Below are 91005 nucleotides of genomic sequence, written 5' to 3' on the forward strand. Positions count from 1 at the left end.
GTGCATTACTCCGCGTAAGGGATTTGTTTCTATTTTTTACCATCGAAAGCTCACCGTAAATACAGGGCCGTTGTTCACGCAGATTTATTACTACCTGTAATTCTCTGTTTGCAAAAAGCTTATAAGTGAAGCGCTCAAGAGCCCATTCAGCCCCACGTGATTTCTTTCATTTAAATAACGCCTCATAGCGGCGGTCGCGCACATCGAACCGCAAGTACGTTTATCCTTTTTACAACACCGCATACAACATTAAGATCCCGCCCTTCCGGCAAACGCTTTCGTCCCCTCTGGAGTCGACTTATGCAATATCGCCAATTCGGCCGCACCGGCCTCACCGTTTCGCGCCTGTGTCTCGGCACCATGACTTTCGGCCTGCAAACCGAAGAAGCCGCATCGCACCGCATCCTCGACACGGCCGCGGACGCGGGCGTCAATTTCATCGATACCGCAAACGTCTACCCGCTCGGCGCCGGCGAAGACCTGGCCGGACGCACCGAGGAAATCGTCGGACGCTGGCTGAAGGGCAAGCGCGAGCGCTTCATCGTCGCGACCAAGGCGGTCGGCAAGATGGGGCCCGCCGCGTGGGATCAGGGCGCGTCGCGCAAACACCTGCTCGATGCGATCGATGCGTCCTTGCAGCGCCTCGGCACCGACTACGTCGACCTGTACCAGCTCCATTCCGACGACGCGAAAACCCCGCTCGACGAAACGCTCGAAGCACTCGATACGATCGTCCGCTCGGGCAAGGCCCGCTATATCGGCGTGTCGAACTTTCTTGCGTACCGGCTCGCGCGAGCTTTGGGACGCGCGGACGTGCTGCGCGTCGCGCGCTTCGTGTCGGTTCAGCCGCGCTACAACCTGCTGTTTCGCCAGATCGAGCGTGAGCTGCTGCCGCTGGCCGCCGAGGAGCAGCTAGCCGTGATGCCGTATAACCCGCTTGCGGGCGGACTGCTGACGGGCAAGCATCAGCTCGATGCGAAGCCCGCCGAAGGGCGCTTCACCGAAAGCGTCGGCAAGGCTGGCGCGATGTATCAAGAGCGCTACTGGCACGAGCGCGAGTTCGACACGATCGAACGACTGAAGGCGATCGCCGCGCCGACCGGCGAGTCGTTGGCGAAGGTATCGCTTGCGTGGGTGCTCGCGAATCCGCTGATCACGTCGGCGATCATTGGGGCGAGCCGCGCGGAGCAGTTGAGCGATACGCTCGCGGCGGCCGAGTTTACGCTCGACGACGCCATCAAGACTCAACTCGACGAAGCGAGCGTGCAGTATCGCTGGGGGGATGCGGCGCGCTAAGCACCCGCCCGGCAGATCAAGCGCGGCCTGGCGTTCGGCCGCGCGTTTTCATCGTCCGTAGCGCAGCACGGTGCTCGTCGCGGCGAGCACGTGATCCTTGATCGCGGCGAGGAACGCGTCGCGCGTCAAGCCGGCCGCCAACGCGTCGGGCGGCAGATCGAGCGCGTAGACCTGCGCGACGTAGTGATGCGGCACATCGCCGACTGGCGGACACGGGCCGTAATAGCCGGGGCCGCCGGTGCGATTCGTGCCGGCGACGCTGCCGGCCGGCGCGGCTTCGCCCTCGCCGAGTCCGGTCGTACCCGGTGCGATGCCGTACACGATCCAATGCACGATGCCGAGGCCTTTCGCGCCGTCGGGATCGAAGATCGTCACCCCGAAACTCTTCGTGCCGGCCGGCGCGTTATGCCATTGCAATGCTGGCGACACGTTGCCGCCGCCGCAGTTGTTCGCGCTCGCCGCGTGGCTCGCGTTGAGCTTGCCGCCGTCGGCCAGTCCTGGCGACGACACTGCGAAGGCCGGCGCCGCGTAAGCATGCGCGCTCGCGTAAGCGAGCAGCGCGCACGCGACAACGCAGACGAGGCGCCGCGCGACGTTCAGCTGAATGCGAGTCATTGGGAGTCTCTGGGTTTGGGAAGGTTACTGAGAGCCGTGGTTGGAGCGTGGAAGCTAACAAGCCCATCAAGCGGCGACCGCCCCCCTCACTTCGGCTTAAACCGTCCCGTCTTCTCCGTCGCCTCCGGATACTGCCGCGTCTCGCGCACCGACAGCGGATGCCACAATTTCGCGCCGCCTTCGATCCCCGCGTCGTTCGAAACAGTCGCCACATTCGCCGGCAGCGCGAACTTGATGCGCGCCGCGTTGCCGCCGCCGATCCACAGCTTGTCGTAATTGACCAGCGACTCGAGAATGCCGATCACTTTCTCGACACGCCGGTTCCAACGCTTGTTGCCGACCTGCTCGCGCGCGGCCTCGCCGATGTATTCGTCGTACGCGACGCCCTTCTTGCTGACCGGATGATGCGCGAGCTCCAGGTGCGGCATCAGCTCGCCATCGCGAAACATCGCGGTGCCGGCGCCGGTGCCGAGCGTCAGCACGAATTCGAGGCCGCGGCCTTCGATTGCCGCGAAGCCCTGCATCTCGGCGTCGTTGATCATCCGCACCGGCAGACCGCCCAGGCGCTGCGCGAGCGAATCCGCGAGCGCAATGTCGTGCCAGCCTTCGATGCCGAAGTGCGGCGCGGTCAAAATACGGTTATTGCGCACGACACCCGGAAAGCCGATCGAGATACAAACAGGCTGCACCTGCTCGATGAGCGGAGCCACGAGTTGCGCGAGCGCATCCACCAATTGATCGGGCGTGCACGGATGCGGCGTCGCAACGCGCACGCGCTCGGTTTTCATCTGCCCGTTGGCGTCGATGATCGCGGCCTTCAGGCCGGTTCCGCCGACGTCGATCGCGAGGATGTGCTCGCTGCCGCTTTTCGGCGCATTCCGTTTCACTGCGTTCTTGTTGCGTGTTGGCACGATGTCTCCCGGTTGTGTGAGGCGGTTGTGATACGTGTGTGCGGGTTGGTTCAAAGCTGCCGCTACGCGTTGCGACTGGGCCCTTTCTGCTGCAACGGCCGCCACGCGTGGCCATTGCGCGCGAGCAGCGCGTCGGCTTCGGCCGGCCCGTCGCTGCCGGCCGCATAACCGTGCACGGGCAGAGCGCCGCCGCTCTTCGGATGCAGCACGTCGTCGACCGCACACCAGGCCGTCTCGATGCCGTCGGCGCGCTGGAACAACGTCGCGTCGCCAAGCATGCAGTCGTACAGCAGCGTCTCGTACCCGACGTTCGCGCGCTCGTCGAAGAAGTCGCCATAGTTGAATGACGACTGCACCGCACCGACCTGCATCACCGGCCCCGGCGCCTTCACGTTGAAATCGAAACTCGAGCCGTGCTCGGGATCGATGCGCAACGTCAGCACGTTCGGCGTCAATGCGTCGACCGGCGTGTCGCGGAACAGGCGGAACGGCACCGGCTTCAACTGCACCGAAATTTCGGTGCGGCGCACCGAGAGCCGCTTGCCGGTACGCAGATAGAACGACACGCCCGCCCAGCGCCAGTTCTCGACGAACACGCGCGCCGCCGCGTAGGTTTCGGTCGTGCTGGCGGGCGCGACGTCGGGCTCCTCGCGATAGCCCACACCCGCCGGCCCCTTTTCGTACTGGCCGAATACGACGTCGTCGGGCGTCAGCGGCTGGATTGCGTCGAACAGCTCGACCTTCTTGTCGCGCACGGCTTCCGCGTCGAATGAATTCGGCGGCTCCATCGCCACGATGCCGAGCAGCTGGAACAGATGGTTCGGCACCATGTCGCGAAACGCGCCGGTCTGCTCGTAGAATCTGCCGCGCCCTTCGACGCCGATCGTTTCCGCCGCCGTGATCTGCACGCAGTCGATGTACTCGCGCCGCCAGACCGGCTCGAACATCGCATTCGCGAAGCGCACCGCGAGAATGCTCTGCACGGTGTCCTTGCCGAGAAAATGATCGATGCGGTACACCTGCGATTCCCGCGCATACGACAGGATGTGCGCGTTCAGATCGCGCGCCGATGCGAGATCGGTGCCGAACGGCTTCTCGATCACCAGACGCCGAAAGCCGCCGTTCGCGCGGTCGTCTTCTTTCAGCAGGCCGGCTTTGCCGAGCCGCTCGGCGATCGGTTTGAAAAAGCGCGCGCCGACCGCGAGGTAGAAGATCACGTTGCCGCCCTTCGACTGATCGAGCTTCTGCTTCAGCTTCGCGAACGTGTCGTCGGATTCGAACTCGCCCGCCATGTATTCGAGGCGCTGCGCGACCCAGTTCCACGCGTTGTCGTCGAGCTTGCCGGCGTGGAAGGTGCTGGCCTTGTCGGCGGCGAATTTCTGCAGCGACGTATGCAGTTCGTCGCACCATTCGCGCGTTTCGCGCTCGCCGTGATTGACGCCGATGATCTTCATGCTGTCATCGAGCAGCCCATCGACCGAGAGGTTGTACAGCGCCGGCATCAACAGACGTTTGGTCAGATCGCCCCCCGCGCCGAAGATCACGAGCGTGCACGGCGGCGCTGGCTTCTTGCCGGCCGGCGACGACAGCGTGTCGTATCGGTTCGAGCTGAGCTTGCAGCTCAAGGCGGACGTTGCGTTGGGTTGATCTGAAGAGGCGGAAGAGTTCGGTGTAGTCGACATGAGATTCACCCGGAACTTGGTAAGCCGATAGAACGAACGTGGCGATAGATGAAAGACCACGGGCGCAGCCGCACGGTTCAATCCCGTTCGCGCGCGAGCGCGCGGCGTGCTCACTTCGTCGTCGCGGCCGCGAGCGACGGCACCGGTTCTTTGACCGGAATCGGCGCGGGCGCTGGCGCCGGTTCCCCGGCAAGCGGCACGTTGCCCGAGGCCGCCATCGCGCGCGGCTGCAACAGCAACGCGACGAGCCCGGTCCAGCCGGTCTGATGCGAAGCCCCAACGCCACGACCGTTGTCGCCATGAAAATACTCGTGGAACAGGATCAGATCGTGCGAACGCGGGTCCGCCTGCAACAGCGGATAAGCGCCCATCACTGGCCGCTCGCCATTCTTGTCCTTCAGGAACAGCGTGGTCGCGCGGCGCGCGAGTTCGTCGCCGATTTCGCTCAACGAGAACTTCTGGCCCGACCCGGTCGGATACTCGACGCGGAATTCATCGCCGTAGTAGCGATGAAACTCGTACAGCGATTCGATCAGCAGATAGTTGACCGGCATCCACACCGGCCCGCGCCAGTTCGAATTGCCGCCGAACACACGGGTATCGGATTCGGCCGGCAGATACTTCACACAGAAACTGTTGCCGTTGTGCTCGAACACGAACGGATGCTCGCGATGACAACGCGACAACGCCCGCACGCCGTGATCGGACAGAAATTCGCTTTCGTCGAGCGCGCGCCGCAACAGCGCCTTCATCCGATGTCCGCGCAGCAGCGACAGTAGCAGCGCGTTGCCCTTGCCGGGCTCGTTCCAGCGCGACACCAGCTTCGCGAGATCGGGCCGATGCTCGAGGAACCATACGAGGCGCTCGCGCAAGCCCGGCAAGCCGCCATGCAAACGCTCTTCGAGCACATGCACAGCGAACAGCGGTATCAGTCCGACGATCGAGCGAACCCGCATCGGCATGTTGCTGCCGTCGGGCAAGCGCAGCTTGTCGTAGAAGAATTCGTCCGCGCTGTCCCACAGGCCCGTGTCGCAGCCGTCGTCGCAACTGACCGCTTCCGCGATGTACAGGAAGTGCTCGAAGAATTTCACGCCGATATCGACGAACACGTGGTTCGCGTACGCGAGTTCGAGCGCGATACGCATCAGGTCGAGCGCATACGCGGCCATCCACGCTGTGCCGTCGGCCTGATCGATGTGGCCGCCGGTCGGCAACGGCGACGAGCGGTCGAAGATGCCGACGTTGTCGAGCCCGAGAAAACCGCCCTGAAAAATATTGTGGCCGTCGGCGTCCTTGCGGTTCACCCACCACGAGAAATTCAGCAGCAGCTTGTGAAACACGAGTTCCAGAAAATCGCGGTCCGCCTTGCCGGTCAGCGCGCGATCGATCTCGTACACGCGCCATGCGGCCCATGCATGGACAGGAGGGTTCGCGTCGCTCAACGCCCATTCGTAAGCGGGCAACTGGCCGTTCGGATGCTGATAGCGGTCCTTCACGAGCAGCAGCAATTGCTTTTTCGCGAACGCCGGATCGATCAGCGCGAACGCTGCCGCATGAAACGCGAGGTCCCACGACGCGTACCACGGGTACTCCCACTTATCCGGCATCGACACGATGTCCGCATTGCACAGATGTCGCCAGTCCCTGTTGCGGCCCTGCTTGCGCGCGGCGGGCGGACTCGGCTGCAGCGGATCGCCGTCGAGCCAGCGTTGCACGTCGTACTGGTAGTACTGCTTCGACCACAGCATGCCGGCGAGCGCCTGACGTTGCACGAGGCGCGCATCGGGGTCGGTGATCTCATGCTGCAACGCGCCATAGAATTCGTCGGCCTCGGCGACGCGGCGGGCGATCAACGCGTCGGCATCGAATGGCGCTTCATCGGTCGCCGATTGCGGGTGCCAGCGCAGATACACGACCGCGCGTCCGTGCGGCCCGAGTTCCAGCGGCGCGTGCGCGGCCGCCTTGGTACCCGCGTCGCGGCGGATCGCGTTCGCGTCGCCGTGCACGAGGTAATCGTTGAAGCCGTCCTTGAACGGGCCCGCGCCGTCCATGCCGAACAGCCGCTTCACGTTGGTGTCGTTCTCGCAGAACAGCCACGCGAGTTGCGGCGCGTCCTTCGACCACGCGGTCACGACGATCGGCTCATGCACATGATGATGGCCAAGCAGACGCACCGCGCCGTCATGGTCGGTGCCGGCGACGAGCTTCGGTTTGTCCTTGTTCTCCTTCCACGACCACGAGTTGCGCGCCCAGATCTGCGGCAGCACATCGAGCGACGCCGCCTCGTCCGCGCGATTCTCGATCGTCACGCGCATCACGATGTCGTCGGGCGTGTGCTTCGCGTATTCGACCTGCACATCGAAATAACGCAGATCGTCGAACACGCCGGTATCGAGCACTTCGTACTCCGGCATGTCGCCGCCGCGGCGCGCGTTTTCTTCGATCAGGTCCTGGTACGGATAGGCCGCATGCGGGTACTTGTACAGCATGCGCATGTAGGAGTGCGTGGGCGTGCCGTCGAGATAGAAGTACAGCTCCTTCACGTCCTCGCCGTGATTGCCCTGCGAGTTCGTCAGGCCGAACAGGCGCTCCTTGATGATCGGGTCCTTGCGGTTCCATAGCGCAAGCGACACGCACCAGCTGAGCCGGTCGTCGCCGAACCCGGCGATGCCGTCTTCGCCCCAGCGGTAGGCGCGGCTGCGCGCATGGTCGTGCGGAAACGAGTCCCACGCGGTGCCGTTCGCGCTGTAGTCCTCGCGCACCGTGCCCCACTGGCGCTCGCTCAGATACGGCCCCCAGCGCTGCCAGTGGCCGCATTCGGGCGAATGCAGCCGGGAACCTTCGATCGTGGCAAGCAGATTGGCAGCGCGCAGCGGTGGCATGAGAACGTCCTTGCAACAAGCCTGGCGGTAGGACCCAACATCGTAGCGCGGTTTACGCGCCGTCGCGCTCGAATTGGGCAAGCAGACTTTCAATACGCAGCAATTCTCCGAGCGACCAGGCCTGGAACGGCGTGCCGGCGGGCGCGTGCGGCGCGTCGCCGTCGGCGATCTCGGACAGGTGGTCGAGGCCCGCGTGATCGAGATGCGCGTACAGCGGGGCGAGAAAACGCGTCCTCACCTGCGCGAGATTCGTGGCGCTTGCGCCATTCACTCGCAGCCACGCTTCGACGAACGGGCCGATCAGCCATACCCACACGGTCCCCTGATGATAGGCGCCGTCGCGTTCGAGCGCCGCGCCGCGGTAGTGGCCGCGATAGGCCGGATCGGACGGCGCGAGCGAGCGCAGGCCGAGCGGCGTCAGCAATTGCGCTTCGACCTGAGCCACCACCGCGCGCGCCGCCGTGCCTTCGAGCAGCGGAAACGGCAGGCCACCGACCGCGAAGATCTGGTTCGGCCGGATCGAGCGGTCGATCGTGCCCGGCGCATGATCGACGTCGACGTTATCGAACAGCGTCTGCGTGTCCGGTTCGACGAAGCGCCGGCGAAATGCGAGCGCCGCGCGCTCGGCAGCCTGCCGCCACTGCGGGTTCCATGCCGACGCGATTCGCAGTGCGTTGATCCATAGCGCCTGCACTTCGACCGGCTTGCCGATGCGCGGTGTGACGATCCAGTCGCCGACTTTCGCGTCCATCCACGTCAGTTGCACGCCGGGGATACCGGCGCGCAGCAGACCGTCGTCGGGACAGCAGCCGATGTTGAAGCGCGTGCCGTTCGTGTAGCCGGTCAGGATCGTTTCCGCGGCTTGCTGCAGGTGCTCGCGCGTCTGTGCGCTTGCATGCGGCGTAGCCAGGTAGTCGTGAACCGCGACGATGAACCATAGCGACGCATCGACCGAGTTGTATTCGGGCGCGTCGCCGTAGTCGGGAAAGCGGTTCGGCAGCATGCCGTCGGACAGCGCGCCCGACCATTCGAGCAGGATCGCTTCGGCGTCGTCGAGACGCTTCGATGCGATCAGCAGGCCGCGCATCGCGATGAAGGTGTCGCGGCCCCAGTCGGTGAACCACGGAAAGCCCGCGAGGATCGTGCGGCCCTCGTTGCGCGTGACGACGTAGGCGTCGGCCGAGCGTTGCAGGCGCGAGCCGAGTGCGGCGCGGCGTTGTTGTTCGGTGTCGGCGAGTTGGGCGGCGTGGGCGGTGGTTTGGGGATTGTCGTTGGTGCTTTGGGTGACGGCCGCGCTCGCTGCACTCAGAATCATCACCGCTTCGCCCTCGGCGAGATTGAAGCTGAACACGCCGGGCGCCGCGAGGTCTTCGTTGCAATCAAGACCGCGCTCCTGCTCGCGCACGTAGCAGAAGTTGCGATACCAATCGGGCGCATGCGAATAGGTGCCGTTGGTCGCCGCCCGCACGACCGGCAGTCCGCCATACGGCTGCCAGCTCGCGCACGATTGATCGGCGCTGACCTGCGCGCCGAAGTTGAAAGCCGGATTCTCGTGATGCAGCGCGTGATAGTCGCGGCCCGACAACAGCGGTCTGACCTTCAGCACCGGCGCATCGAGTTCGCCGCCTTCGAGCCGCCAGCGCAACACCGTTTCGCACGTCGCTTTGCTGACGAACACGTCGGCGATCATCGCAGTACGCGTATCGAGTTGAACGCGCCAGGTCGGCCACGGCGCCGTATCGAAACAGAGCAGGTTGCCGCGCAGATCCGGATAGATCACGTCAGGCCCATAGCGTTGCATGGTCAACGGAAAGCGCTCGCCGCCCGCCTCGACCCACGCCTCGATGCCGTTGACCAGCACCATGCGCCCGCCCGGCGCGCGCGTCGCGGCTAGCAGTAGCGCATGGTAGCGGCGCGTGCGCAACATACCGACCGTGCCCGACGCAAAGCCGCCGAAGCCGTCGGCTTCGAGCCATTCGTCTTCGAGTTGCGAGATGTCGATAGGTGAATCGATGCGAGTCATTGAATCGTGCTCAGGCGCGAACCGTAATGCAGCAAACATAGCGCAGATGGCAGTGCCATGAGCATCGATCTTCCCACTACTTTCCATTTTCTTTCGATCAACCGACGACTAGCTCGCAACTGCTCGGCAAGAGCAACGTGTCACCGACAACGAAACATACCAACGTCGCGTCCCTTCTGCCTAAGGGAAGACGACTCGGGCAATGCGCTCATCGCGGCGGCGGCGCCCGCGGATGAAGCCACGGTTTGCAGGAAACGGCGACGACTAGTATCACCGATCCGGCTGCGGTTGCGCCGGTGCTGACGGCGAGTCGAGATCAGCGCTCGCGGTTGGGGTTCGGCATCCTGTTTCCCCTACCAGGCGGACAACATGCCGATGTCTTTCAGGCGTTCAAAGACCAACATCCGGCAGCATCGGGCGCGTAGCGAGCGCCTTTGCGACGATGTCTTTGACTTCGGCAAGCGTATCGCCTTGCAATGCAAGGCGCGGCGGACGCGTAACGGCGCTGCCGCGGCCGAGCAATTCCTCGCACAGCTTGATGCATTGCACGAGGTCGGGGCGCGCGTCGAGGTGCAACAGTGGCATGAACCAGCTATACAGCGCCAACGCTTCATCGAAACGCTTCTGGGTGGCGAGGCGAAACAGCGTCTCGCCTTCCTTCGGGAACGCGTTGGACATCCCCGACACCCACCCTTCCGCACCGACCGCAATGCTTTCGACCACCACGTCGTCGAGGCCGGCGAACAGCACGAAGCGGTCGCCCACCGCGTTGCGCAGATCGATGAAGCGCCGCGTATCGCCCGACGAATCCTTGAAGCAGACGATGTTCTCGCAGTCCTGCAGCGCGATCAGCACGTCCGGCGTCACGTCGTTCTTGTAGATCGGCGGGTTGTTGTAGATCATCACCGGCAGATCTGTGCCGGTCGCGACCGAGCGGAAATGCGCGGCGGTTTCGTGCGGCTTCGCGGAATAGACGAGCGCCGGCATCACCATCACGCCGTCGACGCCGACACGCGCCGCTTCACGCACCGTCTGCCGCGCGAACTCGGTCGTGAACTCGGCGACGCCCGCGACGACGGGCACCTTGCCACCGGATGCGTCGCGCGCGGCCTCGATGACCTGCAGCTTTTCCGACGTGCTCAGCGAAGTGTTTTCGCCGACCGTGCCGCAGACCACCAGACCCGACACGCCGTCCTTGACGAGATTGCTGACCACGCGGTGCGTCGCGTCGATGTCGAGCGAGAAATCAGGCTTGAACTGGGTGCTGACGGCGGGAAACACCCCGCTCCATTGGATAGCCTTGCTCACTTTGTCCGTCTCCTTCAAAAAGCCGGCCGCGCCGACACACGTTGAGTATGACGACGAGTATCGGCCTTTGTCCGCAAGCGGGCTTGGGCTTTTTCGCGGCTGAAAGAGATTAAATCCGCACAATCGGCGAGACGCGGAATGGCCGCGTCGGGTCGCGCCATCCAACTTCACGGCAACGCGGCTGCGGCGCATGTGAGCGCCGTCGCGCGATGCGTCGACGCGGTCCTGGATGCCGAGTCCGGCATAGCGGCACACGATGCGTCGTGACTCGCGCGCCGCCGGCGCGGAGGTGGTGCGACGAGGAACGCGGGCCCTCTGTCAATCGATCAGGCGCCCAGCAACACGCCCGTTCTGATCGGCCGCGTGCCGGTCACGCGACCGAGTGGCGCACCGGCCGTCACGAAACGGATCGCGCGCCGCATATAAAGCACCCCTTCGGTCTGACTCACGATCGTGGTCGTCTCGTCGGTCAGCGGATCGACGATATCGAACAGCGGCTGGCCGACGCGGATCGTGTCGCCGATCTTCGCGCGGTGCACGAGAATCCCGCTTACCGGCGCATAGAACTGCTCGCTGCCCGCGAGCGGCGTCGCCGGCGACAGCAGCGGCGGCAACGGCCTGGCCTCACCGCGAATCGCACCGCGCCACACCAGATAGTCGACGAGCGCGTCGGCATCCTGCTGCGCGACTTCGTACGACACGTCGCGCTGGCCGCGGCATTCGACCGTCACCGCGATCGTGCCGGTCGGCACCGGCTTGCTCGCCGGAAACTGCTGCTGCAACGTCCACCACAGCAAGCTATGCGTTTCGTCGAACGCGCCGCCGCCCGAATCCGTCGCGAGCAACGAGGCCTCGGCGCCGAGGTAGCGCGACAGCGGCTCGAACTCGGCCCACGCAGCCTCGCTCGTGTACACATGCATGGCCGCTTCGAGCGAGCAATGCAGATCGATCACGATGTCCGCGTCGTATGACAGTTTCAGCAGCGCCAGTTGCAGCGAATCGAATTCGGTCAGCGGCTTCTGTTGCGCGAGTTCGGCCGCGAGGAGTGCGCGCACGATGCGGCGATTCTCGTTCGCGTCGGCGCCGAGCGCCTCTTTCGCATCCGCGACGAGCTTCGTGAACTGCACGAAATGCCGGTTGAAGTTCTTGCCGCTGCCGAGATCGAAGCGGCCGACGAACTGACCGAGCACGTATTGACTAAGCCCGACCGGATTCGACACCGGCACGAGCACGATTTCCGCATTCATTGCGCCGGCCTGCTCGAGCTCCAGCAATCTCCGCTTCAACAGCACCGTGGTCAGCATCGACGGCGTTTCGTCGGCATGCAGCGACGCCTGGATATAAATCTTCTGCCCGCTATTGGCCGGGCCGAAATGAAACGACACCAGCTCGCGGTGCGTGCCGATAGCCGGCGACAAAAGCGGAATCGATTGCCTGTTCATGAATGGAAAGCCGTGAAGATAAGTGGGAAATCCGGATCAATTGCCGTACGGATCGAAGTCGAAGTACTTCTTCGCAATCTGCGCATAGGTGCCGTCCTCGCGCATCGACGCGATCGCCGCGTTGATCGATGCCTGCACCCCGGTTTCATCCTTGCGCAAGCCGATGCCGACGCCGCGATCGCCCATCGAAAGCGGCTCGCCGACAAACGCGAAGCCCTTGCCCGCGGGCGTGCGCAGGAAGCCGTAATCGGCCTCGACGGTGCCGAGCAGCGCGCCGTCGAGCCGCCCGTTGCGCAGATCGGCGAACACCTCGTCCTGGCTCTTGTAGGCGACCACGTTCGCACCGAGCGGCGTCCAGTTCTTCAGCGCGTAGCCCTCGAACTGCGTGCCCGACTGCACGCCGATCTGCTTGCCTGCCAGTCCGCTCGCCGTAGGCGCGAGCGATGAGCCTTGCCGCGCGATCAGCCGCGACTTGAACTGGAACAGCTTCGACGAAAACAGAATCTGCTGTTCACGCTTTTCTGTGATCGCCATCGACGACAGCACCGCGTCGATCTTGCGTGCCTGAAGCGCCGGGATCATGCCCGAAAACTCGAGTTCGACCCACTGGCAATGCGCATGGATGCGCCGGCAAATCTCGTTGCCGAGATCGACGTCGAAGCCCTTCAGGCTGCCGTCTGGCGCCTTCGAGTCCATCGGCGGATAGGTCGGGTCGATGCCGAGGCGCAACGTGTTGGCGTCGGCGGCGAACGCGCCGCTGCTGAAAGCCAGCGCGGCGCAGAGAATCATCAGCGGAGTTTTCATGGACGGCGACGGGGAGTGGATCAGGACAGCGCGATCGTAAGCTGCCGCCGCGCCTCAAAGAAGTCCCGTTCGGACTATCATGATCACTTTTACCGATCACCAGACTCTGACGCCATGGCATTGACGATTTCGCAGCTGCGCGCGTTCACGGCGGTCGCCGAGCATGGCAGCATCCGCGCCGCGTCGCGCGCGCTCGGCATCGCGCAAAGCGGCATCACGCAGCAGTTGCAGAACCTCGAATCGATGCTCGGCGCGACGTTGTTCACGCGCACGAATCGCGGCATTGCGCTGACCGCGCTAGGCCAGCGGCTGCTGCAGCGGGCCGGCGCGATCCTCGGAGAATGCGAGCGTGCCGAGGATGACGTGCGGCAACTGCGCGGCGACTACGTCGGCGAGGTCGCGTTCGGCATGACGACCGAGCCGCTCGTCGACGCGTTCGCGCCGGTGCTGATGGAATTTCGTGCTCGCTTCGAGCGCGTCGCCGTGCACCTGCGCACCGGCACTTCACGCATGATGATTTCGTGGATCCGCGAAGGCACTTTGGATTTCGCGGTCGCGCTCGTCTCGAAGCAGACCGATACCGCCGATCTGTCGGTCACGCCGCTCTATCCGTCCGATCCGGTGATCGTGTGCCGGCGCGGTCATCCCAAGGCGCGCGCGAAGTCGCTCGCTGAGCTAGTCGATTGCACGTGGGTGACGACGCGCTCGCCGAATCTGACCGAGGAGCCGCACGTCAACCGCTTGAGCCATCTGTTCGACAGCCACGGGTTGCCGCCACCGAAGATCGTCGCGACCGTCGAGGGCCTGTACGAGACGCTGCATCTGGTAGGCGCGACCGATTGCCTGTCGCTCGAATCGTCGGTCATCACGAAGCGTGGGCCGTTCGCGGACGTGCTGACGACGATTCCGGTGCGCGAGCGCGCACTGCAGCAGAACGTCTGCTTGCTGCAACGCGCGGCGATTCCGCTGACGCCAGCCGCGCAGGAGTTCGCGACGATGATCGCGTCGCACACGCGCACGGTGCGGGCGCGTTGAGCGTTGAACGTCAACCCGCCGTTGCTTCGAGCGCGATCAATTCTTCGATGCGCTGCCTGCGCCGGATCAGCCGCGCATTGCCGCGCTCGATCAGCACCTCGGGAGCAAGCGGCCGGCTGTTGTAGTTCGATGACATCGACGCGCCGTACGCGCCCGCATCATGAAACACCAGCAGGTCGCCCACTTGAGGCGCGGGCATCGATCGGCTCGTCACGACACCGCCTTCCACCTGCGTGAATACGTCGCCGGCCTCGCACAAAGGCCCCGCCACGCTGAACGAGCCGATCGGCGCATCGCTCGGCGTGCCGTCGCGCCTAAGCACGCTGATCTCGTGATGACTGCCGTAGAACGACGGCCGCACCAGGTCGTTGAAGCCCGCGTCGAGCAGCGCGAATTGCCGCGACGGCCGCCGGTTAAGCGCATGCACTTCGGCGACCAGCACGCCTGCCTGCGCGACCAGAAAGCGCCCCGGTTCGATTTCGAGCCGCACACGATGCCCGACCTGCGCCTCGATGCGCCGCCGCGCGTCGTCCCACAGCCGGAAATAATGCGCGGTATCGACGCTCGGCTCGCCATCGCGATACGGCACCGACAAACCACCGCCCGCGGAAATCGCCTCGATATCCTGATCGAGTTGCGACACTGCATCGACCATCGCATCGCAAACTTTCGCGAGATGCGCGTAGTCGACCCCAGAGCCGATATGCATGTGCAGGCCGACGAGCTTCAGCCGATAGCGCCGCACCAGTTCGAGCGCGCGCGGCAGGTCATCGCGCCAGATACCGTGCTTGCTGTGCTCGCCGCCGGTGTTGGTCTTGCTGCTGTGGCCGTGACCGAAGCCGGGGTTGATCCGCAGCCACACGCGATGGCCTTCGCTCGCATGTCGTCCGAGCCGGTCGAGCATGTCGAGCGAGCCGGCGTTGACGGTGATTCGCTCGTCGAGCACGGTGGCCCGCGTCGCGTGGTCGAGCACGTCGGCGGTGAATACCACGCCTTCGGCTGCGTCGTGCGACGCAGGTTGCGCCGTGAACCCCGCCGCAAAACTGCGCGCGAGTTCGCCCAACGAGACAGCGTCGACCATCACGCCTTCGTCGCGCATCAGCTTCAGGATGTGCACGTTCGAACAGGCCTTCTGCGCGTAGCGGATCGTGTCGAAGCTGCGCAACTGTGCGATACGCTGGCGGATCGTGTCGGCGTCATAGACCCATAGCGGCGTGCCGTGCTGGCGCGCGAGGTCGGCGAGTTGATGGGGGTTGAATGGCGTCATGAACGGTTGCATGTCGAGGCATTGTGAAAGCATTAGCCGACATGATGAGCCGCGGCGATCATTCAGTAAAATACCAATTTATCGCCGATCCATTCATTTCTGATATAGCCTCGACCCATCATGGCGCTCACGCACCGTCACATCGAAATCTTCCGCGCACTGATGACGGCCGGCAGCGTCACCAAGGCAGCCGAGATGCTGTTCACGTCGCAGCCCACCGTGAGCCGCGAACTGGCGCGCATGGAACAGAGCATCGGCTTCGCGTTGTTCGAGCGCGTGCAGGGCCGGCTGCGTCCCACGCAATCCGCGCTGACGCTGTTCGACGAGATTCAGCGCGTGTATGTCGGGCTCGAACGCGTCGCGTCGACAGCGGCCGCGCTGCGCGAATTCAAGGGGGGCCAGTTGTCCGTGATCGCGCTGCCGGTGTTTTCGCATTCGATTCTGCCGGGCGCCGTCAAACGCTTTCACGATGCGCAGCCGGGCGTCAACGTATCGATTGCAACGCAGGAGTCGCCGTTTCTCGAAGAATGGCTGACCGCGCAGCGCTACGACCTCGGCCTCACCGAACACGACGCGCCGCCGCCCGGCACACGGCTCACGCCGCTGATCGCCGTCGATGAAGTGTGCGTGCTGCCCGATGCTCACCCGCTGCTCGCGAAACGTGTGATCGCATTGAAAGACTTCGCGGATCAGGCGTTCATCAGCCTGTCCGCGAACGATCCCTACCGGCTGCAGATCGACGAAGCATTCGCGCGGGCTGGCATCGCGCGCCGCCTGTTGTTCGAAACGCCGACCGCCGTATCCGTGTGCAGCTTCGTGCGGCAAGGGCTCGGCATCGCGATCGTCAATCCGCTGACTGCGCTCGATTTCGCGGGTCGCAATCTGCATATCCGGCCGCTCGCGTTATCGCTGCCGTTTCGCGTCAGCGTGACCCGCCCCGAACATCGGCCCGCGCATCCGCTCGCGGACGCATTCGTCGGCGCGCTGCAAAGCGAAGCCGCCGCGCTGCGACTACAATTGAAGCGCCACACCAGCCCCGCGCGGTCCTCGCAGTCATAGCAGTCACGGCGGCGCCCGTCCTCATCACCCGGCGAATCCGCGCAGCAGCACGCGCGCTCGCGCGGGGCCACCGCCCGAACCGTCCGCCGCGCGTCCCGGGCACGCTTCAAGCTGACATCACCCGCATACCGATTACCGACGCGCCGCGCCTTCGCGCCGCATCGGCGCGCCGTTTTCGAGTCTTCACGTCATAGACCCTCAACAGGAGTGTTCCCCATGATGAATCGAGACAATCCCGTCTGGCTGATCACAGGCTGTTCCACCGGCTTCGGTCGCGAGCTCGCGAAGCTCGTGCTCGGACGCGGCTGGCGCGCGGTCGTCACCGCGCGCGATGCATCGAAAGTGAAGGACATCGCCGAGGGGCACGGCGAGCGCGCGCTGGTGCTGCCGCTCGACGTGACCAATCGCGCGCAGATCGAAACCGTGGTCGCGCAGGCGAAGCGCCATTTCGGCCGCATCGACGCGCTCGTCAACAACGCGGGCTACGGTTATCTGGCCGCGATCGAGGAAGGCGACGACAGCGAAGTGCGCGCGATGTTCGAGACCAACGTGTTCGGTCTTATCGACATTACGAAAGCCGTGCTGCCGATCATGCGCGAGCAGCGCAGCGGTTTGATCGTCAACGTGTCGTCGATCGGCGGCATTACGAGTTTCGCGGCGACCGGCTTTTATCATGCGACCAAGTACGCGGTCGAGGGGCTGTCGGAGTCGCTCGCGCTGGAAGTGAAGCCGCTCGGCATCGGCGTGCTGATCGTCGAGCCGGGGCCGTTCCGCACCAACTGGGCGGGTCCGTCGATCAAGCAGTCGGCGACGCTGATCGACGATTACGCGTCGACCGCCGGCGAACGCCGCAAGCAGACCGAAGCGCGCAGCGGCAACCAGGCCGGCGACCCGGTGCGCGCCGCGCAGGCGATCATCGATGCGGCGTTGTCGGACACGCCGCCGCTGCGTTTGCTGCTCGGCAAGGCCGCGCTCGATCTCGCGTACAAGAAGCTCGACTTCATGCGCGGCGATTTCGATAGCTGGCGAGCGACGACCGAGGGCGCGGACTATCCCGAAGGGACGGCGTAGCGCAGGTTGATCAGGCGAGCCTCGGCCCGCCCGTTAAAACTCCACCAGCGCAAAATCGTCCTTGCCCACATCGCACAGCGGGCAGCGCCAGTCGGCCGGCACATCGGCCCAGCGCGTGCCCGGCGCGATGCCCTCGTCCGGCACGCCGGCGGCTTCGTCGTAGACCCAGCCGCAGATCACGCAGACCCATTGCTTGAACTCGACGGCCGCGGCGGCGTTCGCGGCCGACGGCGCATCGGCCGTAGCGGTCGAGGCGGTATCCGCCGCGGTCGTGCGCGCCGTCGCATCGAGGCTTACGACGAGCGGCGCGACCGTGCCGCTGCCGGTTCCCGCGAGCCGCGCCTGCAGGCTGTCGAGCAGGCGTTGCGCTTCGTCGTGGGTCAGATCGATCCAGTACGGATCGCCGGCGCCGTCGTTGAGCCGTTCGGGGGAAAACTGGATTTCTACGGCTACGCCCTTCTTGTACATGGCAATCGGAATCTCGAGAAAGCCGGCGACGCGCGCCGGCGTAAGGGTGCCCGCGCGACGCGGGCGCTGCTTCAGTGCGTCTGTACCAGCAGATTCAGCGCGTACGAGGCGATCACACCAGCGGCGCCGATCAGGCCAAGCAGTTGCAGCAGAGTGAGCGATTTACGGGAAGTGGTGGGGGTTTGTTGCGTGGTCACGAGCGAGTCTTGAAATTCGGAAAAAGCGCAATGGTACACGGGTGCGGACGCGACGAATGTCGATTGGCGCAAACTCGCGAGCAATAACAGTACCGTGCGACATTATCGCCGCTTGCGCGCCGCGGATTGTCTACCGGGGGGAGATGGATTAATTCCCAGCGAGGCAGAAAGCCGTGGCGGGACGGCTTGCGCGGCGCCGGTGAACCCACCCGCGCCGCGCCGCGCTGCGCTCAGGTCTTCGCGAGCGGATTGCCGTGACGGGAATCCCAGAAGCGGATTACCGACGTGTCGCCAGTGCCCGCGCCGACCACCTGGTCCGGCGCGCCGCACTCGCGCAGCAGCGCGCGCAAATCGTTGATGACCGGGAACACCTCGTGATTCCAGTCGGCTCCCTGCGAATCGTGGGCGCGCTGCTCCGCCTCGACGATCTCGCGATCCTCCTTGAAAATGCGCTCGGTGAACCACACCAGCAGCGGCCATGCGAGATTCATCACGCCCGGAATGCCGGGCTTGCGGATCGACAGCAGCCCGAACGTACGATTGGTGCGCTGCTCGCGATCGAGCGGCACGTAGACGATCCACAGGTCCATCACCAGCGTCTTCTCGTTGTTGCGGATTTGCAGGGTCTGGTACGGGTATTCGGTGCGGATCGTCATCACGTCTTTATGATTGAAGCCACCGGTCTTGCGCCTCTCGCCGAACACCATCGCCTCGCCTAGCGGCTGCTGGCCCGCCATCCGCGCGAACGTATAGTCGATCTCGACCCAGCCTTCGCCGCGCCGCCGCCCGAGCGAACGCGCGCGCATTTGTCCCATCTGGCGTCGATGCAGGAACTGATGATTCATGTCCATCAGGTTCTCGTGCATGAACGAATAGTGACATTTGACCGGACGGCCGAAGCGGCGCGTCTTGTACTTCGGGTCGGATACCGAGCGAAAGTCCGGCAGCGGCCGTTCCTCGGCGAGCGCGGCATCGCCGGGAAACACGAAGACCAGTCCCTCCACTTCCTGACACGGATACGAGCGCACGCCGTTCGGCAGACGCTCGCGGCCCAGGTACGGCACGTCGATACAGGTGCCCGAGCAGTCGTAGGTCCAGCCGTGATAGCCGCAGCGAATCGATTCACCGTCGACCACGCCCTGATGCAGCGGCACCTGCCGATGCGCGCAGCGATCTTCCAGCGCGAAGACCTTGCCGCTCTCGGTGCGCGCGAGCACGATCGGATCGCCGGCGAAGGTCACGCCGAGCGTCTTGCCGCGCTTCACTTCATGCGACCACGCGAGCGGGTACCAGTAATCGGGATGAATGGCCACGCGGCGCAGATCACGCACCGGCGCGTCGTGAGTGGCTTGAGCAGGCGCGGCGGCAAGCGCGGCGCCGGCGATTTCCTGTTCCTGTTCTAGCGGGGGAACTGCATGCATAGGTCAAGCCTCCGTGCACGAGCGGATAGAAGGTTGCCGCGCTGCATGGCAGTGCGGCATCTTCATCAGTCTACTTGATGCAGCCGCCGCATGGCACTGTCGCGGGCATGCTCGATGCGTCGCAGCACACATTGCGCATCAGCGTGAAGGATCTACCTTTACCACACCCGCCCTTCCGAAACATTGACTTAGGTTATGCGCTGTCCATCCACTGCTCACTCCTCGTCGCCGGCGACGAGCCCGGAGCGCCGTTGCACGCCCCATGCGCGGCCGCCGCGCAAAAAGTGCAGCCAGCCGAGCGCGGCGCCCAGATGACGCGCGAGCTGGAACGTGAACGGCTCGGCGACGGCCGCGAGCATCGCCATGCCGAGGCTGTTGCCGCTGCGCTCGCCGGTCCAGCGCCGGTACAGATGAATGCTCCATAGGTAAAACGCCAGATCGATCGCCGTTTTCAGACCGATCACGCTGAAGATCGATACGACGATCGCGCCATGTCCTCCGAATAGAAAACCGAGTAGCAATGCGAATGCCGTGAGACCGTAGATCGGCTGCATCGTGTCGACCGCCTTGATCGGCAGCATCAGCATGCCGAGCGTGCCGTAGCGCGGATTGCCGGTCATGTCGCGGTTCCAGTACTGCGTCTGCAGGAAGCCCGCGAACCAGCGACGGCGCTGGCGCAGAAAGCTTGCGAGGGTGTCGGGCGCATCGGTGCGCGCGTGCGCTTCGCCGACCACGCGCACGTCCCAGCCGAGCTCGTGATCGACCGAATAGCGGCGCAGCCGGTGAATCAGCTCGTAGTCCTCGACCAGACATTGCGGATCGAAGCCGCCGACCGCGATCAGCGCATCGCGCCGGAACGACGCGAATGCGCCCGAGATCAGCAGCAGGCTGTCCGCGCGCATCCACGCGAAACGCGCGATGAAGTTGCGCATGTACTCGTAGGTCTGGAACCACTGGAACACGCGGCCCGACAACGACTTGCCGCAGACTGGCACGAGAATGCCCGCCGCCGCGACGAGCGACGGTTCGCTCGCGAACGCGGCGCGCATCGCGTAGGTGGCATCGTCGTCGAGCAGCGTGTCGGCGTCGACGGTCATCACGGTGTCGGTCGTCATCACGGTGATCGCGGCGTTCAGCGCGCGTGCCTTGCCCCCGTGCGGCACGCGCAGCCAGAACAGGTTCGGGTACAGCGAGCTCGGCGCGCTCAGCACGCCTTCGGCTGCGGGCGTGAGGCCGAAGCGTTGCGTGAGCAGATCGGCGGTGGCGTCGGTGGAGCCGTCATCGGCGATCACGATCTGCGCCGGGCCGTGCGTTTGCCGCAGCAGCGCGGCGAGTGTGACCGGCAACACGGCCGCCTCGTTATGCGACGCGACGATGACACCCATGCCCGGCAATTCGCGCCGTTCGTAGTCGGCTTCGAGCGGCGCCGCGCGGCGCGTGAGCGGCAACGATTTCCACGTGACGAACGCGAGCAGCAACGTGTCGTAGACGACATATGCAATCCCGGTCGACCACGCGAGCGCACCGCGCAGAAAGAACGCGCGCGCGAACAGCAGCGCCCACAGCACGACGACGCTGGAATGGATCAGCGTGCTCCATAGCGTGGCGCGACGCGGCAGGATGCGTGGTGACGCGACCGCGAGTGCCTGTTCGAGGGTCTTCTTCAAAGCGAATATTTCAGATTGGGGCTGGTAGCGTCACGGCTTCATGCGTTTCAACACCGATTTGCGATCGAGCCATTCGTGCTTGAGCGCGCCGCCGATATGCATCGCCAGCAACGCATAAAGCGTATAGCCGAGCCACGTGTGCAGCGCGCCGAAGCGATCGTGCAACGTCTCTTTCAGTGTCGGGTCGAGGTGCATCACATAGCCGATGCGCGGCCACTGGAACAGGCCGAACCACTGCATCGGATGCGTGGCCGCGTCTTTCCACGCGGAATCGTGCAGCCATCCGGACAGCGGCAACGCAATCATCAGCAAATACAGCGCGAAGTGCGCGAGATGCGCGGCAATCTTTTCCCACGACGGAAACTCGCGCGGCAACGGCGGCGGCTTGTGCGACACGCGCCAAAGAATGCGCAGCACCGCGAGTCCGAGCACCGTGATGCCGATCGATTTGTGCGTGTCGATCACCGGACGCACCCAGTCGTCGGGCAGGGAATCCGCGGACAAAGCGAGCACGACGTTGACGATCATCAGCAACGCGATCAACCAGTGCAATGTCATCGCGGTGCGCGTGTAACGCGGCGCGTGAGTTGCATCGGTCGAATCGGTCAGGGAATTCGCATGGGTGTTCATAGGGTTCCGTTCACGAAGGCGATGGATGCTGCGAAAGCTGTTTGAAAATCGACGCTACCGGTATCAGGCAAACGCCCAAGTTTGCCGTCTTATTCCGCAAAGCGCTTAACGTGCATGTTTCAGTTTGTTTCGGGACGTGCCACGGGTCGCGTGGCTCGTGTCAAGCGAGGACGTCGCCGGTGGGGTCAAAGACTGATCGCCGTGGGCAATGGTCGGGCACTTCGGCCTATCCGAAGTGGTGGCTGCTCGCGCAAAAGCCGTGGATCGTGCCGATTCCGGGCACGACGAGGCATCGAAGCAGCGCTCGAGCAGATCAAGGTGGCGGGCGAGCGCTATCCGGCGCAGCGCCAGCGGTTCATCAACCGCCAGGCGGTGCGCGGTCGCGGCGCTTCAGCTTTTGAACTTGTGCCGAGTCTTGTCCGGCGTTTTGCTTGATGGCTTGCCTGACTTTTTGCCCGGCGCCCCGCAGATCAGCGCGACGCCAGCCTGCGCGGTCGCGCGCAGCGACTCGCGCGAGTCGCCCGCGCGCGAGCGCAGCGCGAGAGTATGCAGAATCGCCGATGCGACTTTGGCGAGCAGCGCGGGACTCGCGGCCGCATCGAGTTCGCCTTGGGCTTGCGCGCGTTCGAACCGTCGCTCGAACTCGGCATCGAACGTGGCGAGACCGTGCGCGAGCTTGTCACGTACTTGCGCATCCGCTCTCGACTCCACCGCCGCCGTGCCGATCAGAAAGCACCCGCGCGCCACCTCGCCCTGTGGAAAGTAGAGCGCGAGCGAGCCTTCGTACACGGCCAGCAACGCCTCGGCGAGCGGCCGGTCACCGTGCAGCGCGGCTTGCATCGCATCGCGGCCAAACGCGATGTAGCGATCGAGCGTATCGAGATACAGCGCGTGCTTGTCGCCGAAAGCGCCGTACAGACTCGGCCGGTTCATGCCGGTCGCCTCACTCAACGCGTCGAGCGACGTGCCCGAGTAGCCGCCATGCCAGAACGCGTCGCGCGCATCGTTCAGGGCCTGTTGCGAATCATAGTTGCGCGGCCGTCCGCGCGAGCGTTTTTCAGATTTTGTACCGGTATGCATAAAATTCTCTGGCGTCATCGATTTTTGTTCACTATAGTACAAAAAAACCTTCACCGACGACTGGAGACATCAGCATGGAGCTTTATTTTTCGCCGCTCGCGTGTTCGCTCGCCACGCGCATTTCGCTCTACGAGGCGGGCGCCGATGCGCGCTTCATCGAAGTCGACACGAAATCGAAGCGGCTGCGCGACGGCTCCGATTTCTATCCGATCAATCCGCTAGGTCAGGTCCCCGTGCTTCGCACCAACGACGGTTGGCTGCTGCGGGAAAACACCGCGATCCTGCCTTACGTCTCCGACGCCTTTCCGGCAGCCGCGCTCGCGCCGCCGCCCGGCACGGCGGAACGCGCGAAACTGCAGGAGTGGCTTGGGTTCATCAGCACGGAACTGCATAAGGGGGTGTTCGTGCCGCTGCTCGATCCGCACGCGCCCGCCGACGTTCTTAGCTATACCCACAAGAGGGTGGCGTTGCGACTGGATCTGCTGGAGCAGCATTTGCACGGACGCGAGTTTTTGCTGGAGCGGTTTTCCGTCGCGGATGCTTATCTGGTCACTGTGTTGAACTGGGCGCGCTACAGCGGCGTCGAGCTTTCGCAGTGGCCATCCGTGCAGCAGTACTTCGAACGCATCGCGCGTAGGGCATCCGTTGCAAAGGCGTTGGCGGAGGAGTACGTGCTGTATAGCGAGGAGCAGGACAGACGCAACGCTGCGGCAACGTAGGCTTGCTCACTAGCTCAACTGCAAACTCCGCAATACGTCGAGCACATACTGAGTAGGACGGTCCACCGTACCCGCGCGATAGGCCAAACCCAGCTGCCGCCATAACGCCGGGCGCAGCGGACGTGTGACGATGCGCGCGTCGGCCGTTGAGCGGCCCGCTTCCTGCGGCAGCAGCGCTGCGCCGTATCCCGCTGCCACGAGGCTCCTGATCGCATCCGAGTAGTTGAGCTGGATGCGCGGCGTGGGATGCTGTCCCGCCGCGCTGAACCATTCCGTCGTCAAACGCGAAAGCCGCGTGGTGGCGTCGTTCAGAATCAGCGGCTTCGCGGCGATCCATTGCGGCGTGACGCGAGCCGGACACGTCCACCCGGCCGGTATGAGTGCGACCACGGGATCGCGGCGCCATCTTTCGATCGATAACCCGCGTATCGGCGCTTGCGGCAGCGCCACGATGCCCACGTCGAGCGACTCTTCCGCGAGTCGCGTCAACGTTTCCTGCGAAGTCAGCACGGCGATTTGCACGTCGATGCCGGGGTGTTCGTCGGCCAGTCGTTCCAACGCCTGCGGCAGCAGATTCGCGATGGCCGCGGTGGAAGCGCCGAGCCGAACCCGTCCGCCGAGCCCTTCCACCTGTCGCCGTACGTCTTCCAGCGCCTGCTCCGCATTGGCCAGCAATTGACGCGCATAGGCCACCAACGTCTCGCCGATCGCCGAGGCCCGCACCTGGCCGCGTCTGCGCGACAGCAGCGGCGCGCCGACGCGGCCTTCGAGATCCGCGATATGCAGACTGACCGTGGGCGGCGCGAGATGCAGAACGCGAGCGGCCTCGGCGAAAGAGCCGAGGTCGGCGACGACCATGAGGGTGCGCAGGCGGTCGAGACTGATCTCTCTCATCGGAGTCGGAATGGCATCGGTCAGAAAAGCTGAATCACGCGGTCAGGAAACTCAACTTTTCCAATCTTACGTGCAGATGGAAGATGGCGGCGCTGGTTTTTTCAACGCTGACTATCGGGGCCATCGGCATGAACTCCTCTTCAACTAGAAATTGCGAGCCGCAAGACGCTTCGCATCGGCTAGACGCAATGTCGGACGACGCCAGGTCGTTGCTGCTCGGGTTCGTCTTTACAGGCGTCGTACTGGCTTTCGCCGTGATGGCGATGATCTGGACTGCATCTCGCCCCCCGCTCAAGGGCAAGGACTGCTCGGGCCGCATCGCAAACGTCGAACATGCGAGCTTCGTCGCATTCTTCCAGGACCCCGCAGATCAGGGCGCGTTGCTGAGGTCGATCGAAGACTGCGCGAAATGAGCGTAATTGCGGCGGGATAGCGCGCCGGTCGGCCGCGCCATCCCACACCCTCGCCAGGGAATATCCCACTTCCTGCCATACCACGGGCACAATACGCAGCGATAATGCCGGGGCGTCCACGTCTTTTCCGTTCGACATTCGAACGCGCCCATGCCCGCGCCGCCAGTGTTCCCTTTAGATGCACCCATGAGCCACGCTACCGCCGACCACCCCGCCTCCGCCGACTCCGCTCCGAACTCGCCGCGCTTCCTGTTATTCCTGATCTGCCTGTTCGCATCCGCCGGACAGCTCGCCATCGACATCTACGTGCCCGCGCTGCCCGCGATGGCGCACTACTTCGGCACCTCGCCGCAAGCGATCCAGACCAGCGTCACCGGCTACATGGCCGCCTACGCGTTCGGCCAGCTGGTCTTCGGTCCGATCGCCGACGCCTATGGCCGCAAGCGCGTGCTCGCGTTCGGCCTGACCATCTACACGGTCGGCTGTCTGCTGTCGCTCACGGCGCCGAATCTCGAGACGTTCATCCTCGCCCGTGCGTTGCAGGGCTTCGGCATCGCGAGCACGAACCTGCTCGCGAAGGCGATCATCACCGATTCGTTCGCGGGTCAGGCGTTGCTGCATGCGTTCACGTACATGTCGATCGCGTGGGGGCTGGCGCCGATCGTCGCGCCTGTGATCGGCGCGCATCTGCAGACGGCGTTCGGCTGGCGCGCGTGCCTCGTGTTCCTGCTGATCTATTCGCTGGTGATGTGGGCGCTGTTGTGGCGCTATCGCGAGACCTTGCCCAAGCCCGTGCACCTCGAACCGCGCACGCTGACCGCGAACGCGCGCAAGGTACTCGCGAGCCCGGTGTTCCAAAGCTGCTTTCTCGCGCAGGGTCTGTGCTACAGCATTCTGCTCGTGTTCAACATCGTCGGGCCGTTCATGGTGCAGACCACGCTGCACAAGCCGCCGACTTTCTTCGGCTATCTCGCGCTCGGCATCGGCATGATGTACTTTCTCGGCGGCCTGTCGAATCGGCTGCACGGTCCGCGTCTGCCGAGCGCCGAGCAGCGGCTGCGCATCGGCGCGCGGCTGATGGCCGCCGCTTCGGTTGTGATGCTGCTGCTCGCGCTGACGGTCGGTCTGCGCGTGTGGACGCTCGCGACGCCCGTGCTCGTGATGGGCTTCTGCGCCGGCGCGATGTATCCGACGCTGATGGCGAAGGGCAACTCGCTGTTCCCGCACATCGCGGGTCTGACGAGCGCGATTCTCGGCTGCGCGCTGCTGCTGGTGTCGTCGGCGATGATGGGGCTGGCCGGCTTCGTGTCCGTGCAGGTGCTCACGCCGCTCGCGCTGTTCTTCGTGGTCCTCGCGTTCGTCGTCGTCGCGATGGTGACGAAGCTGCTGCGCCATCTCGAGCAGTCACAGCTTGCGGCCGCGGCGACCGCGCGCGGCAACGCAGCGTGAGCCGGTACATGAGCTTGATCCAGCGCCACACCATTATCTGTACGCCCGCGGACCGATGAGCGGCATGCGCGAGCACGGCTCCGCGTCCGCTTCCGAGCGGATCGATCCGACCGTGTGGAAGGTCGCCGCGGTCGTGTCGATCGGTTCGTTCATGTCGCAGATGGACTCGACGCTGGTCAACGTGTCGCTGTCGACGATCGGCCATACGCTCGATACGTCGATCGCCACCGCGCAGTGGATCGTCAGCGGCTACCTGCTCGCGATGGCGTTGATGTTGCCGCTCAACGGCTGGCTGGTCGACCGTATCGGCGCGAAGCGGCTGTACCTGTTCTGCTTTTCGACGTTCACGATAGCGTCGATGCTGTGCGGGGCGGCGCAGACGATCGGCGAGCTGATCGGCGCGCGCATCTTCCAGGGCCTCGTTGCCGGTGTGCTCGTGCCGATGGCGCAGATGATGATCGGACGAGTGGCCGGCAGGAACCTCGAGCGCGTGATGGGCTTCACCGCGCTACCCATTCTGCTCGGGCCGATTCTCGGCCCGGTGTTGGCCGGGCTCGTCCTCGCGCACGCAAGTTGGCCATGGCTGTTCTTCATCAATGTTCCGGTGGGCGCTGTCGGCATCGCGATGGCGGTGTTGCTGCTGCCGCGCGATGCCCCTGCGTCGCAGAAGCGGCCGTTCGATTTCACCGGCTTTGCGTTGATCTCCCCCGGGCTCGTCGCACTGGTCTATGGACTTCAGAACACGTCGCGCGCGGCGGGCCTCGCGTGGCTGCTTGCGGGCGTCGTGTTTCTCGCCGGGTTCGTGCTGTACGCGTTGCGCAAAGGCAATGCCGTGCTGATCGACGTGCGCATGTTTGCAACACGTACGTTCTCGGTCGCGGCCCTCGCGCAGTTCTCCGCGAACGGGATCATGTATGGGCGACAGCTTGCAGTGCCGCTTTTTCTGATCGCGGGCTGCGGTTTGTCGGCTGCGCACGCGGGCGGTCTGCTCGCGGCTACCGGCATCGGCATGATGTGCTCGTTCCCGCCGATCGGCTGGTTGACCGAGCGGCTCGGTTGCCGCGCGCTCGCGGCGGGCGGCGCATTGCTGGCGTTTCTGAGCACGCTCGTGTTTCTATGGATGAGCATTGCTTCGTTCTCCGCCGGATGGGCCGCTGTCAGTCTGTTCCTTGCGGGTGTCGGTCAGGGGACGATCAGCGTGCCGTCGATCTCGGCCGCGTATTCGTCGATCGCGAAAGAACGGCTCGCGGTCGCGAATACGGCGTTGAACATCGCGCAAAGAGTGGGTGGTCCGTTCGCCACGACGCTGCTCTCGATGGCGATCGCGCTGACACAGCACGGTGCTTCGGATGTACAGCCCAGCCGATTTTTGCCGATGTTCGTGCTGCTGGCCGGGCTGCATTTGCTGTGCTTCACAGCGACGATGTTTCTGCCGGTTCGGGTTCGGAGGGTGTAGAACGCCTGAGCGCACATTCTCGCGCCCGGACTTCACAGTAGTCGCAAGCCCCCATCACACTCGATCACCGCCCCCGTCATAAACGTGTTTTCCAGCAGAAACTGCAGCGCGTGCGCGACATCGTCGGCCCGGCCGACGCGCCGCACCGGTAACGTTTCGCTTTGCTGCCGGAATACCTCGCTTTTCACGCTTGCAGGAAATCTGTCCCACCACGGCGTATCGATCACACCCGGCGACACCGCGTTCACCCGCAGCGGCGCCAACTCGCGCGCCAGCGTGCCGATCATGCTTTCGAGCGCGCCGTTGATCGCGCCCAGACCCGCCGTGCCCGGATTCGCGATGCGCGCCGAAATCGCGGTCAGAAACGTCATGCTGCCGTCGCGACGCAGCGTGGGCAGTGCGGTCTGCGCCGCTTCGAGCTGCGGCCAGAACTTGGCCTCGAAGCCGCGCCGCAGCGCGGCCAGATCAAGCTCGGCAAAGGGACCCGCGCCTTCGCCGCCCGACAGTGTGATCACCAGGTGATCGATGCCGCCGAGGCCGCCGAAGAAGCTTTGCAGCGCCGCGCGATCGGTGCAGTCGAGCGTCTCGCCCGTCACCTGACCACCGATACCGCTCAGTGCATCGTCCAGCTTGGCGCGGTCGCGCCCCACCGCGACGACGCTCGCGCCAGCCGCCGCGAGCCGCTTCACCGTCGCGAGCCCAACGCCCGACGACCCACCCAGCACCACGACCTTCTGATTTTGCCAGTCCATTTCATCGCTCCTGAGAGTAAACGGAAGACCCCGTGGCAGTAGAATGCGCGGTGCGCGCCCATCACTCAAATCGTTTAATGTCATGGCCAACATCATTGAAAATGATTTTCGGCGCTTCGACCTGAACTTGCTGCTGACCTTCCGCGCGCTGCTGGAAGAGCGTAGCGTCACGCGTGCGGCACAGCGGCTGTTTCTCGGGCAACCGGCCGTCAGCGGCGCGCTGAAGCGCTTGCGCGAGACCTTCGGCGACGAGCTTTTCGTGCGCACGCCGCAAGGCATGACGCCGACGCCGCGCGCGCTCGAACTCGCGCGGCAGATCGAGCCATTCCTGCAATCGCTGCATCAGGCGCTCACGCAACCATCCGTGTTCGATCCGGCCCACGCGCAGCGGGTGTTTCGCCTCGGCCTCAGCGATTCGCTGGAACTGCTGCTGATGCCGGAGATCATGGCGCGCCTCGCCGCAGCAGCACCCGGCGTGAAGCTGATCGCGCGCTCCACCGATTCGACGCGCGCCGCCGCGATGCTCGACGATGGCGCGATCGAACTCGCGGTTGGCGTGTTCCGCGAGTGCGTGCCGTGGCAGCGACTCATGCCGTTGTTTTCGTGGCGCTTCGTAAGCGTCTACAACCCGCAGCTCGTCAGGCCGCGTCGCAAGCATTTGTCGATGGACGAGTTTCTGCGCCACCGCCATGTGCTGACTTCGTTCAGCGCCGAGCTGCGCGGCTTCATCGATGAACGACTCGAGTTGCAGGGACTCAACCGCGAAGTCGTGTTTTCGAGTTCGAACTTCGCGACCAGTCCATTCATCGTGCAACGCACGGCGGCGATCGCGACGGTGCCGGAGTTCATCGGCCGCGTCTGGCGCGATACGCTCGGTCTCGCGCTCAGTCCGTTGCCGTTCGAGGTGCCGGGCTACGAAGTTTCGTTGATGTGGGCCGCGGCGCACGATCAGGACCCGGCGCTCGCGTGGTTAAAGCGCGAGTTCGCGGATGCGTTCGGCACGGCTGACAGCACTGCGCGTGCGGCGCGCTGACAGCGACGTGTGCTACGGTTCATAAGCGTCACATTGCGTTGCGTTTCGCTTCACCGCTTCGCGGTCGCCCGTTCAAGCCAGGAGGAAATCCCGATGACTCACCACATCGCAAAGGGCACCTTCATCGTCTCCCTTCAACCGATGCCGTTCGAAAACACGGAGGCCGAATCGAAGCTCGGCCGCATGTCGATCGACAAGCAGATCTCCGGCGATCTCGCCGCGACCACCCAAGGGCAAATGCTGAGTGCGATGACGAGCGTCAAAGGCTCGGCCGGCTATGTCGCGCTCGAGCAGGTCACGGGCACGCTGGCGGGCAAGCAGGGCACCTTCGTGCTGCAGCATATCGGCGTGATGAATCGCGGCGCGGCGTCGCTGACGGTGACGGTCGTGCCCGATTCGGGCACGGGCGAGCTGAGCGGCATTGAAGGCGAGTTCAAGATCGACATCGTCGATGGCGCGCATTCGTACGAGTTCGCTTATCGTCTGCCCGGCGATTGAGATGCCGAACATGATTCGCGAGCAGGCATGACCCGACTGTTCGGCGTCCTGGGGGCGATCGTTTCGCTGGTCGCGTTTCTGCCTTATGGACTTGCGATCTGGCGCGGCACCGTACGTCCTCATCTGTTCACGTGGCTGGTCTGGTCGGTCGTCACGGCGATTGCGGCCGTCGGGCAATTCGTCGCCGGTGCAGGCCCCTCCGCGTGGGCTACGGCGGCGATCGCGGCCACCTGCTTCGTTGTCCTCGTGGCGAGCGTCTTCAGGGGCGAACGGCAGCGGACCGCTTTTGATTGGCTTTGCCTGATCGCTGCTTTGTCGGCCATTCCGCTCTGGATACTCACCAATGATCCGACCTTGTCGATCTGTCTTGTCACGCTGATCGAACTCGTCGGCCTCGGGCCGACGGTGCGCAAAACTATTCTTGATCCGTGGAGCGAGAGTCTTTTGTATTTTGCGTTGTGCGTTCTCAAGTACGCGCTCGCGATTCTCGCGCTGCCGAAATGGAGTGTGGCCGTGGCGTTTTATCCGGCGGTGAATATCGTGGCGTCGATCGGGGTCTGTTTGTTGATGGTGGTGCGCAGGCGTCAGGTGGGGGCGTATTCCGCGCGCTCGCAGTGAATCCCAGATGTTCAAACTGGCCCACCCGCATGCCAGCGGAAAGCCGCGTTCATAGCCGTATCGTTGAATCTAATGTTGGTCATTCCATTCGTGGCAAGAATGTGCCGGGCGCGCTGCGTCCCGGCGCTCCTGCAACTCCGTTCGCCTCACTGCTGACGCAGCGGCCTCAACCCCGCGCGCACTTCCTCGGCGAACAGTTGAGGCTGCTCCCACGCCGCGAAGTGGCCGCCCTTGTCGGGCCGGTTGTAGTAGATCAGGTGGTGATACGCGCGCTCCGTCCAGCTGCGCGGAGCCTGATAGTTTTCGCGCGGGAACACGCTGACGGCCGCCGGGACCGATACGTCGGCGGCAGCGAGGAAGTTGAAGTGTGACTCCCAATAGAAGCGCCCGGCCGACACGCCGGTATTCGTGAGCCAGTAGAGCGTGATGTCGTCGAGGAGATCGTCGCGAGTCAGCGCCCCCGCGGACTCTCCATTGACGATCCGTCCATACACGGCGGAGGTCAGCGCCGCCGCCGGTTGAGTGTAGCCGTCGCCATGGTCGAGCAGCCAGGCCGCAAGTGCGATCGGCGAATCCGAGAGTCCGAAGAGCGTCTGCGGGCGCGTGCCCATTTCCAGCGCGTAGGCGCGCCGCTTTTTTGCGGCGCTGCTCAATTGCTCGTACGCATGCTTCTCGTCGTCGGAGAGATTGGCGGGCGTAGGATCGCCGTCCTGAAGCGCCTTGGCGATTTCCGGCGGGATCGTGGCAGGGAAATTCACGTGGATGCCGATTAGCTCCGGCGGAGCCTGTTTGCCCATCACGTTCGCGACCACACCGCCGAGGTCACCGCCTTGCGCCGCGAACTTGTCGTAGCCAAGGCGCTTCATCAACACGACCCACGCGCGCGCTGTGCGCTCAGGGCCCCAGCCTACCTCCGCAGGCCTGCCCGAGAAGCCGTAGCCGGGTAGCGACGGAATGACGAGATGAAAGGCGTCCGAAGCGCTTGCACCATAAGCTGTGGGATTGGTCAGCGGATCGATGATCTTGAACTGCTCGATGACGGAGCCGGGCCAGCCATGCGTAACGATGAGCGGCATCGCGTCCTGATGCTTTGAGCGCACGTGAATGAAGTGAATATCGAGTCCGTCTATTTCGGTCACGAAATTCGGCAGTGCATTCAGGCGCGTCTCGCACCTGCGCCAGTCGTAATCGGTCGACCAGTGGCGCGCAAGCTCCTGCATCATCGCGAGCGGCACACCTTGTGACTCGTCGTTGACGGTCTCCTTGTCAGGCCAACGGGTGGCCTTGATACGGCGTCGCAGATCCACAAGCTGCGCTTCGGGCACGTGCACGCGCAGCGGACGAATCGCGGTCTTGTCGCCGTTCGGCGCTTGCTTGATGTCGGTGATCGCTTGTGAGGTTTGCGCGAATGACAGTCGACTCAGCGACGCTGCTGCCAGGGCGGCTGCGCTAACGCCGACGAAACGGCGGCGCGACGGAGATGCGAGAAGAAGATCGTCAGACATTTGGACTCCGATTGCCTGGTATTTGTGGCAGAGCGCACGTGCATGCTTCGCAACACCAAGCGTAGTCATGATGGCGGCCACGTGCCACTACCGTGCACATCGCCCGCCATCGGATTCGAGCCGTACCTGCCGGCGTGAGAAAAGCGCGGCTCGTCAGCCCGGTGCGGCGCCGCTCGAGAATGCGGCGGCATGGCGCGTGACGAACTCGCGCATGCCCCTCGGCGCATTGCCGGTGAGTTTGCGAAAGTCGTCGGTCATGCGGTCGTAGCTTCCTTGCGCATGCGAGACACCCTCCATGGCGTGATGCATTGAATCGAGACCGGTCAGATCGCGGGGCACGACCTGCGCGCCGAGACGGCGCAGATCTTCGGCGCGTGCGTCTTCGTGGCGCACCAATGCGCGATCAGCTGTCGAAGGTTCCTCGTGAGTGTCGAGCGATCGTGATGGTTCTTGCGTCCGAGCGCGGTGCGGCTCAACGGTCCATGCTCACTGATCAGCACTAGAAGCGATAGCTGCGAGGCGTTGATGCCAAGCGGGCGCAGCATCTCGTCGTAAAGCGAGGTCAGCACGCGCGCAATCTGCCGCGTGCGCGTCAGCAGACAGTGGCGCGCGATCTGGCCGCTTTCGCTGCAGCCGATTTCAGTGCCGTGCGGGATCGTTTCGATGCGGGACATGCTTCGCGACTCCAGGGTGCACGGGCTGTTTGCCCGGTTGGCGTATTGGAGCGTCCGCATGTATCCGGAACGTGTCTGGCGAACCGCCTTTTTGTATGCGTACGTTTCCGCGCGCAAAGCAGATACGCGGCGATACAAATCTCGTGCGCGGGACGGCCGCAGCTAGCGGTCGCTGCAGGCCCGGACCGCCGCTTTCAACACGGCATCTGCATCAGTCAGCGGATTCACCTTGACGCGCCGCCCCGAACATCGTCATGCGCTGCAAAATCCACGCGAGCAGTTCGTGCGCGGCCGCGACGAGTGGCCGCCCGGACTTCACCAGCACGCGCGCCTTCGTGCCCAGAAACAGCGCGTGATCGATCGGCACGGTCACCAGCTCGCCAGCCTGAATCTCGCGCGAGGCCGCGAACTCTCCGATCAGCGTCGCAAAGTTTTCATCGGCGACGAAACGCTTGAGTGCCGTCAGGGAATTGGTGGTGAGCGTCGCGCGGATCTCAACGTGTTCGACGAACGCGAGCATCGTTGCGAGATGCCCGATGCCGAACGTGCTCGGCATCAACGCGAGCGGCCACGCGAGCAGATCGTCGATCGTGGCGGGCTTGCCGCGCCGGGCGAGCGGATGGTCGCGGCGCACCAGCAACACCACGGGCTGCGCGGAACTCGCGCGATATTCGACCCGCGGATGCGGCGGCGGATTGAACGCGAGCCCGATATGCGCGCGGCTTTCCGCAACTGCGTCGAGCACGTCGTCGACCGGCAGCACGGTGAGGCCGATATCGACCTTCGGGTATTGCACGCAGAACGGCGTGATGACCTCGGCAATCAGCGCATCCACGTAACCCTCGCTGACGGCCAGATCGACGCGGCCTTGCTGCAAGCCGCGCAACGCGTGCAACTGATCCTCGAACTTCTCCTGCTGCGCGCGATAGCCGCGCCAGAACTCCAGCAGATGCGCCGCGGCCTCGGTTGGCCGGACGCCGCGCGCCTGGCGCTCGAACAGCTGCACCCCGAGTTCGTCTTCGAGCAGCTTGATCTGCCGCGTGATCACCGAGGGCGACGTGTTGAGGCTGTCCGCCGCACCGCGGATCGTGCCGTGCGTGAGCACCTCGTGGAAATAGCGCAGCCGCTGCTGGTTGATTTCGCGCATCGCACCCCCGTTTGCCTGTCGCTTCGTTGCCCTAGGAGGAACAATATGTGAACTTTGTTGCTCTTGCTAGCAAGGATTGCCCTGGTCAGGATGGTGTTGCGCACGATGCGCATCACATCTATTGCATGCGACCCGAGCAGGCGCCAAAGCGTCGCCACCGGTCGACACACATTCGGAGACAGACATGGCGGCCATTCTTCCCACCGCGCGAAGCGGCGACGCTTCGGCGCTCTACAGCAAGATCAACGCGCACTTGCTGCCGTTTCTTCTGATCTGCTATCTGTTTGCTTACCTCGATCGCGTCAACGTCGGCTTCGCGAAGCTTCAGATGCAGACCGATCTCGGCTTCTCCGATGCCGCTTACGGTGTGGGCGCTGGCATCTTCTTCGTCGGCTATGTGCTGTTCGAGCTGCCGAGCAACCTGCTGCTGCCGCGCATTGGCGCGCGCAAGACCTTCGGCCGCATTCTCGTTCTTTGGGGCATTACATCGGCCTGCATGCTGTTCGTGCGCAGCGTGCCGGCGTTCTACGCGATGCGCTTCCTGCTGGGCGTATTCGAGGCCGGTTTCGCGCCGGGCATGATCTTCTATCTGTCACGCTGGTACGGCCCCTCGCGCATGGCGCGGGCGATTGCGATGGTGTTTCTGGCCGGGCCGATCGGTGGGATCGTCGGCGGGCCGGTTTCGGCGGCGATCATGAGCACGCTCGCGGGCAAGGCGGGCCTCGCCGGCTGGCAATGGATGTTTCTCGTCGAAGGCCTGCCGTGCATCGTGCTGGGCATCGCGACCTTTCTCTATCTGCCTGACCGCCCGGCCGACGCCTCGTGGCTCAGCGACGCCGACAAGCGCCAGCTGGAGGCCGAAGTCGGCGCGGCGCAGGCTCATGCCACTTCGTTTCGACACGTGCTGCGCGATCGCAAAGTCTATGTGCTGGCGTTCGCCTACTTCTGCATCATTGCCTCGATCTACGCGATCAGCTTCTGGCTGCCCGCCATTCTGAAGGCTCAGGGCGTGAGCGACCTGATCACGCTCGGCTGGTACACGTCGATTCCGTACGTCGCCGCGGCGGTGGGCATGCTCTATATGGGCTCGCGTTCGGACCGGCTCGGCGAGCGGCGCCTGCATTGCGCGGCGCCGGCGGCCGCCGCCGCGTTGCTGCTCGCCGCCTGCGCGGCCGCGGGCAGTCATGTCGCGCTCACGCTGACGCTGCTCACGCTCGTGACGATGGCGCTGTGGATGGCCTACACGGTCTTCTGGGCGATTCCGCCCGAATACGTCAAGGGGCCGGCCGCCGCGGGCGGTATCGCGCTCATCAACACCATCGGACTGTCTGGCGGCTTCTGGGGGCCCGCGGCCATCGGCTGGATCAAGACGGCGGCCGGCAGCCTGCAACCGGCGCTGCTCGCAATGGCTGGCGTGTCGCTGCTTGCCGCGCTGCTGATCCTTCCGCTTCGGCTCGCTGCCACCAAGCCCTGACCTTGTGCCGCGCTTTCAGGGCGCGCCACGCAGTCGATTCTTTTAGCCATCCTTTTTCAACGAGGTAACGGGAAATGAAGATTCTCATCGCAGGCTTCCAGCACGAAACCAACACGTTCGCCCCGACCAAAGCAAGCTGGCAGAGCTTCGTTCAGGGCGAGGGCTTTCCGCCGCTCGCGCGCGGCTCCGGCGTGCTCGCGCTGCGTGACGTGAACGTACCCGCCGGCGGCTTCATTCAGGCGGTGGAAGCGGCGGGCCATACGCTCGTGCCGGTGATCTGGGCCGGCGCGAGCGCCTCCGCGCACGTGACAGAAGACGCCTATGAGCGCATCGCAGGCGAAATCGTCGAGGCCGTGCAGCGCGGCGGCTTCGACGCCATCTATCTCGACCTGCACGGCGCGATGGTCGCCGAGCATCTCGACGACGGCGAAGGCGAACTGCTCGCGCGCGTGCGGGCGATCGTCGGCCGCGCAATCCCGCTGGTAGTCTCGCTCGATCTGCACGCCAACGTGACCGAGCAGATGTTCGCGCACGCGGATGCGATGGTCGCCTACCGCACCTATCCGCATGTCGACATGGCCGAGACCGGCGCTCGCGCCGCGCAAATCCTGATGCGCCTCGCGAAAGAGCCGGAGCGCGGCCTCACGCGCGTGGTGCGCCGCATTCCGTTCCTGATCCCCGTCAACGGCATGTGCACGCTCGCCGAACCGGCACGCGGCACGTACGATCGTCTCGCGGCGCTGGAACGCGACGGCGTCGTCTCGCTGTCGTTCGCGCCAGGATTTCCGGCGTCCGATTTCCCCGAATGCGGTGCGGTGGTGTGGGGCTACGGTTTCGACGAGGCCGCCGTGACCGCCGCCGTCGATGCGCTCGCTTCGACCATCGTCGCGCAGGAGCGCGACTGGGAAGTGCGCTTCCTCGACCCGGACGCCGCCGTGCGCGAAGCGATGCGGCTTGCCGAACGCGCGACTCGGCCCGTCGTGATCGCCGATACGCAGGACAACCCGGGGGTGGGCGGCGATTCGAACACGATGGGCCTCGTGCGCGCGCTGCTACGTCACGGCGCGAGCGACGCCGCCGTCGGCCTGATCTGGGACCCACGCGCGGCAGCGAAGGCGCACGAAGCGGGGCTCGGTGCGACGATCGAGTTGAAGCTCGCGGGCGGCTCGGGCGTACCGGGGGACGCGCCGCTCGCCGGGCGCTTCGTGGTCGAACATCTGTCCCACGGGCGGGTGCGCTTCGATGGCCCGATGATGAACGGCATGTGGACCGACATCGGGCCGGTGGCATGCCTGCGCATCGACGGCGTCCGGATCGCGGTCAGCTCGGTCAAGATGCAGATCTTCGACCGCAATCTCTATCGCGCGGCCGGCATCGAACCCGAACGCATGAAGATTCTCGTCAACAAGAGTTCGGTTCACTATCGCGCCGACTTCGACGCGATCGCCGCCGCCCATCTGGTGGCGAAAGCGCCCGGCCCGATGGCCGCCGATCCCGCCGATCTGCCGTGGCAGCGGCTCGATCCGCGCCTGCGGCTGCGGCCGAACGGCGCGTCGTTGGGAGAGATGCGCGGTAGTGCCGAGCGCGCGAGCAGTCACGCCCCCGCGCGGTGACTTCGAGGCGTTTCGTATCGTTGTGTATCTACCGGGCAATTCGACAAACACGGTTGCAAAAGCCGGGGTTCGTGGAAACAGGCGGGATACATGAGGGGGTTCAAATACGTCCATGCCAGTCGGCGGTGCCGCAAAGCAAAGCGGACGTCGACGCGACTGGATGCACGTGCCACGCAACCGTGGTCTGAACCAACTCAATTGCTCTCAGGTGGATACCATGAAACTCGTCAAGTCGCTGATCGTTGCCGCTGTTGTCGCTGTCCCCGTCGTTTCGTTCGCGCAGACCAACGCGCCACTCACGCGTGCCCAGGTTCGCGCGGAACTGGTCCAACTCGAAAAGGCGGGTTACAACCCGGCTGCGGATTACAACACCTATCCGCAGAATATCCAGGCCGCCGAGGCACGCGTGAGCGCGCTGAATGGCGCGGCGGCTTCGGCATATGGCGGGTCGGCGGACGGCTCGTCGGCGGCCGGAGCCGGCGCGGTCAAGGTCCCGGCTCTGACACAGCAACAGGACGTTGCCGGCCTCGCCACGGTCTACGCGCATCATTGATGTTTGGCGAGCGCTGCCCGTGCGGGCGGCGGCAACAGAAGACGGCCCGCTTCGAGCGGGCCGTCGTGCATGCACCATCGGGTCGCTTCGAGGATACAGACGCCGCCCGAAACTGAGCGCGCGCCCGACGCTGAACATTGCGCCTCTATCCCTCAGCGCCGCAAAGCTCGTCTCCGTATGTCGTGAATTCCCGGTGCAAGTCATCACGTTCTTCAGCATAGACGGCACGCGGCGTCACCGCGATTCGCAGCGGGCGATCTGATTGTGCCTTCCTTTTGTCCGATATTCATCAGGTCGCCGCAAATAGCGTGGATTACACTGGTTTTCGCTATGCGACCTTAAAGCGTGGCCGACCCACGAAGTCACCATTGCGCGGACTTTCGTGCATCCCTTCCGCACGTATCCGCCGACACCGGGCGAAACATGACTGCTCGGTGGAAGCCTTTCGCAATTCACCACTTTGGCCCACACCTGGTCCCTCAAACGACAGCGACCACGCATTACTGCGGCCATTTGCTAATCGACTATTTTCGTTTGATTCAATCAGGCGCCTGTGATCCAGGCCGCTCGTAGGCCCTTGCACGCCAGGATTTCACACGTCTGATTCGTCGTTGACAAGGAGATGACGATGAATACCCGGCATTTAAGCATTTGGTCAGCTATGGCCGTTGTACTTCTGTCGCTGAGCGGCACCGCGCAGGCCGGCGGTGACAATCGTGGCGGTGGCGGGCTTTGCTCGAACGCAACGCTGAGAGGACCCTATGGGTTCATCGGTCACGGAGTCATCCTCGGCTTGCTGGATTCGAACAACGTGCTGCATCCATTCGCCACCCAGTCGATCCTCGATGACGTTGCCCTCGTGACATTCGACGGCAACGGCAAATTTACCCGCACCGATTTCGGCAGCATCAACGGCGTGCCGAAAGGCGGGCAGACAACCTTCAATCCGTTCCAGAAAGGCACGTATAAGGTGAACGCCGATTGCACCGGCACGATGTCGATCGTCTATATCGCCGGAGGAGCCGTGCCTGCCGGCGTCGAGACCGATCTGAACATCGTGGTCACTTCGGACGGGACACAGGTCGAATCCGTCGTCTATCGGGCTAGCATCCCGTCAGCAGCGTCGACGCCGGACGGCTTCAGCTGTTCGATGGATTGCGTGCAAGGGGTGCAGGAAGCGTTTGAAGGCAAGAAGGTTCTGGTCTACGGCTTCCGCTAGTCGTGTACTGATGGATCGGATCGATTCAAGCGTGCCGCCGGCCTTTCAACCGGCGGCGTACTCGCTTGGTCGATGCTTCGCTCAGTGCCCTTGCCGCTCGCCCACCGCGACGGGCGCATGCCTGGTCTGGCGGCTCAACATCAGCGTCACGACCGCCGACACCGCCAGCGTCGCGCCGACCACATAAAGCCCCGCGGTATAGCCGCCCGTCACGTTCTTGAGCCAGCCAATCGCAAACGGCCCGACGAAGCCGCCGAGGTTGCCGATCGAGTTGATCATCGCGATCCCAGCCGCCGCCCCGGCGCCCGACAGGAACATGCTCGGCATCGCCCACAGCGGCGCTTTCGCGGCGCTGATGCCGACGTTCACGACGACCAGCGCAAGCACGATCATCAACGCGGTACTCGCATTGCCGGCGAACACGAAGCCGACGCACGCAAGCGCGCACGGAATCACGACGTGCCACGTGCGTTCGTCGGTGCGGTCCGAGTGCTTCGCCCATAGCACCATCGCGATCACCGCGAGCACGCTCGGCACACCGGCAAGCAGCCCCGTTTCGAACGTGCCGAAACCGTATTGGCGGATGATCAGCGGCGCCCACAAGCCGAGCGTATAAAGTCCCGCCGAGGTGCCGAAGTAGATCAGCGCGAGCGCGAGCACACGCGGATCGCGCATCGCGCCGAGCGCGCCGGCCGTGTGTCCCGCATGCGCGTGTCGCGCGTCGGCTTCGAGCTTCAGCTTCGCGATCAGCCAGTCGCGCTCTTCGGGCTGCAGCCACTCGGCTTGCGCGGGCTTGTCGGTCAGATACTTGAGCACACAGAAGCCGAGGATGATCGCGGGCAATGCTTCGAGTATGTAGAGCATTTGCCAGTCGGCGAGTCCGGCAATCGGCGGCAGTTTCATGATCGCGCCGGAAATCGGCGAGCCGATCGCAGTCGAAATCGGCGCGGCGGCCATGAACCACGCCGCCGCGACAGCGCGTTGCCGCGTCGGAAACCACAGGCTCAGATACAGGATGATGCCGGGAAAGAAGCCCGCTTCCGCGACGCCGAGAATGAATCGCAGCGCGTAAAAACTGTTCGGCCCGACGACGAACGCCGACGCGAGCGACACCAGCCCCCAAGACACCATTACGCGAGCAATCCAGCGCCGCGCGCCGACCTTGTGCAGGATCAGGTTCGACGGCACTTCGAACAGAAAGTAGCCGATAAAGAAGAGCCCGCCGCCGAGGCCGAACGCGGTCGGCGAAAGACCGATCGCCTTGTTCATCGATAACGCGGCGAAGCCCACATTCACGCGATCGAGAAAGCTCACGAAGTACAACAGCATGACGAACGGGATGATCCGCAGCATCAGCTTGCGGGACACCCGGCTTTCGAGTTCAGAAGTCATTGTCTCCTCCTCCTGCGCGCGGCAGTGGACCGCGCGCGAGCCTCGCGCCGGCCGACGTCGGGCCGAGCTAGTCGAGTCAAGGTTGGGTGCCGGCCACGTGGTGGCCGGGGCGTAGACCGCGCGCCGGGTTTGCGCGCGGTTCGCGCTTGGTACGGGTCAATTCAAGCGAAGCCGTCGCTCAAGCCGCGTTCGCCGCGGGCGTCGCCGCCTGCTCGATGAACGCGCATACCGCCGCCGTCACCTGCGCGGTCGTGGCCGTGCCGCCGAGGTCGCGGGTATGCAGCGCGTTGTTCGCGGTGACCGCTTCGACGGCCTGCATCACGCGCCTGGCCGCGTCGAATTCGCCGAGGTGTTCGAGCAGCATCACGACCGACCAGAACGTGCCGACCGGATTCGCGAGCCCCTTGCCCATGATGTCGAACGCGGAGCCGTGGATCGGCTCGAACATCGACGGATAGCGGCGCTCCGGATCGATGTTGCCGGTCGGCGCGATGCCGAGGCTGCCCGCGAGCGCGGCCGCGAGGTCGCTGAGAATATCGGCGTGCAGGTTGGTGGCGACGATCGTGTCGAGCGTGGCGGGACGATTGACCATGCGCGCGGTCGCCGCATCGACGAGTTCCTTGTCCCACGTGACGTCCGGAAACTCCTTCGAGATTTCGAGCGCGATCTCGTCCCACATCACCATCGCGTGGCGCTGCGCGTTGCTCTTCGTGATCACGGTCAACAGCTTGCGCGGACGCGACTGCGCGAGGCGGAACGCGAAGCGCATGATGCGCTCGACGCCGGCGCGCGTCATCATCGACACATCGGTCGCGGCTTCGATCGGATGGCCCTGGTGCACGCGCCCACCGACGCCCGAATATTCACCCTCCGAATTTTCGCGGACGATGACCCAGTTCAGGTCCTCGGGCTTGCAGTACTTCAGCGGTGCGTCGATGCCGGGCAGGATGCGTGTCGGGCGCACGTTCGCGTATTGATCGAAGCCCTGGCAGATCTTCAGACGCAGACCCCACAGCGTGATGTGATCGGGAATGTCCTTGTCGCCCGCCGAGCCGAACAGGATCGCATCCTTGTTGCGGATCGCGTCGAGCCCGTTGGCCGGCATCATCACGCCGTGCTGGCGATAGTAGTCGCCGCCCCAGTCGAAGTTCTCGAACTCGAACGTGAAGGCGCGCGTGGTGTTCGCGAGCGCTTCGAGCACCTGCGCGCCGGCCGGCACGACCTCCTTGCCGATGCCGTCGCCGGGAATGGTTGCGATGCGATAGGTCTTCATGTCTCCGTCCTGTGCTTGGTGAATGGCGTGAGTGGACTCTAGCGCGATCGCACGGGAAAAAACCGGTGCTAAACTCAAAGCATCTTTAACTTGCATTCACAAATGCGAAGGCGTGGAGAGACGATGCGCGACACTGTGCAGCCAGCGGATCTGAGCTTTTTCTCGACGCTCGCCGCGAGCGGCAGCCTCAGCGCGGCCGCGCGCGAACTGGGGCTGACCGCGGCCGCCGTCAGCAAGCGCCTCACGCAGATGGAGCAGCGCGCTGGCGTCGCGCTCGTGAACCGCACGACGCGCCGCATGATGCTGACGCCCGAAGGCGAGCTATACCTCGAACGCGCGCGGCGGATTCTCGATGAGATCGACGAACTGGCGGAACTGCTGGGCTCGGCGAAAAAGACGCCGAAGGGTTTGCTGCGCGTGAACGCGACGCTCGGCTTCGGGCGCAGCCATATCGGACCCGCGATCTCGCGCTTTGTCGCGCGGTATCCGCAGGTGTCGGTTCAACTACAGTTGTCGGTCACGCCCCCGCCGCTCACCGACGACAGCTTCGACGTCTGTATCCGCTTCGGCGAGCCGCCGGATACGCGCGTGGTGGCGCGCCGTCTTGCGCCGAACCGGCGTCTGCTGTGCGCGGCGCCGTCGTATCTCGCGGCGCACGGCACGCCGCTCACGGCGCACGATCTGACGCGCCACAACTGCATCGGCATTCGGCAGGGCGACGAAGCGTATGGCGTGTGGCGGCTGACGTCCGGACGCGGCGCCGCGCGCAAGACCGAGGCGGTGCGCATCAAGGGCACGCTGACCACCAACGACGGTGAGATCGCCGTCAAATGGGCGCTCGAAGGACACGGCATCCTGCTGCGCGCGGAATGGGACATCCGGCAGTATCTGGCGGAGGGTTCGCTCGTTCAGTTGCTGCCTGATCACGACACACCGAATGCGGATATCTTCGCGGTGTATTCACCACGGCATCAGATGTCGAATCGTATTCGAGCGTTTGTCGAGTTTATTGCGCGGGAGCTGGGGGGTGAGGTGGGGGTGGTTGCGTAGTGCGGCACAGCGGATAACTCGAGGTGGAGCTACTCGACACATTGCGACACATTGATCGAGAGGCTGTTTCTTGCTCGCTAGATGCTGAATCACAATGTGGACGGCATTATCAGAGAATCGCCATTATCTGAAAATCGATTACTGCTTGTTTTGATGGTCCGGGCTCGCTAGTGTGTGCGCTTAATCTTATCCCGTTTTTACTGGCCGAGGAGAAGTAGAAAAGATGCGCTATGTCGCTGATACGAAAAAGGCAGATGACCTGATCAACCAAGGGCGTCTGGTTGGGAATGGCCAGTGCGTTACACTCGTTCATGCTGTTGTGAGTATTCCGCCGTCTTCCTTATGGAAAAGGGGAGACCGGGTCCAAGGCAATGTCCTCATCGCCAAAGGAACAGTAATAGCTACATTCGACAGCAATGGACGCTATGGAAATCACACGAACGGAACCAGTCACGCAGCAATTTATCTCGGGCAAACACTGGTTGGAATCACTGTAATCGACCAGTGGAATGGACATACCAAACAACCTCCACATCGGCGTACTATCCATTTCCGTCGCGGCCATGGAACGCCTGTTAATGATGGCAGCCGATATTATGTTGTCGAATAAGGCGCTCTTCCTGGCAGTTTGCCTTGTGGCAACAAGCGCCGCGTGTGCGTCGCCAACACGGGTCCGGTTCAAATGCCCAAGCGTGCTTTCTGCGGGAGGACAACATCATGTTCTGGATAACGCATCCCTTTTCGATGGTCCTCCAGAGGAGGAGGCGGACCTTATTCCTGAGCCAGGAAAAACATCTGACCAGTGGGATTTGACGGGTAGCGATCCCTATCTGGTATGCCGCTATCACGGCACTAACAACACTTTTGTGATTCATGCTGTTGGTGCTCGGACCTGCGAAGCCACGAGCAAACCCTTTGCGGTTCACTGCACCTCTCGTTAAATTGACTGGGGTAACCGCAAAATGGCGACCGGGGCTTATAGTCGCTGCGGTCGCTGCGTGGATGCCATTGGCACACGGCAACCTGATGAACGAAATAAGCTCAATCCGCCACTAGAATCGTTCGTGCTGCGTCACATTAACTCAACACTTGATACTGACGACCTTGCAAAGATCGTTACGCTCTCTTCCAGATCTTGTCCGAAAGGCATAAGTTCACTGTGTGAAGCATTGGCTAATACCGCATCGCAGGCTGAACAGTAACCGCTGCGACGCTACTCGTCCTTGCATATGTGCTGCGCCCTGCTAATGGGATCGAAGGTGCCTCCGACACCGCAACTTCCTCTGACTGAACGAACGACGCGCGTGTTCGTACAACGGGACGGCCTGTACGACCGGAATCTGTAGCACGAAAATCGCGATCGCTACAGTCTGTAAAAGACCCCGCATCTTTTCACTGCACGTCACTGGCTATCGAATAAAACTCCCCGATATCGTAAAGTTGAGGAACCAAACCCCGATCCCACTCCTTTACTCACCAAGGCCGGACCTGACCAAACCGGGTAACGATGCCGAGACCAGACCCCGCGCCGTACCGCAGCCCGAGAACCCCTATGACACGGCGGCGCCGGCGTCTTCTGATCATCGGCGCGATCGTGCTCGTCGCCGCGTTCGGCTGGATGCTCGCGCTGATTCTCGAGCCCGCGTTCCAGCGCACGATCGTCATTACCACCGGCGCCGACGGCGGCATTTACCGTGGCTTCGCCGATCGCTACGCGCCGCTGCTCAAGCGCGAAGGCATCAAGCTCGACATCCGCAGCTCGTCGGGCTCGGTCGAAAACTACCAGCGCCTCGCCGACCCGGACAGCGCCTATCAAGTCGGCTTCATCCAGTCGGGCACGACCCGTCCGAAAGACACGGACAACCTGCAAACCATCGCCGCTGTGTCGTACGAGCCGATCTGGGTGTTCTATCGCGGCGACGCGACGATCGACCGGCTTTCGCAATTGCGCGGCAAGCGCATTTCGATAGGCGTGCCGGGTAGCGGGCTGCTCAACGTCTCGCAGGTGCTGCTCGGCTACAGCGGCGTCACGAGCCAGAACTCGACGCTGCTGCAGATGGACGCGACCGCCGCGTACCAAGGGCTCGAAAGCGGTCAGATCGACGCGGCGTTCTTCATCGGCCGGCCCGACGCCGACATGCAGCACACGCTGCTGACCAGCAACCTGAAGCTGATGAGCTTCGCGCAGGCCGATGCACTGGCGCAAAAATTCCCGTCGCTGTCGAAGATCGTATTGCCGCGCGCCTCGACGAGCGTCTCCGACGATCTGCCGCGCAACGATGTCACACTGCTCGCGGCGACGGCGCTGCTGGTGTCGAAGGACACGCTGCATCCGGCGCTCGTCTATCTGCTGCTCGACGCGGCGCGCACGGTGCATGGCGGCGAGGACTACTTCACGCCGCTCGGCACGTTCCCGAACCTGAACACCGAAGAATTCCCGATTTCCGACGAAAGCGTGCGCTACTTCAAATCGGGCCGGCCGTTTCTGTATCGCTACCTGCCGTTCTGGCTCGCGAGTCTGATCGAACGACGGCTGCTGATTCTGGTGCCGTTCCTCGCGCTGCTGATCGGCCTCGCGCAAGCGCTGCCGCGCATGCTCGAAGCGCGTATGAAGAAACGTCTGTTCGTGTGGTACCGCGCGATCAAGGCGCTCGAGGACGAAGTGTGGAAGAACGCCGAGCCGTCTCGCGCACAGATCGCGCAATGGAGTGAGGAGATTGAAAACATCGACGCAAACGCTAACCAGATCCGCATTCCGTACCGCTACTTTCAGGACGTTTACGCGCTGAAGCAGGCGATCGGCGTCGTGCGTGACCGGATCGCGCACGTAGCGCAGAAGATGGAGAAGTGAAGACGCCGTTCGCTTAGCCCTGCGCGTTTCCCGGGTATTCACCAGCGCCGTACCGGTTGATTTTCCGCGCGCCCTCGCCGCAGGGTCGCTTGCCGCAGGGCAAGAAGAAAATCTCTGTGAAATCGGTCGAACGATAGGTCGATTCAATTGGCGTGCTCGCGAATCACATCCTGTAATGGACTCCTGCCGTGCGCGTACCGTCCATCCAGTCGGCCGCGCACTATCCGGAGAGCGTCCATGTCGCAGCCTGAGCCGAATGTAGACGAAGTAGTCCGCAGCATCGCCGAAGAAACCGACACGCCGACCGAAACGGTGTCCCGCATGTACGCCGATACGCTCGCCGAATTCCGGAACGAGGCGCGCGTGTTCGACTACGTTCCGCTGTTCGCCGCGAAGAAGGTCCGGAACGAGCTTCGCCAGAAGCATCCTCGCAAGCACTGACTCGCGGCACGCGGTGATGCATCGGCTCACCGCACTGTCGCACGCGTCGTGGCTCCAGATTTTGCGATCATGGTGGAGCTAACAATCGCGCCGCAAATTTTCTATGCTGGCGGTTCCACAGCTTTCCAAAGGAGCCGCCCACATGTCCGCCCCGCTGCAGATTCGCGCCGTCACCCGTGACGATTTCGATGCATGGCTGCCGCTATGGGATGCCTACAACGCGTTTTATGGCCGCTCGGGCGAGACCGCGTTGCCGCGCGAGATCACGCAAATCACGTGGAATCGCTTTTTCGATGGCTACGAGCCGATGCATGCGTTCGTCGCGGAACGCGCCGGGCAATTGCAGGGCATCGTGCATTTTCTCTATCACCGTCATACGACGATGGCGGGACCGATCTGCTACCTGCAGGACCTGTACACGCTCGATAGCGAGCGCGGCAAGGGCGTCGGCCGTGCGCTGATCGAGGCCGTCTATGCGCGGGCAAAAGCCGACGGCGCGCAACGCGTCTACTGGCAAACGCACGAGACGAATCACACCGCGATGCAGCTCTATGACAGGGTCGCGGAAAAGTCCGGCTTCGTGGTTTATCGCAAAACGCTTTAGCGCACAGCGCTTCGTCAGGGCCCATCGAAGACAAAAGGCGCGCCTTTCGTTTCACTGCTCAAGCGGTCACGGAGAGTCCTGCAGCGCAATGCAGCAGGACTCGCCGACAGATATGAAATAAGTATTTGAAGTAGTCGCGCCGCCGTGAAGTCAGCGCGCGGTCAATGTGCGGCAAGGCGATGATCAGCGGCTCACGCTCGCCGCTCTCGCCGGTCTCCGAACGCACGCGGCGCTCTTGCCGCTCTGGTCGCGCACCGGCGCGTTCACCACCGAAATCCCCCGCTCGAACGACATCTCGCCGGCCGCATAGCCGGCGTGCGCTCGGTGAAGCGTTCGAACTGCGGCTGCGGATACGGCTGGCGCAACTCCTCGAAGCTTAGATCGCCCATCAGCACCTGGCCATGCACCGTTGGATCCGCGGGCAGGCGCATGCAACGTGCACCTTGACCGAGCTGTACATCGGCTCGGGGGTCCGCGCCTTCGCGACGAACACGAGGTCGCGCTAAACGCGGATCAGCAGATGCGTGCCGCGCCCGGTCGCGTCACGCAGGCGTTCGGAAGCGCGAAGCATGCGGCGAATCGGCTACGCGGTGCTATGCTTTGATCCGGTCCAGCGGCGCGGTGTGTCCCAGCCGCGCGCTCGCGCCGTCCAAGCGTAGGAGGCCACGTCATGCCCAACGCGATCCAGATTCAGGTTGCCGACTCGCATCTTTATCCTGGCTGCGCGGTGCGCATCGCCGATCTTCCCGAACCGGCCGGCACGCCGAACCTCGCCGAGGCACGCGTCGAGTTCGCGGATGGCTCCGGCGCGCACGCCACCTGTCATCGGCGCGCGCATGACGAACTCGAATTGACCGTCGATCGTTACGCGACGCAAAAGCGTCATCCGATCGACGCACGGCACTGGCTACTATTGGCTGTCGATGCCACGCATCACAGCTGGCGCGTCAAGCGTCGGCTGCCGTAAAGCCGCGAGGCCTGCCGGCCTCGGCGGACCCGTAACCGGTGTCGCGCGCGCCGCCTCCAGCGGCGCCGATGCGACCGTCACGTCTCCTTCGGAACTCACCGATGACCGACCACGATCCTCACCTGCTGCCGAAACTGGACAACCCCGATTCAATCGACAACACCAACGACGCCCCCGACGATCCCGAACGCCGGCGCGTCCTGACCGGTCTCGCGGCGGTCGGCCTCGGCCTCGCGTTGACCGGCTGCAAAACGGGCGAGGGACTCGCGGGCAACGGCCCGCCGCGCAGCGCCGCCGACTTGCGCCTCGACGCTGCGCTGCACGATCAGGTGAAGAACATCGTGGTGATTTACGCGGAGAACCGCAGCTTCGCGAACCTGTACGGCAACTATCCGGGTGTCCAGCATCCGCTCGACGCGGTCACCGCCGAGCAGTACGTCCAGCTCGACCGCGATGGCAAGACGCCGCTGCCGCGGCTGCCGGCGATCTGGGGCGGGCTGGTGCCGCAGGCGCAGGAAGTGGACGGCAAGCGCTACATGATCGGCGAAAAGGATCTCGATCATCTGCGCAACCGGCCGTTCCAGATCGTCGATGCGCACGGCGCGCCGCTGCCGACCGGCGTGATCACCCGCGACCTCATTCATCGCTTCTATCAGAACCAGATGCAGATCAACGCGGGGCGCAACAACCAGTTCGCCGCGTGGGGCGATTCAGGCGGCCTCGTGATGGGGCACTACCGCAATTCCGCCGACACGCTGCGTCTGTGGAATCTGGCGCAGCAGTACACGCTGTGCGACAACTTCTTCATGGCCGCTTTCGGCGGCTCGTGGCTGAACCACATCTTCCTGATCTCCGCGCAGGCGCCGTATTACCCGGACATCCACAACAGTCCGGCGAAGAAGATGGTGTCGGTCCTGGAAGGCGACGATCCGACCGGCACCCGTTTGAAGCTCGCGCCCAATTCGCCCGCGTCGGCACTCGACGGTCCGCCGAAGTTCGTCAATGACGGCGCTTTCACCGCCGACGGCTACGCGGTCAACACGATGGCGCCGCCGTATCAGCCGAGCAGCGTGCGTCCGGCCGAAGGCGGCGACCCGGCTTTCGCCGATCCGTCGGACCCGCGCGTGATGCCGCCGCAGAATTACGCGACGATCGGCGACCGGCTGACCGCCAAGGGCATCGACTGGGCGTGGTACAGCGGCGCGTGGCAATTCGCGCTCGATCATCGCGATACGGGATCGATGCCCGACTTCCAGTACCACCATCAGCCGTTTAACTACTTCGCCAATTACGCGCCGGGCACCGCCGCGCGCCGCCGCTATCTGCGCGACGGCGGCATGGGCAACGACGCGTCGACTAATCGCCTGATCGCCGACATCGACGCGGGACGTTTGCCGACCGTCACGTTCTACAAACCGCAGGGCGACCTGAACATGCACGCGGGCTACGCGGACGTCGCCTCGGGCGACCATCACATCGCGACGCTGATCGAGCATATTCAGCGCGGCCCGCAATGGCAGAACACGGTCGTCATCGTCACCGTCGACGAAAACGGCGGTTGGTGGGACCACGTCGCGCCGCCGATAGGCGATCGTTGGGGGCCGGGTTCGCGCGTTCCCGCGCTGGTGATCTCGCCGCTCGCGAAGAAGGGTTACGTCGATCACACGGTGTACGACACGAACTCAATTCTCCGTTTCATTAGCCGTGTGCATGGACTCGCTCCGCTTGATGGCGTAATCGTGCGGGACAAGGCATTCGCCAGCAACGGACTCGCGCCGCTCGGCGATCTGACCGCTTCGCTCGATCTCGCTTGAACGCCTGTCAGCTGCGTTGATTTGCCGCGGCTCGCGATGTGGATGTGGTCGTTACAGCATGCATGTCGCGTACGCCGCGCCGCGTTGAGCATGCACCGTACCTTCCCACCCGGTTTGGCGAATTATTTTTCCGTTCGCAAATCATGCCTTTGTCTTGCATAAAGCGCCGCGCCGCCTAGACTGGTAAAGCCCTTCGCAATTTATGAACGGAACTGCTATGCGACTGACCATCCTGATTAACGGTTCCGATCCCACCGTAAGCCATGATTACGCTGTGCTCTGGCTCGATACCGATGAACATCGGTGGTCGAGAGAAGCGCATCAAGGGATCGATTTACCCCCTTGGGGTGAACTGCGCGACGAGAACGGCGTGACCACGCTGTGCGCACCGAGCGCCGACGCGCCGCTCTGTACGTTGCGCGGTCTGCACGTCGATCGCAAGGAACGAGTGAGCGCCGCTCAAGGCGCCGCAGCATGGACCGCGCTGCGAACCCGCAAGGCGACTAGCGGCTTCTGGCGTTTGCAGGCGGTGGATCGTCAAAAAACCCGCGCTGAAAACAGCGTGTTCGGTAATTAATCTCTGGCGCGCTTCGCCGCGCTCTCTTTTCCGGTCGAAACTTCCGGCTCATTGCGCGAGCACTGTTCGTACGCGTAATTCTGTTCGTGCGCAAACGAACATAACGTACCGCCATATCGCAAGCCTTAAGACCTTCTTAAGCTTGCGTGCGTAGAGTCGGAAGTCCACGCATTCGGGTCGCTGCAAAGCGGCCCACTTTTTTGTGCGGCGCACGCCGCCTCTTCTGTTTCCCATCCCCTTTCCTTGATTCGCATTGCCCGGTCGCTCGATGCGGGCCGCGACGCTATACTTGCGTCCCCTTTCATCGAACCGCCGACACATGAAGAAGTGGCTTGCCTGTCTGTTCCTCGCCGTCGCCGCTCATGCGGGCGCGGCGCCCTCCTGCACCAGCTTCACGCCGAATGCGCAATGGCCCGTCCTCATCAATCAGAAGATGGCGCCCAAAACGCGCATGCTTTGTTATAGCGATTTCGCGGTGCTGCATTCGGGTATCACGCACGGTCCGCTGTGGTCGGCCGAGCATCTGACACGCGAGCACATCGAAGAAGCGAAGGACATGGTGCGTACCAACAAGTTCTTCGAAGACGCGCGTCTGCCCGAAGGTGAAGGCGCGACACTCGCCGACTACAAGCGCAGTGGATATGATCGCGGCCATATGAGTCCGGCTGGCAATCGCTGGAACAGTGAGGCGATGGCGCAATCATTCTCGCTCGCGAACATCGTGCCGCAAGACCGTCAGAACAACCAACGATTGTGGGCGCGCATCGAAACCGCGGTGCGTAAGATTGCGCTCTCCTACGACGACACGTACGTCGTCACCGGACCGCTGTTCACCGGTCAGCAATTGCAGACGATCGGACCGACGCGCGTGTTCGTGCCGACCCAGTTGTACAAGGTTGTCTATGTGCCGTCGCGTCAACTGGCATTCGCAGTCGTGGTTGATAATGTGGCGACCAACCGCTACGACATGCGCACGATTCACGAACTCGAAGCGATGTCGGGCATCCGCTTTCCGGGCATTCCGGATAACCTGAAGGACCAGCGGCCAGGAGGACTAAAAGGTGTTTAAGCCCTATTCGAACGATGACGACGTGCTCAACATTCAGGGTGATGCGCTGACACTCAGCAACGGCACGACGCGTATCGTGCTGAACGGCACGCTCGAATTGACACGCGATCAACGCGGCTTGAAGGCGGCGCTCGCGCTGAAGGAAGCGCTCGATGCAATCGTCGCGAGTCTGCAGGCGCAGAAGGATTTGCCGGCGAAGGTGCCGGACGAGCCGGATGCCAAGCCGGGTGTCGTGCAGAATCCGTTTCAATGACTAGGCCCGTCGGCGTTGCATTTGCGCAACCTCGCAGCTCGCAAGTTTTACTGATGTCGGTCACGCAAACCTTTGCGTGACCGCTCGTTTTCTAATCTCGCGCCAATCGAGCGGATCACCTCCGCTCTGTCACATAAAGTACATAGAGAAACCTTAGCGTGCGAGGTTTCTTCATACTTCGACTGGCGTCGCCATGCATCCAGCGTTCTCGAGATTTCGCCGCTCTTCCGCACAGGGGAATCCGCGCACTGCCGGAGATTTGTGCCAGGAAGTTCCATCCGTAGACGTTGAAGATCCCAACTCCGTGGTCATGGAGATCTTCTCGGCGCGACGCGACATGCAGAGTCTCGCTGTCATCAATGACCAGCGTCCCATCGGCCTGATCAACCGCGATATCTTCATGTCGCAGATGAGCAAGCCGTTCCATCGCGAGCTTTACGACAAGAAGAGTTGCATCGCGTTCATGGACAAGGACCCGCTCATCGTCGATGCCGACGTGAGCATCGAAGCGCTAACCTTCAGGACCGTCGAGGCCGGTGAAAAAGCACTGGTCGATGGTTTCATCGTGACACGCGAGGGACTCTTCGCGGGTCTCGGCAGTGGTCTGCAGCTGATCAGCGCGGTCGCGGAAATGCAGGCGGAGAAGAACCGCCAGATCATGCAGAGTATCGAGTACGCCAGCGTGATCCAGCGCGCCATGTTGCGTGCTTCCAGCGAGACGCTGTCGATGAAGCTGCGCGACGCGGCGATGGTCTGGGAACCTCGCGACGTCGTCGGCGGCGACTTCTATCATTTCGCGGCCTTTCCGAACGGCTGGTTCGGCGCCGTTGCCGATTGCACCGGACATGGCGTTCCCGGCGCCTTCATGACCTTGCTTGCATCGGCGTCACTGTCGAAGGCGCTCGAACAGATCGGTCCGCGCGACCCCGCCGCGCTGCTGGCGGCCGTCAATCGCAACGTCAAGGGCTTGCTGGGGCAAGTGAACAGTGCCGACGAAGGAACCCAATCCAACGACGGCCTGGACACGGCGCTCTTCTGGTTCGATGCCACGGAGAACGTGCTGCATTTTGCCGGCGCGAGGATCGCGCTGCACATCCTGTCGCCCGATGCCGCGGAGTTCGAGACGATCAGCGCCGACCGCATGGGTGTCGGCTATGTGGACAGTCGTGCCGACTATGCGTGGAACTTGCGCTCCATCCCGGTCACAGCGGGTAGCCTGCTGTTCATCTATACCGACGGCCTCGCCGATCAGATCGGCGGTCCGCGCAATATTTCTTTCGGCCGGCGCCGTGCGCTCGACCTGATCCTCGAAAACCGCGCCGAAACTCCCGCGACGATTTGCGAGCGCGTCCGGCTCGCGCTCGCGGAGTGGCAAGGCAATCAAACGCGCCGTGACGACATCACGCTTTTCTGTGCCCGCATTTAGTGAATTCCCAGAATGTCTCAACTACTAGAACAAGACAGCGCCTTTTTCGAACTCGCGCAGCGGCGCAACGTGCTCTTCTATCACAAGGGCTACTTCTCCCATAACATCGTCGCGTCGATGGGCGAAGTCGTGAAACTGCAACTCGAAGTCGCCGGTGTCAGCGGTCCTACCCGCCGCAAGCTTTTCTCGTCCTTTATCGAGCTGGCACAGAACATCGTTCATTATTCGTCGAACGCGCTGGAGTCCGGCGGCGAAGGAGCAGGCGCGATACGCGAGGGCGCGGTGTGCATCTCGCGACACGGCGAGCATCACGTGATGTTGTGCGTCAATCCGATCGCGACCGCCGAGGTCGAGGGCCTGCGCAGCAGGCTGGAGCCTCTGCGCAACATGTCGCTCGAAGAAATCAAGCAGGCGTACAAGGTGACATTGCGCACCGACGCTCCGAAAGACAGCAAGGGCGCCGGCCTCGGCTTCCTGACGATGGCGCGCGATGCGAGCGCGCCGCTTGAATTCGCTTTTCATCCGCGTGCCGACGAACCCGGCACCACGCTGTTTTGCCTCATGGCCATCATCTGAGCAGGAAGGCACAAGAACAATGGAAAACCTACACATCCCCGCGACGACGACGTCGCCCGAAGTCGATTTTCGCTTCGACCAACACACGTTGTCGATCAAGGGTGAGTCCTACCCGGAAAACGCAGCCGCTTTTTACGCGCCGATCATCGAGCAGATGCGCAAGTACCTCGCCGCGAATGCCGGGGCCGAAATCACCATCGACGTCGCGTTGACGTACTTCAATAGCTCGAGCACCAAGATGCTGTTCAGCATCTTCGACGCGCTGGATCAGGCGGCGGAATCGGGAAGCCGCGTGTCGATGAACTGGTATCGCGACGAGGAAGACGAGACCATTGCCGAATTCGGCGAAGAACTGAAGGCCGATTTCCGCGCAATCGAGTTCACCGATCGTCCTATCGCGCAGCAGGGAAAATAAGGTGCGCTCGACCTCTTCCCGTGACGTGTCCTCGGGCGGCGCACCCGATCTGTTCCAGAACGAGAGCACGGCGCTGGCCAAGGCTCGCGCCATGCATTTGAACATCGATGCGGATGCCGCGGAGTATCGCCAGTCGCTGGGCGAACTGATCGAGCACTTCCAGCGCCTGATGCGCGAAACACGGCGCCTGATCGGCCGCAGCGACCGGGCTGAACGCGAGATGCAGGTGCTGGCCCAGCAGTTGGCGTATCGCGCATCGCACGACGCGTTGACCGGCGTGCTGAACCGCAGCGCCGTGATCGAGCGGACCACCAAGGTCTTGCGCACCAGCAGCGCGGTGATGATCATCCTCGACATCGACGAATTCAAGCGGATCAACGACGACTACGGCCACCCCACTGGAGACGCGGTCATTTCGGGGGTCGTCGATTGCCTGCGCAGAATCGTCGGGGAACAGGGCTTCATCGGGCGAGTGGGCGGTGAGGAGTTCACCGTGTTGCTGCCCGGCCATGAACCGGCCAGTGGCGCCATTCTTGCCGAGCGCATGCGAGAAGCCATCAGTGACTCGCTGGTCGTTCCACCGGTCGAGCGCCGCATCACGGCCAGCTTTGGCGTCAGCATCAACGCAGTCGGAACCTGCTTCGACACCGCATACGGTCTCGCCGATGCGGCTCTGTACCGCGCCAAGCGAAGCGGACGCAACCGCGTGGAATTTGCAGATCGATAGGCGGATAAGCAGAGCCATAGCGCGCCGTTACCAGCTAGATCCCCAGCGCCCTAAGGCAAGTCATGCAGCCACCTGAACATTCACTATCCGGGCGAGCCGGTTTTCGCCCGTGCCGCGTTGACGGAAAGGGAAGCGCCTTGGGACAGGAAGCAGCGCGCAAAGCCGGTACTGTCATAGCCGTGCTTGCCATTCTCGCTGTCATTGCGACGAGTACCTTCCTCGCAATCCGCCAGAGCAGCGAGCAGGACAGTTCGCTTCGGACGATCCAGGCTTCCGGGCGGCTGCGCCACGACCTCGACCAGGTTCAGCACGTCATGCTCGATGAGCATGCGACGCTCTACACCTCGATAGCGACGGTGCCGCTCTACAATCGCGCCGCTTATAGCTTTCCGATGCTGGAGCTGCTCGCGTTGACGCGCGACGCGCGCGAGAGTTGCAGCGAGAACCACGAATGCGTATCGCGGCTGTCGGATCTGGACGACATGATCGGCAGACTCAGCGAACAGAGCTTCGGTCTTGCGCGGATGATCGCGGAGCATCCCGGCAGCGTGGCAGTGGGCGACCCCCGGCTCGAGGAAATCGACGCCTATTTCTACAGCGTCCTCGAGCGGGTCGTCGACGTACGGCTCGCGGCCGACGCCAAGGTCGCTTCAGTCGTCAGCAAATCGTCGTTGGATGCGAAGTGGTTTACGCGCATGCTGTTGGGCTGCGGCGTCGCTTCGGCCTTGTTGCTGCTGTCGCTGATTCACTGGAATGGCCGCATTGGAGCGCATCTTCGCCGCTCGCTCAAAAGACTCGAGCATCAAGCCAGATACGATGCCCTGACCGAGTTGCCGAACCGGGTGCTGCTCGGCGAACATCTTTCGGAGTCGCTGGTGCGCGCGGCCGCGACAGGCCAGAACGTTTCCGTCCTGTTCCTCGATCTGGATCGTTTCAAGGACGTCAACGATTCGCTCGGACACCGCGTCGGCGATTTGCTGCTGCAAGCTGTGGCGCGAAGGCTTCAGCGCCTGCTTCGCGCGACGGATTTCGTCGCGCGCTACGGGGGCGATGAATTCGTCATCGTCGCGGAACGAGCCGACGCGAAGCAACTCACCGAAATGCTGGATACGCTGATTCACGAGATGAGCGAGCCGTATCGCATCGGCGAGCACGAGCTTTATCTCGAAGCAAGCATCGGCGTCAGTACTTATCCACAAGACGGCGCCCAGCCGGAACTGCTCACGCGCAATGCCGATGCCGCGTTGTACGTGGCGAAATCGCGCGGGCGAAACGGCTATCAATTCTACGAACCGGAGCTGAGCCGGGCGGCCGCGGAGAAGTTACGGCTCACGACGCGACTGCGGCGCGCAGCGAAAGCCAGTGAGTTGTATCTGGCGTATCAGCCGCAGATCGACATGAAACGCGGATGCATCGTCGGCGCCGAGGCGCTGTTACGGTGGCACGACGACGAACTCGGTGAGGTGTCGCCGGCCGTCTTCATCCCGCTTGCCGAAGAAACCGGTTTGATCCAGAGCATCGGCACCTGGGTATTGCGGCAGGCGTGCCTGCAGGCGAGCGCATGGGTACGCTCGGGGCTTCCGCCCGTGCGCATCTCGGTCAATGTTTCGCCACTTCAACTCGAACGGGCAGACCTTCCAGGCGTGGTGCGCTCGGCACTCGAGGACGCCAATTGGCCCGCCGAACTGCTGGAACTCGAAGTCACCGAGGGCACGCTGATGCGCAACGCGGAAGAAGCGCAACGGGCTTTTCGCGAGCTGCGCGAACTCGGTGTGTCCATCGCTATCGACGACTTCGGCACCGGCTATTCGAGCCTCAGCTATCTGAAACGCTTTAGCGTCGATCGCATCAAGATCGATCGCGCCTTCGTTTGCGAAATCGGCAGAGACAAGGAGCTCGAAGCGCTGTCGCTTGCGATCATCGCGATTGCTGAAACGCTGAGCTTCGATGTCGTCGCCGAAGGGGTCGAGCTCGATGTCCAGCGCGAGTTTCTGGTCCGCCACGGATGCACGGTGGCCCAGGGTTTCCTGTTCAGCCCAGCGGTCTCGCCGGAGGCTTTAGCGCAGTTGCTCGGAAAGACGGCGGTCGCGTCTTCATTGAGCGCGGCGACTTTCCGCGGATTCGCTCTCTGAGCCGCAACATGTATCCGCGCTGACGCACTACTTACGTTTTGTCACCAGCGCAGCGTCAACTCCTGTATTCCGCCCCACGTTAAACCGGCAGCGCTGAAATGATTCAGCCGCGACAAACGAATCCACCGATTCAACCAGGAGTCACATCATGAAGACGCTTTTCGCCGCTGTTGCTTCCGCACTGCTCGTGTCGACCGCATTCGCTCAAACCGCCGCACCGTCCGCCGCACAACCCGCACAACCCGCACAACCCGCGCAAGCCGCGCAGTTGCCGGCCGCCGGCCAGGCGAATCTGAAGGCGAGCACCGTGGTGCAAGCCGGCGCAACGGACGACAGCGCGACCGCAGCGAAAGCGCCCGCCGAAGCCGCCACGCAAAAGCACGTGAAAAAGACTTCGGCCCATACGAAGAAGGCCCATAAGTCCACGGGCAAAAATGCCGTCGAAACGAGCGCGGCGAAGACTAAAACGGAGAGCGCGAAAGAGGCCAGCACTGCCCCGGCGAAAGCCGACGGCGCACAAGCCGACACGACCAAAACGCAATAACACGTGATCGGTTTCGGCGCTGACCGGCCATGCAGGTGCTGTTCAAATAGAAGTTGATCGAAGCCGGACCGTGCCGTTCAGGGAGGGCGAGTCTTATGACTCGCCTTTTTTTATACCGCGTGTCACGCCGTGTCGTATCTTTTTGTCGACAGACGCGCGAATTTTTGCACCGTCTTTACACGCGGGCGATTACTCTCGAATTGTTCCAATTCACCATCGCGTTACACGAACGCCGCATCACATGGCTCTCACGCAATCGCTCGACAAGCTCTCGCCGCAATCTGCCAGCAAGCAGATTCAACACAGCAACGTCATTCCGTTTCCGTCGGCGCGCGCGCTTCTACTCGTGACCCTGCCGCACGCTCACTTGCGCGCACTGCTTCATTCGCCGCTCGGCGTCTATGTCATCAACACGGAAATCGTGCGCGGAGAAGACCGCGTGCAACTCGACATCGCGCGCGAAGATCTCGACTTCACGTTGCACATGCTGCTCACCACGTTGCCCGCCGCGACGATCGGCCCATTGAAACGTCGCGTCGGGCACCCGAGCGCGCGTTGACTGCGCTCGACGAGCACAGTACAAACCATGGACAGCATTAGTGGGCGATCGTCGCTGATTGCCGGCTACCCGATGGTTTGAAAATCCGCCGCCCTCGATTATGCTGACTTTGACACGGGAGCGGCACTGATGAGAACGCTGACGCAGCAACTGACGCAATACGCGGCCTACCACCGCGACCGGCGCAATATCGCCACGCACTTCGTCGGCATTCCGCTGATCGTGCTCGCGCTCGCGGTGTTGTTGAGCCGCCCGTCGTTCGGCGCCGCGATGTTCCCGGTCACGTTGTCCCCAGCGTGGCTGTTGTTCGTCGCGGCGACCGTCTACTACCTCGCGCTCGACGTGCCGCTCGGCGTGCTGATGGCCTGCGTGTCGGCGCTTTGTGTCCGATTCGGCGAGTGGATCGCCGCGCAAACGACTCTCATGTGGCTCGCGACCGGCATTGGGCTCTTCGTGATCGGCTGGGTGTTCCAGTTCGTCGGTCACGTCGCGTACGAACATCGCAAGCCGGCCTTCGTCGACGACGTGATCGGCCTGTTGATCGGCCCGCTATTCGTGCTCGCCGAAGCGCTGTTCGGGGTCGGCTGGCGTCCCGAGTTGCGCGACGCGATCGAGGCGCAGGTAGGCCCGACGCGCATCAATCCACGGCGGACCGAAGCGCATCGCTGAGCGGGCGTCGCCGTTCAGCTCGACGCGAACCGAACGAAGCGCACGCTGTGCAACGCTGTCAGCGCGACGGCGATCCAGATTGGCACATAGGTCGCGAGTTGCGCGACGCTCAGCGTTTCGCGCAGCAGCGTGATCGATACGAACACGAGCAGCACCGGCTCGACGTAGCCGAGGATGCCGAACAACGCGACCGGCAACAGGCGGCTCGCCTTCAGATACGAAGCGAGCGCGAGCGTGCTCAACGCACCGAGGCCCGGCAACAGCAGAAACCACATTTCCGCGCGTCCGGCGATCGCTTGCAGCGAACCGCCGCTGACGATGAACACGATCGCCACCGGCAACAGCAAGGCCATTTCGACGGTGAACATCGCGAGTGAATCCTGATTGATCTGACGGCGCAGCACGAAATAAGGTGGATAGCCGAGCGCAACGACCAGCGTCGGCCACGAAAACGCGCCGGTCACCCACAGCTCATGCGCGACGCCAACGGCCGCGCAAGCGACCGCGAACCACTGCAACGCGTCGAGCCGTTCGTGATAGTGGAAGCGACCGACCAGCACCATCACGAGCGGCAGCAGGAAATAACCGAGCGACACTTCGAGCATCCGCCCATGCAGCGGCGCCCACAGAAACAGCCATAGCTGCACGCCGAGCAAGCCAGCGGCGACGATCATCGCGACGCCGAGCTTCGGCTGCTTCATCATTCGGACAACGAGCGCGTGCAGAATCGGCAGACGCTTGCGCACCGCGACGAGCAGCAGCGCGCCAGGCACGGTCCACACGATGCGCCACGCGAAGATGTCGAGGCCCGAAAGCGGTTTCAGCAGCGTCGCGTAAGCGGACAGTAACGCGAACATCGCCGACGCACCAACCGACAATGCGATCCCTCGCCTGAAGTCGTTGTGGTTCATTGCGTGGTCCGGAATCGGTGTGACGCGTGGGCTTGCGGTGCGCGACGCAGGCTCGCGGCGTTCGTTGTCGTCATGAATAAGATGTCTCGTGAGCAGGCGGGCACGCGAGCAAAACGGCCGACGCTGCGTTGTTGTTTTGAAGCGGCTGTGCAAAACCGCAGGAAAACGGGCATTCTAGACGGGTTATTCGCCGACGGACCTGCGCTTTTTCGTCAATCGGCTGCAATTAGTCGTGCACATCGCGCGTCGATGCACTAGAACATAACTTCGTGCGCGCGGCCGGCGAAGCCATTTCCGGTTCGTCAACGCCGTGCGCGAATCTTGCTACCAAGTTTTGCACGCTGTGGCCGCATCACTCGCGACAACGACGGCCACAGCGGCACGAAACCAGCAGCACCCACGAGCCGGGTCGGCGAATGCAACTCTGAGCGCAGTCTTGGAGGCCGCCATGAACCGACGTCCGCGCATCTCGCCCACGGCATGCGTCAACCGCGTTCATCGCGCATGCCACCACCCGGCAGCAATCCCGCTCATCGAATGTGACTACTGGAGCCAGCATGACCCAGCCAGCCCTATCGCTTAGCAACTCGCCTTCCGAACTACGCCGCGCCTTTGCCGCCGACGTGTACGCCGGCCTCACCCACACGCCACAAAAAGAGCTGCCGTCGAAGTACCTGTACGACGAAGTCGGCTCCGCACTTTTTGAAGTGATTACCGTATTGCCCGAATACGGCGTCACGCGCGCCGAAGAACGGCTGCTCGCGAAGCACGCGGCCGATATCGTCGAGCATTTGCCGCATGACGTGACGGTCGCCGAACTCGGCAGCGGCAGCGGCCGCAAAACGCGGCGCATTCTCGAGGCACTGTGTAAAAAGCGCCCCACTTCTTACTGCCCGATTGAAATTTCGCGCAGTGCATTGCAGTTGTGCCGGCGCGAACTCGGTGACATCGAGCGGATTTCGATCGTCGGTTATGAGCGCGACTATCTGGCCGGTCTCGCCGAAGTGAGCCGGCAGCGCGCGCCCGGCGACCGCTTGCTCGTGCTGTTTCTCGGCAGCACGATCGGCAACTTCGGCCGGCTCGCGGCGACGCGTTTTCTGCGCGACATCCGCAACATGCTCGCGCCCGGCGACGCGTTGCTGCTCGGCACCGATCTGATCAAACCGACGCCCGTGCTGATCGCCGCCTACGACGACGCGGTCGGCGTGACCGCGTCGTTCAATCTGAACCTGCTCGCGCGCATCAACCGCGAACTCGACGCCGACTTCCCGCTCGATGAGTTCGAGCACGTCGCGCGCTTCAATCCGGATGCTCGCAGCATCGAGATGCATCTGCGCGCAAAGCGCGATATCACCGCTCACGTGCGCGCGGCAAAGCTAACGGTGTCGCTGAAGGAGGGCGAGACGATCTGGACCGAAAGCAGCCACAAGTATCGCGCGGAGGAATTGCCCGCGATCGCCGATGACGCCGGCTTCGTGTGCAGTCATCAGTGGATCGAGGATGAGTGGGGATTCGCGGAGAGTTTGCTGGTGGCGCGCTGAGCGCCGACCACGCGGCAAACCACGGCCGATCAAGGAATCAACGAAAAAGCGGCGCGCCCTCCTCTGGACGGCGCGCCGCTTTTTTAACCCGCTCAGCTCGCCCTCAATGCTGCTCGAAGCGCTCGTACCGCTTGTCGGTCGCGCGCTCCTCGCCGCTCACCTCGGTCACGCGCGCCGCCGGCGGTCCGTGACGCAGCCACGACAGCATCCGGTCGATCTGATTGGCCGGTCCCTGCAACATCGCCTCGACCGAACCGTCGTCGAGATTCGCGACCCATCCCTTGATGCCGAGCGCGTGCGCCTGGCGCACCGTCGCCAGGCGAAAGCCAACGCCCTGCACTGTGCCGCGCACCCGCGCGTAATATGTTTCGATCCGCTCATCCAGATCCGGGGCCATGCCGCTACCTCCTTTTAATGCCTGACAGTCTTTCAAGCCGGCATTCTAGTCGTGTCGCGGCGAGCGTGCTCGACAACACCCATCCCTTGCGCGCGCCACGTACAATCCGTCGACCGTCACGCAGGAAATGGAAACAGAATGACCGAACAGAATCGCGATCTCGTGCTCGTGACCGGCGCATCCGGCTTCGTCGGCTCGTCGGTGGCGCGCATCGCGCAAAGCAAAGGCTTTCGCGTGCGCGTGCTGGTGCGCGCGACGAGTCCGCGCCAGAACGTCGAATCGCTCGATGCGGAAATCGTCGTCGGCGACATGCGCGACGAAGCATCGATGCGCAACGCGCTGCGCGGCGTGCGCTATCTGCTGCACGTGGCCGCCGACTATCGGCTGTGGGCGCCGGACCCTGGCGAGATCGAGCGCGCGAATCTCGAAGGCACCGAGGCGACGATGCGCGCGGCGTTGAAGGAAGGCGTGGAGCGCATCGTATACACGAGCAGCGTCGCGACGCTGAAGGTGACGAGCTCCGGCCAGTCCGCTGACGAAACCTCGCCGCTGCGCGCCGATCAGGCGATCGGCGTCTACAAGCGCAGCAAGGTGCTCGCCGAGCGCGCGGTCGAGCGCATGATCGCCGAGGACGGCCTGCCCGCGGTGATCGTCAATCCGTCGACGCCGATCGGCCCGCGCGACGTGAAGCCGACGCCGACCGGCCGCATCATCCTGGAGGCGGCGCTCGGCAAGATTCCCGCATTCGTCGATACCGGGTTGAACCTCGTGCACGTCGACGACGTCGCCGCCGGCCATTTCCTCGCGCTCGAACGCGGCAAGATCGGCGAGCGCTATATTCTCGGTGGCGAAAATCTGCCGCTGCAGCAGATGCTCGCCGACATCGCGGCGTTGACCGGCCGCAAGGCACCCACACTGAGCCTGCCGCGCTGGCCTTTGTATCCGCTCGCGATGGGCGCGGAAGCGGTCGCCAAGTTCACGAAGCGCGAACCGTTCGTCACCGTCGACGGACTGAAGATGTCGAAGAACAAGATGTATTTCACATCGGCGAAGGCAGAACGCGAACTGGGGTATCGCGCGCGGCCTTATCGCGAGGGTCTCGCCGATGCGCTCGAATGGTTCCGGCAGGCGGGGTATCTGAAGCGGTAAGCGACGGCCGTAAGCATTTTGTTACAAGTCCCGCGCCGGCGACGGGTCCAAGCCCGCGCGCAGCAGGTAAAATCGCGGGTCCTACCTGAGAAACCTCGCATGAATCTTCACGAACAGCTCGGCGCGCTGGAAATGGGCGTCGATCAGCTCATTCAGGCTGTCGTGGCCACGCAGGCCGAGAACACTCCCGAGACAAACGCTGACGCGGCATCGCCCGCGGCGGTGGAGCATGCCGCGCACGACGCAGCGGCAGAAGCGGCAGCGGAACAGCCCGCGAGCCCCGCAGCAACGGCCGAAGCAAACGTCGAAGCAAACGCCGAAACGATCGATAAGCCGGCCGCGCCGCAAATCCAGCCGACGCTCGAAATCAACCGCCCCGCGCGCGACGAAATCACGATGACGATTGGCAACCAGACCGTCGCGCTGCGCCCGGAACAGATCAGCAGGCTGATCGAGGAACTGTCGAACGCGCGCGCGTCGATGACGCCGGAGCAGCCGCAAGGCATCCCGCCGGGCTGGCAATTCGTGTCGACGAAGAATCCGATGATGGCCGTGCAGAAGCAGTCGAGCGGCGACCGTTTGCTCGTGATGCGCCACACCGGCCACGGCTGGGTGCCGTTCACGTTCTCGCCCGACGTCGTGATTCAGATGTACATGATGCTGACGAACGCGTGATGAAAAGCGCGTGACGTAAAAAAAGCGGCCGGGAGCCGCTTTTTTTACGTCTGCATTCTGCATCCGACGAGCACCTCGGCCATCGCCCGAATTTAGCGCTCCTGGACCGGCGCCTGCACGCGCGCCTTCCACTGCCCACCCTTGCCGCGCCAGTAGCGCACCGCCGATGCGAACGTCGCGCCGACATAAAACAGCGCCACGAGCGGCAGAAATGGCGCCCACAGCGGCGAGCGCCGGTAGTAGACGAGCATCGGCGCATACGCGCAGCACATCGCCGCCCACGCGATCCAGGCCGGCCAGCCGAGCGGCCCGAGGATCAACGCCGCGACCGGCGGCAACAGATAGATGATCGCCATGCCGACGAGCGTGCCCGCGAGCAGCAGCGGCGAGTAGCGCAACTGCGTGAACGCGGTGCGGGCGATCATGTTCCAGATGTCGCGCCAGCTATCGTACGGACGCAGCGACACGCTCTTCGCCGCCACGTCGAGGCGGATCGGATGACGCCCGGTGCCGCGATGCTTGATGCGCGCGGCGAGACTGCAATCGTCGATCAGCTCGGCGCGGATCGACTCGATGCCGCCCGCCTCCTCGAGCGCCGCGCGGCGCACCAGCATGCAGCCGCCCGCCGCGGCCGCGGTACGGTTGCGCGGATTGTTGACCCACGCGAACGGATACAGCTTCGCGAAGAAGAACACGAAGGCCGGAATCAGCGCCTTTTCCCAGAACGAATCGCAGCGCAGCCTGACCATCAGCGAGACGAGGTCGCGCTTTTCGGCATCCGCGCGCGCGACGAGCTGCGTCAATGCCTCGGCGGGATGGCCGATGTCGGCATCGGTCAGCAACAGGAACTCGGCCGGCAGATCGAGCGTGCGCACGGCCTCGATGCCCTGCGACTGCGCCCACACCTTGCCGGACCAGCCCGGCGGCAACGGCTTCGCGCTCAGCACGGTGAGGCGCTCCGGACATTGCTGCTGCAGCGCGGCGGCCCGCGCGGCATCGGCGGTGCCGTCGGTGCTGTGATCGTCGACGACGATCAGGTGGAACGCGCCCGGATAGTCCTGCTTGAGCAGCGACGTGACCGCCTCGGCGATCACGTCGACTTCATTGCGCGCCGGCACGACGGCCGCGACGGCCGGCCATGCGTCGCGCGCCGCGATGGTCAGCGGCTCGGCGGGACGCGCGCGCCAGAAGCCGCCGCGCGCGAACAGCAGTACGCACCAGATCAGCAGGGAAACACACGAAAGAATGAACAGGACCGCCGCCATTAAGCATTACCCTCGATTGAACGCGCCGCCATGCCGACACGTCTGGATAGTTGCATTGTCAGGGTGCGTGCCGCCACCACGCACCAGTCGAACAGATTGAGCACCGGGCGCTTGCGGAAGACATCGTAGTCCGCGCGCTCGATGCGCTCGAGAAACCGCAGTCCCGCATGCACCGCGCCGCTCAGCTCGATGCCGAGCCGCCCCGGCATGCGCAGCGCGAGCGGCGCGCCGCTGATCAGCGTGGCACGCACGAACGCGATTTCGTGCGCCATCAGCGCGCGCCACGCATCATCGACGACACCATCGGCAATCTGCGCCTCGGTCACGCCGAAGCGCAGCAGATCGGCTTGCGGCAGGTACACGTGCTGTCGTTGCCAGTCGGCCGCGACGTCGAGCCAGAAGCTGATCAGCTGCGACGCCGTGCAGATCGCGTCGGCGTCGGCGAGATTGTCCGGCGTCGCCGCACCGACCAGATGCAGCAGCAGATGCCCGACCGGATGCGCCGAACGGCGGCAATAATCGACGAGTTCGGTGCGATCCGCGTAGCGGTGCGTATCGATGTCCTGCGCGCAGCCGTCGAGCAGATCGTAGAACGGTTCGAGCGGCAGCTCGTATTGCGCGATCACGCCAGCGAGCTTGCCGAACAGCAGCGCATGCACGGGCGCGGCGCGCCGTTGCGCGATCGCGTCGAGCCCGGCGCGGAAATCGGCCAGGCGGGCATGCCGCTCGGCGGCGTTCCACTGACCTTCGGCGGAGATATCGGCCGCGGTGCGCACGACCTGATAGATAATACCGACAGGCGCGCGTAGCGCCTTCGGCAGCAATACGCTCGCGATCGGAAAGTTTTCGTGTTGATCGACGTCCATCCAGCGAGCCTCGAAACCATTCTGTAATACAGCGCGATGTCCGCGCAGCAAGGATCGGTAGTTTAAGGGTTCCGCCGTGACGGTGCAGTGTGCGGTCATGGCCGGGCGCATTACGAGGCGATCTGGCGCTGGCTCCTTACATCGTTGTAACGCTCCTCGTAGCCCCGGTCCTCCGCAAGCCCCAGCAAATGCGGCAAGCGCCCAACACACGGGCCGCACCAGAAAGCAAAGCGGCCCCGATAGCGTTAGAATGCGCGTTTGGTTTTGCTGTACCGGCCGGTCGCCGGGGCTCAAGACGTCAACTAATCAAGATGAGCGCGGCGATAAAGTCAGCTTCACGACTTCTTCGAAACCCGCGTTAGTCGGAGTTCGCCAACTTATGCGAGTCATCCTTGCCCAGCCGCGCGGCTTTTGTGCGGGCGTTGTCCGCGCAATCGAAATCGTCGATCGTGCGTTACAGCAACACGGCGCGCCCGTGTATGTCCGCCACGAGATTGTCCATAACCGTCACGTGGTCGACAATCTGCGCCAGAAGGGCGCGCGTTTCGTCGAGGAACTCGATGAAGTGCCGCAAGGTGCCGTGGCGATATTCAGCGCGCATGGGGTTGCGCAAACCGTCGAACGTGATGCCGAAGCGCGCGGCCTCGACGTGCTCGACGCCACCTGCCCGCTCGTGACCAAGGTGCATGTGCAGGGTCGCCAGTACGTGGCCGCCGGCCGCACGCTGATCCTGATCGGCCACGCCGGCCATCCGGAAGTGGAAGGCACGATCGGCCAGATTCCCGGTACGGTGCTGCTGGTGCAGAGCGAGGCAGAAGTCGCGAAGCTCGAGTTGCCGGTCGATACGCCGCTCGCCTACGTGACGCAAACCACGCTGTCGGTCGACGACACACGCGGCATCATTGACGCGCTGCTGCGCCGCTTCACCGACATCGTCGGTCCCGACACGCGCGACATCTGCTATGCAACGCAGAACCGCCAGGCGGCGGTGCGCGAGCTGTCCAAACAGGTCGACGTGCTGCTGGTGGTCGGCGCAACCAACAGCTCGAACTCGAACCGGCTGCGCGAAATCGGCAGCGAGAGCGGCGTGGCGAGCTACCTCGTCGCCGACGGCTCCGAAGTGAAGACGGAATGGTTCGCAAACGTGCGCACGGTCGGCATCACGGCCGGCGCGTCGGCACCTGAAGAAATGGTCGAAAACGTAATCGATGCGCTGCGCGCATTGGGGCCCGTCGATGTCACGACGATGGCGGGCCGTGAAGAAAAAGTCGAATTCAAGTTGCCATCGAAACTGATGCAACCACTCGCTGCACGCGAAGTTTAAGGAGGACGCCTTGTCTATTCCGCTGCTACAGAAAGTCCGCGTCGGCGCATACATCATGCGCCAGCATCTCTCCGGCAACAAACGCTATCCGCTCGCCCTGATGCTGGAGCCGCTGTTCCGCTGCAATCTCGCCTGCAATGGCTGCGGCAAGATCGACTATCCGGATCCGATCCTGAACCAGCGTCTGTCGCTCGAAGAATGCCTGCAGGCAGTCGACGAATGCGGCGCGCCGGTCGTGTCGATCGCCGGTGGCGAGCCGCTGCTGCACAAGGAAATGCCGCAGATCGTCAAGGGCATCATGGCGCGCAAGAAGTTCGTGTACCTGTGCACGAACGCGCTGTTGATGGAAAAGAAGATGGACGACTACGAGCCGAATCCGTACTTCGTGTGGTCGGTTCACCTCGACGGCGACAAGGAAGCGCACGATCACTCGGTGTCGCAGGAAGGCGTGTACGAGAAGGCCGTCGCCGCAATTCGCGAAGCGAAGCGCCGCGGCTTCCGCGTGAACATCAACTGCACGCTGTTCAACGACGCACAGCCGGAACGTGTCGCGAAGTTCTTCGACACGCTCGGACCGATGGGCGTCGACGGTATCACGGTGTCGCCGGGTTATGCATATGAGCGCGCGCCGGATCAGCAGCACTTCCTGAATCGCGACAAGACCAAGCAGCTGTTCCGCGAGATCTTCAAGCGCGGCAACAACGGCAAGAACTGGTCGTTCAGCCAGTCGGCGATGTTCCTCGACTTCCTCGCGGGCAACCAGACCTACGAATGCACGCCGTGGGGCAACCCGGCGCGTACCGTGTTCGGCTGGCAAAAGCCGTGCTATCTGGTCGGCGAAGGCTACGTGAAGACCTTCAAGGAACTGATGGAAACCACGGACTGGGACAAGTACGGCACCGGCAACTACGAGAAGTGCGCGGACTGCATGGTCCACTGCGGTTTCGAAGCGACGGCCGTGATGGACACGGTTGCGCATCCGCTGAAGGCGCTGAAGGTCAGCATGCGCGGTCCGAAGACCACGGGCGCGTTCGCGCAGGACATCCCGCTCGACAAGCAGCGTCCCGCCGAGTACGTGTTCTCGCGTCACGTCGAAATCAAGCTCGAAGAAATCACGCGCGCCGGCAAGGGCAAGAAGGTGGAGACCGCGACGGCGACGCACTGAGGCGTTCCACAGGAGGCGGCCGGGCGCCGCCTATGCAGCATGAAAAAAGCGCAGTGGCCAAGCAAGGCCACCGCGCTTTTCTTTTACCGATTAAAGCTTCTGTCGACCGACCCGCTTACGCGCCGCGCGCATTATGCTCGGTCAGGAACTTGATCAGCCCGTCGATGCCGCCTTTGGCGATCTGATCGGCGAACTGCGTCTGATACACCTGGATCAGCCATGCGCCCATCATATTGATGTCGTAGATCTTCCAGCCCGACGGCCCCTTGGTGAGGCGGTAGTCGATCGCATCGTCGCCGCCGGTGCTGATCACGTGCGATTGCACGACGATGTCGGTCGCGCCGCTTTGCACATTGACCGGCGCAAACTGGAACTTCACGTCCTGGTTGCGCAGTTGCGACAGCGACGCGGCATAGGTACGCGTGAGCAGCAGCGTAAACTGCTCGTACAGTTGCTTCTGCTGCTCGGGCGTCGCGGTCGCCCACGGCTTGCCGACAGCAATGCGCGTGGTGCGCTGGAAGTCGGTGGCGGGCAGGAAGTGGGTCTGGACGACCTGGGTGATCTTCGCCATGTCGCCGCCGCGCGCCTGCGGGTCAGCCTTCATTGCAGTCACCGTGCCCTGGACCGCACTTTTTACCACCGCGTCGGGTGCGCTCTGCGCAAACGCCGCCGTGGATACCACGGCCGCAGCCACAAAAGCAGTCAGATATCGTTTCATACGCTTGTCATGACTCGAAAGAAGTAGCGCCGGCGGGCCGTAGCCCCCACGGCTAAAGAGGGTAGACCAGTATAGCGGGGATTACGTTCCCATCCTGGCGAAGCTGTCAGGAGCCGTACTTGCTACCGAAGTCGGGCTTGCTTGCCCGGGCTCTGTATACTTATGCACCTTCGTCAAAAACAACACCCGTGATAAGGCCACGTCCGCCTACATGCTGAAGCCATATATCGTCCGTCTCGTCGCGTACTCGGTGCGTCATCCGCTCAGGATCATCGCGCTGTCGATCGTGCTCGCTGTCCTGAGCGGCATATACGTCGCGCATAACTTCAGGATCAACACGGACATCAGCCGTCTCGTCGAGACCGACAAGCAATGGGCGGCAGCCCAGAATGCGATCGACGCAGCCTTCCCCGACCGCGGCGACACCATGCTGGTGGTGGTCGAGGCGCGCGCGCCCGAATTCGCCGACGCCGCCGCCAACGCGCTGACCGCCGCGCTCAGAGCCGATACTAAAGAGTTCACGTCGGTCTCGCAGCCCTCGGGTGGCCCGTTCTTCGAACACAACGGCCTGCTGTTTCCGTCCACCGACGAGGTGATGTCCACCACCTCGCAACTCGTGCAGTCGCGCCCGCTCGTCAATCAGCTTGCGCATGATCCGAGCCTGACCGGTCTCGCCGGCACGCTGACCACGAGCCTGCTGCTGCCGCTGCAACTCGGCCAGGTCAAACTCCCCGACATGAGCCGGCTGCTTGCGCAAAGCGCGAACACGCTCGATCGCGTGCTGGCCGGCCAACCCGCCGCGTTCTCGTGGCGCGCGCTCGTCGATAAAAGCGCCGCTACCGATCCGGCGCGCGCGTTCGTGGTCGTGCAGCCGGTCGTCAATTACGACGCGCTGGAGCCGGGTGCGAGCGCATCGAGAGCGATTCGCGCGACCGCGGTGTCGCTGCATCTTCAGGAGCGCTACGGCGCGACGATCCGCCTGACCGGCGAGCAGCCGCTCGCCGACGAGGAGTTCGCGTCGGTGCAGGACGGCGCGGTGCTGAACGGCATCGGCACTTTTATCGTCGTGCTGATCATTCTGTGGCTCGCGCTGCGCTCGGGCCGCATGATCGCGGCCGTGTTCATCACGCTGTTCGTCGGTCTCGCGATCACTGCCGCGCTCGGCCTGTTGATGGTCGGCGCGCTCAACATGATTTCGGTCGCGTTCATGGTGCTGTTCGTCGGGCTCGGCGTCGATTTCGGCGTGCAGTTCGGCGTCAAGTATCGCGAGGAGCGCAACCGCGACGACAGGCTGTCGGCCGCGCTGATGCACACCGCGCACAGTATCGGCGTGCCGCTCACGCTCGCGGCCGTGGCAGTCGCGCTGAGCTTCTTCTCGTTCCTGCCGACCGCGTATCGCGGCGTGTCGGAGCTTGGCCAGATCGCGGGCGTCGGAATGTTCGTCGCGTACTTCACCAACATGACGCTGCTGCCAGCGCTGCTGAAGATCTTCAATCCGCCGGGCGAAGTCGTCTCGCCGGGTTTCAAGCAGCTCGAACCCGTCGACGACTTCCTCGACCGCAATCGCAAGCCGGTGCTGATCGGCACGTTGATCGTCGTGATCGGCGCAACGCCGCTGCTCGCGCACCTGCGGTTCGACTTCAATCCGCTGCATCTGAAGGACCCGCATACGGAGTCGATGGCGACGTTGCTGTCGCTGAAGGATTCGCCCGAAGCCGCGGTCAACAACGTGCAGGCGCTGGCGCCGTCGCTTGCCGACGCCGACGCGATGGCCGAGCGACTGCGCAAGCTGCCGGAAGTGGGCCGCGTCAACACGCTGAGCACCTTCGTGCCGGCCGACCAGCAGCAGAAGATGATGCTGATCGCGAGCGCCGCGCAGCAGCTTCTGCCGGCGCTGCAACAGCAGCCGGCGCCGCAAGCCACCGACGAGGTGCGCGTTGCCGCCTTGAAGCGCGCGGCGAATCAGTTGTCGCTCGCCGCCGAGGACCATCCGGGACCGGGAGCGGCGGAGGCACAGCATCTATCGGCGACCTTGCAAAAGCTCGCGGCCGCCGACGCCGCCACGCGCGACCGCGCCGAAGTCGCGATGTCCGACACGCTGCGCATCGCGTTGAAGCAGCTGGAGAATCTTCTGCAGCCGACCGAAATCACTCGGGAGACGCTGCCGCCAGGCATCACCGCGATGTGGATCGGCAAGGGCGGCCATGCGCTCGTCGATATCGCGCCGAAGGTGCTGCCCGGCGTCGATCCGAACGACGACCAGATGCTCGCCCGCTTCGCGCGCGCGGTGAAGAAGGCCGAGCCGGGCGCGATCGGCGGACCCATCTCGATCATCCATTCGGCCAACACGATCATCAAGGCGTTCCTGCAGGCGGCCGTCTATGCGCTGCTGTCGATCGCCGTGCTGCTGTGGATCGCGCTGCGCCGGATCGGCGACGTGCTGCGCACGCTGGTGCCGCTGCTGGTCTCCGCACTCGTCACACTCGAGTTGTGCGTGGTGTTCGGCATGCCGCTGAACTTCGCGAATATCATCGCGCTGCCGCTGATGCTCGGCGTCGGTGTCGCGTTCAAGATCTACTTCGTGATGGCGTGGCGCCACGGCCAGACTGGCCTGTTGCAGTCGAGCCTCACGCATGCGGTGCTGTTCAGCGCCGCCACAACGGCCACCGCGTTTGGTAGCCTGTGGCTGTCGCACCATCCGGGCACGTCCAGCATGGGGAGGCTGCTCGCGCTTTCGTTGTTCTGCACGCTGATCGGCGCGGTGGTTTTCCAGCCGGTGCTGATGGGCAAGCCGCGTCAACGTCGCGGGAAGCAAAAAGGAATATAAGCATGAAGCTGCGTAACACCGCGCTGGCCCTCACCGCCGCGGGTCTCATTTCCGGCTGCGCGACCGCCCCGGACCGCAAGCCGGGCGATCCGTTCGAGCCAGTGAACCGGGCGATCTTCACTTTTAATGACGGAGTCGATCGCTATATCGCCGTGCCGGTCGCGAAGGGCTATCAGAAGGTGACGCCGCAGCCGCTGCGCACCGCCGTCAGCAATTTCTTCTCGAACCTCGGCGACCTCACCAACGCCGCGAACGCGTTGCTGCAACTGAAGATCACCGACGCGACCGAAGACATCATGCGGTTCGCGTTCAACTCGGTGTTTGGTATTGGCGGCCTGCTCGATTGGGCGACGCCGGCCGGCCTGCCCAAGCATCATCAGGATTTCGGTCTGACGCTCGGGCATTGGGGCATTCCGTCAGGTCCGTATCTGGTGCTGCCACTGTTCGGGCCAAGCACGGTGCGCGACAGCATGGGGCTCGTCGTCGATGTGAAGTTCAATCCGCTGAACTATGTCGAGCCGGCGACCCGCAATCCGCTGTACGTGCTGCAGTTCGTCAGCACGCGGTCGGATCTGCTCGGCGCGACCAGCCTTCTGGAACAGGCTGCGCTCGACAAATACTCGTTCGTGCGTGATGCCTATGTGCAGCAGCGCCTCGCGCGTCTGCGCGGCACGAGCAATAACCCGGCGCCGCTGCCGGAGTACGACGATCACGGCGATACGGGCCCGGCTGCCGCCCCCGCGGCGGGCGCGCCGGCGGGCGGCGTGCCGAATTACTCCGATCCGGGCGATGTGGGCGAGACGCCGAACGGGGCTGCGGGTACGGGTGGCGCGGCCAAGGGCGCGCCGGGCGCGCTACCGAATTACAACGATCCGGGTGAGTCCGCACCGGCGCCCAATGGGGCTTCCGGTGGCGCGACCAGAGCTCCTGGCGGGGATCTGCCGAACTACGCCGATCCGGGCGACAGTGGCGCGGGCGCTACGCCAGCGGCGCCTGCTGCGCCGGCGTCGTCCCCGCAATAGCGCTCCAAAGCACAGCGGGGCGCCCTCGATGGGCGCCCCGCGTGGAAGTCAAACGTTCGCCCGACAAAACCGGTGGGCTTCACTACAGCCCGCTCAGTGCAGGCTGTCGACGTCGCTGCGCGCCGCGACCCGATCTTCCTCGACCGCAGCGACTGGTGCCGGTTGCGGCACCGGCTTGGAGTTCGCGCGATAGTGAGCGAACTGCTCGTCCGCATAACGGATACGCGTGCGGCCGTGCGGCGCCGGGTCGCCGTTTTCGTCGAGATTGACGAACACCATTTTCTCGACCGTCAGAATGCTCTTGCGTGTGATCTTGTTGCGCACTTCGCAGCGCAGCGTGATCGACGTGCGGCCGAAATGCGTCGCGGTCATGCCCAGTTCGATGATGTCGCCCTGGCGCGCCGAGCTGACGAAGTTGATTTCTGACATGAACTTGGTCACGACCCGCTGGTTGTCCAGCTGAGAGATCGCATAGATCGCGGCTTCTTCGTCGATCCAGCGCAGCAGGCTGCCACCGAACAACGTCCCGTTGGGATTCAGGTCTTCGGGCTTGACCCATTTTCTTGTGTGGAAATTCATTTGGTACTCCGTGTCCGAGGCTCCCGGGTAGGCGCGTCATGCGTCAGAACCTAGGGTTAACGCTAGCATTGTACCAAAGATAGGGGTTTTCCCTAGTATTTCAACGATTGCATAATTAATCCTGCTGATAGTCGTCGGTTCGTCCGAGCGGAACGTCGATCATTGTTCCGGCACTAGCGGCTGCGCGCTCGTCTAAGGAACTCGCGCTGGTGCGACAGACAGAAGCGCCCGCTCGACAGCGGGCGGGCAGGTTAGGAAGGTATCTCCTAATCCATCGGGTCATACTGATGGAATCCTTGATAGCCGGTTGTGTCCTCGATCTTGGTTATCCGCCAGTGTCCGTTTTCCCTTCCGACGGACGCGACGAGATTCTGTTTTTCACCTAACCCGAAAGTCACTGGGATTACCGCGGTCCGGCCGAGTGCGATCGCCGGATGCAAGGTCATCGTTTTGAGCCATATTTGTGGATCGAGGTCTTGCACCCGCGTGAAGTAGTCCGCACCGCCCGGCAAGGTTTTGTGGCGATAGTCGTCCCGGAGATTATCGACCGTTGGTTTTGCGACATAGTCGTAAATGCGGCTATCCGTCAATTGATAGACGCTGCCCTCCTGCTGCAAGTACCAGGTGTAAAACGCCTTCACAGCAGTTTCCGGTGTATCTGGAGTCGCTGCGGTGGCTACACCGGGCCCGAGTGCCAACGCAACTGCCAGTGAGGTATAAACGCGCAAAATAAATTTAATCATCGTCAGTCATGCCGAAATATTTTGTATGCAGGTTTGATGGTTCGATAGGCCTGCCCCGGATACAAGCCATGCCCATCGAGCTGAACTGGTATGAATTGGATCGTCGATAAAGCGGCGCTTCTGCTCGCCGCTATCGCCTGTGCGGTGCTCGCATGGGCGCTGATTCACTACAGTGGCCAATGGTTTCCGCTGCTGCTGTTCATACTGGCAATTGCGGGGCTTTTCGCGGACAACCAGCGGCTGCGCAACCGCCTAAGAGACTTAGGCGAAGACCCGAGTCACCGTTCCAAAGGCAGGTCACGCACACGCTAGCGACTTGCTACCTGCCGCGGACGCGATTGGGATGACTAACCGCCATCCCGTCGCTCAACCGGTGACACCCGTGAACCGCAGCGCGCCCCCCTTCCCCAACGCATCCCGCGTGTCGACCAAGGTAGTCCGCGCGGCGCGCGCATCGCCGGCGAGTCGCAGCAGCGCACCGAGTTGCGATGGCTGCCGCAGCAATTCGCGCAGAATCGGCCCGAGCGCGGTGGTGCCGTCGTCGCGCAAACCCGCTGTCGCGGCCGGCGGCAGCGTGCGCCAGGCCGGATCGACGACCGCTCGACACACGGCGAACGGCAGACCGTGCGCGGCAGCGGTCGCCCCGGCGATGTGCGATTCCATGTCCACCGCTAGCGCGCCGGTCGATTCGTGCAGCGCGCGTTTGTCTTCGGCGGTGATCAGCGGCGCGGCGACCGCCGCCGTTGCGCCACGGCGCACACGTCCAGCGAGCCCTTCTGCCGTCCTGACGTCAGTTACCGCGGCGGCAATCCGCTCCGACCACTGCCGATCCGTGTCGATGCGTCCAAACGGTCCATGCACCGCATCCGCGACGATCAGCGCCCCCGGCTCCAGATCCGGCGCGAGCCCACCCGCCGTGCCGAAACTGACGATTCCCGCGGCGCCGCGAGCGACCGCCGCGCTGAGCGCGCGCTCGAGCAGATCGGCCCGTGCCGCGTACACGACCTCGACGCGCTCGCTGCCGTCACCGCGTGCGATGCGCGCCTCGAACGCCATGCCCGTCACGACGATCACCGGCAAACTGCTATCGCTCGTCCCGACGGACGGCGTCATCGACACGGACATCCGTCACATCCCGACCGTGACGCGCGTGAGCCCATTGCGCTTCAGATGACGGAAGCGCGCGAGCGCCCACAGCGGGAAGAACTTGCGATAGCCGTGGTAGCGCAGATAGAACACGCGCGGAAAGCCCGTCGCGGTAAAGCGCGTTTCGTCCCACAGCCCGTGCTCGCGCTGCTCACGCTGCAGATAGTCGATCCCGCGCGCCACCGCGTCGTGATCGACCTCGCCCGCCGCCATCAGCCCGAGCAGCGCCCAGGCGGTCTGCGACGCGGTGCTCGGCGCGCGCTCGTAGCCGCGATAGTCGAGCTTGTAGCTCTCGCCACCCTCGCCCCAACCGCCGTCCTCGTTCTGGATCGACACGAGCCATTGCACCGCGCGCCGCATGCGCGGGTCGTCGTGCGACATGCCCGCCGCGTTCAGCGAGCACAGCGCGGTCCATGTGCCGTAGATGTAGTTCAGACCCCAGCGGCCATACCAGCTGCCGTCCGACTCCTGCTCCTGCAGCATGTAGTCGAACGCGCGCTGCGCCGGCTCGCTGTTTTGCGGCAACTCGCCGATCTGGGCGAACATCGACAGACAGCGGCCCGACACGTCCGCGGTCGGCGGATCGAGCAACGCGGCGTGGTCCGAGAACGGGATGTTGTTCAGGTAGTACTGCGTGTTTTCCGGCTCGAATGCGCCCCAACCGCCTTCGCTGCTTTGCATGCCGACTACCCATTCGCGCGCGCGGGCAATCGCTTCGCGATCGACATCGGACTTCGTGAGCGCGGCCGAACGATGCATCGCCATCACGACCACCGCGGTATCGTCGACGTCCGGGTAATGCGCGTTGTTGTACTGGAACGCCCAGCCGCCCGGCCGCACGTTCGGGCGGCGCGAAATCCAGTCGCCGCGCACGTCGAGAATCTGCAGCGGGCGCAGCCAGGCGAGCCCGCGTTCGGCCGCCTGTTCGGCGCGTGCCTCGCCGGTTTCGAGCAAAGCGTGTGCAGCGAGCGACGTATCCCACACCGGCGACAAACACGGCTGGCAATACGCTTCGTCGTCCTTGATCACGAGCAGCTTGTCGAGCGACTTGCGAGCGATCGCGCGGTTCGGATGATCGGCCGGATAGCCGAGCACGTCGTACATCATCACCGAGTTGGCCATCGCCGGGAAAATCGCGCCAAGGCCGTCCTCGCCGTTCAGCCGTTCGTCGACGAACGCGACCGCCGCGCGGATCGCGCGTTCGCGGCTCGCCTTCGGCAACAGGCCGTCGACCGCACGCAGCACCGTATCGACACAGCGGAAAAAGCCGAACCACCCCGCATGCTGATGCGGGGCACGCTCGTTCATGCCGGTGTTCACCGGCGCGCCGCGGAACAACTCGTCGATACGCACCTTGCGCGGGTTGCGCGCGAGCGGCCGCTTCGCGTTGAGCACGAGCAGCGGCACGATCACCGTGCGCGCCCAGTACGACACCTTGGACAGATGGAACGGGAACCACATCGGCAGCAGCATGATCTCGACCGGCATCATCGGCACCGCGCGCCACGACACCACGCCGAACAACGCAAGCAGGATTCGCGTGAACACGTTCGCGTGTTCCGCGCCGCCGTGCGCGAGGATCGCGTCGCGCGCGCGCACCATGTGCTCGGCGTCGACCGGGTCGCCGATCATCTTCAGCGCGAAGTACGCCTTCACGCTCGCGCTGATATCGAGCGCACCATCGGTGAAGAGCGGCCAGCCGCCGTTCGGCAACTGAATGCGGCGCAGATAGCGCGCGATCTTCTGTTCGAGTTCGAGGATCGGCGTCTCACCGAGATAGTGAACCAGCAGCACGTATTCCGCCGGAATCGTCGCATCGGCTTCGAGTTCGTAGATCCAATGGCCGTCGGGCTGCTGCGCGGCCAGGATCGCATCGGTCGCGCGCGTGATCGACGCGTCGAGCGGGCTCGCGCCAATACTTTGCATGGGCGACGGCGTTGCGGTTGCCAATGCGTCCGCCACGGCGGGCGCGTTGGCAACCACGGCAGCTTCGGCCAGGTTCGACGCCGCATCGGCGGCTTCGGGCAGCACCGCGTCGAGCGGCTGGGTTTGAGATAAGTCGTTCATCTGCGTTCCATCGGTTGATTCAGCAGCGTATCCGCGGCCTTCTGGCCGGAGCGGATGGCACCTTCGAGCATCGCGGGCAGGCCGGTGGACGTCCAGTCGCCCGCGAGCAGCAAATTGTTCCAGCGAGTGCGCGTGCCCGGGCGCAGCGTCTCCTGGTCGGGCAGCGCGGCAAACATCGCGCGCGGTTCCATCACCACCTGCCAGCGCGGTAGCGGCGCGAGCGGCAAATTCGCCGCCTGTGCGACCTCGCCCCAGACGGTCTCCGCGAGTGCCTCGGGCGGCATGTCGAAGAGCCGCTCCTCGCCATTGAGCGTCACCGACAGGCGGTCGTCGAACGCAAACAGCCATTCGGCCGTTCCGTTCAGCAGCGCGCTGATCTGCGGCAGGCCGAACGGCGGCTCGACCGCAAAATGCACGTTCAGCGCGGCCGCGAAACGCGTCGGCGCACGTAGCCCCGGCACCAGCGCCGCCGCGGCGTCGGGCGGCAGCGCGAGAATCACCGCCTCGTTCGCGCCGAGCGTGAGGCTCTCGTCAGCGAAATGCAGCGCCTGCACACGCGCCGGGTCGGCCGCGAACGTGATGTCGCGCAAACTCGAACCGAGCCGGATCGTCGCGCCGCCATGCTGCAGGAGCCGTAGCGCCGGTTCGACGAACGCACTGCCAAGACCGTTGCGCGCAACGAGCGGCCGGCATGCGAGCCCACCCGCGAGCAGCGTTTCGCGCACGAGCGCGCCGGTCAGCTCGGCCGACGCGTCGCGCGGCTCCAGATTCAGCAGCACATGCAGCAGCGGCCGCAGCAGCCGGTCCCACAGCGGACCGTCACAGCGCATCGTCTGCGCGACGCTGCGGCCCGGCTTCGCGAACAGCAGCGGCACGAGCGACAGGTAATCGGTCGGTACCGTGTTCGGCACGCGCGCATGCGCATCGAATATCCACCACGGCAAACGCCCCGGCGACAGGCGCACGCTCCAGCGCGAACGCGTGGCCAGATCGACGAACGGATACTCGGGCTGCGCGGGGCCGACCAGTTCGTCGGCGGCGCCGATCGCGCGCACGTAGTTCAGCGTCGCGGCATTGGCCGACAGCACGATGTGATTGCCGCTGTCGAGCGTCGCACCGAGCTGCGCGTCGTAGTACGAACGGCAGCGGCCGCCCGCGAAATCCTGCGCTTCGTGCAGCACGACCCGCGCGCCGCGCCGCTGCAACTGCACAGCGGCGGCGAGCCCGGCCACGCCCGCGCCGACCACGTGGACGAGCTTCGGCATCAGCTCAGAAAAGCGCGTAACGCGCGACGATCCACAGCAGGCGCAGCTTCGGCTTGCTGACCTTCGTGCGCGGAACGTCGAAGCCGCGCTCCAGCGTACGCTCGAGCAGCACGCGATAGACGCCCGACATGATGCGCGGCGCACGCACTTGAGCGCGCGGCTCGCGATCCATGATCGCGTCGGACGCGGCGAAGTGCTGCTTCGCGCGCTCGGCGAGCGTCGCGCAAACGCGCGGCAGCGTCGGGTCGTCGGCGATCTGCCGCGGGTTCGTGGCCGCGATGCCTTCGCGCGCGAGCAGCTCGCGCGGCAGATAGCAGCGGTTGATGTCGGCGTCTTCGTCGATATCGCGCAGGATATTGGTGAGCTGCAGCGCGCGGCCCAGATGGTGCGCGAGCAGCCGGCCCGGCTCCTCACGCATCCCGAATATCCTCACCGATAGACGGCCGGCCGCGCTCGCGACTCGGTCGCAATACAGGTCGAGCGTGGCGTCGTCGGGCGCGCAGATGTCGGCGGCGGCGTCCATCGCCATGCCGTCGATCATCGCGTGAAAATCCTCGCGTTGCAGATGAAACGTGTGAATGTGCCGCGTCAACGCGCGCAGCGACGCGCGCGGCTGGCCGGCGTAGCAGGCGTCGATGTCGGCGCGCCATTGCTCGAGCCCGGCCGCGCGCTCGGCGCGCGGCAGGTCGCTGTCGGCGATGTCGTCGACGGCGCGGCAGAATGCGTAGACCTGATACATCGCATCGCGCTGCGCCGCCGGCAAGATGCGCATAGCGAGATAAAACGAGCTGCCGGACGTGGCGGCAGCGGCGTCGATTTCAGTATCGTCCACGACAAGATTGGAAACAGCCAAGACGATCTCCGCTGGAGGCGCCCGCTGAAAGGCGTTCAAAGAGGTTTTTATGCCGACCCGCAGGGCAGTGTGCCCGCGCGCGCGGACACGCGCGAAACATCCGGCTGGGCGGCCGGAAACGGCGAAAAGTATAGCAATCTTTGCCGGTGACCGCAGATTTGGCGGCCAATGGGGACGGAAAGGAAGGCGGCTGGGGGCGGGGGACCGCGGTGGATTGGAACCGCGCCGCCCCCGCTAGCGAATCAGGCCCCGGCGAGCCGGAACGCGACCGCGCAGTTGCGGCCCTGGCGCTTTGCTCTGTACAGCGCCGCGTCGGCCTCGTTGATCAGCACGTCGTACGCGGGTAGGCCCTCGCGCGCCGACGCGCCGCCGAGGCTCGCGGTGACCGGCACGCTGGTGCCGATCAGCTCGACCGGCGTTTCCTCGATCACGCGACGGATCTTCTCCGCCACCAGCATCGCGTCGTCGAGCGGCGTGCACGGCAGCAGCAGCGCGAACTCCTCGCCGCCGAAACGCCCGAACGTGTCCTGCGCGCGCACCACGCCGGCGACACGCTGCGCCATCACGCGCAGCACCGTATCGCCGACGCCGTGACCGAACTGGTCGTTGATCTGCTTGAAGTGATCGAGATCGAACAGCAGCATCGACATGTCGCCGCCGTAGCGCTGCCAGCGCGTGAACTCGTCGCGCAGCCGCGCTTCGAAAAAGCGCCGGTTCGCGATGCCGGTCAGCCCGTCGCGATTCGCGTACTCCTGCAGCTTCGCGACCGCCTCCTCGCGCTCGCGCTGCACGATGCTCACATGCGTCACGTCGGAGATCGTCACGCACACTGCCACCACTTCGCGGCCGCGCATCAGCGGCATGAACGTGCAGTCCTGCTGCATGAAGTCGACCCCGCCGGTGATCGGTCGGTCGTGATCGAACTTGAACAGATACGGGCGCTGCTCCCACGAGCTGAACGCGAAGCTGCCGAGTTGAAACACGCTCTCGATCTTGCGCGACAGCCACACGCGCGGCAGCTCCGGAAAGTTCTGGTAGATCGAGCGGCCGACCACCTGCTCCGCCGACAGGCCGCTATGGTCCTGCATGAAGCGATTCCACATCAGCACGTTCAGTTCGCGATCGAGAACGAAGATGCCAAAATCGACCCGCTCGACCACGAGGTCGCTCAACGATTCCACTGGGACATTCATATTCTGGACAGCAGCGCATCGAGCGCTTCGTTCATGTGACGGATTGAGTCTTCGGCCATCAGCATCACCAGATGCGCGCGAAAACTCCGATGTTCGAGCGCGAAGTTCACTTCGACGAGCAGCGCCACCTGCCATTGCAGCACGCCTGGCTGGAACACTTCGTCGAGCGTCAGCGTGTCGCCGAGCACGCCCGGCGCGGAAAACACCGGTGTGCGGCCGAGCTGGTCGAGTATCGACGACACGCAAGCGCCCGACAGCAGGTTCGCGACGTCGAGCATCAGTTCGCGCTCGCCGATCGCCTCGTAGCTCGAGCGCGCGTACGGGTCGCTGACGAGCGAACACAGCTGCGCGATGCTGTCGCTGCGACAGATCACCAGCACCTCGCCCTTGATGTCCGAGCGAAAGCCCTGACGCACCGCGCTGACCGTGTCGTCGATGTGGGTCATCTCGCGCAGCGTGCGCGCCGCATCGCTCACCGCGACCATCTTCACGCGCGGCACCGACAGCTCGATAAACGAATCGAGCAGCCCCGCGAGCCGCGTCGCGGCCCGGCCCATCGCAAGGTTGGCGATTTCCTGAAGCGCGTCGCGCTGGTCTTCGGTGAAGGCGGGCTCAGACATACAAGCCGTACTCCTTGAGGATGGGCAGGACCGCCTCCGACGTCACCGGCTTGGCGATGAACGCGATCGCACCGAGTTCGCGCACGCGCTCCTGGGCGAGCGGCTGCACGTCCGCGGAAACGACGATCACGAAGGTATTGAGGTCCTCGTGCTGCAACGCTTCGAGGACCTGGTAGCCGGTCATGTCCGGCATCGTCAGATCGAGGAACATCACCGAGGCCTTGCCCTCGCGATACAGCGTGAGCGCCTCGCGCCCGTTCGTCGCGTAGGACACGTCGACGGCCCAGTCGGGCGGCAGTGCCTTCGTGAGCAACTTGCGGGCGAGCAGCGAATCGTCGGCGATCACAATGGGCAGCATGGCAACGGCGGGTCGGGCGGTTTTTGGGCGGGTCGGATAAAGGAATCGGCTCGTTCGTCTGCGCGTTTTCCGCGCCCGGTTGTGTGCGTTTTTCGTACGTCCCGACAGCGAAGGGCGGCACGCCTTCGCGTGATGCCGCCCGATGCGCGACCAGGTACAGTGGCGCCTGTCGAATTGCAAATGCCTTGGCGAGAGGGGTGCGAATGCAGCAGGACGCGTTTTGGCGGACCTTGACGATCCGGCGCACAGAGGCGCCAACGGCCTTTTATCGTGGCGAGGATTGTCGAAGCAAAGCCGCGCAAAAGCAACTCGCCAGAATCGCCGACGGTAACGATCTGTTTCTATGCTAGGCGAATTTAAGAAATAGTTTTATCGTCGGGACGGGCATTTTTTTATCTTTATACTTTTGTGTACGTTTGCGCTTCCCGATTCGTCGCTGTTTTAAAGCCGCTTTTAAAGAACGGCCGGCACGGCGGACGCCCGTTCCCCACGCTTTGCGGCGAGTTTTTCCGCGCTGCGTCTATGCTTGTTCTGAAGGCGGCATGGTGCCGGCAATGGCCCGATACGGGGCTGCCACATTCGAACGACTTTTCGCGTCAACGACAATGACATCAGACCAGGTCGAGTCCGCCCGAGCGGGCCGCCTTTCGGGTCGTCCTGCCCGCGAGCAGGACGACGCGTCGTTTCCCGCCGTGCCGGAACAGAACTTCCAGGTACGGCGCATCACACTGATCGCGCTGCTGGCCGCGGCGATCGTGCTGCCGTTCGTCTACGTCGCGGCGATGGCATTCACCGATCTGCGCTCGCGCGAGGCCGACGCGACCGAGCTGGCGCTGCGCACGGTGCGGGTCGCCGAAGAACACGCATTGAAGGTGTTCGACATGAACGAGACGCTGAACTCGCGCATCGTCGATCTGACCGAGGGCCTCGACGACGACGGCATCCGCGCACGCGAACACACGATTCACGACAAGTTGCGCACGATGGGCGGCGGCTATCCGCAGGTGGCTTCGGTGTCGATCTACGGCGAACAGGGCGCGCTGCTGGCGAGCAGCCGCCTGTATCCGGCGCCGGAACTTTCGATCGGCCAGCGCGACGATTTCGTCGGCATCCGCGGCGGCAACGCGATCGAACGCGTGTCGAAGGTGATGACGGGGCACGTAAGCGGCGAGCAGGTGTTCAACATGGGCGTCGAGCGCCAGCAACTCAACGGTTCGTTCGCGGGCATCGTGTCGATCGCGCTGCGGCCCAGCTATTTCGACGCGTTCTATCGCGAACTGCTCGGCAACAGCGACGACACGCCGATCATCATGAGCCTCGTGCGCACCGACGGCGCGGTCCTCGCGCATTACCCGCGCGGCCCGCGCGAGCCGACCGCGCTCGCATCGGATTCCCCGTTCGCCGAAGCGGTCTCGCACGGGCAGCGCTCCGGCGTCGTGCGGATGCACTCGAGCTTCGCCGGCGGCAACCTGATCGTCGCATTCCGGCATGTCGGCTCGTATCCGGTCTACGTGCTGTGCGGCTATCGCACCTCGGCGATCTGGGCCGCCTGGTACAAGCACCTGAGCGTGCTGATCCTGTCGATGTTCACGCCGTCGATCGCGCTGTGGTGCGTGATCTGGCTGTCGCTGCGCCGCCTCGGCGCCGAAGAGGAAGCGTGGCAGCGCTGGCAGGCCGAGGCATCGATGCGCCGCTCGATCGAATCCGCGTACCGCCAGTCGCGCAAGATGGAAGCGCTCGGCACGCTGGTCGGCAGCGTCGCGCACGACTTCAACAACCTGCTGATGATCCTGTCGGCCAACGTGCAGATCGTGCGACGCCGCGGCGTCGGCGGACTGGAGCGCGAACTGTCGGCGATGGAGCGCGCGTTGAAGAGCGGTCAGTCGCTGACGCGCCAACTGCTCGGCGTCGCCCGCAAGCAGCCGCTGCGCACCGAGACGCTGTCGCTCGAACGCTGGCTGCCGTCGTGCCGCGAGCTGCTGCGCGCGTCGCTAGGCGCGAAGGTGTCGCTCGTGATCGATGGCGGCGTCGATACCTGGCCGGTGCGTGTGGATGTCGCCGAGCTCGAGCTCGCGCTGATCAACGTCGCCGTCAATGCGCGCGATGCGATGGCCAACGGCGGGCGCTTCACCGCGCGCGCGCGCAATGTCGTGTTACGTCGCGAGGATGGCTTTCCGCTGACCGGCGAGTTCGTGCAACTGTCGCTCGAGGACACCGGTGCCGGCATGGCGCCCGACGTGCTCGCGCACGCGTTCGAGCCGCTGTTCACGACCAAGTCCAAAGGTATGGGCACAGGGCTCGGATTGCCGCAGGTGTTTGCGTTCTGCGAGGGCTCGGGCGGGCTCGCGGCAATCGACAGCGCGATCGGCGCGGGCACCTCGGTGCGGCTCTATCTGCCGCGCGCGTCGACCGAACCGCACACTGCCGGACCCGTCGAAGCGCTCGCGCCCGCAAGCGACGTGCGGCACGGCCTGCGCGTGCTGCTCGTCGAGGATAACGAAGAAGTCGCCGCCGGCACCGAAGCGCTATTGCAGATGATGGGCCACCAGGTGACCTGCGTGTTCAACGCCGACACGGCGCTGCGCGTGCTCGACGACGCCCGCGCGAAGCGCGCGGACACCGGCGAGCCGCTGCCGTTCGATCTGGTGCTGTCGGACATTCACATGCCCGGCAAGATGAACGGCATCGATCTGGCCGAAGCGGTGCTCGGATTCGATCCGCAGCTGCCGGTCATTCTCGTCACCGGCTACGCGGAAGAGCTCGACCGTGCGCAGCAGGTGAACGTGCACGTGCTGTCCAAACCATTCGATATCGGACTGCTCGAGCAGCTGCTCGAAACGATCCAGCACAACGCCGCGCCGACGAGCGCCGACACCGCCACGCATGCGGCCGATACCTGAGCTCCGCGTCGTCCCTGCGTCATTTACCTGCCCTTGTAAAAAGCGCGGCGCTCGCACGCTGCGCTTTTTTTTCGTCGCGAGTCCGCGTCATGCGTAGTGCGCCGCGCATCGCGGCCGGGCATGGGACGCAGCGCCGCCGCGCGGCGGTGCGGGGGCATGATCGTTGCGTGCCCAAAGACGGCAAGGGACGACGCCTCGGGCGCCGCCCGTTCCAGCAGAACATGTCGGGAGACAACCATGCAACATCTCGTGATTGGTTTATTCGACACTTACATGCAGGCTGAAACCGCCCGCGACACGCTCGTGCAAACCGGTTTCGCGCGCGAGAAGATCGAGTTGCAGGCGAACGCCGAACCGTCGGTTGGCTCGGCCACCAGCGAAGTCGCCAATGCGGGCGTGCTCGCGAATATCGAGCGCTTTCTCGCCAGCCTGTTCTCGACCGGACCGCGTCCGTCGGACACCGCCCGTTATGCCGAGGCGATGCGGCGTGGGGCGGTGCTCGTGTGTGTTCATGCCGCGAGCCAGTCGCATGCGGAACTGGCGCGCAACACGCTCGTGCGGCTCGGCGCGATCGATATCGGCGACCGCTTGCCCGAGACGGACACCCCGGTCGCCCCCAACCGCGATCACTCGGTGCTCGATGAGCTGGGCATCGGCGCGGTGATGCCGGGTACGCCGCGTACGTCGAGCGTGACGACCGAGGCGGGCGCGACGCGCGGCACGCGGGACACCACGGCAACACCGGGTGCGGGTGTGAGTTCGAGCAGCGGCGCGGCGGGTGCGGCGGGCGTGAACGAATCGACCGGAATCGCCGGCGCAACGGGCGCCACTTCGGCGACCGGTACGACCGCACCCGACACCATGCCTGCTGCCGCCACCCCGCGACCCGATCCGCTGACCGCCATGCCGCCGCCGGACATCGGCGCCGCCGCCGAGCCGTTCGCGCCGCCACCGATCAGCGAACGGCCGACGAGCGATCCGGTCAACGAACCCATCGCCGATCCGCTCACCGGCGATGCGGGGCGCAGCGCGATCGCCGCCGGCTCCGTGCCGGGTTCGGGCGCGGTGATGCAGCCGCAGCCGCCCGACATCGTCCCCGAAGGCGGACAGCCGGGCACCGGTCCCGGCGACCAGATGCCGAACGAATATCTGGAGTACGAAGAGGACTTCCGCACGCACTACGACGATCAGTACGCAGCCGCGAACGCGCGCTACGAAGACTACGTGCCCGCCTATCGTTACGGCGCGGAGATCGGTCGCGACGCGCGCTTCCGCGATCGTCCGTGGGAAGAGATCGAGCCCGAAGCGCGCCGCCATTGGGAAACCACGTCGCCGGAGAGCACGTGGGAGCGCTTCAAGCTCGCGGTGCGTCATGGGTGGGAGCGGGTGACCGGGCATCACGACGTGTAAGCGATGCGGAAAGCGAAACGGGCGCGGCCGCCTCACGCGGCGCGCGCCGTGTTCTCGTTGCTTCGGCGGAGGGTCAGGGCGCGGTCGGCGCCGCTAAGTCCCGGCTACGCCACCGCCCCATGCCGCTTGATCCACGTGACGTAGCGGTCCATGAACGACTGCAGGAACTTGCGCGTGCCGTCGTTGACGATCTCGCCTTTTTCGTTGATCACCGACGGATCGTGCTTGATGAACACCTCGGGCTGACCCATCGTCGCGACGTCGAGATAGGCGAGCACGTTGCGCAGATGCTGTTGCGCGAGCGCCGTACCGGTGGCGCCGACCGAGGTGCCGATCACCGCGCCGGGCTTGTTGCCCCACGAGTTCGTGCCCCACGGCCGCGAGCCCCAGTCGAGCGCGTTTTTCAGCACGCCCGGTATCGAGCGGTTGTATTCGGGCGTCACGAACAGCAGACCGTCCGCGGCTTGCACGCGCTCCTTGAGCTTCTTGCCGGCTTCCGGATAGTCGGCGTCGTACTCCTGTGAGTACAGCGGCAGGGAGCCGATATCGATGTATTCGAAGGTGAAATCGGCTGGAGCAAGGGAAATCACCGCCTGAGCCAGCTGGCGATTGAACGAATCCCGCCGCAGGCTGCCGACGACCACTGCAATGTGATAGGCCATGTTCGCTTCCTCAGTTAGTGCGCTCGACGCGCAGAGAGTAGGACTGTTCATGATAGGCAAAAGCCGCGTGAAACGCCTGGCCACTGGCGGATTTGGCGAGGCGATAGCGGATCGGGAAGGGTTCTTGCGGCACCTGTCGGTGGATAACCTCGCAGCTCGAAAAGTTATCCACAGAATCGCTGAATAACCTTGTGGATAAGTAGAACTTTTGCCTTGTCAATCAAGCATGCCTTCGGGCCAGGGCGATCTGAGGCAAATGGGCACCATCGACCTTCTGGAGGACCGGATCATGAGTCTCGACTACGCAGGAAAATCTCACGACGAAGCGGTCGCCGCGCGCAAGAAAGCGCGGCAGCGCGCGCAGGAACCGGCGGGCGGCGAGATGGCCGTCGACGGCGTCGAAGCCGATGCCACGCATAGTTGCGGCGAGTTGTCGGAGCAAGGCAAGCAGGTATGGCGCACGGGCGCCGGGCTCGATGGCGGAGGCAAGGCGCCGAGCCGCTAGGGGCTGTACGCTGAATGCAAAAAGGGCGCCGTTGCCGGCGCCCTTTTCTTTTGCTTGCTTGCTGCGTATTTCGACGTGCCGCTCAGTTGCCGAAAAATACGTTGCAGTACGACGCCGGGCCGTTGCAGGTCGAAGCGGGAGCGTCGGCGTGAGCGACGCCCGAAGCGGCTGCGAACAGGGCGGCCGAAGCGATCAGAGCGGAGAAAATGCGTTTCATGGTTCGGGTCCTCGTTTGCGTATGGTTGCGCGATCTGATGCGATCGATGGCGTGAAGAATAGCGAGCGGGCCCGCGTCCACAAACAGCGAAGATGAGAAGACATTTTTTTGTAGATTGAAATAATCGTTGTTATCTGAGAGCGCGGAATTGGTGGCCGATCGCGAGGTTTTGATTGACCGATACGCCGATTCAAAAGCCTTCTCTCGGGCTGGCTCGAAATATCGTTTCTTGCAACAATCAATTTCCGATGTCATAAGCCGCCGCGCCGCGCGACCAAGCTCCTCGGGCCATCGATCGCCAAGGCGTATATGTTCAATACCGATTCGTTAGGGCAGGAACGTGAGGGACAATGGCGCACGTATCCGCAAATCGTGCGAGGACGACCATCCGCTCATGACTCACAACGTTTCAGGGCAACACGCGCAGCCGACAGCGCAGCGACGGAGCACGCCGTGACGCAGCCAGGCGGTCCGTCGCTCGACGATCCCATCTATCTCGCGCAATTGCGGCGCGACCTTGTGCGCTTCGCCCGTCTGCAATTGCGCGATGCCGCGGCCGCCGAGGACGCCGTGCAGGAAGCGCTGACCGCCGCGTGGACTCAGGCCGGGCGTTTCGCCGCGCAGTCGGAGCACAAGACCTGGGTATTCGGCATCCTGCGCCACAAGCTCGTCGACACGCTGCGCGCGCGCCAGCGCACGGTCAATTTGTCAGCGCTCGAAGCCGAACTCGACGGAGAGGCGTTACTCGATCGCGAGCTGTTCAAGGACAACGGCCACTGGTCGCGCGAGACCAAGCCGCGTCCATGGCCGACACCCGAAACCGCATTGCGCCAGCAGCAGTTCTGGACGTTGTTTGAAATGTGCCTCGAGCATTTGCCCGAGCACATCGGACGCGTGTTCATGATGCGGGAGTTTCTCGACCTCGACATTGCGGCGATCTGTGCCGAACTGCAGATCAACGCGAATCATTGCAGCGTGCTGATCTATCGGGCGCGGCTGCGGCTGCGCACGTGCCTGAGCGAAAAAGGCCTATCCAGCGAGGATGCGAATGGGGAAGTGTAAGGACATCACGCGGCTGCTATCCGACGCGCTCGACCGCTCGCTGTCGACTGGCGAATGGCTCGCGATCCGCCTGCATCTGCCGACCTGCAGCGGGTGTCGGAACTATCGCAAACAGATCCGCCTGCTGCGGGTCGCCGCGCATGTGGCGAGCGGGGTCGCGAGCGCCGATGGAGCAAAGAGCGGCGACGAGTGATTTGCCGCTGTCCCATCGAGGTTCAGCGCTCAACGGGCGGCACGTCGCGATAGCGTTCGAAAAAGCGGGCATGCGACGCTTCATCGATGCCGACAGGATGTGCATCGGCACGCGCGGGATGTTTGGCAAGTTGCGCCCGCGTGCGAATCGGCCGATGCGCGAAATTGCCGCCGCAATTCGGACACACGTTGCGCAGCTTGGTCAGCGCGCAGACCTCGCAGAACGTGCATTCGTAGGTGCAGATCATCGCGTCGGCCGCGTTCGGCGGAAGTGACTTGCCGCAGCCTTCGCAGGTTGGTCGCAATTCGAGCATGACGGAGGCTCCTGTTAGTGGCGACGCGATGAGCGGGTTGCGTGCCAAGCGTTGCGAGAGGATCGATGCAGCGGCGAGCTGGTGGCCGCCGGCGCTGCTGTGCCGGTCGATTGTAGCGGGAAGGGATGGACCGGGCGTTCGGCGTTCGGCAATGCTTCGCGAGTGCCGCATGATTTGCTTATGCGAATTAATCGGTTCGTCCAAGCGGGCAGACGAATTATCGTCGGAGCCACTCGGACCGTCTGTTGGTGTCCGTCAAATTCTCTTTCGACGAGTATTCTCATGTCCCGTGATCCGCTGCTGACGCGCCGTACGTTTCTCACCGGCGTAGGCGCAACACTGGCCGCCGCCGCGTTGCCGGTCTTTTCCGCCGCTGCATTTGGTGCCGATGAACATGCAAAAGAACTTCGTATCGGTTATCAGAAAGCCGCGAGCACCCTGGTATTGCTGAAGGCGCACGGCACGCTCGAAAAGCGGCTCGCGCCGCTCGGCATCACGGTCAAATGGACCGAGTTTCCGGCTGGGCCGCAATTGCTGGAAGGGCTTAACGTCGGCGCGATCGACTTCGGCTACGTGGGCGAAGCGCCGCCCGTGTTCGCGCAGGCCGCGGGCGCCAATTTCGTCTATACCGCATATGAAATTCCGACGCCGCACGCCGAAGGCATCCTCGTGCATCCGGACGCGCCAATCAAAACCTTGGCCGATCTGAAGGGAAAGAAGATTGCCCTGAACAAGGGCTCGGATGTGCACTGGTTTCTCGTCGCCGCGTTGCAGAAGAACGGCGTGAAGTTCAGCGAGATCCAACCCGTGTATTTGCCGCCCGCCGATGCACGCGCGGCCTTCGAGCGCGGTGCGGTCGATGCGTGGGCTATCTGGGACCCGTTTCTCGAAGCCGCCAAAAGGCAGACGAACGCGCGGCTGCTTTCGGATGCCGAGGGTATCGTCAGTCACCACCAGTTCTTTCTGAGCGCGCGACCCTTCGCACAAAAGAACGGCGACGTTCTTGCGATCGTGATCGATGAAGTCGGCAAGGAAGGGGAGTGGGTGCGCGGTCATTACAGCGAGGCCGCAGCACAACTCGCGCCGATTCAAGGGCTCGACGCGAGCGTGATCGAATCAGGCTTGCGCCATTACGCACACATCTATAAGCCCGTAGACGCGAACGTGCTCGCGGAACAACAGCGCATCGCGGACACATTCACCGAACTGCACCTGATCCCCACGAAGATCGTGACCAAGGAAGCCGCACTGTCGGGCAAAGCCTAGCGCGGCAATTCGAGTCCGCATTGCGCACATCGGTTGACTTCGACGCTCGCGCGATCAACCGAAAAGCGCGGCGACATTTTCCGGCGGGCGGCCGATGACGGCACGCCCGTTTCTGACGACGATCGGTCGTTGCAACAAAATCGGATGCTTCGCCAATGCTTCATAGAGCTGGGCATCCGTCAGCGACGGGTCGGCAAGATTGAGATCTTTATACTCGGCCTCGGTGTCGCGAATCATCTCGCGGACGGGACAGCCAAGTTGAGCATTGAGATTCTTGAGCTCTGCGACGGTCAACGGCTTCTTCAGATATTCGACGATTTCCGTCTCTTCATTTGAGGGATTGTAGGTGTTCGCGACGAGTTCGCAGGTGGCGCGCGATTTGGAGCAGCGCGGGTTGTGGTAGATGGTGATCATGGCTGGGTTCAGGGCTTGCGCCGTTGAAGGTTGCTGTGACGGTTAGAAGGGTTCGGGAATTTTAGCGGTTGACTTGATGGCGTGGCGCAGGATGATTGCGCGACATGCGCGTTGTTTAAACGATCGGTGGGGTGGGTCGGTTTTTGCGCATAAACCGACGCTGCCTTCCGATGTGAATCGGCATCGTTTTATGCTGGGAGCGTGAGTTCTCGTCGCGTCTGCGATTCGCTCGCGCGGGGCGCGATACAAACGACGACCTCGACGGAAGTGTCTGAATTTTTGTGTGCAAGGCGTCTGAACATTTCAGGCGTGGCAGGCGATCAATTTCATTCTAGCTGTTGGGTCGTGTGAAGCGATCCTCGTAGAGGATCGCGAACTGCCGCATGGCGGCCTTCCAGTCGTGGGCCGCACGGTGCCAGTCGCTGGTGATTTTGCGCAGCGCAAGCCAGAGCAGTTTGGTCGCCGCTTCATCGGACGGGAAGTGTCCGCGCGTCTTGATGATCTTGCGCAGCTGTGCATTCACGCTCTCCAGCGAATTGGTGGTGTAGATGACCTTGCGCACCTCAGGCGGAAACGCGAAGAACGGAATCCCGCGAACCCATGCGCGGCGCCAGGCTGCCATGACCGTCGGGAACCTGCTTCCCCACGGGCCCCGTTCCAGGGCAAGCAACTCCGCCTCGGCTGCAGCAGCACTGGCCGCCGTGTAGATTGGACGCAGGGCTGCGGCCAGTTCCCGACGCTCCTTCCAGCCGGCATAGTCGAGCGAATTGCGGATGAGGTGCACGATACAGGTCTGCAGCGTGGTCGCCGGGAAGACCGCTTCAAGCGCGTCGGACATGCCCTTCAGTCCGTCGGTGACGGCAATCTGGATGTCCTGCACGCCGCGTGTCTTCAGATCGCTGAAGACCTTCATCCAGAACTTCGCGCCCTCGGTGTTCTCGATCCACAGTCCGAGAATGTCACGCGTGCCGTCGGGCAGGATCCCCAGCGCCAGATAGATCGCCTTGTTGCGCACCATCCCTTCGTCGCGGATCTTCACACGCAGCGCGTCGAAGAACACCACCGGATACATTGGCTCGAGCGGACGGCCCTGCCAGGCTGTGATCTCCTCAGTCACCGCATCGGTGACACAGCTGATGAACTCCGGCGATACTTCGGTGCCGTA

92 protein-coding genes and 2 pseudogenes are annotated in these 91005 nt (G+C 63.8%); 49 read left to right on the forward strand and 45 right to left on the reverse strand.

The features are described from left to right. Positions 1 to 300: 300 nt before the first annotated feature. On the forward strand, positions 301 to 1296 hold the full coding sequence (locus GCT19_RS26080; protein ID WP_018438319.1) for an aldo/keto reductase: 996 nt from the start codon (positions 301 to 303) through the stop codon (positions 1294 to 1296). A gap of 48 nt (positions 1297 to 1344) precedes the next feature. On the opposite strand, the gene GCT19_RS26085 is transcribed toward GCT19_RS26080, so the two are convergent. The 9 genes and pseudogenes from GCT19_RS26085 to GCT19_RS26125 form a co-directional block, all read right to left on the reverse strand. After that, complete coding sequence (locus GCT19_RS26085) at positions 1345 to 1911, reverse strand: YbhB/YbcL family Raf kinase inhibitor-like protein (protein ID WP_018438320.1); 567 nt, start codon at positions 1909 to 1911, stop codon at positions 1345 to 1347. 86 nt (positions 1912 to 1997) lie between these two features. Beyond that, a complete protein-coding gene (locus GCT19_RS26090; protein WP_176135365.1) occupies positions 1998 to 2822 on the reverse strand; it encodes an ROK family protein in 825 nt (274 codons plus the stop codon). Between the two features lie 62 nt (positions 2823 to 2884). Next, entirely contained in the window at positions 2885 to 4504 is a 1620-nt protein-coding gene (gene zwf / locus GCT19_RS26095) for a glucose-6-phosphate dehydrogenase (protein WP_152853549.1), read from the reverse strand. Positions 4505 to 4614: 110 nt separating this feature from the next. Then, on the reverse strand, positions 4615 to 7386 hold the full coding sequence (locus GCT19_RS26100) for an MGH1-like glycoside hydrolase domain-containing protein (RefSeq protein WP_152853550.1): 2772 nt from the start codon (positions 7384 to 7386) through the stop codon (positions 4615 to 4617). A gap of 52 nt (positions 7387 to 7438) precedes the next feature. Then, positions 7439 to 9409 carry an amylo-alpha-1,6-glucosidase gene (locus tag GCT19_RS26105; RefSeq protein ID WP_152853551.1) on the reverse strand — a complete coding sequence of 657 codons (1971 nt, stop codon included), beginning with the start codon at positions 9407 to 9409 and terminating at the stop codon, positions 7439 to 7441. A gap of 191 nt (positions 9410 to 9600) precedes the next feature. Beyond that, positions 9601 to 9687: pseudogene (locus tag GCT19_RS44825) on the reverse strand (twin-arginine translocation signal domain-containing protein); the annotation flags it as partial. 112 nt (positions 9688 to 9799) lie between these two features. After that, entirely contained in the window at positions 9800 to 10717 is a 918-nt protein-coding gene (locus tag GCT19_RS26115; protein ID WP_321576875.1) for a dihydrodipicolinate synthase family protein, read from the reverse strand. 326 nt (positions 10718 to 11043) lie between these two features. Then, the gene (locus tag GCT19_RS26120; protein WP_152853553.1) at positions 11044 to 12159 is read right to left on the reverse strand and encodes a succinylglutamate desuccinylase/aspartoacylase family protein; all 1116 of its coding nucleotides are present in this window, start codon (positions 12157 to 12159) and stop codon (positions 11044 to 11046) included. A gap of 36 nt (positions 12160 to 12195) precedes the next feature. Beyond that, a complete protein-coding gene (locus GCT19_RS26125) occupies positions 12196 to 12963 on the reverse strand; it encodes a transporter substrate-binding domain-containing protein (RefSeq protein WP_152853554.1) in 768 nt (255 codons plus the stop codon). 114 nt (positions 12964 to 13077) lie between these two features. Here GCT19_RS26125 and GCT19_RS26130 point away from each other — a divergent pair, with 114 nt between their 5' ends. Further along, positions 13078 to 13998, forward strand: a complete 921-nt coding sequence (locus tag GCT19_RS26130) for a LysR substrate-binding domain-containing protein (RefSeq protein ID WP_152853555.1) — start codon at positions 13078 to 13080, stop codon at positions 13996 to 13998. A 10-nt stretch (positions 13999 to 14008) separates the two neighbouring features. Here GCT19_RS26130 and lysA read toward each other — a convergent pair whose 3' ends face one another. Then, positions 14009 to 15265: a diaminopimelate decarboxylase gene (gene lysA / locus GCT19_RS26135; RefSeq protein WP_035492377.1), complete on the reverse strand. Its 1257-nt coding sequence runs from the start codon at positions 15263 to 15265 to the stop codon at positions 14009 to 14011. 120 nt (positions 15266 to 15385) lie between these two features. Here lysA and GCT19_RS26140 point away from each other — a divergent pair, with 120 nt between their 5' ends. Further along, complete coding sequence (locus tag GCT19_RS26140; RefSeq protein ID WP_152853556.1) at positions 15386 to 16324, forward strand: LysR family transcriptional regulator; 939 nt, start codon at positions 15386 to 15388, stop codon at positions 16322 to 16324. A 216-nt stretch (positions 16325 to 16540) separates the two neighbouring features. Beyond that, positions 16541 to 17395, forward strand: a complete 855-nt coding sequence (locus tag GCT19_RS26145) for an oxidoreductase (protein WP_018438332.1) — start codon at positions 16541 to 16543, stop codon at positions 17393 to 17395. Between the two features lie 33 nt (positions 17396 to 17428). Here the strand turns inward: GCT19_RS26145 and GCT19_RS26150 are convergent, their stop codons facing one another. From GCT19_RS26150 to GCT19_RS26170, 5 genes are all read right to left on the reverse strand, one after another. Further along, positions 17429 to 17863, reverse strand: coding sequence for a rubredoxin (locus tag GCT19_RS26150; RefSeq protein WP_018438333.1), 435 nt, complete (start codon positions 17861 to 17863; stop codon positions 17429 to 17431). Positions 17864 to 17934: 71 nt separating this feature from the next. Then, positions 17935 to 18060: a hypothetical protein gene (locus GCT19_RS44435; protein ID WP_260185321.1), complete on the reverse strand. Its 126-nt coding sequence runs from the start codon at positions 18058 to 18060 to the stop codon at positions 17935 to 17937. Between the two features lie 230 nt (positions 18061 to 18290). Next, positions 18291 to 19481 carry an aromatic ring-hydroxylating oxygenase subunit alpha gene (locus GCT19_RS26160; protein WP_152853557.1) on the reverse strand — a complete coding sequence of 397 codons (1191 nt, stop codon included), beginning with the start codon at positions 19479 to 19481 and terminating at the stop codon, positions 18291 to 18293. A 215-nt stretch (positions 19482 to 19696) separates the two neighbouring features. After that, positions 19697 to 21148 (reverse strand): glycosyltransferase family 2 protein, encoded by a 1452-nt coding sequence (locus GCT19_RS26165; protein ID WP_018438336.1) that lies wholly within the window; start codon positions 21146 to 21148, stop codon positions 19697 to 19699. Positions 21149 to 21178: 30 nt separating this feature from the next. Next, entirely contained in the window at positions 21179 to 21778 is a 600-nt protein-coding gene (locus GCT19_RS26170) for a cytochrome b (RefSeq protein WP_013092773.1), read from the reverse strand. Between the two features lie 239 nt (positions 21779 to 22017). On the opposite strand from GCT19_RS26170, the pseudogene GCT19_RS43560 reads away from it, so the two are divergent. After that, positions 22018 to 22144 (forward strand): annotated as a pseudogene (locus tag GCT19_RS43560) (aldo/keto reductase); the annotation flags it as partial. Between the two features lie 24 nt (positions 22145 to 22168). Here GCT19_RS43560 and GCT19_RS26180 read toward each other — a convergent pair. Beyond that, complete coding sequence (locus GCT19_RS26180) at positions 22169 to 22858, reverse strand: TetR/AcrR family transcriptional regulator (protein WP_152853558.1); 690 nt, start codon at positions 22856 to 22858, stop codon at positions 22169 to 22171. Positions 22859 to 22932: 74 nt separating this feature from the next. Here GCT19_RS26180 and GCT19_RS26185 point away from each other — a divergent pair, with 74 nt between their 5' ends. Next, entirely contained in the window at positions 22933 to 23577 is a 645-nt protein-coding gene (locus tag GCT19_RS26185) for a glutathione binding-like protein (protein ID WP_152853559.1), read from the forward strand. Positions 23578 to 23586: 9 nt separating this feature from the next. Here GCT19_RS26185 and GCT19_RS26190 read toward each other — a convergent pair whose 3' ends face one another. Further along, positions 23587 to 24471, reverse strand: coding sequence for a LysR family transcriptional regulator (locus tag GCT19_RS26190; RefSeq protein WP_152853560.1), 885 nt, complete (start codon positions 24469 to 24471; stop codon positions 23587 to 23589). A gap of 83 nt (positions 24472 to 24554) precedes the next feature. On the opposite strand from GCT19_RS26190, the gene GCT19_RS26195 reads away from it, so the two are divergent. The 3 genes from GCT19_RS26195 to GCT19_RS26205 all read left to right on the forward strand — a co-directional run bounded on the left by GCT19_RS26195 (position 24555) and on the right by GCT19_RS26205 (position 27789). Further along, positions 24555 to 24884 carry a hypothetical protein gene (locus GCT19_RS26195; RefSeq protein WP_227749337.1) on the forward strand — a complete coding sequence of 110 codons (330 nt, stop codon included), beginning with the start codon at positions 24555 to 24557 and terminating at the stop codon, positions 24882 to 24884. A gap of 186 nt (positions 24885 to 25070) precedes the next feature. Then, a complete protein-coding gene (locus GCT19_RS26200) occupies positions 25071 to 26333 on the forward strand; it encodes a multidrug effflux MFS transporter (protein WP_152853561.1) in 1263 nt (420 codons plus the stop codon). Positions 26334 to 26388: 55 nt separating this feature from the next. Then, the gene (locus GCT19_RS26205; protein ID WP_152853562.1) at positions 26389 to 27789 is read left to right on the forward strand and encodes a DHA2 family efflux MFS transporter permease subunit; all 1401 of its coding nucleotides are present in this window, start codon (positions 26389 to 26391) and stop codon (positions 27787 to 27789) included. 32 nt (positions 27790 to 27821) lie between these two features. Here the strand turns inward: GCT19_RS26205 and GCT19_RS26210 are convergent, their stop codons facing one another. Then, positions 27822 to 28541: an SDR family oxidoreductase gene (locus GCT19_RS26210; protein WP_152853563.1), complete on the reverse strand. Its 720-nt coding sequence runs from the start codon at positions 28539 to 28541 to the stop codon at positions 27822 to 27824. An 82-nt stretch (positions 28542 to 28623) separates the two neighbouring features. Between GCT19_RS26210 and GCT19_RS26215 the strand changes: the two genes are divergently transcribed. The 3 genes from GCT19_RS26215 (at position 28624) to GCT19_RS26225 (ending at position 30690) form a co-directional block, all read left to right on the forward strand. Next, positions 28624 to 29574 (forward strand): LysR family transcriptional regulator, encoded by a 951-nt coding sequence (locus GCT19_RS26215; protein WP_152853564.1) that lies wholly within the window; start codon positions 28624 to 28626, stop codon positions 29572 to 29574. 93 nt (positions 29575 to 29667) lie between these two features. Continuing rightward, a complete protein-coding gene (locus GCT19_RS26220) occupies positions 29668 to 30072 on the forward strand; it encodes a DUF3224 domain-containing protein (RefSeq protein ID WP_152853565.1) in 405 nt (134 codons plus the stop codon). Between the two features lie 27 nt (positions 30073 to 30099). Further along, positions 30100 to 30690 carry a hypothetical protein gene (locus tag GCT19_RS26225; protein ID WP_152853566.1) on the forward strand — a complete coding sequence of 197 codons (591 nt, stop codon included), beginning with the start codon at positions 30100 to 30102 and terminating at the stop codon, positions 30688 to 30690. A gap of 146 nt (positions 30691 to 30836) precedes the next feature. Here the strand turns inward: GCT19_RS26225 and GCT19_RS26230 are convergent, their stop codons facing one another. From GCT19_RS26230 to GCT19_RS26245, 4 genes are all read right to left on the reverse strand, one after another. Beyond that, entirely contained in the window at positions 30837 to 32195 is a 1359-nt protein-coding gene (locus tag GCT19_RS26230) for an epoxide hydrolase family protein (RefSeq protein ID WP_152853567.1), read from the reverse strand. 153 nt (positions 32196 to 32348) lie between these two features. Then, a complete protein-coding gene (locus GCT19_RS26235; RefSeq protein ID WP_152853568.1) occupies positions 32349 to 32534 on the reverse strand; it encodes a hypothetical protein in 186 nt (61 codons plus the stop codon). Further along, positions 32519 to 32869, reverse strand: coding sequence for a MarR family winged helix-turn-helix transcriptional regulator (locus tag GCT19_RS26240; RefSeq protein ID WP_152853569.1), 351 nt, complete (start codon positions 32867 to 32869; stop codon positions 32519 to 32521). The genes GCT19_RS26235 and GCT19_RS26240 overlap by 16 nt, the downstream gene beginning before the upstream one ends. 211 nt (positions 32870 to 33080) lie before the next feature. After that, positions 33081 to 34016, reverse strand: a complete 936-nt coding sequence (locus GCT19_RS26245) for a LysR family transcriptional regulator (protein ID WP_152853570.1) — start codon at positions 34014 to 34016, stop codon at positions 33081 to 33083. Between the two features lie 184 nt (positions 34017 to 34200). Between GCT19_RS26245 and GCT19_RS26250 the strand changes: the two genes are divergently transcribed. From GCT19_RS26250 to GCT19_RS26265, 4 genes are all read left to right on the forward strand, one after another. Beyond that, entirely contained in the window at positions 34201 to 35490 is a 1290-nt protein-coding gene (locus GCT19_RS26250) for an MFS transporter (protein WP_152853571.1), read from the forward strand. Between the two features lie 74 nt (positions 35491 to 35564). Beyond that, entirely contained in the window at positions 35565 to 37103 is a 1539-nt protein-coding gene (locus tag GCT19_RS26255; protein ID WP_152853572.1) for a M81 family metallopeptidase, read from the forward strand. Between the two features lie 217 nt (positions 37104 to 37320). Further along, a complete protein-coding gene (locus tag GCT19_RS26260) occupies positions 37321 to 37656 on the forward strand; it encodes a DUF4148 domain-containing protein (RefSeq protein WP_026229246.1) in 336 nt (111 codons plus the stop codon). A 628-nt stretch (positions 37657 to 38284) separates the two neighbouring features. Beyond that, complete coding sequence (locus GCT19_RS26265; protein ID WP_026229247.1) at positions 38285 to 38875, forward strand: hypothetical protein; 591 nt, start codon at positions 38285 to 38287, stop codon at positions 38873 to 38875. An 81-nt stretch (positions 38876 to 38956) separates the two neighbouring features. On the opposite strand, the gene GCT19_RS26270 is transcribed toward GCT19_RS26265, so the two are convergent. Continuing rightward, on the reverse strand, positions 38957 to 40267 hold the full coding sequence (locus GCT19_RS26270) for an MFS transporter (protein WP_152853573.1): 1311 nt from the start codon (positions 40265 to 40267) through the stop codon (positions 38957 to 38959). Positions 40268 to 40445: 178 nt separating this feature from the next. Beyond that, positions 40446 to 41540, reverse strand: coding sequence for a tartrate dehydrogenase (locus tag GCT19_RS26275; RefSeq protein ID WP_018438356.1), 1095 nt, complete (start codon positions 41538 to 41540; stop codon positions 40446 to 40448). 123 nt (positions 41541 to 41663) lie between these two features. Here GCT19_RS26275 and GCT19_RS26280 point away from each other — a divergent pair, with 123 nt between their 5' ends. The 6 genes from GCT19_RS26280 to GCT19_RS26305 all read left to right on the forward strand — a co-directional run bounded on the left by GCT19_RS26280 (position 41664) and on the right by GCT19_RS26305 (position 46486). Next, on the forward strand, positions 41664 to 42590 hold the full coding sequence (locus tag GCT19_RS26280) for a LysR substrate-binding domain-containing protein (protein WP_018438357.1): 927 nt from the start codon (positions 41664 to 41666) through the stop codon (positions 42588 to 42590). A gap of 223 nt (positions 42591 to 42813) precedes the next feature. Further along, positions 42814 to 43200: a BPSL0067 family protein gene (locus GCT19_RS26285; RefSeq protein WP_152853574.1), complete on the forward strand. Its 387-nt coding sequence runs from the start codon at positions 42814 to 42816 to the stop codon at positions 43198 to 43200. Further along, positions 43187 to 43531 (forward strand): STY0301 family protein, encoded by a 345-nt coding sequence (locus tag GCT19_RS44830; protein WP_407082913.1) that lies wholly within the window; start codon positions 43187 to 43189, stop codon positions 43529 to 43531. The genes GCT19_RS26285 and GCT19_RS44830 overlap by 14 nt, the downstream gene beginning before the upstream one ends. Positions 43532 to 44142: 611 nt before the next feature. After that, the gene (locus GCT19_RS26295; protein ID WP_018438359.1) at positions 44143 to 45441 is read left to right on the forward strand and encodes a TAXI family TRAP transporter solute-binding subunit; all 1299 of its coding nucleotides are present in this window, start codon (positions 44143 to 44145) and stop codon (positions 45439 to 45441) included. Between the two features lie 237 nt (positions 45442 to 45678). Next, positions 45679 to 45882 carry a DUF3562 domain-containing protein gene (locus tag GCT19_RS26300; RefSeq protein WP_018438360.1) on the forward strand — a complete coding sequence of 68 codons (204 nt, stop codon included), beginning with the start codon at positions 45679 to 45681 and terminating at the stop codon, positions 45880 to 45882. Positions 45883 to 46024: 142 nt separating this feature from the next. Further along, a complete protein-coding gene (locus GCT19_RS26305; RefSeq protein ID WP_018438361.1) occupies positions 46025 to 46486 on the forward strand; it encodes a GNAT family N-acetyltransferase in 462 nt (153 codons plus the stop codon). A 58-nt stretch (positions 46487 to 46544) separates the two neighbouring features. On the opposite strand, the gene GCT19_RS44835 is transcribed toward GCT19_RS26305, so the two are convergent. Beyond that, positions 46545 to 46712, reverse strand: a complete 168-nt coding sequence (locus GCT19_RS44835; RefSeq protein ID WP_408582396.1) for a hypothetical protein — start codon at positions 46710 to 46712, stop codon at positions 46545 to 46547. A 444-nt stretch (positions 46713 to 47156) separates the two neighbouring features. Between GCT19_RS44835 and GCT19_RS26315 the strand changes: the two genes are divergently transcribed. The 9 genes from GCT19_RS26315 to GCT19_RS26355 all read left to right on the forward strand — a co-directional run bounded on the left by GCT19_RS26315 (position 47157) and on the right by GCT19_RS26355 (position 54310). After that, entirely contained in the window at positions 47157 to 47453 is a 297-nt protein-coding gene (locus GCT19_RS26315) for a hypothetical protein (RefSeq protein ID WP_152853576.1), read from the forward strand. 101 nt (positions 47454 to 47554) lie between these two features. Further along, complete coding sequence (locus tag GCT19_RS26320) at positions 47555 to 49267, forward strand: acid phosphatase (RefSeq protein WP_152853577.1); 1713 nt, start codon at positions 47555 to 47557, stop codon at positions 49265 to 49267. Between the two features lie 217 nt (positions 49268 to 49484). Next, positions 49485 to 49844, forward strand: a complete 360-nt coding sequence (locus GCT19_RS26325; RefSeq protein ID WP_013092796.1) for a DUF3564 domain-containing protein — start codon at positions 49485 to 49487, stop codon at positions 49842 to 49844. Positions 49845 to 50163: 319 nt separating this feature from the next. Continuing rightward, positions 50164 to 50913, forward strand: coding sequence for a DNA/RNA non-specific endonuclease (locus tag GCT19_RS26330; protein WP_152853578.1), 750 nt, complete (start codon positions 50164 to 50166; stop codon positions 50911 to 50913). Continuing rightward, positions 50906 to 51166 carry a hypothetical protein gene (locus tag GCT19_RS26335; RefSeq protein ID WP_018438366.1) on the forward strand — a complete coding sequence of 87 codons (261 nt, stop codon included), beginning with the start codon at positions 50906 to 50908 and terminating at the stop codon, positions 51164 to 51166. The genes GCT19_RS26330 and GCT19_RS26335 overlap by 8 nt, the downstream gene beginning before the upstream one ends. A gap of 310 nt (positions 51167 to 51476) precedes the next feature. Beyond that, a complete protein-coding gene (locus GCT19_RS26340) occupies positions 51477 to 52592 on the forward strand; it encodes a SpoIIE family protein phosphatase (RefSeq protein WP_152853602.1) in 1116 nt (371 codons plus the stop codon). Positions 52593 to 52604: 12 nt separating this feature from the next. Then, positions 52605 to 53168, forward strand: coding sequence for a SiaB family protein kinase (locus GCT19_RS26345; protein WP_018438368.1), 564 nt, complete (start codon positions 52605 to 52607; stop codon positions 53166 to 53168). A gap of 19 nt (positions 53169 to 53187) precedes the next feature. Beyond that, entirely contained in the window at positions 53188 to 53583 is a 396-nt protein-coding gene (locus GCT19_RS26350) for a DUF1987 domain-containing protein (protein ID WP_018438369.1), read from the forward strand. 1 nt (position 53584) lies between these two features. Beyond that, complete coding sequence (locus GCT19_RS26355; protein ID WP_026229250.1) at positions 53585 to 54310, forward strand: GGDEF domain-containing protein; 726 nt, start codon at positions 53585 to 53587, stop codon at positions 54308 to 54310. Positions 54311 to 54393: 83 nt separating this feature from the next. On the opposite strand, the gene GCT19_RS43570 is transcribed toward GCT19_RS26355, so the two are convergent. Further along, the gene (locus tag GCT19_RS43570; protein WP_227749338.1) at positions 54394 to 54639 is read right to left on the reverse strand and encodes a hypothetical protein; all 246 of its coding nucleotides are present in this window, start codon (positions 54637 to 54639) and stop codon (positions 54394 to 54396) included. Here GCT19_RS43570 and GCT19_RS26360 point away from each other — a divergent pair. From GCT19_RS26360 to GCT19_RS26375, 4 genes are all read left to right on the forward strand, one after another. Further along, positions 54625 to 56442 (forward strand): putative bifunctional diguanylate cyclase/phosphodiesterase, encoded by a 1818-nt coding sequence (locus GCT19_RS26360; protein ID WP_227749339.1) that lies wholly within the window; start codon positions 54625 to 54627, stop codon positions 56440 to 56442. The two genes, GCT19_RS43570 and GCT19_RS26360, sit on opposite strands and share 15 nt — an antisense overlap. Positions 56443 to 56590: 148 nt before the next feature. Further along, the gene (locus GCT19_RS26365; protein WP_152853580.1) at positions 56591 to 56986 is read left to right on the forward strand and encodes a hypothetical protein; all 396 of its coding nucleotides are present in this window, start codon (positions 56591 to 56593) and stop codon (positions 56984 to 56986) included. Between the two features lie 241 nt (positions 56987 to 57227). After that, the gene (locus GCT19_RS26370; RefSeq protein WP_018438373.1) at positions 57228 to 57545 is read left to right on the forward strand and encodes a hypothetical protein; all 318 of its coding nucleotides are present in this window, start codon (positions 57228 to 57230) and stop codon (positions 57543 to 57545) included. Positions 57546 to 57674: 129 nt separating this feature from the next. Then, on the forward strand, positions 57675 to 58214 hold the full coding sequence (locus GCT19_RS26375) for an Mpo1 family 2-hydroxy fatty acid dioxygenase (protein ID WP_018438374.1): 540 nt from the start codon (positions 57675 to 57677) through the stop codon (positions 58212 to 58214). Between the two features lie 14 nt (positions 58215 to 58228). Here the strand turns inward: GCT19_RS26375 and rarD are convergent, their stop codons facing one another. Beyond that, entirely contained in the window at positions 58229 to 59125 is an 897-nt protein-coding gene (gene rarD / locus GCT19_RS26380; protein ID WP_152853581.1) for an EamA family transporter RarD, read from the reverse strand. Positions 59126 to 59682: 557 nt separating this feature from the next. Between rarD and egtD the strand changes: the two genes are divergently transcribed. Continuing rightward, the gene (gene egtD, locus GCT19_RS26385; RefSeq protein WP_018438376.1) at positions 59683 to 60666 is read left to right on the forward strand and encodes an L-histidine N(alpha)-methyltransferase; all 984 of its coding nucleotides are present in this window, start codon (positions 59683 to 59685) and stop codon (positions 60664 to 60666) included. A 103-nt stretch (positions 60667 to 60769) separates the two neighbouring features. On the opposite strand, the gene GCT19_RS26390 is transcribed toward egtD, so the two are convergent. After that, entirely contained in the window at positions 60770 to 61063 is a 294-nt protein-coding gene (locus tag GCT19_RS26390; RefSeq protein WP_013092809.1) for an acylphosphatase, read from the reverse strand. Between the two features lie 138 nt (positions 61064 to 61201). On the opposite strand from GCT19_RS26390, the gene hpnA reads away from it, so the two are divergent. Beyond that, a complete protein-coding gene (gene hpnA, locus GCT19_RS26395) occupies positions 61202 to 62212 on the forward strand; it encodes a hopanoid-associated sugar epimerase (RefSeq protein WP_152853582.1) in 1011 nt (336 codons plus the stop codon). A gap of 99 nt (positions 62213 to 62311) precedes the next feature. Then, positions 62312 to 62887, forward strand: coding sequence for a hypothetical protein (locus GCT19_RS26400; protein ID WP_152853583.1), 576 nt, complete (start codon positions 62312 to 62314; stop codon positions 62885 to 62887). A 92-nt stretch (positions 62888 to 62979) separates the two neighbouring features. Here GCT19_RS26400 and GCT19_RS26405 read toward each other — a convergent pair whose 3' ends face one another. Together GCT19_RS26405 and hpnC are read right to left on the reverse strand one after the other, a co-directional pair. Beyond that, a complete protein-coding gene (locus tag GCT19_RS26405) occupies positions 62980 to 64152 on the reverse strand; it encodes a glycosyltransferase (RefSeq protein ID WP_152853584.1) in 1173 nt (390 codons plus the stop codon). Continuing rightward, the gene (hpnC, locus tag GCT19_RS26410; RefSeq protein ID WP_152853585.1) at positions 64152 to 65018 is read right to left on the reverse strand and encodes a squalene synthase HpnC; all 867 of its coding nucleotides are present in this window, start codon (positions 65016 to 65018) and stop codon (positions 64152 to 64154) included. The genes GCT19_RS26405 and hpnC overlap by 1 nt, the downstream gene beginning before the upstream one ends. A 379-nt stretch (positions 65019 to 65397) precedes the next feature. Between hpnC and ispH the strand changes: the two genes are divergently transcribed. Next, positions 65398 to 66342 carry a 4-hydroxy-3-methylbut-2-enyl diphosphate reductase gene (ispH, locus tag GCT19_RS26415; RefSeq protein ID WP_013092814.1) on the forward strand — a complete coding sequence of 315 codons (945 nt, stop codon included), beginning with the start codon at positions 65398 to 65400 and terminating at the stop codon, positions 66340 to 66342. A 10-nt stretch (positions 66343 to 66352) separates the two neighbouring features. After that, positions 66353 to 67507: an adenosyl-hopene transferase HpnH gene (gene hpnH / locus GCT19_RS26420; protein ID WP_013092815.1), complete on the forward strand. Its 1155-nt coding sequence runs from the start codon at positions 66353 to 66355 to the stop codon at positions 67505 to 67507. A 115-nt stretch (positions 67508 to 67622) separates the two neighbouring features. On the opposite strand, the gene GCT19_RS26425 is transcribed toward hpnH, so the two are convergent. After that, entirely contained in the window at positions 67623 to 68225 is a 603-nt protein-coding gene (locus GCT19_RS26425; RefSeq protein ID WP_018438381.1) for an MlaC/ttg2D family ABC transporter substrate-binding protein, read from the reverse strand. Between the two features lie 211 nt (positions 68226 to 68436). Here GCT19_RS26425 and hpnN point away from each other — a divergent pair, with 211 nt between their 5' ends. Beyond that, positions 68437 to 71052 (forward strand): hopanoid transporter HpnN, encoded by a 2616-nt coding sequence (gene hpnN, locus GCT19_RS26430; RefSeq protein ID WP_152853586.1) that lies wholly within the window; start codon positions 68437 to 68439, stop codon positions 71050 to 71052. Positions 71053 to 71054: 2 nt separating this feature from the next. Further along, positions 71055 to 72074, forward strand: a complete 1020-nt coding sequence (locus tag GCT19_RS26435; RefSeq protein ID WP_152853587.1) for an MlaA family lipoprotein — start codon at positions 71055 to 71057, stop codon at positions 72072 to 72074. Positions 72075 to 72167: 93 nt separating this feature from the next. Here the strand turns inward: GCT19_RS26435 and GCT19_RS26440 are convergent, their stop codons facing one another. Both GCT19_RS26440 and GCT19_RS26445 read right to left on the reverse strand, forming a co-directional pair. Continuing rightward, the gene (locus tag GCT19_RS26440; protein ID WP_018438384.1) at positions 72168 to 72653 is read right to left on the reverse strand and encodes an acyl-CoA thioesterase; all 486 of its coding nucleotides are present in this window, start codon (positions 72651 to 72653) and stop codon (positions 72168 to 72170) included. Positions 72654 to 72919: 266 nt separating this feature from the next. Beyond that, positions 72920 to 73396, reverse strand: coding sequence for a DUF3828 domain-containing protein (locus GCT19_RS26445; protein ID WP_152853588.1), 477 nt, complete (start codon positions 73394 to 73396; stop codon positions 72920 to 72922). A gap of 90 nt (positions 73397 to 73486) precedes the next feature. Between GCT19_RS26445 and GCT19_RS26450 the strand changes: the two genes are divergently transcribed. Further along, positions 73487 to 73708 carry a hypothetical protein gene (locus GCT19_RS26450; RefSeq protein WP_152853589.1) on the forward strand — a complete coding sequence of 74 codons (222 nt, stop codon included), beginning with the start codon at positions 73487 to 73489 and terminating at the stop codon, positions 73706 to 73708. A gap of 54 nt (positions 73709 to 73762) precedes the next feature. On the opposite strand, the gene GCT19_RS26455 is transcribed toward GCT19_RS26450, so the two are convergent. The 7 genes from GCT19_RS26455 to GCT19_RS26485 all read right to left on the reverse strand — a co-directional run bounded on the left by GCT19_RS26455 (position 73763) and on the right by GCT19_RS26485 (position 80898). Next, positions 73763 to 74521, reverse strand: a complete 759-nt coding sequence (locus GCT19_RS26455; protein ID WP_152853590.1) for a phosphorylase — start codon at positions 74519 to 74521, stop codon at positions 73763 to 73765. A 3-nt stretch (positions 74522 to 74524) separates the two neighbouring features. Continuing rightward, complete coding sequence (gene shc / locus GCT19_RS26460) at positions 74525 to 76609, reverse strand: squalene--hopene cyclase (RefSeq protein WP_152853591.1); 2085 nt, start codon at positions 76607 to 76609, stop codon at positions 74525 to 74527. Continuing rightward, complete coding sequence (gene hpnE, locus GCT19_RS26465) at positions 76606 to 77874, reverse strand: hydroxysqualene dehydroxylase HpnE (protein ID WP_152853592.1); 1269 nt, start codon at positions 77872 to 77874, stop codon at positions 76606 to 76608. The genes shc and hpnE overlap by 4 nt, the downstream gene beginning before the upstream one ends. A gap of 4 nt (positions 77875 to 77878) precedes the next feature. Further along, the gene (gene hpnD / locus GCT19_RS26470) at positions 77879 to 78727 is read right to left on the reverse strand and encodes a presqualene diphosphate synthase HpnD (protein WP_026229252.1); all 849 of its coding nucleotides are present in this window, start codon (positions 78725 to 78727) and stop codon (positions 77879 to 77881) included. 242 nt (positions 78728 to 78969) lie between these two features. Continuing rightward, positions 78970 to 79920 (reverse strand): sensor domain-containing diguanylate cyclase, encoded by a 951-nt coding sequence (locus GCT19_RS26475; protein WP_018438393.1) that lies wholly within the window; start codon positions 79918 to 79920, stop codon positions 78970 to 78972. Beyond that, positions 79917 to 80540: a chemotaxis protein CheC gene (locus GCT19_RS26480; protein ID WP_018438394.1), complete on the reverse strand. Its 624-nt coding sequence runs from the start codon at positions 80538 to 80540 to the stop codon at positions 79917 to 79919. The genes GCT19_RS26475 and GCT19_RS26480 overlap by 4 nt, the downstream gene beginning before the upstream one ends. Beyond that, positions 80533 to 80898: a response regulator gene (locus tag GCT19_RS26485; RefSeq protein WP_018438395.1), complete on the reverse strand. Its 366-nt coding sequence runs from the start codon at positions 80896 to 80898 to the stop codon at positions 80533 to 80535. Before GCT19_RS26485 ends, GCT19_RS26480 begins: the two co-directional genes overlap by 8 nt. Before the next feature lie 605 nt (positions 80899 to 81503). On the opposite strand from GCT19_RS26485, the gene GCT19_RS26490 reads away from it, so the two are divergent. Further along, positions 81504 to 83798: a hybrid sensor histidine kinase/response regulator gene (locus tag GCT19_RS26490; protein WP_152853593.1), complete on the forward strand. Its 2295-nt coding sequence runs from the start codon at positions 81504 to 81506 to the stop codon at positions 83796 to 83798. Positions 83799 to 84035: 237 nt separating this feature from the next. Beyond that, entirely contained in the window at positions 84036 to 85208 is a 1173-nt protein-coding gene (locus GCT19_RS26495) for a hypothetical protein (RefSeq protein ID WP_152853594.1), read from the forward strand. A gap of 104 nt (positions 85209 to 85312) precedes the next feature. Here the strand turns inward: GCT19_RS26495 and GCT19_RS26500 are convergent, their stop codons facing one another. Then, positions 85313 to 85870: an NADPH-dependent FMN reductase gene (locus tag GCT19_RS26500; protein WP_018438398.1), complete on the reverse strand. Its 558-nt coding sequence runs from the start codon at positions 85868 to 85870 to the stop codon at positions 85313 to 85315. 289 nt (positions 85871 to 86159) lie between these two features. On the opposite strand from GCT19_RS26500, the gene GCT19_RS26505 reads away from it, so the two are divergent. Next, entirely contained in the window at positions 86160 to 86375 is a 216-nt protein-coding gene (locus GCT19_RS26505; RefSeq protein WP_013092833.1) for a hypothetical protein, read from the forward strand. An 82-nt stretch (positions 86376 to 86457) separates the two neighbouring features. Here GCT19_RS26505 and GCT19_RS26510 read toward each other — a convergent pair whose 3' ends face one another. Then, positions 86458 to 86847 carry a hypothetical protein gene (locus GCT19_RS26510; RefSeq protein ID WP_152853595.1) on the reverse strand — a complete coding sequence of 130 codons (390 nt, stop codon included), beginning with the start codon at positions 86845 to 86847 and terminating at the stop codon, positions 86458 to 86460. A 198-nt stretch (positions 86848 to 87045) separates the two neighbouring features. On the opposite strand from GCT19_RS26510, the gene GCT19_RS26515 reads away from it, so the two are divergent. Together GCT19_RS26515 and GCT19_RS26520 are read left to right on the forward strand one after the other, a co-directional pair. Further along, entirely contained in the window at positions 87046 to 87654 is a 609-nt protein-coding gene (locus tag GCT19_RS26515; protein WP_176135401.1) for an RNA polymerase factor sigma-70, read from the forward strand. Beyond that, the gene (locus GCT19_RS26520) at positions 87635 to 87847 is read left to right on the forward strand and encodes a zf-HC2 domain-containing protein (RefSeq protein ID WP_026229253.1); all 213 of its coding nucleotides are present in this window, start codon (positions 87635 to 87637) and stop codon (positions 87845 to 87847) included. The genes GCT19_RS26515 and GCT19_RS26520 overlap by 20 nt, the downstream gene beginning before the upstream one ends. A gap of 22 nt (positions 87848 to 87869) precedes the next feature. Here the strand turns inward: GCT19_RS26520 and GCT19_RS26525 are convergent, their stop codons facing one another. Further along, a complete protein-coding gene (locus tag GCT19_RS26525) occupies positions 87870 to 88160 on the reverse strand; it encodes a DUF1272 domain-containing protein (protein ID WP_013092837.1) in 291 nt (96 codons plus the stop codon). Between the two features lie 282 nt (positions 88161 to 88442). On the opposite strand from GCT19_RS26525, the gene GCT19_RS26530 reads away from it, so the two are divergent. Then, positions 88443 to 89426: a sulfonate ABC transporter substrate-binding protein gene (locus GCT19_RS26530; protein WP_018438404.1), complete on the forward strand. Its 984-nt coding sequence runs from the start codon at positions 88443 to 88445 to the stop codon at positions 89424 to 89426. 54 nt (positions 89427 to 89480) lie between these two features. On the opposite strand, the gene arsC is transcribed toward GCT19_RS26530, so the two are convergent. After that, positions 89481 to 89840 carry an arsenate reductase (glutaredoxin) gene (gene arsC / locus GCT19_RS26535; protein ID WP_018438405.1) on the reverse strand — a complete coding sequence of 120 codons (360 nt, stop codon included), beginning with the start codon at positions 89838 to 89840 and terminating at the stop codon, positions 89481 to 89483. Between the two features lie 331 nt (positions 89841 to 90171). Next, a partial coding sequence (locus GCT19_RS26540; RefSeq protein ID WP_152853597.1) for an IS256 family transposase occupies positions 90172 to 91005 on the reverse strand: 834 nt, incomplete at its 5' end.

This window comes from Paraburkholderia atlantica, assembly GCF_009362785.1.
Classification (GTDB): domain Bacteria; phylum Pseudomonadota; class Gammaproteobacteria; order Burkholderiales; family Burkholderiaceae; genus Paraburkholderia; species Paraburkholderia atlantica.

What these genes read in the sequence shown, in the direction of transcription:
- GCT19_RS26080 (WP_018438319.1), top strand. Translation starts at nt 301, where the DNA reads ATGCAATATCGCCAATTCGGCCGCACCGGCCTCACCGTTTCGCGCCTG.
- GCT19_RS26085 (WP_018438320.1), bottom strand. Translation starts at nt 1,911, where the DNA reads ATGACTCGCATTCAGCTGAACGTCGCGCGGCGCCTCGTCTGCGTTGTC.
- zwf (WP_152853549.1), bottom strand. Translation starts at nt 4,504, where the DNA reads ATGTCGACTACACCGAACTCTTCCGCCTCTTCAGATCAACCCAACGCA.
- GCT19_RS26100 (WP_152853550.1), bottom strand. Translation starts at nt 7,386, where the DNA reads ATGCCACCGCTGCGCGCTGCCAATCTGCTTGCCACGATCGAAGGTTCC.
- GCT19_RS26105 (WP_152853551.1), bottom strand. Translation starts at nt 9,409, where the DNA reads ATGACTCGCATCGATTCACCTATCGACATCTCGCAACTCGAAGACGAA.
- GCT19_RS26120 (WP_152853553.1), bottom strand. Translation starts at nt 12,159, where the DNA reads ATGAACAGGCAATCGATTCCGCTTTTGTCGCCGGCTATCGGCACGCAC.
- GCT19_RS26125 (WP_152853554.1), bottom strand. Translation starts at nt 12,963, where the DNA reads ATGAAAACTCCGCTGATGATTCTCTGCGCCGCGCTGGCTTTCAGCAGC.
- GCT19_RS26130 (WP_152853555.1), top strand. Translation starts at nt 13,078, where the DNA reads ATGGCATTGACGATTTCGCAGCTGCGCGCGTTCACGGCGGTCGCCGAG.
- lysA (WP_035492377.1), bottom strand. Translation starts at nt 15,265, where the DNA reads ATGACGCCATTCAACCCCCATCAACTCGCCGACCTCGCGCGCCAGCAC.
- GCT19_RS26140 (WP_152853556.1), top strand. Translation starts at nt 15,386, where the DNA reads ATGGCGCTCACGCACCGTCACATCGAAATCTTCCGCGCACTGATGACG.
- GCT19_RS26145 (WP_018438332.1), top strand. Translation starts at nt 16,541, where the DNA reads ATGATGAATCGAGACAATCCCGTCTGGCTGATCACAGGCTGTTCCACC.
- GCT19_RS26150 (WP_018438333.1), bottom strand. Translation starts at nt 17,863, where the DNA reads ATGTACAAGAAGGGCGTAGCCGTAGAAATCCAGTTTTCCCCCGAACGG.
- GCT19_RS26160 (WP_152853557.1), bottom strand. Translation starts at nt 19,481, where the DNA reads ATGCATGCAGTTCCCCCGCTAGAACAGGAACAGGAAATCGCCGGCGCC.
- GCT19_RS26170 (WP_013092773.1), bottom strand. Translation starts at nt 21,778, where the DNA reads ATGAACACCCATGCGAATTCCCTGACCGATTCGACCGATGCAACTCAC.
- GCT19_RS26180 (WP_152853558.1), bottom strand. Translation starts at nt 22,858, where the DNA reads ATGCATACCGGTACAAAATCTGAAAAACGCTCGCGCGGACGGCCGCGC.
- GCT19_RS26185 (WP_152853559.1), top strand. Translation starts at nt 22,933, where the DNA reads ATGGAGCTTTATTTTTCGCCGCTCGCGTGTTCGCTCGCCACGCGCATT.
- GCT19_RS26190 (WP_152853560.1), bottom strand. Translation starts at nt 24,471, where the DNA reads ATGAGAGAGATCAGTCTCGACCGCCTGCGCACCCTCATGGTCGTCGCC.
- GCT19_RS26195 (WP_227749337.1), top strand. Translation starts at nt 24,555, where the DNA reads ATGGCGGCGCTGGTTTTTTCAACGCTGACTATCGGGGCCATCGGCATG.
- GCT19_RS26200 (WP_152853561.1), top strand. Translation starts at nt 25,071, where the DNA reads ATGAGCCACGCTACCGCCGACCACCCCGCCTCCGCCGACTCCGCTCCG.
- GCT19_RS26205 (WP_152853562.1), top strand. Translation starts at nt 26,389, where the DNA reads ATGAGCGGCATGCGCGAGCACGGCTCCGCGTCCGCTTCCGAGCGGATC.
- GCT19_RS26210 (WP_152853563.1), bottom strand. Translation starts at nt 28,541, where the DNA reads ATGGACTGGCAAAATCAGAAGGTCGTGGTGCTGGGTGGGTCGTCGGGC.
- GCT19_RS26215 (WP_152853564.1), top strand. Translation starts at nt 28,624, where the DNA reads ATGGCCAACATCATTGAAAATGATTTTCGGCGCTTCGACCTGAACTTG.
- GCT19_RS26220 (WP_152853565.1), top strand. Translation starts at nt 29,668, where the DNA reads ATGACTCACCACATCGCAAAGGGCACCTTCATCGTCTCCCTTCAACCG.
- GCT19_RS26225 (WP_152853566.1), top strand. Translation starts at nt 30,100, where the DNA reads ATGACCCGACTGTTCGGCGTCCTGGGGGCGATCGTTTCGCTGGTCGCG.
- GCT19_RS26230 (WP_152853567.1), bottom strand. Translation starts at nt 32,195, where the DNA reads ATGTCTGACGATCTTCTTCTCGCATCTCCGTCGCGCCGCCGTTTCGTC.
- GCT19_RS26240 (WP_152853569.1), bottom strand. Translation starts at nt 32,869, where the DNA reads ATGTCCCGCATCGAAACGATCCCGCACGGCACTGAAATCGGCTGCAGC.
- GCT19_RS26245 (WP_152853570.1), bottom strand. Translation starts at nt 34,016, where the DNA reads ATGCGCGAAATCAACCAGCAGCGGCTGCGCTATTTCCACGAGGTGCTC.
- GCT19_RS26250 (WP_152853571.1), top strand. Translation starts at nt 34,201, where the DNA reads ATGGCGGCCATTCTTCCCACCGCGCGAAGCGGCGACGCTTCGGCGCTC.
- GCT19_RS26255 (WP_152853572.1), top strand. Translation starts at nt 35,565, where the DNA reads ATGAAGATTCTCATCGCAGGCTTCCAGCACGAAACCAACACGTTCGCC.
- GCT19_RS26260 (WP_026229246.1), top strand. Translation starts at nt 37,321, where the DNA reads ATGAAACTCGTCAAGTCGCTGATCGTTGCCGCTGTTGTCGCTGTCCCC.
- GCT19_RS26265 (WP_026229247.1), top strand. Translation starts at nt 38,285, where the DNA reads ATGAATACCCGGCATTTAAGCATTTGGTCAGCTATGGCCGTTGTACTT.
- GCT19_RS26270 (WP_152853573.1), bottom strand. Translation starts at nt 40,267, where the DNA reads ATGACTTCTGAACTCGAAAGCCGGGTGTCCCGCAAGCTGATGCTGCGG.
- GCT19_RS26275 (WP_018438356.1), bottom strand. Translation starts at nt 41,540, where the DNA reads ATGAAGACCTATCGCATCGCAACCATTCCCGGCGACGGCATCGGCAAG.
- GCT19_RS26280 (WP_018438357.1), top strand. Translation starts at nt 41,664, where the DNA reads ATGCGCGACACTGTGCAGCCAGCGGATCTGAGCTTTTTCTCGACGCTC.
- GCT19_RS26285 (WP_152853574.1), top strand. Translation starts at nt 42,814, where the DNA reads ATGCGCTATGTCGCTGATACGAAAAAGGCAGATGACCTGATCAACCAA.
- GCT19_RS44830 (WP_407082913.1), top strand. Translation starts at nt 43,187, where the DNA reads ATGTTGTCGAATAAGGCGCTCTTCCTGGCAGTTTGCCTTGTGGCAACA.
- GCT19_RS26295 (WP_018438359.1), top strand. Translation starts at nt 44,143, where the DNA reads ATGACACGGCGGCGCCGGCGTCTTCTGATCATCGGCGCGATCGTGCTC.
- GCT19_RS26300 (WP_018438360.1), top strand. Translation starts at nt 45,679, where the DNA reads ATGTCGCAGCCTGAGCCGAATGTAGACGAAGTAGTCCGCAGCATCGCC.
- GCT19_RS26305 (WP_018438361.1), top strand. Translation starts at nt 46,025, where the DNA reads ATGTCCGCCCCGCTGCAGATTCGCGCCGTCACCCGTGACGATTTCGAT.
- GCT19_RS26315 (WP_152853576.1), top strand. Translation starts at nt 47,157, where the DNA reads ATGCCCAACGCGATCCAGATTCAGGTTGCCGACTCGCATCTTTATCCT.
- GCT19_RS26320 (WP_152853577.1), top strand. Translation starts at nt 47,555, where the DNA reads ATGACCGACCACGATCCTCACCTGCTGCCGAAACTGGACAACCCCGAT.
- GCT19_RS26325 (WP_013092796.1), top strand. Translation starts at nt 49,485, where the DNA reads ATGCGACTGACCATCCTGATTAACGGTTCCGATCCCACCGTAAGCCAT.
- GCT19_RS26330 (WP_152853578.1), top strand. Translation starts at nt 50,164, where the DNA reads ATGAAGAAGTGGCTTGCCTGTCTGTTCCTCGCCGTCGCCGCTCATGCG.
- GCT19_RS26340 (WP_152853602.1), top strand. Translation starts at nt 51,477, where the DNA reads ATGGAGATCTTCTCGGCGCGACGCGACATGCAGAGTCTCGCTGTCATC.
- GCT19_RS26345 (WP_018438368.1), top strand. Translation starts at nt 52,605, where the DNA reads ATGTCTCAACTACTAGAACAAGACAGCGCCTTTTTCGAACTCGCGCAG.
- GCT19_RS26350 (WP_018438369.1), top strand. Translation starts at nt 53,188, where the DNA reads ATGGAAAACCTACACATCCCCGCGACGACGACGTCGCCCGAAGTCGAT.
- GCT19_RS26360 (WP_227749339.1), top strand. Translation starts at nt 54,625, where the DNA reads ATGCTCGATGAGCATGCGACGCTCTACACCTCGATAGCGACGGTGCCG.
- GCT19_RS43570 (WP_227749338.1), bottom strand. Translation starts at nt 54,639, where the DNA reads ATGCTCATCGAGCATGACGTGCTGAACCTGGTCGAGGTCGTGGCGCAG.
- GCT19_RS26365 (WP_152853580.1), top strand. Translation starts at nt 56,591, where the DNA reads ATGAAGACGCTTTTCGCCGCTGTTGCTTCCGCACTGCTCGTGTCGACC.
- GCT19_RS26370 (WP_018438373.1), top strand. Translation starts at nt 57,228, where the DNA reads ATGGCTCTCACGCAATCGCTCGACAAGCTCTCGCCGCAATCTGCCAGC.
- GCT19_RS26375 (WP_018438374.1), top strand. Translation starts at nt 57,675, where the DNA reads ATGAGAACGCTGACGCAGCAACTGACGCAATACGCGGCCTACCACCGC.
- rarD (WP_152853581.1), bottom strand. Translation starts at nt 59,125, where the DNA reads ATGAACCACAACGACTTCAGGCGAGGGATCGCATTGTCGGTTGGTGCG.
- egtD (WP_018438376.1), top strand. Translation starts at nt 59,683, where the DNA reads ATGACCCAGCCAGCCCTATCGCTTAGCAACTCGCCTTCCGAACTACGC.
- GCT19_RS26390 (WP_013092809.1), bottom strand. Translation starts at nt 61,063, where the DNA reads ATGGCCCCGGATCTGGATGAGCGGATCGAAACATATTACGCGCGGGTG.
- hpnA (WP_152853582.1), top strand. Translation starts at nt 61,202, where the DNA reads ATGACCGAACAGAATCGCGATCTCGTGCTCGTGACCGGCGCATCCGGC.
- GCT19_RS26400 (WP_152853583.1), top strand. Translation starts at nt 62,312, where the DNA reads ATGAATCTTCACGAACAGCTCGGCGCGCTGGAAATGGGCGTCGATCAG.
- GCT19_RS26405 (WP_152853584.1), bottom strand. Translation starts at nt 64,152, where the DNA reads ATGGCGGCGGTCCTGTTCATTCTTTCGTGTGTTTCCCTGCTGATCTGG.
- hpnC (WP_152853585.1), bottom strand. Translation starts at nt 65,018, where the DNA reads ATGGACGTCGATCAACACGAAAACTTTCCGATCGCGAGCGTATTGCTG.
- ispH (WP_013092814.1), top strand. Translation starts at nt 65,398, where the DNA reads ATGCGAGTCATCCTTGCCCAGCCGCGCGGCTTTTGTGCGGGCGTTGTC.
- GCT19_RS26425 (WP_018438381.1), bottom strand. Translation starts at nt 68,225, where the DNA reads ATGAAACGATATCTGACTGCTTTTGTGGCTGCGGCCGTGGTATCCACG.
- hpnN (WP_152853586.1), top strand. Translation starts at nt 68,437, where the DNA reads ATGCTGAAGCCATATATCGTCCGTCTCGTCGCGTACTCGGTGCGTCAT.
- GCT19_RS26435 (WP_152853587.1), top strand. Translation starts at nt 71,055, where the DNA reads ATGAAGCTGCGTAACACCGCGCTGGCCCTCACCGCCGCGGGTCTCATT.
- GCT19_RS26440 (WP_018438384.1), bottom strand. Translation starts at nt 72,653, where the DNA reads ATGAATTTCCACACAAGAAAATGGGTCAAGCCCGAAGACCTGAATCCC.
- GCT19_RS26445 (WP_152853588.1), bottom strand. Translation starts at nt 73,396, where the DNA reads ATGATTAAATTTATTTTGCGCGTTTATACCTCACTGGCAGTTGCGTTG.
- GCT19_RS26450 (WP_152853589.1), top strand. Translation starts at nt 73,487, where the DNA reads ATGAATTGGATCGTCGATAAAGCGGCGCTTCTGCTCGCCGCTATCGCC.
- GCT19_RS26455 (WP_152853590.1), bottom strand. Translation starts at nt 74,521, where the DNA reads ATGTCCGTGTCGATGACGCCGTCCGTCGGGACGAGCGATAGCAGTTTG.
- shc (WP_152853591.1), bottom strand. Translation starts at nt 76,609, where the DNA reads ATGAACGACTTATCTCAAACCCAGCCGCTCGACGCGGTGCTGCCCGAA.
- hpnE (WP_152853592.1), bottom strand. Translation starts at nt 77,874, where the DNA reads ATGCCGAAGCTCGTCCACGTGGTCGGCGCGGGCGTGGCCGGGCTCGCC.
- GCT19_RS26475 (WP_018438393.1), bottom strand. Translation starts at nt 79,920, where the DNA reads ATGAATGTCCCAGTGGAATCGTTGAGCGACCTCGTGGTCGAGCGGGTC.
- GCT19_RS26480 (WP_018438394.1), bottom strand. Translation starts at nt 80,540, where the DNA reads ATGTCTGAGCCCGCCTTCACCGAAGACCAGCGCGACGCGCTTCAGGAA.
- GCT19_RS26485 (WP_018438395.1), bottom strand. Translation starts at nt 80,898, where the DNA reads ATGCTGCCCATTGTGATCGCCGACGATTCGCTGCTCGCCCGCAAGTTG.
- GCT19_RS26490 (WP_152853593.1), top strand. Translation starts at nt 81,504, where the DNA reads ATGACATCAGACCAGGTCGAGTCCGCCCGAGCGGGCCGCCTTTCGGGT.
- GCT19_RS26495 (WP_152853594.1), top strand. Translation starts at nt 84,036, where the DNA reads ATGCAACATCTCGTGATTGGTTTATTCGACACTTACATGCAGGCTGAA.
- GCT19_RS26500 (WP_018438398.1), bottom strand. Translation starts at nt 85,870, where the DNA reads ATGGCCTATCACATTGCAGTGGTCGTCGGCAGCCTGCGGCGGGATTCG.
- GCT19_RS26505 (WP_013092833.1), top strand. Translation starts at nt 86,160, where the DNA reads ATGAGTCTCGACTACGCAGGAAAATCTCACGACGAAGCGGTCGCCGCG.
- GCT19_RS26510 (WP_152853595.1), bottom strand. Translation starts at nt 86,847, where the DNA reads ATGACATCGGAAATTGATTGTTGCAAGAAACGATATTTCGAGCCAGCC.
- GCT19_RS26520 (WP_026229253.1), top strand. Translation starts at nt 87,635, where the DNA reads ATGCGAATGGGGAAGTGTAAGGACATCACGCGGCTGCTATCCGACGCG.
- GCT19_RS26525 (WP_013092837.1), bottom strand. Translation starts at nt 88,160, where the DNA reads ATGCTCGAATTGCGACCAACCTGCGAAGGCTGCGGCAAGTCACTTCCG.
- GCT19_RS26530 (WP_018438404.1), top strand. Translation starts at nt 88,443, where the DNA reads ATGTCCCGTGATCCGCTGCTGACGCGCCGTACGTTTCTCACCGGCGTA.
- arsC (WP_018438405.1), bottom strand. Translation starts at nt 89,840, where the DNA reads ATGATCACCATCTACCACAACCCGCGCTGCTCCAAATCGCGCGCCACC.